Consider the following 110,916-nt stretch of genomic DNA (forward strand, 5'->3'; position numbering starts at 1 on the left):
GCGAGCTGCTCGACAACTGGGCCGCATCGCGCAGCAAGTTCGTCAAGGTCTTCCCGACCGAGTACAAGCGTGCGTTGGCTGAAATTTATGAACGAAAAGTGCTGGAGGAGTCCGCTACACCGGCGGTAGCTGCTACCAAAAAAGAAGTGGCACCCGCCAAGTAAGGCGACGTCACCCACTTTCGCACAGTATTCATAAACAAGGACATCGTCATGGGAAAAACTACCGGCTTCATGGAATACGAGCGCATCGAAGAGGGCTATAAGCCTGTGCCCGAGCGCTTGAAGCATTACAAGGAATTTGTCATCGGGCTGGATGAAAGCCAGGCCAAGGTGCAAGGCGCGCGCTGCATGGACTGCGGCACTCCGTTCTGCAACAACGGCTGCCCGGTGAACAACATCATTCCGGACTTCAACGATCTGGTGTACCACGCGGACTGGAAGAGCGCGATCGAGGTGCTGCACAGCACCAACAACTTCCCCGAGTTCACCGGTCGCATCTGCCCCGCACCCTGCGAGGCCGCCTGCGTGCTCAATGTGAACGACGACGCCGTGGGCATCAAGTCCATCGAGCACGCGATCATTGACCGTGCGTGGGAGGAGGGCTGGGTACAGCCACGCGTTGCCAAGCACAAAACGGGCAAGAAGGTGGCCGTGGTGGGCTCTGGCCCTGCGGGCATGGCGGCAGCACAGCAACTCGCGCGCGCTGGCCACAGCGTCACGCTGTTTGAAAAGAACGACCGCGTGGGCGGGCTGCTGCGCTACGGCATTCCGGACTTCAAGATGGAGAAGTCGCACATTGACCGCCGCGTCAAGCAGATGGAAGCCGAAGGCGTGGTCTTCCGCACCGGCGTGTTAGTGGGCGCCGCCAAGGACGGACTGGGCAAAGATTCCAAGGTCACCAACTGGGCCAAGGAAACCGTCACGCCCGAGCAGTTGAACAAGGAGTTCGATGCCGTGCTGCTGACCGGTGGCGCTGAGCAATCGCGCGATCTGCCCGTGCCCGGCCGCGACCTCGATGGCATCCACTTCGCCATGGAGTTCCTGCCCCAGCAGAACAAGGTCAACGCGGGCGACAAGCTCAAGGGCCAGTTGCGCGCCGATGGCAAACACGTCATCGTGATTGGTGGCGGCGACACCGGTAGCGACTGCGTGGGTACCAGCAACCGCCATGGCGCCGTGAGCGTCACCCAGTTTGAGTTGATGCCCCAGCCGCCCGAAGAGGAAAACCGCCCGCTGACCTGGCCTTACTGGCCGATCAAGCTGCGCACCAGCTCCAGCCACGAAGAGGGTTGCGAGCGCGAGTTCGCCATCTCCACCAAGGAGTTCATCGGCGAAAAGGGCAAGGTCACCGGCCTCAAGACCGTGCGCGTGGAGTTCAAGGACGGCAAGATGGTCGAGGTGGCCGGGTCTGAGAAGATCCTGAAGGCCGATCTGGTGCTGCTGGCCATGGGCTTCGTGAGCCCGGTGGCTGCCGTGCTGGAAGCTTTTGGCGTGGACAAGGATGCCCGGGGCAATGCCCGCGCCACGACCGACTTCGATGGCGGTTATGCCACCAACGTGCCCAAGGTGTTCGCTGCCGGCGACATTCGGCGTGGTCAGTCGCTGGTCGTCTGGGCCATCCGCGAAGGCCGCCAGGCCGCGCGTGCAGTCGATGAGTTCCTCATGGGCTACTCAGACCTGCCGCGCTGATCGGCTTCGGAACATGCAATCGAAACGGCGCTGCGGCGCCGTTTTTCATGGCGGGTTTGTCAGGGCGTAAAGCGATCGGTGGATATGCCCCTGGAAGTTGGGAGGGGAGGGGCGGCGGACGCATTATTGGGCGAGGCCACCGACTGGACCCGGCGCGCGCCCGTCAGTCCAGGTGGATGGCCCCGCCTTCCACGTCTGCGCATCTTTATTGGCACAATCGAGGGTTCTGTCAATCCGGGGTTGTATGGCGTCTGAGCCACCATCCATCTCATGATGCAGATGCTTCAAGATGCAAACATACATGTATGTATGTTTGCATCTTGAGCTACCATCGCGGCTTCCTGCGGCCCGAGGAATCACTGTGTGGTGACTGATGACCCGGAATCCTGAATCTTTTTTGCATGCCTGACCCCTCCCTCCTTGCCGAACTGCGCAATGTCACGTTCTCCTACGGAGACCGCGACATCCTGCGCGACGTTTCGCTGACCGTGCCGCGTGGCAAGGTCACGGCGCTGATGGGTGCCTCCGGTGGGGGCAAGACCACGGTGCTGCGCCTGATAGGGGGGCAGCAGCGGGCTTCGGGCGGTGAAGTCCTGTTTGATGGGCAGGACGTGGGTCGCCTTGATGCGTCTGGCTTGTACGCCGTCCGTCGCCGGATGGGGATGCTGTTCCAGTTCGGGGCGTTGTTCACTGACCTGAGTGTTTTCGAGAATGTGGCCTTTCCGCTCAGGGAGCACACCGACCTTTCCGAAGCGCTGATCCGCGACGTGGTCCTCATGAAACTGCATGCCGTGGGCCTGCGCGGCGCACGTGATCTCATGCCCAGCGAGATTTCGGGGGGAATGGCCCGGCGGGTGGCTCTGGCCCGTGCCATTGCGCTGGACCCGGAGCTGGTCATGTATGACGAGCCTTTTGCGGGGCTGGACCCCATTTCCCTAGGAACGGCGGCGCAGCTGATCCGCCAGCTCAATGACGCCATGGGCCTCACGAGCATCGTGGTCTCGCACGACCTGGAGGAAACCTTCCGGCTGGCAGACCACGTGATCATCCTCGGGGCTGGCGTGGTGGCTGCTCAGGGCACGCCAGATGAGGTGCGTGCCAGCACGGACCCCCTGGTCCACCAGTTTGTCAATGCCTTGCCCACAGGGCCGGTACCCTTTCATTACCCTGGCCCTGACGAGGTCCAGGACTTCGGACCTGTGGGAGGGCGTGCACGGTGAGCTGGTACAACCCCTCCGATGTCGGTTTTGCCGTGCGCCAAAAGCTGGCCGACATTGGCATGGGCGCGCGTCTTTTTGTACGGCTGGTGCGGATGGTGGGTGCCACCTTCATGCGGCCTTCGCTGGTGCGCGACCAGGTGCATTTTCTGGGCAACTACTCGCTGGCCATCATCGCAGTGTCCGGCCTGTTTGTAGGGCTGGTGCTGGGGCTGCAGGGGTATTACACGCTGCAGCGCTACGGTTCAGCAGAAGCGCTGGGTCTTCTGGTCACGCTGTCGCTGGTGCGGGAGCTGGGGCCCGTGGTCACCGCCTTGCTGTTTGCGGGGCGGGCGGGCACGTCGCTGACGGCCGAGATTGGTTTGATGCGTGCGGGCGAGCAGCTCAGCGCGATGGAAATGATGGCGGTGGACCCCGTCCAGCGCATTCTGGCGCCCCGCTTCTGGGCCGGCGTGATCACCATGCCCCTGCTGGCGGCGGTGTTCAGTGCGGTGGGGGTGATTGGTGGCTGGAGCGTGGGCGTGCTCATGATCGGCATCGACCCCGGCGCTTTCTGGAGCCAGACGCAGGGTGGCGTGGACGTTTGGAAAGACGTGGGCAATGGGGTGCTCAAAAGCGTGGTGTTCGGTGTTGCCGTCACCTTTGTGGCACTGCTGCAGGGCTTTACTGCCAAGCCCACGCCCGAGGGCGTGTCGCGTGCCACCACGCGCACCGTGGTGATGGCGTGCCTGGCCGTGCTGGGGCTCGACTTCGTCCTCACGGCCCTGATGTTCAGTATCTGAGGCTGGCGATGCTGGCAGTGAAGAGGAAATAAACAATGCAACGCTCCAAAAACGATCTCTGGGTTGGGCTGTTCGTGATGCTGGGGGCCTTGGCGCTGGTGTTTCTGGCGCTCCAGTCCGCCAATTTGCTGAGCCTGAATTTCCAGTCCGGCTACCGCATCACGGCGCGTTTTGACAACATCGGCGGGCTCAAGCCCCAGGCTGCGGTGCGCGGTGCGGGCGTGGTGGTCGGGCGTGTGGAGTCCATCACGTTCGACGACAAGACCTACCAGGCGCGGGTGACGCTGGCGATGGAAAACCGCTACGCTTTCCCCAAGGACAGCTCCCTCAAGATTCTCACCAGCGGCCTGTTGGGTGAGCAGTACATCGGTATTGAGGCCGGGGCGGACGAGAAGAACCTTGTTGCGGGCGACATGGTCACCGCGACCCAGTCTGCCGTGGTGCTCGAAAACCTCATTGGACAGTTTCTCTACAGCAAAGCCGAAGACGGCGGTAAGCCCGCAGGGGCAGGTGACAAGAAATGAAGAACTTTGAAACAACCACCCTGCCCACCGGCTCCAAGCAGCAGGGCTTGCCACGTGCGCTGGGCGGTTCGGCGCTGCTGTTGGCCGGTGCGCTGCTTTCGGGCTGTGCCACCGTGGCCAATCCTGACCCGCGTGATCCGCTGGAATCCTACAACCGGAGCATGACCAACTTCAACGAGCAAGTTGATGCCATGGTGCTCAAGCCGGTAGCGATTGCCTACCAGGACATCGCGCCCGCCCCCGTGCGCACGGGGGTGAGCAACTTTTTCGCCAACATCGGCGATGTCTGGTCGTTTGTGAACAACGTGCTGCAGCTGCGCGCGGAGGCCGCCGCCTCGACGTTCATGCGCGTCAATGTCAACACCTTCATGGGTCTCGGCGGGGTGCTGGATATCGCCAGCGAGCTGGGCATAGACCGCTACAAGCAGGACTTTGGCCTGACGCTGGGCCGATGGGGCGTGGGAACCGGCCCCTACCTGGTGCTGCCGGTTCTCGGCCCGTCCACGGTGCGCGACACCTTTGCGCTGCCGGTGGACATGAAAGGCAACGTGGTGAGCTATGTGGACCCGGTCTCGGCCCGGAACACGCTGTATGCACTGCGGGTGGTGGACACGCGCGCCAATCTTTTGCGGGCAAGCTCCGTCCTCGACAGTGCCGCGCTGGACAAGTACAGCTTCACGCGGGACGTTTTCCTGCAGGTGCGCAGCCAGGCTGGCGAGCCCCAGAACAGCAAGGGCTCGGATGGCAAAGACGGCAACGACGGCGTGCTGCCGCAAGAGCCTCCCCGTTGAGGTGATTTCCAGGGGGCTGCCCGCCGATGGCGGCCATAGCGCGGGCGATCGTGTTGCACTTGCTTGCACACCGCAACGCCCGCGACGCATGCGTTGTTTCTGCGGCCACCACAATGCAACACGGGCATGCCGGATGGCGGCTCATGACTGAATGAGAAAGTAGAGGATAGATGACATGATGAACCGACGTTCCCTGGGCCACCTGGCCCTGTGTGCTGCCGCCGTGGCATCTCTGGGCTTGCCGCTGGCCGCTCTGGCGGCAGACGAAGCGCCGGACGCGATGATCAAGCGCCTGTCCACCGACGTGCTCAACACTGTGAAGTCCGACAAGGCGATTCAGGGCGGCGACTTGACCAAGGTGATCGCGCTGGTGGACAAGACCGTGATGCCCAACGTCAACTTTCGCCGCATGACTGCCGCTGCCGTGGGGCCAGGCTGGCGCCAGGCCACGCCCGAGCAGCAAAAACGCCTGCAGGACGAGTTCAAGATCTTGCTGGTGCGCACCTATGCGGGTGCGCTGGCGCAGGTCAACGACCAAAGCATCCAGGTCAAGCCGTTGCGCGCTGCGCCCGAAGACAAGGACGTGCTGGTGCGCACCGAAATCGTGGGCCGTGGCGACCCCATTCAGCTGGACTACCGCCTCGAAAAAACCCCTGGCGACGGCGCAGGCTGGAAGATCTACAACCTGAATGTGCTGGGTGTCTGGCTGGTGGAAACCTACCGGGGCCAGTTTGCCCAGGAGATCAACGCCAAGGGCATTGATGGCCTGATCGAGACCCTGGCTGCGCGCAACAAAGCCAACTCCACTGCCAAGGGCTGAGCCTCCTCCATGCTGGTTCTACCCCCCGAGCTGACCCACCGCCAGGCCACAGCCTGCCTGCAGATGCTTCTGCAGGGGCTGCGCGTGCACCGTGAAAGTGGTGTGGTGGTGGATGCGAGCGCGATGACGGTGTTTGACAGCTCGGCCCTGGCCGTGCTGCTGGAATGCCGGCGTGAGGCGCTGTCCGTGGGCAAGACCTTTGCCGTGCAGGGGTTGCCCACGGCGCTGCGCGGCATGGCGGGCTTGTACGGCGTTGGCACCTTGCTCACGCCCGTGTCCTGAGTGTGCATACCCTCCGCCATAACGCAGTTCGGGGCAAGGCCGTAAAATCAGGGGCTTCATGCCCGCAGTCTCCTTCCAAGCCATCTCCAAGACCTTTGCCACGCCCAAAGGCCCTTTTCAGGCACTGAACCAGGTCAACCTGGACATTGAGGAGGGCGAGTTCTTCGGACTCCTCGGCCCCAACGGTGCCGGTAAAACCACCCTGATCAGCATCCTCGCGGGCCTGGCGCGCGCCAGCAGCGGCCGTGTGCTGGTGCAGGGCAGCGACGTGCAGGCCGACTTTGCCGAGGCGCGCCGCAAGCTCGGTGTGGTGCCGCAGGAACTGGTGTTCGACCCCTTCTTCAACGTGCGCGAATCGCTGCGCATCCAGTCCGGCTATTTCGGCGTGAAGAACAACGACGCCTGGATCGACGAGCTGCTGGAGAACCTGGGCCTTACCGACAAGGCCAACGCCAACATGCGGCAACTGTCGGGCGGCATGAAGCGCCGCGTGCTCGTGGCGCAGGCGCTGGTGCACAAGCCGCCCATCATCGTGCTCGATGAACCAACGGCTGGCGTGGACGTGGAGCTGCGCCAGACGCTGTGGCACTTTGTCGCGCGCCTGAACAAGGAAGGCCACACGGTGTTGCTGACCACGCATTACCTGGAAGAAGCCGAAGCCCTGTGTGGCCGCATTGCCATGCTCAAGTCCGGCCAGATCGTAGCGCTGAACCGCACCAGCGAACTGCTGCAGGCGGCTTCAGGCAGCATCCTGCAGTTCAAGACCGATGCGGCTTTGCCACCCGCCCTGGCGATGGCGGCGCGTGTCACCGGTCGTATCGTGCAACTGCCCGCGCACGACGCCGCAGAGATCGAAAGCCACCTGGCAGCGCTGCGCGTAGCGGGCGTGGAGGTGCATGACATGGAGATCCGCAGGCCGGACCTGGAGGATGTGTTCTTGCAGGTGATGTCCGGTACATCTGCGTCCAACATCCCACTCGAAGGTGTCGCGCTATGACCGGCTGGCAGACCCTGTTCTACAAGGAAGTCCTGCGGTTCTGGAAGGTCAGCTTCCAGACCGTTGCCGCGCCTGTGCTCACGGCCGTGTTGTACCTGCTGATCTTCGGCCACGTGCTCGAAGACCACGTCAAGGTCTACGACCGCATCAGCTACACCGCCTTTCTGGTGCCCGGCCTCGTGATGATGAGCGTGCTGCAGAATGCCTTTGCCAACAGCTCGTCGAGCCTGATCCAAAGCAAGATCATGGGCAGCCTGGTGTTTGTGCTGCTCACGCCGCTGTCGCACTGGGCCTGGTTTGTGGCCTATGTGGGCTCGTCCATGGTGCGCGGGCTGGTGGTGGGGCTGGGTGTGTTCATCGTCACGCTGGCTTTTGCGCGGCCAGAGTTTGCGGCGCCGCTGTGGATACTGGTGTTTGCGTTGCTGGGCGCGGGCCTGCTGGCCACGTTGGGGCTGATTGCGGGGCTGTGGGCCGACAAGTTTGATCAGCTCGCCGCGTTCCAGAACTTCGTGGTCGTGCCCATGACGTTCCTCTCGGGTGTGTTCTATTCCATCCAGTCGCTGCCCCCGTTCTGGCAGACCGTGAGCCACCTGAACCCGTTTTTCTACATGATCGATGGTTTTCGCTATGGCTTCTTCGGCCGGAGCGACACCTCGCCCTGGCTCAGCCTCAGCATCGTGGGCATCGCCTGGCTGGCCGTGAGCTTTCTCGCCGTCCACCTGCTGCGCACCGGCTACAAAATTCGCAACTGATTCCGAGCCCAACATGACCGCTGACCAACTCAAAGACATCATCGCCGCCGGCCTGGCCTGCGAACACATCACGCTGGAGGGCGATGGGCGCCACTGGTACGCCACCATCGTCTCGGCCGAGTTCGAGGGCAAGCGGGCCATCCAGCGCCACCAGCGCGTGTACGCCACGCTGGGCGCGAAAATGCATACGGATGAAGTTCACGCGCTGTCGATGAAGACCTTCACCCCCGCCGAGTGGGCGGCGCAAGCGCAGTGACGCTGCCTGCCTAGGTACTCATTTATTGATAGCTGTTAACGCTTGATAGATAAGCGCTAAGGGCCATTTTCATTCATATTTTGGTTGTTAGATAGAGATGGACAAACTCCTGATTCGCGGCGGACGCACCTTGCAAGGCGAGGTGCTGGTCTCTGGCGCCAAGAACGCCGCCTTGCCGGAGTTGTGTGCCGCCTTGCTCACGGCCGACCCCGTGACCTTGCTCAACGTGCCCCAGCTGCAGGATGTGAGCACCATGCTCAAGCTCATCCGCAACATGGGCGTGACCGCAGAGCGCGCCGACGACGGCACGGTGCGCATCAACGCCAGTGCGCTCAACACGCCCGAGGCGCCGTACGAGCTGGTCAAGACCATGCGCGCCTCGGTGCTGGCGCTGGGCCCGCTGCTGGCCCGCTTTGGCGAAGCCACGGTGTCGCTGCCCGGCGGCTGTGCCATCGGCTCGCGCCCGGTGGACCAGCACATCAAGGGCCTTGCTGCCATGGGCGCCGAGATCGTGGTCGAGCACGGCTACATCATTGCCAAGCTGCCTGCGGGCTGGAAGCGTCTGAAGGGCGCGCGCATCACCACCGACATGGTCACGGTGACGGGTACCGAAAACTTCCTCATGGCCGCAGCCTTGGCCGAGGGCGAGACGGTGCTCGAAAACGCCGCGCAAGAGCCTGAGATTTCCGACCTGGCCGAGATGCTGATCGCCATGGGTGCCCAGATCGAAGGCCACGGCACCAGCCGCATCCGCATCCAGGGTGTGGACCAACTGCATGGCTGCACCCACCGCGTGGTGGCCGACCGCATCGAGGCCGGTACCTTCTTGTGCGCCGTGGCGGCGACAGGCGGTGATGTGGTGCTGCGCCATGGCCGCGCCGACCACCTCGACGCCGTCATTGAGAAGCTGCGTGAAGCCGGTGCCGACGTGCAGGCGGTGGAGGGTGGCATTCACGTGAAGAGCCGGGGCGGCGCCACGCTCAAGGCACAGGGCTTTCGCACCACCGAATATCCGGGTTTCCCCACCGACATGCAGGCGCAGTTCATGGCGCTCAACTGCATTGCGCAGGGCACGGCCACGGTGACCGAGACGATTTTTGAAAACCGCTTCATGCACGTCAATGAGTTGGTGCGGCTGGGTGCCAAGATCCAGACCGATGGCAAGGTGGCGGTCATCGAAGGCGTGCCCCGCCTGTCCGGCGCCACCGTGATGGCCACCGACCTGCGTGCCTCCGCCAGCCTCGTCATTGCCGGCCTGGTGGCCGATGGCGAAACCGTGGTGGACCGCATCTACCACCTGGACCGTGGCTACGACTGCATGGAAGCCAAACTGCGCGGCATCGGCGCCGACATCGAGCGAGTGGCATGAAGAACAACCCCCTGAGCGGCTTCGCCGCTTCCCCCTTCTCTCACGCTGCGCGTGGGAAGGGGGACGACGCCAGTGCGGCGGGGCGGCCCTTGCACGGCGTCCCTGGCATGGGGCGCTCACGGATCACAGTGCAGTAGCAGGCAAGAAACAGTGGAGTAATTAGAAAACATGACGATGATCACCCTGGCGCTTTCCAAGGGCCGCATCTTTGACGAAACCCTGCCGCTTTTAGCCGCCGCAGGCATCGAGGTGCTGGAAGACCCCGAAAAGTCGCGCAAGCTCATCCTGCCCACCAACCAGCCCAACGTGCGCGTGGTGCTGGTGCGTGCCACCGACGTGCCCACCTACGTGGAATACGGCGGTGCCGACATCGGCGTGACCGGCAAGGACACCCTCATCGAACACGGTGGCCAGGGCCTGTACCAGCCGCTGGACCTGCAGATTGCCAAGTGCCGCGTGAGCGTTGCCGTGCGCAACGACTTCGACTACGAGCGTGCTGTCAAGCAGGGCTCGCGCCTGAAGGTCGCCACCAAGTACACGTCGATTGCGCGTGACTTCTTTGCCACCAAGGGCGTGCATGTCGACATGGTCAAGCTTTACGGCAGCATGGAACTGGCGCCGCTCATCGGCCTGGCCGATGCCATCGTCGACCTGGTGTCCACCGGCAACACGCTCAAGGCCAACCACCTGGTGGAGGTGGAGCGCATCATGGACATCAGCTCCTACCTCGTGGTCAACCAGGCCGCGCTCAAGCTCAAGCAGGCACCGCTGCGCCGCATCATTGATGCGTTTGCTTCGGCCATCCCTGCCCCCAAGAACTGAACCCACCGTAGAACGCACTATGACTTTGGTAGCTGCTCCCGCCCGTCTGTCCACCGCTGCGGCCACTTTTGAGGCTGATTTTGCAGCCCGCCTGCATTGGTCTGCCGACACCGACGCGGCCATCGAGCAGCGCGTGGCCGACATCCTGGCCGACGTGCAAAAGCGCGGCGATGCGGCGGTGCTGGAATACACCGCCCGCTTCGACGGCCTCTCGGCACCGAACATGGCCGCGCTGGAGCTGACCCAGGCCGACTTCAAGGCCGCGTTTGACGCCATCCCCCAGGCCCAGCGCGACGCGCTGCAGGCAGCCGCCAAGCGCGTGCGCAGCTACCACGAGGCGCAGAAGAGGGCGTCGGGAGAGAGCTGGAGCTACCGCGACGAGGACGGCACTCTGCTGGGCCAGAAGGTCACGCCGCTGGACCGCGTGGGCATCTACGTGCCCGGCGGCAAGGCCGCCTACCCGTCGAGCCTGCTGATGAACGCCATCCCGGCCCACGTAGCGGGCGTGCAGGAAATCATCATGGTCGTGCCCACCCCCGTGCGTGGCAGCGTGGCGACCGGCGGAACGGGCGAGGGCACCTCGACGAAGGGCGAGCGCAACGAGCTGGTGCTGGCCGCCGCCTACGTGGCCGGTGTGACCCGCGCCTTCACCATCGGCGGCGCCCAGGCCGTGGCCGCGCTGGCCTACGGCACGGCCACCGTGCCCAAGGTGGACAAGATCACCGGCCCCGGCAACGCCTATGTGGCCAGCGCCAAGAAGCGCGTGTTCGGCACCGTGGGCATCGACATGATCGCGGGCCCGAGCGAAATCCTGGTGCTGGCCGATGGCACCACACCGCCCGACTGGGTGGCCATGGATCTGTTCAGCCAGGCCGAGCATGACGAGCTGGCGCAGAGCATCCTGCTGTGCCCTGACGCCGCCTACCTCGACGCCGTGCAGCGCGAGATCGACCGCCTGCTGCCCACCATGCCGCGCGCCGAGATCATCGCCAAGAGCCTTACCGGCCGGGGCGCGCTGATCCTCACCAAGGACATGGAAGAAGCCTGCGCGATCAGCAACCGCATCGCTCCGGAGCATTTGGAAGTGAGCAGCACCGACCCGCACCGTTGGGAGCCTTTGCTGCGCCACGCGGGCGCGATCTTTCTGGGCGCCTACACCTCCGAAAGCCTGGGCGACTACTGCGCAGGCCCCAACCACGTGCTGCCCACCAGCGGCACGGCACGCTTCTCCTCCCCGCTGGGCGTGTACGACTTCCAGAAGCGCAGCAGCCTCATCGAAGTGAGCGAAGCTGGTGCCCAGGTGCTGGGCACCATCGCCGCCGAGCTGGCCTACGGCGAGGGCCTGCAGGCCCACGCGCAAGCCGCAGAGATGCGGCTGACCACGCCCGTCAAGCCGCGCTGATGGCACCCCGGGGCAGGGCGCCCTGCGTGGGGGCTGCTGTCCTGGGCTGAGGGGTTGCGGCCGGCGCTGCGGTGGTAGAGGGCGCTGGCGGATACGCGGCGCCTTCCACGGCCCGGTGCTGCGCCCAGTTCAGCCGTGCAGGCCGGTGGCCTTCGGCGCTGACGCGCAGCCGCACAGGTCCGGCGAACGACAGGCGCTGTCCAGCCTCCAGAAAATAATCCTCCAGCAGACCATCACAGGTCACCCAGACGCGGCCCTGTTCGACTTCGAGCAGGGCGATCTCGCCCGCGCGGAAGTCCAGCACCTGGACGGCCTGCAGCGGCGGCAGGGGCTGGCGCTTCCATTGCAGGGTGAGGGGCACCGCAGGCTGGGTGGGCAGCGTGGGCGATGGCGGGGTGGGAGTGTTGTGCAGCGTGTTCATGCCTTCACTGTGCGGCCAGCTGCCGTGGGCCACCAGCCACAGGCCTGCACGATCTGGGCCAGTACAGAACACCAAACCAACCCATCTGTACTGGTCGTACTGGGATGCCTCTGTACTGTCTATCGACCAGAGGGCCAGTACAGAATGCAGCGTGGCCACCGATGACGCACCCCCGCTGTACCTTCAAATCGCCGAACAGCTCGCGCAGCTGATCCGCAACGGCACCCTGGCGCGCGGCGAGAAGCTGCCCTCGGTGCGTGAGCTGGCGCGCCAGCACGGCGTGGCGCAGACCACGGTGGTGCAGGCCTACCACTGGCTCGAGGATGCGCGCCTGATCACCGCGCGCCCGCGCTCCGGCTTTTTTGTGGCGGCGCGGCCGGTGAGCCTGCCCGAGCCCAGCACGCCGCGCCCGATGCGCCGCCCCCGCGAGGTGTCGGTGGATTGGCTGGGCCAGCGCATCCTGGGGCGCAACCAGCCGGTGGATATCATTTCGTACAGCAGCGGCACGCCTGGCCCCGAGCTGTTCAACCCTGACCGCGTGCGCCGCGCCGTGGTGCGAGCCGCGCAGCGCCACCGCAACCGCAACCTGCTGTGCACCTACCCCGGTTCGTCGGGCCATGAGGACGCGCGCCGCGCCCTGGCGCGCTATGCCGTCAGCCTGGGCTGCAGCCTGGACCCCGAGAACATCGTGATCACCGGAGGCTGCATGGACAGCATTGCGCTGTGCCTGCGCGCGGTGACGCAGCCGGGCGACGTGGTGGCGCTGGAGTCTCCCACGCATTTTTCGTTTCTGGAGGTGCTGCAGGGCCTGCACCTCAAGGCGCTGGAGATTCCCACCCACCCGCGCAACGGCCTCTCGCTGGATGCGCTGCAACTGGCGTTGGACACCCAGCCCGTCAAGGCCGTGATGATCGTCCCCACGCTCAGCAACCCTCTGGGCAGCTGCATGCCCCAGGCCGAGCGCAAGCGCCTGGTGCAGATGGCGGCGCGGTACGACATGGCGGTGATCGAGGACGCGATCTACAACGACCTGGTCGAGGTGGACGAGATGCGGCGCACCGTCAAGTCGTACGACACCACCGGCCATGTGATGCTGTGCGACTCGTTCTCCAAGACGCTGGCGCCGGGCCTGCGCCTGGGCTGGCTGGAGGCTGGCCGCTGGGCCGACAAGCTGCGCGCCATCAAGGACCTGCAGGCGGGTGGCCAGTCCGCTGTGCTGGAGCTGGCGCTGGCCGATCTCATCACCCAGGCGGGCCACGTCGCCGCCATGCGCCAGCTGCGCGCGGCCGTGGCGGCGCGCATGGATGAGGTGCGCCATGTGATTGCCGCGCACTTCCCGCAGGGTACGCGCGTGAGTGACCCGCCCGGCGGCCTGCTGCTGTGGCTGGAGCTGCCGCGCGCGCTCGATTCGGTGCAACTGCACGAGGCCTGCCTGGCCCGGCAGATCCTGATCGCACCCGGCACGGTGTTCAGCGCCAGCGGGCGGTTCCGCAACTGCCTGCGCATTGGCGTGGGCGGCGACTGGTCGCCTGCCCATCTGGAGGCGCTGCGCACCGTGGGTGACATGGCGTGCCAGATGCTGCAAAGCGGGGCACCCCGCAAGGCAGCTTGAATGGGGTGTTTTAATCAACACGAAGTTCGTGGCACACGAAGTTCGTGTAATATTTAACCCATGAAAAACATCACCGTGACCATGGACGACACCGTTGCCGAATGGGTGCGCGTGGAAGCCGCCAAGCGCGGCAGCAGCGTGTCCCGCCTGCTCGGTGAATGGCTGGCCGAAAAGATGCGCCAAGAAGACGCCTACGCCCAGGCCATGCGCGAGGCGCTGAGTTTTGAAAGCTGGGGTGCTTCGAGCGGGCCCTATGTGCCGCGCGAAACCCTGTTTCTGCGCTGAACGGGGCAGAACCCATGGCCACCGTCCCCATCTTTGTCGATACCGAAATCCTGCTCGCCAGCGTGGACGACCGCGATGCCGAGCGCCAGGCGCGGGCGCGCGAATGGATCAGCTTTTGCTGGCAGACGCGCAGCGGCCGCATCAGCTCGCAGGTGCTCAACGAGCTGTACAACCAGGCCATCCAGCGTTTTGATGGCCCGCAGGTGCTACAGCAGGTGCGCGCCCAGGTGCGCCGCCTGCGCGTGTGGCTGCCGCCGCACCTCGATTCCTACACCGTCGACGGCGCCTGGGACCTGCAAGACCGCTACCGCCTGGGCTACTGGGATGCGCTCATCCTCTCGTCCGCCCACCAGCAGGGCTGCCGCTACCTGCTCACCGAAGCGTTGCCACACGACCAGCCGATGGACGCCGTGCGGCCGATCAACCCTTTTCTTGTCACTCCCAACGAACTGGACACCACCGAATGACTACTCCTGCGTCGTCTCCTCTCCAAGCCCTGGCCCGTATCCGCCCCGACGTGCGCGCCATGCACGCTTACGGCGTGCAGCCCTCCACCGGCATGCTCAAGATGGACGCGATGGAGAACCCGTTCCGCCTGCCCGCACACCTCCAGGCCGCGCTGGGCCAGCGCCTGGGCGCGGTGGCACTCAACCGGTACCCCGGCGACCGCCTGCTGGACCTGAAGGCGGCGCTCGCGAAATACGCCGGGATGCCCGAGGGCTACGGCGTGGTGCTGGGCAATGGCTCGGACGAACTCATCACCCTGCTGGCCCTGGCCTGCGCACAGCCCGGCACGGGCCAGCGCGCCACCATGCTGGCGCCCATGCCGGGTTTTGTGATGTACCCGCTGTCTGCGCAGCTGCAGGGCCTGGACTTTGTCGGCGTGCCGCTCACGCCCGACTTCGAGCTGGATGAGCCCGCCATGCTGGCCGCCATCGCGCAGCACAACCCCGCCATCACCTACATCGCCTACCCCAACAACCCCACGGCCACGCTGTGGGACGAGGGCGCAGTGCAGCGCATCATCGACGCCGCGGGCGCTCAGGGCGGCATCGTGGTCATGGACGAGGCCTACCAGCCCTTTGCCAGCCGCACCTGGATCGACCGCATGCGGGCCGAGCCCGCGCGCAACGCGCACGTGCTGCTCATGCGCACGCTCAGCAAGTTTGGTCTGGCAGGCGTGCGGCTGGGCTACCTCATCGGGCCCTCGGCGTTCGTGAGCGAGATCGACAAGGTGCGCCCGCCCTACAACGTGAGCGTGCTCAACTGCGAAGCCGCCCTGTTTGCTCTGGAACACGCCGAAGTTTTCGCCGCCCAGGCGGCGGAAATCCGTGCCGAGCGCACCACGCTCATCGCAGCCCTGCGCCAGATGCCGGGTGTCGAAAAGTGCTGGGACAGCGAGGCCAACATGGTGCTGATCCGTGTGGCGGATTCCGCCAAGGCCTACGAGGGCATGAAAAACCGCAAGGTGCTCGTCAAGAACGTTTCTACAATGCACCCATTGCTGGCCAACTGCCTGCGCCTGACGGTAGGCAATGCCGAAGACAACGCGCAGATGCTGGCCGCACTCCAAGCCTCCTTATGACCTCCTCCGCACTTGTACCCTCCGCCCCATCGGCCGACCCGATGGCCGACCGCATCGCCGAGGTCAGCCGCAACACCGCCGAAACGCGCATCAGTGTGCGCATCAACCTCGACGGCACCGGCCAGGCGAAGCTGCACACCGGCATCGGCTTCTTCGACCACATGCTCGACCAGATCGCCCGCCATGGGCTGATCGACCTCGACATCGACTGCGAGGGTGACCTGCACATCGACGGCCACCACACCGTGGAAGACGTGGGCATCACGCTGGGCCAGGCTTTTGCGCGCGCCGTGGGCGACAAGAAAGGCATCCGCCGCTACGGGCATGCCTACGTGCCGCTGGACGAAGCGCTATCGCGTGTGGTGGTGGATTTCTCGGGCCGCCCCGGGCTGCACATGGATGTGAAGTTCACCTCCGGCAGCATCGGCCAGCTCGACACGCAACTGGTGTTCGAGTTCTTCCAGGGCTTTGTGAACCACGCGGGCGTCACGCTGCACATCGACAACCTCAAGGGCGTCAACGCCCACCACCAGTGCGAGACCATCTTCAAGGCGTTCGGGCGCACGCTGCGCGCGGCGCTGGAGCGCGACCCGCGCTCGGCCGGTGTCATCCCCTCCACCAAGGGTTCGTTGTGAAATTTTGGGTTAAATCAGGCGCTATCGCTTGATGGATAAGCGCTAGTAGCTATGAATATGGAAGCAAAAACAGTGGCGGTCGTGGACTACGGCATGGGCAACCTGCGCTCGGTGTCGCAGGCCGTGCAGGCCGCCGCCGAGGGCACCGGCTGGACCGTGGTCGTCACCCAGCGCCCCGAAGACGTGCGCGCCGCCCAGCGCATCGTGCTGCCAGGGCAGGGCGCCATGCCCGACTGCATGCGCGAGCTGCGCGAGTCCGGCCTGCAGGAATCGGTGCTCGAAGCCGCTGCCTCCAAGCCAATGTTCGGCGTGTGTGTAGGTATGCAGATGCTGCTGGACCATAGCGCCGAGGGGGATACGCCGGGCCTGGGCCTGATCCCTGGCGACGTGCTCAAGTTCGACCTGGCAGGCCGCACCCAGCCTGACGGCAGCCGCTTCAAAGTGCCCCAGATGGGCTGGAACCAGGTGCGGCAGATGCCCCACGCCCACCACGGCGGTGGCGTGCACCCGGTGTGGGCTGGCGTGCCGGACAGCAGCTACTTTTACTTTGTGCACAGTTTCTACGCCGTGCCGCAAAATCCTGCCCACTGCGCAGGGCAAACGGACTACGGCGGTTTGTTCGCCGCCGCCATTGCACGCGATAATATTTTTGCGACCCAGTTTCACCCGGAGAAAAGCGCGGAGCATGGCTTGGCCCTGTACCGCAATTTTCTGCACTGGAATCCCTGATCCCTTAACCGCCACCCGTTCGGGCCGAGCTGCGTCTCGCCCTTTTTCACCCGAACTTCACCACCATGCTGCTCATCCCCGCCATCGACCTCAAAGACGGCCACTGCGTACGCCTCAAACAAGGCGATATGGACCAATCCACCACCTTTGGTGAAGACCCCGCCGCCATGGCGCGCAAATGGGTGGATGCCGGTGCACGCCGCCTGCACCTGGTGGACTTGAACGGTGCGTTTGCGGGCGTGCCCAAGAACTACAGCGCCATCAAGTCCATCCTGAAAGAGGTGGGCGACGACATTCCCGTGCAGCTGGGCGGCGGCATCCGTGACCTGGACACCATCGAGAAATACATCGACGGCGGCCTGCGCTACGTGATCATCGGCACGGCTGCGGTCAAGAACCCCGGTTTTCTGAAGGACGCCTGCAGTGCCTTCGGCGGCCACATCATCGTGGGGCTCGACGCCAAGGACGGCAAGGTCGCCACCGACGGCTGGAGCAAACTCACCGGCCACGAGGTCGTGGACCTGGCCAAGAAGTTCGAGGACTGGGGCGTCGAATCCATCATCTACACCGACATCGGCCGCGACGGCATGCTTTCGGGCATCAACATCGACGCTACGGTGAAGCTGGCCCAGGCTTTGAGCATCCCCGTGATCGCCTCGGGCGGCCTGTCGAACATGACCGATATCGAGCAGCTGTGCGCGGTGGAGAGCGAAGGCGTCGAAGGTGTGATCTGCGGCCGCGCCATCTACAGCGGCGACCTCGACTTTGCTGCGGCGCAAGCGCGTGCCGACGAACTGAACGGCTGAAACCGATCACCCCCTGAGCGGCTTCGCCGCTTCCCCCAGGGGACGACGCCAGTGGCCTGGCGAAGCCAGTTCCACGGCGTCTGCTGGCCTCGGTAGCGCCTAATCAACGAATCGCTCACTGACATGCTCGCAAAACGAATCATTCCCTGTCTTGACGTCACCGGAGGCCGTGTGGTCAAGGGCGTCAATTTCGTCGAGCTGCGCGACGCAGGCGACCCGGTCGAAATTGCCGCGCGCTACAACGCGCAGGGCGCTGACGAGCTCACCTTCCTCGATATCACCGCCACCAGCGATGGCCGTGACCTCATCCTGCACATCATCGAGGCCGTGGCCAGCCAGGTGTTCATTCCACTCACCGTGGGTGGCGGCGTGCGCACTGTGGAAGACGTGCGCAGGCTGCTCAATGCGGGCGCCGACAAGACCAGTTTCAACTCGGCCGCGATTGCCAACCCTGACGTCATCAACGCCGTGTCTGCCAAGTACGGTGCTCAGTGCATCGTGGTGGCCATCGACGCCAAGCGTCGCTCGGCCGAGGATGCGCAGCGCCTGGGCGCCAACGGCCAGCCCGTGGGTGCGGGCTGGGACGTGTACAGCCACGGTGGGCGCAAGAACACCGGCCTGGACGCCATTGCCTGGGCCACCGAGATGGCGCAGCGCGGTGCGGGCGAAATCCTGCTGACCAGCATGGACCGCGACGGCACCAAGGCAGGCTTTGACCTGGAGCTGACCCGCGCGGTGAGCGATGCGGTGAGCGTGCCCGTGATCGCCTCAGGCGGGGTGGGCAACCTCGACCACCTGGCCGACGGCATCCAGACCGGTGGCGCCGACGCGGTGCTGGCCGCCAGCATCTTCCATTACGGCGAATACACCGTGGGCCAGGCCAAGGCCCGCATGGCCGAGCGCGGCATTCCGGTGCGTCTGTGACGACGGCATTCGCGGGCGCGCGTTGGGCGCTGGTGGTGGCCCTGGCGGCCATGGCACTGCCCGCTGCGGCGCAGCAGGTGCCGCCCCCGTCGTATGCGAGTTTTTCTGAGCGCCTGCCCTGTGTGCACCGCATCGGCCGCTGCTTTGACGCGACCATCGGCGGCAAGCCGGTGGAGGTGATTGCCGACAAGGCCGAATTTGAAAAGCTCAAGGCCCTGCTCCAGACGCTGAACAGCAATGTACGTGACGTGCACTGGATCGTGCGCGAACCCGTGTTGGGCACGCTGGCGCTGGACGTGGAAACCCGCGCCAACACGCTGGGTTTGCCGCTGGTGGGCGATGAGAAGGAAGAGCCCGATGTCACCGTCTATGCCCTCGACGGCCAAGATCTGGAGAGCGAATCGGAGCTGGTAGCGCAGCAAAGCGTGCGCGTGAATGGCCAGCCCGTGGTGACGCAGCAGGAAACCCTTACGCAGGATTTTCTGCCCCCGGGGCGCTATGCGTTTGCCATCAAGTACCTGGGCCGCAAGAACTGGGATCGCAAGTGGGTGTTTTTGACCGTGGCGAAGTAAATATTTGACCAAAAGTGGTTCTTGCGCTGAGTGTGAAAGCGCTGATAGCTGTTGTTTTTGTAGTCAGATTTACGCGCTGCGCAGTGCTGCAATTGGCTGCAAGCTGCCCGACGATGCATCTGGTTTTTCATTGAACTCTCATTTTGATAGCTGCTAGCGCTTGATGGATAAGCGCTAGAGGCAAAAATGACCTCAAAACCGCTCGCCCGGCAGGCGGGCTGGTCATTCAAATCACCGACAATCCCGCCCATGAACTGGCTCAACGAAGTGAAATGGGACGCGCAGGGCCTGGTGCCCGTGATTGCGCAGGAGCAGGGCACGGGCGACGTGCTGATGTTTGCCTGGATGAACCGCGAGGCCCTTGCCAAGACGGCAGAACTCGGCCGCGCCGTGTACTTCAGCCGCTCGCGCAAGAAGCTGTGGTTCAAGGGCGAAGAGTCCGGCCACGTGCAGACCGTGCACGAGATCCGCCTGGACTGCGACAACGATGTGGTGCTGCTCAAGGTCACCCAGCTCGGCCACGAGCCGGGTATCGCCTGCCACACAGGCCGCCACAGCTGTTTTTTCAGCGTGCTCAAGGACGGAGCCTGGCACGCGGTCGATCCGGTCTTGAAAGACCCTGAATCCATCTACAAGTAATGGCAATGGACGACAAGACCATGAGTTCCAACGATTCCCTCGCACGCCTTGCCGATGTGATTGAAAGCCGCAAGCCTGCCAACGGCGGCGATCCCGACAAGAGCTATGTCTCGCGCCTGCTGCACAAGGGGCCGGATGCGTTCTTGAAGAAGATCGGCGAGGAGGCCACCGAAGTCGTCATGGCGGCCAAGGATGTGGACCACGGCGCCGACAAGTCCAAGCTGGTTTACGAAGTGGCCGACCTGTGGTTCCACTCCATGGTGGCCCTGGCCCACTATGGCCTCACGCCTGCCGATGTTCTGACCGAGCTGGAGCGCCGCGAGGGCACCAGCGGCATCGAGGAAAAAGCCTTGCGCAAGGTGGTTGCGCGCACTGCCGAAGAAGGGACCCCATGAACGACATCATCGATGTGCAAAGCAATGAGCAAAAGGCCCAGGGCCTGAAGAACATCGGCTGGGTCAGCTATGTGCTGCACCTCATCGTGGCCGTGGGGGCTGTGCTGCCAGGCGCGCAGGCCAGTGCGCTGTTGCTGGTCATTGCGCTGGTGATTGACTTGGTCAAGCGCAGCGATGCCGAGGGCACCTGGCAGGCCAATCATTTCTCCTGGCGCATCCGCTCGACGATCTGGGCTGGTGTTCTGTATGTGGTGACCGCGCCCCTGTGGCTGCTGCTGATTGCGCCGGGCTGGATTGCCTGGGGGCTGATCTCGCTGTGGTTCCTGTACCGCATCGTGCGCGGCATGCTGGCCATGAGCAAGAACCAGGCGGTGGATGCCTGAACCGACGGCGTCCCTGTCGCACTTGTCATCCCTGCCACGGCTGAACCTGGCCCTGCAGGGTGGGGGCTCCCACGGTGCGCTCACCTGGGGTGTGCTGGATGCCTTGCTGGAGGATGGCCAGTGGCAGTTTGATGGCGTGAGCGGCACCAGCGCCGGCGCGATGAATGCCGTGGCCATGGCGCACGGCTTTGCCAAAGCCGCGCAGGAGCACAAAGACCCGCACGAAGCGCACCTGGCCGGTTGCGTCCAGGCGCGTGAAACGCTTACCCGGCTGTGGGAGGGCGTGGGCACGCTGGGCAGCCTGATGTGGGGCTCGCCCCTGTCGGCCGCCAACCCCATGATGGGGCTGATGCGCCAGTGGCTCTCGCCCTACCAGACCAATCCGCTCGACATCAACCCGCTGCGCCGCCTGCTGGAGCGCGAGGTGGACTTTGACCTGCTGTGCACTGTGCGCCGCGCCAGCGCTGCGGCGGGCGGGCCCAAGGTGTTTGTGTGCGCCACCAACGTGCGCACCGGGCGCGGCGAAATCTTCTCTGGCCCCCGGCTGAGCGCGGATGCCGTGATGGCGTCGGCCTGCCTGCCAGCGCTGTTCAAGGCCGTGGAAATCGACGGTGAGCATTACTGGGACGGCGGCTATTCGGGCAACCCTGCGTTGCACCCGCTGATCTATCAGACCGAGACCTCCGACATCCTGCTTGTGCAGATCAACCCCATCGAACATCTGGATCTGCCCCACTCTGGCCAGGAAATCATGGAGCGCATGAACGAAGTCACCTTCAATGCCAGCCTGCTGGCCGAGTTGCGCGCCATCGAGTTCGTGCGCCGTCTGTTGGCCGAGGGCAAGCTGGATGCGCGCCGCTACAAGAGCGTGCGCATGCACCGCATCGACGGCGGCGCCGTGCTGGAGCCCTTTGGCGCCGACAGCAAGGCCCGTGCGGACATGGCCTTTGTGCGCAAACTCTTCGCACTGGGTCGCACGGCCGGGCAGGAATGGCTGCACGCGCACCGCAAGGATGTGGGTGTGCGGCCCACCATCAAGATCGCTGACAATGCGTGAAGCCCCCTGTGTCGCCCGTGGCCTGGCAAAGCCGGTTCCACGGTGGCACTGGCCTTGCTAGCTGTTAACTCGTTTCGATACTTTTCCCATGCACGATCCGAACTGCCTCTTCTGCAAAATCATCGCAGGCCAGATTCCTTCGAAGAAGGTCTATGAAGACGAAGAAATATTCGCCTTCCACGACATCCACCCCTGGGCGCCGGTGCACTTTCTGATGGTGCCCAAGCTGCATATCCCTTCGATGGCGCAGGTCACCGAGGAACACGCGGGTGTGCTGGGGCGCATGATGGCGCTGGCGCCGAAGCTGGCAATGGAGCAGGGCTGCAACCCGTACCCGGAGGGTGGCTTTCGCGTCGTGGTAAACACGGGGCTTGAAGGTGGGCAGGAAATCCACCACCTCCATATCCATGTGATGGGCGGTCCCCGTCCGTGGCTCAAAGGCTGAACCAGGCTGACGGGTCGTGCAGGGAGATTCCCGCAGTTCTGCTTGGGCTGTGAACTCCTGTCACGCCCCCCGTCTAAAATGATTGCAATTCGTTAGGAGATATTCCATGGGCTCTTTTTCCATCTGGCACTGGCTGATCGTGCTGCTGATCGTCGTCATGGTGTTCGGCACCAAGAAGCTCAAGAACATGGGCTCCGATCTCGGGGGCGCCGTCAAGGGCTTCAAGGACGGCATGAAAGACGGTTCGGCCGACGCGGCAGCCACCACCACCCCACCCGCAGGCCAGGTTGCCAACAACCCTGCGACCGACAAGACCACCATCGATGTCGAAGCCAAGCAAAAGAGCTGAGCGGGCTGTTCCCGCTGGCACCCGCACGCTTTGCGCTTGATCCATGATTGATATTGGCCTGTCCAAGATGGCGCTGATCGGCGCGGTGGCTCTTATAGTCATCGGACCCGAGAAGCTCCCCCGTGTGGCCCGCACGGTGGGCACCCTGCTGGGCAAGGCCCAGCGTTACGTGTCCGATGTGAAGGCCGAGGTCAACCGGTCCATGGAGCTCGACGAGCTCAAGAAAATGAAGGACACGGTGGAGAACGCCGCACGCGATGTGCACAACTCCATCCAGACCAGCGCCAGCGAGTTCGAAAAGGACTGGGCCGAGGCTACCGACACCGCCAGCTCGGCGTTGCAGGACCAGACCGCCGTCGTGCCGGCTTACAAACACCCCGGCAAGAACTGGCGCCTCAAGCGGGGTGCGGTGCCCCAGTGGTACAAGGCCCGAAGCGGTGTGCGCACCAAGGCACAGTCCGGCGCGGCCCGTGTGGCGCGTTTCCGTCCCCGTAAATTCCATTGATGCAGCAGCCACCAGCGCACCGCGCGCTGCATGGGCGGCCCTGACGCCCACGAAAACCCAACATGTCCGAAACCCCTTCCAAAGAAGACGAGCTGGCCGGTACCGAGCAGCCGTTTGTGCAGCACCTGATGGAGCTGCGCGACCGGATGGTCAAGGCCATCATTGCCATCGCGATTGCGGCGGCGATTTTGTTCTTCTTCCCTGGCCCTGGCGCGCTGTATGACTTTCTGGCGGCGCCGCTGGTGGCCCACCTTCCCAAGGGCGCCACGCTGATCGCCACGTCGGTGATCTCGCCGTTCATGGTGCCGCTCAAGATCTTGTTGATGTCGGCCTTTTTGCTGGCACTGCCGTTTGTGCTGTGGCAGGTGTGGGCCTTTGTGGCGCCTGGCCTGTATTCGCACGAAAAGAAGCTGGTGCTGCCGCTCGTGATCTCCAGCACGCTGCTGTTCTTCATCGGGGTGGCGTTTTGCTACTACCTGGTGTTTGGCCAGGTGTTTGCGTTTATCCAGAGCTTTGCGCCCAAGAGCATCACCGCCGCGCCAGACATCGAGGCCTACCTGAGCTTTGTGCTGTCGATGTTCCTGGCGTTTGGCTTGTCCTTCGAGGTGCCGATTGCCGTGGTGGTGCTGGCCCGCATGGGCATCGTGAGCGTGCAGAAGCTGCGGGAGTTTCGTGGCTATTTCATCGTGATCGCCTTTGTGATCGCTGCCATCGTCACGCCGCCCGATGTGGTGTCGCAGCTGTCGCTGGCGATCCCCATGTGTCTGCTGTACGAGGTGGGCATCTGGGCGGCGCAGATCTTCATCAAGCACACCAAAGCCCCGGAAGAGGGTAGCGAGCCCGCCTCCAACGCCTGAAGGTTGAGTTTCTCGTGAAAATGAGCTCTAGCGCTTGTTGGATAAGCGCTCCAAGCTATATTTTTAATAGCTGACGGGTCGCATCAGCGGCCATGTCGCAGTGTTCTGCGCGCAGCCCCTAAAAACTGGCGCGTGCCCAATACCAGTGCCACCGCGGAACCGGCTTTGCGAGGCCGCTGGAGGCGTCTCCCTTTGGGGAAAACGCGCAGCGGCTCAGAGTAGGCTTACCGCCTCACATTGCGCTGAGGCTTGGGACGCACGCCGGGGCTGATGCTCAGTTCCACCATCTTGTCGCCACGCTGCACGTTGAATGGTGCCGCAGTGCCGGGCTTGAGCCCCGCCACGGCGGTCAGCAACTCGGACACATTGCTCACCTTCCTACCTTCAACCCGCACGATCACATCGCCGGGCCGCATGCCCGCCTGGGCGGCGGGGCCGTCCTGCAGCACGCCGGTGATGATCACGCCCTCGGTGGCTTTCACGCCGAAGGTTTCTGCCAGTTCGGGTGAGAGTTCGTTGGGCTCCACGCCAATCCAGCCGCGTGTGACCTGGCCGTCCTGCACGATGCCATCCAGCACCATGCGGGCCGTAGACACGGGGATTGCAAAGCCGATGCCCATGCTGCCGCCCGAGCGCGAGTAGATGGCCGTGTTGATGCCCATGAGGTTGCCATTTACATCCACCAGCGCGCCGCCCGAGTTGCCGGGGTTGATGGCCGCATCGGTCTGGATGAAGTTCTCGAAGGTGTTGATCCCGAGCTGTGTGCGGCCCAGCGCGCTCACGATGCCGCTGGTCACCGTCTGGCCCACGCCAAACGGGTTGCCGATGGCCAGCACCTGGTCGCCCACGGCGAGTACGTCCGAGTTGCCCAGCACGATGACGGGCAGCTTGTCGAGTTCGATCTTGAGGATGGCCAGGTCGGTGTCAGGGTCGGTGCCGATCACGCGGGCGCGGGCGCGGCGGCTGTCGGTCAGCGTCACTTCGATCTCGTCGGCGCCTTCCACTACGTGGTTGTTGGTCAGGATGTAGCCGTCGGGGCTCACGATCACCCCGCTGCCCAGCCCGGCCTGCGCCTGGGCACCCTGGTCGCCAAAGAAGAACTGGAACCAGGGGTCGTTGCTGCGCGGATGGCGCACGGCTTTGCTGGTGTTGATGCTGACCACCGCCGGCGCCGCCTGGCGCGCCGCAGCGCTGAAGCTGCCCGCCGCAGGTTGCGCATTGGCCGGGGCAGGGGGTGCTTCGAGCAGCGCAATGCCCGCGCCGGAGCGTGTGGTGGCGCCGCGGCCCAGCCAGCTCGGCTGCAGGGTGGCGACAACGAAGTAGGCCGCAACGAACACCGTGACGGCCTGCGAGAACAACAGCCAGATGCGTTTCATGAAATTCTGTACAGGTGATGGGCTGGAGAAGGGGTGGCGGGCGGTGCGCATGCCACGGCTGCCTCCCGGAGAAAAGCATTGTCCCCCATGTGTGGGCGTGGGCCACGCGCGACAATAGCTGCATGAGCATTTCCCGCACCAAACTTTTGCAGGCGTTTGACAGCCTGCTGCAACCCGAGCGCTTCAAGGACTATGGCCCCAACGGCTTGCAGGTGGAGGGCAAGGCCGAGATCAGCCGCATCGTCAGCGGCGTGACGGCCAGCCGCGCCCTGATCGACGCGGCCATTGCTGCCCAAGCGGATGCCATCTTCGTGCACCATGGCCTGTTCTGGCGCGGGCAAGACGGCCGGGTGACGGGCTGGATGAAGCAGCGTTTGCAGTTGCTGCTCGCGCATGACATCAACCTGTTTGCCTACCACCTGCCGCTGGATGCCCACCCGGAGCTGGGCAACAACGCCCAGCTAGGCCGGGTGCTGGGGCTCGTGGCCGACGCGCGGTTTGGCGAGAGCGACCTGGGTTTTGCCGGGCCTGCCGCGTTTGCCGATGGGCAGGCCCTGGCAGACCATGTCGCGCAGGCCCTGGGCCGTGCCGTCACCTGGGTGGCGCCGGAAGGCGCTGCTGCGCAGCGGCCAGTCTGCCGCGTGGCCTGGTGCACAGGAGGCGCGCAGGGCTACTTCGAGGCGGCGATTGCGGCTGGGGCCGACGTGTTCATCACCGGCGAGATTTCCGAGCCCCAGGCGCATCTGGCCCGCGAGATGGGGGTGGGTTTTATCGCAGCAGGGCACCACGCGACCGAGCGTTATGGCGCACCAGCAGTGGCGGCGCAGGTTGCAGGGCAGTTGGGTCTGGGCCACCAATTCATCGAGATCGACAATCCTGCCTGATCGCTGGTAGCCTGGGTTTTAGCTATAAAAATAATAGCTACTTGCGCTTATCAATAAAGCGCTAGGGTCACTTTTTATCTGAAATCAAACTTCCATGAAGCCTCTCGCCATTACCCAGGGTGATCCTGCCGGCATCGGCCCCGAAATCGTGGCCAAGGCCTTTCGCGATGCGCCAGCCGATTTGGTGGGTTGCTTCGTGGTGGGCGATGTCGCCACCTTGCGGCGTGCGGCCCAGGCCATCGTGCGGCCCGGCGTGCCCATGGTACCCGTGGCACAGATTGCTGCGCCCGCCGATGTGCTGGACGTGCCGCCCCGCTGTGTTCCGGTGTTGCAGTTGCCAGGCATTCCTGGCCCGCAGCCCTGGGGGCAGGTTAGCGCCGCCGCTGGCCGTGCCGCCGCAGACAGCGTGGTCTGGGCCGCCCGCGCGGCGCTGCGGGGCGAGGTGGCGGGGCTGGTCACGGGGCCCTTGCACAAGGAGGCCTTGGCGGCAGCGGGCGTGGCATTTCCGGGCCACACCGAGCTGCTGCAGGCCGAGGCCGCCGCGCACCAGGGGGTATCGCTGGTGCAAATGCCCGTGCGCATGATGCTCGCCAGCGACGAGCTGCGTACGGTGCTGGTCAGTATCCACATGTCGCTGCGTGATGCCATTGCGGCGGTCACCACGGACAACGTCCTGCAGACGTTGCAAATCACGCACGCTGCCCTGGTGCGCAGCCTGGGGCGGGCGCCGCGCATCGCGGTGGCGGGGCTCAATCCCCACGCGGGCGAGGGCGGGCTGTTCGGTAACGAGGAAGCCGAGGTGATTGCGCCGGCCATCGCCGCTGCGCGCGCGCAGGGGCTGGATGTACAGGGGCCCTTCGCTCCTGACACGGTGTTCATGCGCGCGCGCAGTACGCCCCATCGCGCTGGAGAGTTCGACGTGGTCATTGCCATGTACCACGACCAGGGGCTTATCCCGGTGAAGTACCTCGGGGTGGACAAGGGGGTGAACGTGACCCTGGGCCTGCCCCTGGTGCGCACCAGCCCCGACCACGGCACCGCGTTTGACATAGCGGGGCAGGGTATTGCCGATGCTGCAAGCCTCATCGAGGCCGTGCGCATGGCGCGGACCCTTTGTGGATGAAACAGTCCCATGGCGCTGTGGCTAAGCGCAAAAACAAAAAACTATCAATTCGATAGCGGATTGTTGAGGGATGGGGCTTCAAACTGGCGCGCCCCGAGCCAGCAGCCACCGCGCATGGGCCACTCCGCCCCGCTGGCGGCGTCCCCCTTCAGGGGGAAGGCGCGTAGCGACTCAAAGGGGCGTTATTTTTTCAAGCTATCTCTGATCTCGCGCAACAGGACGATGTCTTCGGCGGGCGCGGCTGGGGCTTCGGGGGCTGGCGCAGGGGCTTCGCGCTTGAGGCGATTGATCTGCTTGATCATCATGAAGATGATGAACGCCAGAATGATGAAGTTGACGGCCACGGTCAGGAAGTTGCCATAGGCAAACACCGGCACGCCCGCCTTCTTGAGGGCATCCAGCGTCATGGCCGTGCCCGGTGGCACGGACCCCAGCACCACGAAGAGGTTGGAAAAGTCGAGTTTGCCGAACACCAGCCCCACCACCGGCATGATCAGGTCGGACACGACCGAATCCACAATCTTGCCGAACGCCCCTCCAATGATCACGCCGACGGCAAGGTCGATCACATTGCCCTTGACCGCAAACTCCCTGAACTCCTGCATCATCCCCATGGTGTGCTCCTTGTTTGAATGGTGATGCCTGAGTATTGCCCGGCGCGGTGCCCTGTCAAGACAGTCACCCACTTTGAAATAACCATTTTCACTCCGCTACAATTCGCGGTTGACCCAACAATAGCGATGTTTACCGAGGATCCCCATGAGTGACACACCAGTCGACACCAGTAAAAGGACGTGGCTGATTGCGTCCGGATGTGCCGGTGCCGCTGGCGGAGTGGCAGTTGCAGTGCCTTTCGTCAGTAGTTTTCAGCCTTCGGAAAAAGCCAGAGCGGCCGGTGCCGCTGTAGAGGTGGACATCTCCGCCCTTCAGCCCGGCGAAAAGCTGACCGTTGAATGGCGTGGCAAGCCTGTGTGGATCCTGAAGCGCACTCCCCAGCAGCTGGAGTCTCTCGCTCAGACGGAATCGCAGCTGGCCGATCCCAAGTCGGATCGCAAGACGTACCCCACCCCCGAGTACGCCAAGAACCAGCACCGTTCGATCAAGCCGGAAGTGTTTGTGGGCGTGGGCATCTGCACCCACCTGGGTTGCTCGCCCGGAGACAAGTTCCAGACCGGCCCACAGCCCTCGCTGCCAGACGACTGGCACGGTGGCTTCCTGTGCGCCTGCCACGGCTCCACGTTCGACGTGGCTGGCCGGGTCTTCAAAAACAAGCCGGCGCCTGACAACCTGGAAGTGCCGCCGCACATGTACCTGTCCGACACGCTGCTGTTGATCGGCGAAGACAAGAAGGCCTGAGGTAAATCGACATGGCTGAATTCAAGGAAATCTCCCCCAACGCCTCGGCAGGCGCCAAGGTCACGAACTGGTTCGAGAACCGCTTCCCGACCGCTTTTGACGCCTACAAGGTGCACATGTCGGAGTACTACGCTCCGAAGAACTTCAACTTCTGGTACATCTTCGGCTCGCTGGCCCTCGTTGTGCTGGTGATCCAGATCGTGACCGGCATCTTCCTGGTCATGCACTACAAGCCCGACGCCAGCCTGGCGTTTGCTTCGGTCGAGTACATCATGCGCGATGTGCCCTGGGGCTGGCTGATCCGCTACATGCACTCCACAGGCGCCTCAGCGTTCTTTGTGGTGGTGTACCTCCACATGTTCCGTGGCCTCATCTACGGCAGCTACCGCAAGCCGCGCGAACTGGTCTGGATCTTCGGCTGCGCCATCTTCCTGTGCCTGATGGCCGAGGCCTTCATGGGCTATCTGCTGCCCTGGGGCCAGATGTCGTACTGGGGCGCCCAGGTGATCGTGAACCTGTTCGCTGCCATTCCCTTCATTGGTCCTGATCTGGCCTTGCTGATCCGTGGCGACTTCGTGGTGGGCGATGCGACGCTGAACCGCTTCTTCAGCTTCCACGTGATCGCCGTGCCTCTGGTCCTGCTGGGTCTGGTGGTTGCCCATTTGCTGGCGTTGCACGACGTGGGTTCCAACAACCCCGATGGCGTGGAAATCAAGGGCCCCAAGGCGCCCAAGGATGCCAATGGCAAGCCGCTCGATGGCGTGCCTTTCCATCCCTACTACACGGTGCACGACATCTTCGCGCTGAGCATGTTCCTGATGGCGTTCACGGCCGTGGTGTTCTTTGCTCCTGAGTTTGGTGGCTACTTCCTGGAGTACAACAACTTCATCCCGGCCGATCCGCTGGTGACGCCGTTGCACATCGCGCCGGTCTGGTACTTCACACCGTTCTACTCGATGCTGCGTGCCATCACGACCGAGATGATGTACGTTCTGGTGCTGTGTGTGCTGGCGGGTGCTGCCTTTGGTGTGTTCAAGGCCAAGTTGCCCAGTTTCATCAAGGCCGGTATCGCCGGTGCCGCCGTCGTGGCGGTGGTGCTGATGCTGTCGATCGACGCCAAGTTCTGGGGTGTGGTGGTGATGGGTGGTGCCGTGATCATCCTGTTCTTCCTGCCCTGGCTGGACCACAGCCCGGTGAAGTCGATCCGCTACCGTCCCGACTGGCACAAGTACCTGTATGGCGTGTTCGTGATCATCTTCCTGATCCTGGGCTACCTGGGTGTGCAACCCCCTTCGCCCATTGGCGAACGTGTGTCGCAGGTGGGTACGCTGTTCTACTTTGGGTTCTTCCTGCTGATGCCCTGGTGGAGCCGTATTGGCGAGGCCAAGGCCGTGCCTGACCGCGTGACCTTTGTGGCGCACTGAGCCCCAGGAGATAACAACAATGAAGAAAATCATCCTCACGCTGGTGGCCGCCCTGGGTCTGGCTGCTGGCTCTGCACTGGCTGCGGGCGGTGGCATTCCGCTGGACAAGGCCCCCGTCAAGACGAACGATCTGGCGTCGCTGCAAAATGGCGCCAAGGTTTTCGTCAACTATTGCCTGAATTGCCACTCTGCAGCGTTCATGCGGTTCAATCGCCTGAAAGACATCGGTTTGACCGATCAGCAGGTCAAGGACAATCTGCTGTTCACTACGGACAAGGTCGGCGAAACCATGAAGGCGGCGATTGATCCCAAGCAGGCCAAGGCCTGGTTTGGTGCCAATCCCCCCGATCTGACCGTGATCGCCCGTTCGCGTGCTGGCGCGGGTGGTTCGGGTGCGGATTACCTGTACACCTACCTGCGTACTTACTACCGCGACGAAACCAAGCCGACCGGCTGGAACAACCTCGTGTTCCCCAACGTTGGCATGCCCCACGTGTTGTGGGAGCTGCAGGGTGATCGCCGCCCAGTGTTTGAAGAGCACGAAAGCCATGGTCACAAGACCCAGGTTTTCAAGGGTTGGGAGCAGGTCAGGCCTGGTCTGATGACCCCGCTGCAGTACGACCAGACCGTGGGTGACCTGGTGAACTACATGCAGTGGATGGCAGAACCCGCGCAAAACACCCGCAAGCGCGTGGGTGTCTGGGTGCTGATTTTCTTGGGTGTGTTCACGGTGATTGCCTGGAGGCTCAACGCAGCCTTCTGGAAAGATGTGAAGTAACGCGCGCAGCAGTCAATTCCATTGAAAGCACCCTTCGGGGTGCCTTGGTTTTTTTGCAGAGTGGGCGCTTTTGGCGTCCCACTCTTTTGATTTTTAGGAGCCTCCCACCATGATGGTGCTTTACTCGGGTACGACCTGTCCCTTCTCCCACCGCTGCCGTTTTGTCTTGTTCGAAAAGGGCATGGACTTTGAAATCCGCGATGTGGACCTGTACAACAAGCCCGAAGACATCAGCGTGATGAACCCCTACGGCCAGGTTCCCATTCTGGTCGAGCGCGATCTGATCCTGTACGAGTCGAACATCATCAACGAGTACATCGACGAGCGCTTCCCCCATCCCCAGCTGATGCCCGGCGACCCCGTAGACCGCGCCCGTGTGCGCCTGTTCCTGCTCAACTTCGAGAAGGAGCTGTTCGTGCACGTGAACATCCTGGAGTCGCGCGCGACCAAGGGCAACGAAAAGGCGCTGGAAAAGGCGCGTGCGCACATCCGTGACCGCCTGACGCAGCTGGCTCCTGTGTTCCTCAAGAACAAGTACATGCTGGGCGACAACTTCTCCATGCTCGACGTGGCCATTGCCCCGCTGCTGTGGCGCCTCGACTACTATGGCATCGACCTCAGCAAGAATGCAGCTCCGCTGCTCAAGTATGCAGAACGCATCTTCTCGCGCCCTGCGTACATCGAGGCGTTGACCCCATCCGAGAAGGTCATGCGCAAGTAACTTGCGGCCTGCCCCGCTCCCTATCCACAGCAGTTGCCTTTCACCTTCATGACCGCACAGGAATCCACGTCCACACGCCCGTACCTCATTCGTGCCTTGTACGAGTGGTGCACCGACAACGGGCTGACGCCGTATGTGGCGGTGCGTGTCGATGATTCGGTGCAGGTGCCGCGTGAATACGTGAAGGATGGTGAGATCGTCCTGAACATCAGTTTTGATGCGACGAGTGCCTTGCAACTGGGCAACGATTTCATCGAGTTCAAGGCCCGGTTTGGCGGCAAGCCGCGTGAGATCCTCGTGCCGGTGGGGAGGGTGATCGCCATTTATGCCCGTGAAAACGGGCAGGGTATGGCGTTTCCACCCCCGGTGGATGTGCTTGCTGGTGGTGCAGCTGCTGCCGGGGCCATCGCTCCCGTGCTGGCAGAAGCGGTGTCTTCTGAAGATGCTTCTGCTGCAAGTGGAGCGCAAACTTCCGAGGACCGCGTGGTGCAGCTGGTATCTGCGGATGACGGCAGGAAAGATGGCGACGAAGGGGGTGACGCGCCGCGACCACCTCCGGCTGCGGGTGGCGCTCGGCCATCGCTCAAGCGGGTGAAATAACCGCCCCTTGTTTTTTTGAGGCTGCTTTTTCCACGATAAAATGCAGCCTTCGCCGGTTTAGCTCAGTTGGTAGAGCACCCGCCTTGTAAGCGGTAGGTCGTCAGTTCGATTCCGACAACCGGCACCAGTTTTCTCCTGTTCCTCCCCGCATTCCCTGATCCTGGCGTTGACCGTCAGGTTTGAACTTTCAGGCGAATCGCGTTAACCTCCCACCCCCGGCTGCGCAAATGCGCCTGCAAAGCAGGCAGCAGTTGGCGTATTTTTGCCGCGGCGGCATTGCTTTTGACCAGCAGGCACCAGGAGTCTCCATCAATGGGGCCGGCCTGGATCGCTGGGCGCAGCGCCGCAGGAATCAGCATTTCAATGGCCTTGAGCCGATCACTGGAGTCGCGTGTCAGCGCTGTGAGCTTGGCCAGCGTGGGAGAGTCCTCGCTGGCTTGCTGCAGGGTGACGGCGTAGTGGCGGCGGTTCATGGTGTGCGTCTTCGGGCGTGGAGAATTCGTAGTGCATCTGATTATCACGGACGCCAGGCTGGCGCGCAGCCGGGCCATTCACTTGTCGGGCACCCGCCTGATCCTTGCAGGGCTCTTGCTGTCGCTGTGCCTCATGCTAGTGGCTGCGACGCTGTACCACTGGGTGTTTCTCAAGGGCGCGCGTGAAGGCTGGCCGATTGTGGGGTCATTGGTACGGTTGGTCGTCAAGGACGAGTTTGCAGAGCGGGACCGTTTCATGCGTGCCAATCTGGATGCCATGGCCCGCCGCGTTGGCGAGATGCAGGCCCGCATGGTGCAGCTGGAATCCTTGGGCGACCGCGTGCTGGGCCTTGCAGGCATGGCGCCGGCCGATGTCCAGAAGTCCGATGGGCGTGGAGGGGTGTTGGTCAGTGCACGCAATCTCTCCATGGAGGAACTGCAATCCACCCTTGACGAGCTGGAGCGCCTGACCAACCAGCGTGTGGATTTGATGACCGTGCTCGAATCGCGCCTTTTTGACCAGCACATCCGCAAGAAGATGATTCCTACCCATGCGCCTGTCACCGGACGGGTGCCGGGCTCGGCGTTTGGCTGGCGCGTAGACCCAATCACCGGCCAGTCGGCCTTGCACACGGGCCTGGATTTTCAGGCAGATACCGGAACACCGATCTTGGCAGCTGCGGGGGGTGTAGTCGTGACGCAGGAATACCATCCGGCTTACGGCAACATGATCGAGGTGGACCACGGCAACCAGCTGGTCACGCGCTACGCCCACGCATCGCGCACCTTGGTCAAGCAGGGCGACATCGTACGCCGTGGCCAGAAGATTGCCGAAGTGGGAACCACAGGGCGTTCCACCGGTCCCCACCTTCACTTTGAGGTGCTGGTGCAAGGGGTTTTCCAGGACCCACAGAAGTTTCTCAGCGCTGGTGGCACGGCTGCGGGCGCGCAGGTTGCGGCGATCCAGCCGCACGCATCGCCCGGCCAGCCGGCCACACCTGCAGCGGGCAGGTAAAATCGCGGGTCCGGTGTTCACGGCCCGGGATTGCAGTGCTTGCAATCCTTGGTGATGGACCCACCTGAACTCAATTCATCTTAGGGATTTCGGTCGCTTGACGCGCTGCTTGCAGCGGGGCAGGCGGTCCTGTTCGCATGGCCACCAACTTCCTCACCAAACTATTCGGCAGCCGCAACGACCGGCTCCTCAAGCAGTACCGCAAGACGGTGACCCGCATCAACGCGATGGAGCCCGACTACGAGAAACTGTCGGACGAGCAGCTCAAGGCCAAGACGCAGGAGTTCAAGGAGCGAGTGGCCAAGGGCGAATCGCTGGATGACATCCTGCCCGAAGCCTTTGCCGTGGTGCGCGAGGGCTCCAAGCGCATCATGAAGATGCGGCACTTTGATGTGCAGCTGCTGGGTGGCATGGCATTGCACTTTGGCAAGATCTCCGAAATGCGGACGGGCGAGGGCAAGACCCTCACCGCTACCTTGCCCGTGTACCTCAATGCCCTGTCGGGCAAGGGTGTGCACGTGGTGACCGTGAACGACTACCTCGCCAACCGCGATGCGCAGTGGATGGGGCGGCTGTACAACTTCCTGGGCCTCACGGTGGGCATCAACCTGCCCAACATGCCGCGCGAGCAAAAGCAGGAAGCCTACCGCGCTGACATCACTTACGGTACCAACAACGAATACGGCTTTGACTACCTGCGCGACAACATGGTCTACGAAGCGCAGGACCGCGTGCAGCAAGGCCTGAACTTCGCCATCGTCGATGAGGTGGACTCGATCCTGATCGACGAAGCCCGCACACCGCTGATCATCAGCGGCCAGGCCGAAGACCATACGGCGATGTACATCGCCATGAACAAGGTGGTGCCCCTGCTGGTGCGCCAGGAAGGCGAAGCCGACCCGCGCACGGGTGAAGGCGTGACCAAGCCTGGCGACTTTACGCTGGACGAGAAGACGCACCAGGTGTTCCTGACCGAGCAGGGCCACGAGAGCGCTGAGCGCATCCTGGCCAGCCAGGGCCTGATTGCCGAGGGGGTCTCGGTGTACGACCCGGCCAACATCACGCTGATGCACCATCTGTATGCAGCGCTGCGTGCCAACCACCTGTATCACCGCGACCAGCACTATGTGGTGCAAAACGGTGAGATCGTGATCGTGGACGAGTTCACCGGCCGCCTGATGTCGGGCCGCCGCTGGAGCGAAGGCCTGCACCAGGCCGTGGAAGCCAAGGAAGGCGTGAACATCCAGGCCGAAAACCAGACGCTGGCTTCGATCACCTTCCAGAACTATTTCCGCCTGTACAACAAGCTCGCCGGCATGACCGGCACGGCCGATACCGAGGCTTACGAGTTCCAGGAAATCTACGGCCTGGAAACCGTGGTCATCCCGCCGAACCGCCCCAGCCGCCGCGACGACCAACTGGACCGCGTTTACAAGACCACGCGCGAGAAATACGAAGCCGCCATCAAGGACATCCGTGAATGCCACGAGCGCGGCCAGCCCGTTCTGGTGGGCACCACGTCGATCGAGAACTCTGAAATCATCGACCAGCTCCTGAACAAGGAAGGCCTGCCGCACCAGGTGCTGAACGCCAAGCAGCATGCACGGGAAGCGGACATCGTGGCCCAGGCAGGCCGTGCGGGCATGATCACCATCGCGACCAACATGGCCGGTCGCGGGACCGACATCGTGCTGGGCGGCAACATTGAAAAGGATGTGGCGGCCATCGAGGCCGACGAGACCCTGTCTGAAACGGAGCGCGCTGCCAAGGTGGCGGCGTTGCGCGAACAGTGGAAGATCGATCACGAGAAGGTCAAGGAACTGGGTGGCTTGCGCATCATTGCGACCGAGCGCCATGAGTCCCGCCGCATCGACAACCAGTTGCGCGGCCGCTCGGGCCGTCAGGGCGACCCCGGCTCGTCGCGTTTCTACCTGAGCCTGGACGATTCCCTGATGCGCATCTTCGCGGGCGACCGCGTCAAGGCCATCATGGACCGCCTGAAGATGCCCGATGGCGAAGCCATCGAAGCCGGCATCGTGACGCGCAGCATCGAGTCGGCCCAGCGCAAGGTGGAAGCCCGCAACTTCGACATCCGCAAACAGCTGCTGGAATACGACGATGTGTCCAACGACCAGCGCAAGGTGATCTATCAGCAACGCAACGACATCCTGAATGCGGCGGATCTGTCCGATGTGATCGCTGCCATGCGCGAAGACTGCATGACCGATCTGGTGCGGCAGTATGTGCCCGCCGAATCGGTGGAAGAGCAGTGGGACCTCGCCGCGCTGGAGAAGGTGCTGGCCGAAGAATGGCAGGTATCGATTGCCTTGCAGCAGGTGGTGCAGGGCGCCAGCGCCATCACCGACGATGAAATCCTGGAGAAGGTGCTGGCCGCTGCCCATGCCTCTTTTGACGCCAAGGTGGCGCAGGTTGGGCGCGAGAACTTCACGCAGTTCGAGCGCATGGTGCTGCTGCAGAGCTTCGACTCCAATTGGCGCGACCACCTCTCCGCACTGGACTATCTGCGCCAGGGCATTCACCTGCGTGGCTATGCGCAGAAGCAACCCAAGCAGGAATACAAGCGCGAGGCCTTCGAGCTGTTCCGCCAGCTGATCGACCAGGTCAAGAACGAAGTCACCAAGATCCTCATGACCGTGCAGGTGCAGTCGCAGGAGCAGCTGGACCAGGCCGCACAAGAGATGGAAAGCCGCGGCGAAAGCATTGCCAACGTGACCTATACCGCGCCGACTGAAACGGGTGAGGTCGAAACTACGGTGGATGCGCAGGCACAGGACTTGGCGCTGCCGGAGGGCATGCGCGTGGGCCGCAATGATCCGTGTCCTTGTGGCAGCGGCAAGAAGTACAAGCAGTGCCACGGCAAGCTTGCTTGATTTCCTGATCCACACAACACGGGCTTCGGCCCGTGTTTTCATTGGCGTGCCACGGTTTTCCGGATAATCGGCCGCAGTTTTTTGAGAAGGACCTCCATGCCCGTCAATCTAGTTGCCCCCGTTGCCGCCGATCTGCACCCGATAGCTGGCGTCCGCATCGGTGTTGCCGAAGCCGGTGTCCGCAAAGCCAACCGCAAGGACCTTACCGTGTTCCTGCTGGACGAGGGCGCCAGCGTGGCGGGCGTGTTCACGCAGAACCGCTTTTGCGCTGCCCCGGTGCAGATCAGCCGCGACCACCTTGCCAGCGGGCAGCCCATCCGCGCCATGCTGATCAACACCGGTAATGCCAACGCTGGCACGGGCGCTGATGGCCTGGCGCGTGCGCGCGCCACCTGCGTGGCCCTCGCGCGCCAGCTCAGTGTCGCGCCCGAGCAGATCCTGCCGTTTTCCACCGGCGTGATCATGGAGCCGTTGCCCAACGACCGCATCGAGGCTGGCCTGCCCGCCGCCATTGCCGACGCGCAGCCGGGCCACTGGGCCCGCGCCGCAGAAGGCATCATGACCACGGACACGTTGCCGAAGGCCTTCTCTGCGCAGGCGCAGGTCGGCGGCGTGACGGTGTCCATCACCGGCATCAGCAAGGGCGCGGGCATGATCCGGCCCAACATGGCCACCATGCTCGGCTTCATGGCCACGGACGCTTGCGTGGCCCCTGCCGTCATGCAGCAGCTGGCCCGCGAGTTGGCCGATGGCTCGTTCAACCGCGTCACCATCGATGGCGACACCTCCACCAACGATTCGTTTGTGGTGGTGGCGACCAACAAGGCCGCGCATGCGCCCATCACTTCTCTGGCAAGCGCCGAGGGCCAAGCCCTCAAGGCCGCCATGCTGGCGGTATCGCAAAAGCTCGCCCAGGCCATTGTGCGCGACGGCGAAGGCGCTACCAAGTTCATCACCGTGCAGGTAGAAGGTGGCAAGACCGGCGAAGAGTGCCGCAAGGTGGCCTACGCCATCGCCCATTCGCCCTTGGTCAAAACCGCGTTCTATGCCAGCGACCCAAACCTGGGCCGCATCCTCGCGGCCGTGGGCTACGCGGGCATTGACGACCTCGACCAGACCGGTATCGATCTCTACCTGGACGACGTACACGTAGCCATTCAGGGCGGACGCAACCCCGCCTACCGCGAGGAAGACGGCCAGCGCGTGATGAAGCAAAGCGAGATCACAGTGCGCGTGCTGCTGGGCCGGGGCGAGGCCTCCGACACGGTGTGGACCTGCGATTTCAGCCACGAATACGTCACGATCAATGCGGACTATCGTTCGTAAAGAATGCTCCTAATTTGATAGCTTTTGGCGCTTGATAGATAAGCGCTAGGCCCGAAATGAATCAAAAATTTGAACATCTGATCGAGCGGGCCGAGCAGCTGATCGCCCGCATCGAGTCTGTGCTGCCCCAGCCCCTGGGAGCGCCGGACTGGTCTTTGTCCATCGCCTGGCGTTACCGCAAGCGCAGCAGTGGCCACGGCACCCTGGAGCCCGTGCGCCATGTGGCCGCGATGCAGCTGGCGGATCTCAAAGAGATCGACGGGCAAAAGGAAAAGATCCAGCGCAACACCGAGCAGTTTGTGTTGGGCAAGCCCGCCAACAACGTGCTGCTGACCGGTGCGCGTGGAACCGGCAAGTCGTCGCTCATCAAGGCCTGTCTGAATGCGTACGCCGGGCAGGGCCTGCGCCTGATCGAGGTGGACAAGGCGGATCTGGTCGACCTGCCGGATATCGTGGATGTGGTGGCCGACCGGCCGGAGAAGTTCATCATCTTCTGCGATGACCTGAGCTTTGAAGACGGCGAGCCCGGCTACAAGGCGCTCAAGTCGATCCTGGATGGATCGGTGGCCGCCGCCACCCCCAATGTGCTGATCTACGCCACGAGCAACCGGCGCCACCTGTTGCCCGAATACATGGCCGAAAACCTCACGTACACCCATACCGAGGATGGCGAAGTGCATCCCGGCGAAGTGGTGGAGGAAAAAATTTCACTGTCGGAGCGGTTTGGCCTGTGGGTGAGCTTCTACCCCTTCAGCCAGGAGGAGTACCTGACCATCGTCGCCCAGTGGCTGGCCTCCTTCGGGGTCTCTGGCGCCGCGATTGCTGCGGCCCGGCCCGAGGCGCTGGTCTGGGCGCTGGAGCGCGGCTCGCGCAGTGGCCGCGTGGCCTACCAGTTTGCGCGTGACTATGCGGGGCGCCACGATGGTTGATTCTGTGGCCGTATCCGCTGCTGCGCCTGCAACACCGGCCGCGACCACGGCGCGCAAGCACACCGAGGTGGCTGTCGGTATCCTCTTGCGGGCCGATGGCGCGATGTTGCTCTCCACACGCCCGCCGGGAAAGCCTTATGCCGGGTATTGGGAGTTTCCGGGCGGCAAGGTCGAAGCGGGCGAAACTGTGGAGCAGGCGCTGCGCAGAGAGCTGGTGGAAGAGCTGGGTGTGACCATCGGCGCTGCCAGTGTCTGGAAAGTCACGGAACATGACTACCCACATGCCCTGGTGCGCTTGCACTGGTGCAAGGTCTGGGAATGGTCGGGCGAGTTCGAAATGCGCGAAGGGCAGACCATGGAGTGGCAGCAGATGCCACTGACGGTGTCACCGGTGCTGCCCGGTGCCTACCCGGTGCTGCAGTGGCTCGCTGAAGAGCGTGGCCTGGAATATTCGCCGGAATGACTTTCGTTTGCTGCTGAATTGATAGCTGCTAGCGCCTCACTGGTACGCGCTAGAGCCCAATTTTGTTTGAAATCCTGGGCAATTCCCAGTCGAGGTCAGTGCTGCAGGCGAGGATCGCCATAAGGTTCGTCGGCGGGTGGAGCCTCTGCAGGCATGCGGAAATCCTCGCTGGCCCAGGCGCCGAGGTCGATCTGCTTGCACCGCTCGCTGCAGAATGGGCGGTACACGTTGGCGGGGCTGTAGACACTGTCACCGCCACAACTGGGGCAGGTGACGATGCGTGCTCGTGGTTGGGTGTGCGTAGAGTTGGCCATGCTCGTCGTCGTTCTCAATGTCCTTGCCTGCTGCCTATCTGGCGCCGCAGCTTACGCGCACAGGGTCAGCTCGAAGGCCGCATCTTCATTGCTGGCATGCAGGCGCCCATCACTTTCCAGGCGCATGAGCCGCACCGAGACGATCAGGCGGTTGCCACTGATCTCGGGAATCAGGTTCAGGGCCGGGTCAATGCGCAGACGCAGCAACTGGAATGTGCGGCCCTGCGGCAGGTTCTGCTGAAATTGACCGCGCTCTGCTGCCACCTTCTGGGGAACGCCAGAGTCGCGCAGCAGCTTGAGCAACACATAGATGGATTCGGCCAGCGGGGCCAGGGTCGATGCCCACTCTTCGAGGGCCTGCTGGCGCACACCCGGTTCATGGTGCTGCCACGCGTAATACGCAGGCAAATCGAACCCGCAGGTGCCACCGGGAATGCCCACCCGGCTGCGGATGCTCATCAGCCAGTCGTTTTCGGTGAGCAAGTGTCCGGACTTGCCTGATTGGGTGTTGAGAGCTGTGAAACAACGGTCGAGCTGGGCAATGACTGCGTCAAGGGCCGCTTCGGAGATCGAGGGATTGCCACGGTAGCTATCGAGCTGGTGCTTGTGCTTCTCGATGTCCTTGAGCACATCCGACTTGAGGTCGGCCCGTGCCGCCACATCCATGATTTCGAAGATGGTTACCAGCGCAAAGTGGTGGTCGAGCGCGTGGGAGCGGGGAATCAGTTCTCCCAACCGGCGGAACAACTGCTCAAGCCGCAGATAGGTTCTGAGACGCTCGTTAAAGGGATATTCGTAAAGGATCACGCTGGCGGGTTCCTGGGGGCTCAGGGAGTATTCTGACGCCGGTGGCGCACGGCATGGGGTGAAAGCACAAACGGTTTCGTTCGCATCATAGCCCGAACAGCGTGGCCACTTGCTGGGTCTGCAGGCGCAGGTCCTCTAGCGAGCAATCCCTGTCGTTGGCAATCACGGCATCTGCCACGGCTCGGCGCGCCGTGCGGCTTGCCTGTGAGGCGATGATGCCTTGCACCACCTCTCGCGCCAGGCCGCTGCGTTGCATGACCCGCTGGATCTGAGTTTCTTCAGAGCAATCCACCACCACGACCGCATCGAGCCTGCGGGCCCACCGGCCGGATTCCGCCAGCAACGGGATGTCAAACACGATCAGGGCATGGCCTTGGTCCGCAGCCTGCTGGGCCTTCGCGTTGCTATGCAGGGTAACCAGAGGGTGCACGATCCCTTCGAGTTGGGCGCGTGCCTCGGGGTGGCTGAAGACCAGAGCCCGCATTCGCGCGCGGTCCAGTGCGCCGGACGCATCCACGAAGTCTGCCCCGAAAGTGGCGCTGATTGCGTCCATGGCCGCTCCTTGAGGGCCTGTCACGTCGCGAGCCAGCTGGTCTGCATCGATCAGGCTGCCTCCCAGCGCGGCGAACATGCTGCCCACGGTGCTCTTTCCGCTGCCAATGCCCCCGGTCAAGCCAAGGCGCAAGGGGCGCCTGCGCGGATTCATCGTTTATAGGCCCAGAAGGTTCAAGACAGCGTTAAGGATTGCGTTGGGGCCAAACACCATAGCGGTAAAACCAGCGCCGACCAGGAAGGGGCCGAAAGGGATGTAGCCGCCTTCACGCAGGCTGCTGAAGACTTTCATCCCGATACCGATGACGGCACCGATGACTGAGGACATCAGGATGATGGGGATCAGGGCCTGCCAGCCAAACCAAGCACCCAATGCGGCAAACAGCTTGAAATCCCCATAGCCCATGCCTTCCTTGCCCGTGGCGAGCTTGAATCCCCAGTAAACCAGCCAGAGCGAAAGATACCCCGCTGCCGCGCCGAGCACGGAGGCATACAAGGGCACCTCAATCCACTGCAGCGCGGAAGCGAGCAGGCCAGCCCACAGCAACGGCAAAGTGATGTCGTCCGGGAGCAGGGTCGTGTCCCAGTCGATGAACGCCAAGGCGACCAAGGCTGCCGAGAACCCGCACCAGACGAGCCCCGTGGGCGTCATCCCCCAGCGCTGGATGCACAGGAAGAAAAGGGCCCCCGTCGCCATCTCGATCAAGGGATAGCGTACCGAGATCCGCGCCTTGCACGCGGAGCAACGCCCGCGCAGAAAAAGGTAGCTCAAAACAGGGATGTTCTCGTACCACTGGACCATGTGCCCACACGATGGGCAGCGGGAACGGGGAACCATGAGGTTGAACCGCTCCTGTTCAGGACGTGCGGCACCGGCATCTCCTTGCGCGCTCTGCGCCTGCGCTGCCCGGATCTCCTCAGCCCACTGGCGTTCCATGATTTTAGGAAGCCGGTAGATGACCACATTGAGAAAGCTACCGATCAGAAGCCCTAATATCCCACCCAAACTTGCATTCCACCAAGCGGTCATCTCCATTACACAACTTGGCCGAGTTTGAAGATTGGGAGGTACATGGAGACGACGATGCCGCCAATCAGCGTACCCAGGAACACGATGATGATGGGCTCCATCAAACTGGACAAGCCCGCCACCATTTCGTCCACTTCTGCCTCATAGAAATCCGCAGCCTTGCCCAGCATGTGGTCAATGGAACCTGATTCTTCCCCGATGGCGCACATCTGAAGGACCATGGAGGGAAAAATATTTGCGTTGCCCATGGCTGCGGTCAGGCTGGTACCGGTAGAGACTTCCTGCTGGATTTTTTCGGTTGCCATGGAATACACCGAATTGCCCGAAGCACCACCGACGGAGTCCAGAGCTTCAACCAGTGGCACCCCTGCCGCAAACATCGTGGACAGAGTACGTGTCCAGCGCGCAACGCAGGATTTGTCGATCAAAGCCCCAAAAATCGGAATCTTCAATAGCACGCGATCCATGAACATCTGCATTTTTTCATTTCTTTTCCAGGCCTGCATGAAAAAGAAAAAGCCTCCACCAATTACACCGAAGATCAACCACCACCACTTTACAAATATTTCACTAATACCCATCACGAAAAGTGTAGGAGCGGGTAAATCGGCACCAAATGATGAAAAAACTTCCTTGAATGCAGGGATCACAAAAATCATGATAATCGTAACCACTACAAAGGCAACGATTACCACGGAAATGGGATACATCAAAGCCGATTTGATTTTTGATTTGATGGCCTCCGTTTTTTCCATGTAGGTGGCTAAACGGTCCAGCAGGGCTTCTAAAATACCGGCTGCTTCGCCTGCTTCCACGAGATTGCAGTAGAGGCTATCGAAATACATGGGATGCTTGCGAAATGCAGCATTCAGGGAAGTGCCTGTTTCGACATCGGAGCGGATGTCGTTGAGTAGTTTGGTAACACTTGCGTTGGTATTCCCTCGTCCCACAATATCAAACGATTGCAGAAGTGGAACGCCTGCTTTCATCATGGTGGCAAGTTGACGCGTGAACAACGCGATGTCTTTGGGTTTGATCTTCTTGCCAGAACGCATCCGGCGTTTCTTAATCTTGGTGGGAAAAACGCCCTGGCGGCGGAGCGTGGCTTGCACCTGGTTCTCGCCAGACGCACGCACCTCGCCCCGCACTATCTTGCCATGGCGGTCTTTGCCTTCCCATTCAAAAACAAAATCCTTGATATCCCGTGATGCAGCGGTTGCCATGCTGGACCCTCTAGTCGTTATTCGTTGGTGACGGCAAGCACTTCTTCGAGCGAGGTGAAGCCAAGTCTTGCCTTGTGTAGGCCGGATTCGCGGAGTGAGCGCACGCCTTCTGCTCTCGCCTGTTCAGCGATTTCAAGTGCACTCCCGTCGCGCAGGATGATACGTTGGATGTCCTCAGAGATCGGCATGACTTGGTAGATGCCGACCCGTCCCTTATATCCGTTGTTACAAGCGGAGCAGCCTACGGGGCGGTACGTGACCCAGCTTCCATCAATTTCTTCTTCTTTGTACCCTGCTTCGAGCAGCGATTCATGCGGTATATCGGCCGGCGCCTTGCAGGTGGGGCACAACCTGCGGGCCAAGCGCTGCGCTGTGATGAGAATAACGCTGGAAGCAATATTGAACGGGGCGATCCCCATATTGCGCATGCGCGTCAAAGTAGTGGGGGCATCATTGGTGTGAAGCGTTGATAACACCAAATGCCCCGTTTGTGCTGCTTTGATGGAAATGTCCGCAGTTTCCAGATCACGGATTTCGCCGACCATGATAATGTCAGGATCTTGCCGCAGAAAGGATTTGAGGGCTACCGCAAAGGTTAGTCCAGCCTTTTCATTCACATTGACCTGGTTAACGCCTGGAAGATTGATTTCGGATGGATCTTCCGCTGTGGCAATATTGACGCCTGGCTTGTTGAGAAGATTCAAGCAGGTATAAAGGGAAACGGTTTTGCCGGAGCCCGTGGGGCCCGTAACCAAAATCATTCCATAGGGACGCCCAATGGCTTCGAGCAGGCGCTCTTTCTCTTGGGGTTCATAGCCCAATGCATCAATACCCAGCTTGGCGCTGCTGGGGTCCAGAATACGGATAACAATCTTTTCCCCAAACAAGGTCGGGAGGGTGCTGACCCGGAAATCAATGACTCTGTCCGGGCCCACCTTGAGTTTCATGCGTCCGTCTTGCGGTACCCGCTTTTCAGAAATGTCCAGGCGAGAAATCACCTTGATGCGAGATGCGAGCTTGTCCTTGATGGCTATTGGTGGGGACGCGATTTCTCGCAATTCACCATCAATCCGAAATCTCACGCGGTATTGATGCTCATAAGGTTCAAAATGTAAATCGGACGCACGCATGTTGAATGCGTCCAGAAGCATTTTGTGCAAGAACTTGACGATGGGAGCATCTTCTACATCAGTAGCTCCGGTATCGTTATTGTCTGGCGCCTCTTCGATGGGTGAGTCGTCAAATTCAAAATCACCACCACCACCCGTCAGCGTCTCCAAAGATTCACTGGCCGATTTGGTGGTGGTTTCTACCAGGCGGCTGAGCTTGTCATACTCAGCAATAATCCAGTCCACCCCCATCTGGGTGGTGAATTTTATTTTTTCGGCTGCTTCCTGGTCCGTAGGGTCTGCAGTTGCAACAATCAGGCGATTATTGCGCTTGCTGAGCACAACAACCCGATATGCTTGGCATATCTTACCGTCGAGCAGTTCTTTCGGAAGCCGTGACGGATCAATCGCATCCAGGTCGAGTAAGGGTGCACCAAACACAGCCGACACGGTATGGGCCAAGTCGGCAGCTGACACCGCGCCAGAACCGGTCAGTTCGGCAATAAAGCTGGTCCGGCTAGTTTGTGATTTTTTGTAAATGTCCTCTGCTGCCTTTTGGGTCAGCTTGCCAGCAGACATCAGGGCCCTGCCCAATCCGGGGAGGGCCACTGCGGAGGCTTCTTTGGGGGCAGTATCGACAGCGGCCATGTAACCGGAAATATGTTAGGTGTGGAAAAGAAACCATCCTATCATCACCGATCATCTGAAGGCTGTACAGAGATTCAAGATTGGCAACAGCACCACAAAAAGGGTGCTATTGCTGAAAATGCACTGGTATTTATGGTCGGGGTGAGAGGATTCGAACCTCCGGCCTCTACGTCCCGAACGTAGCGCTCTACCAGGCTAAGCTACACCCCGTGTGCCGCTATTGCGCTCAGAAGCTGATGCAATGGGCAGATCAGTTGCGTCTTGTAAGCAACTGTGCGGCCAATTCTAGCAAAGCTGCTGAATATGCGTTGGTTGGTAATTGCTCTGCAGCCGCCATGGCCCGGCGGGCCTCGCTAAAGGCGGCGGCCCGTGTGACTTCCAGTGCGCCGGTCTCGCGGACGATTTGCGCGATGTCTGCCAGTTGGTCGGTCGAGCCTTGTTCAATGGCTTGGCGCACGACCTGCGCCTGAATTTCGGTGCCGCGCTCCATGGCAGCGATGAGGGGGAGGGTGGACTTGCCTTCGCGCAGATCGTCCCCCAGGTTTTTCCCCATCTCAGTCGCATCCCCGTCGTAGTCGAGGACGTCGTCAATGATCTGGAAAGCGGTGCCCAACGCTTGTCCGTAGGTTGCGCAAGCTTCCTCAATTTCAGGCGAGCTCTCGGCGAGTACTGCGCCGAGGCGTGCGCTGGCTTCAAACAGTTTGGCGGTTTTAGAGCGAATGACGCGCAGGTAACCCGCTTCGTCGAGCGATGCGTCATGCATGTTCATCAGCTGCAACACCTCACCCTCGGCGATCACGTTGGTGGCCTCCGAGAGTATCTCCATGATCCGCATGCTGCCCGCCTCGACCATCATCTGGAAGGAGCGGGTGTGCAGAAAATCCCCAACAAGCACGCTGGCGGGGTTGCCAAAGGTTTCGTTCGCCGTGGGTCGGCCTCTGCGCAGGGTGGATGCGTCCACGACATCGTCGTGCAGCAGTGTGGCGGTGTGGATCAGTTCCACAACGGCCGCGAGGCTGTGCCGATGTGCGCCCCGATACCCCAGGGCGCCGCAGACCATCAGCAGCAGTGCCGGTCGCAGGCGTTTTCCGCCAGCGGCAATGATGTACTGCGATATCTGGGCCACCAGAGGGACGCTGGACGTCAGGCGCTGACCAATGACCTTGTCGACCTCGTGCATGTCTTGTGCAACGAGCAAGAGAGGGGATGCTGCGGGGGCGGTGTGGTCAGTCAAGATGGTGGTCACAGAAAGAGACCGGATTATAGGAAGCACCGGAGGCGCTTCGTTGCGACCATCGAGGCGGCGGTGCTGTCGCTGAAAGCGGGGGGTGGTGTGTTGTATTGCAATGCGCTATACTCTTGGGCTCTGCGGAAATTCGTCTGCAGAACTCATATCAAGAGGTCAACATGTACGCGGTCATAAAAACCGGCGGCAAGCAGTATCGCGTTGCTTCCGGCGAAAAAATTAAAGTAGAACAGATTGCTGCGGACGTAGGCCAGGAAATTGTGATCGACCAGGTTCTGGCTGTCGGCAACGGCGCTGAACTGAAGGTTGGTACGCCCCTGGTGTCCGGCGCAACCGTGAAAGCCACTGTCGTGGCCCACGGCAAGCACGACAAAGTGCACATCTTCAAGATGCGCCGTCGCAAGCACTATCAAAAACGCCAAGGCCATCGCCAGCAGTTCACTGAGCTGCAAATCGGTGCGATTGCTGCTTAATCGAAGGAGCTAGTCATGGCACAGAAAAAAGGCGGCGGCTCTACGCGAAACGGACGTGACTCCAAGCCAAAGATGCTGGGTGTCAAGGCGTTCGGTGGTGAACTGATCAGCGCTGGCTCGATCATCGTGCGCCAACGTGGCACACGTTTCCATCCCGGCAACAATGTCGGCGTGGGCAAGGACCACACCTTGTTTGCCTTGGTGGACGGCCACGTGTCGTTCGGCACCAAGGGTGCGTTGTCCAAGTCCACGGTCAATGTGACTCCTGCCTGAGGTTCGTTCCTCTGGTAGCCATCGAAGCCCCGCTTTGCCGGGGCTTTGTTGTTTGGTCTGTACGATGGCGCTCAAGTCGTCGGCAGACGGCGCCTGCAAGGCGTTCCGCAGTTCCGACAGAATCAGGCAGTCTGCTGCTGGTGCTGCGCCCTTTTGTAAACTGGATATCCCATGAAGTTCGTCGATGAAGCCTTTATTGACATTGCCGCCGGTGATGGTGGCAATGGCTGCGTGTCTTTTCGGCACGAAAAGTACAAGGAATTCGGCGGTCCCAACGGCGGGGACGGTGGTCGCGGCGGGCATGTTTTTGCCGTGGCTGATCCGAACCTGAACACCCTGGTGGACTTTCGCTATTCGCGCAGGCACGAGGCCAAGCGGGGCGAGCATGGCATGGGATCGGATATGTTTGGTGCGGCTGGTGCTGACATCACCCTCAAGATGCCGGTCGGCACCATCATCACAGACGCCGAAACGGGTGAGGTGCTCTACGAGCTGCTGAACCCGGGCGAGGTCATCACCATTGCAAAGGGTGGTGATGGCGGCTTTGGCAATATGCGCTTCAAGAGCGCTATCAACCGGGCCCCGCGCCAGAAGACACCAGGCTGGCCCGGCGAGAAGAAGAACCTGAAGCTGGAGTTGAAGGTGCTGGCCGACGTGGGCCTGCTGGGCATGCCCAATGCGGGTAAGTCCACCTTCATCACGGCGGTGTCCAACGCTCGCCCCAAGATTGCAGACTATCCCTTTACGACGCTGCATCCCAACCTGGGTGTGGTTCGCGTGGGGCCGGAGCAGAGTTTTGTGGTGGCTGATATTCCCGGTCTCATCGAAGGCGCTTCGGAAGGTGCGGGCCTCGGGCACCAGTTTCTGCGCCATCTGCAGCGCACCCGCCTGCTGCTGCACATTGTGGATCTGGCGCCTTTCGACGATGCGGTGGACCCGGTGGCCCAGGCCAAAGCCATCGTCAACGAGCTCAAGAAGTATGACCAGCAGCTGTACAACAAGCCGCGCTGGCTGGTGCTGAACAAGCTGGACATGGTGCCCACCGAAGAGCGGGAAGCCCGTGTGAAGGATTTCGTCAAGCGCTTCAAGTGGAAGGGGCCGGTGTTTGAGATTTCTGCCCTGACGCGTGAAGGCTGCGAGCCGCTGATCCATGCGATCTTCCGCCATGTGCAGTCCGAACAGCGGGTGGAGAACGAGCCAGTGGAAATTGATCCACGTTTTGCAGGGGATGCGCCAGCCTGATTTGTAGTCACGGTCTGCGTTCTCATTTGCTATATTAATAATAGCTATTGGCGCTTTTTGGATAAGCGCTAGCGGCCAAAAATACTTAAAAAATGGTTTCCAGCGTATTGCGTGACGCCCGCCGCATCGTGGTCAAGGTAGGCTCCAGTCTTGTGACCAACGAGGGCCGTGGCCTCGACGAAACCGCCATTGGCGAGTGGAGCCGTCAGCTTGCGGCTCTGGTGCGTGGCGATGGTGGGGTGCCGCGCGAGGTTGTGATGGTGTCCAGTGGTGCCATTGCCGAAGGCATGAAGCGCTTGGGCTGGACCACGCGGCCGAACGAAGTTCACGAGCTGCAGGCCGCCGCTGCCGTTGGGCAGATGGGGTTGGCGCAGATGTACGAAACCAAGCTGCGCGAGCAAGGCATGGGCAGCGCGCAGGTGCTGCTCACCCACGCGGACCTGGCCGACCGCGAGCGCTACCTGAATGCGCGCTCGACCCTGCTGACGCTCTTGCGCCTGGGCGTGGTGCCGGTGATCAATGAGAACGACACCGTCGTCAACGACGAAATCAAGTTCGGCGACAACGACACCCTGGGCGCCCTGGTGGCGAACCTGGTCGAGGCCGACGCGCTGATCATCCTCACCGACCAGAAGGGCCTGTACACGGCCGACCCGCGCCGCGATGTGTCCGCGCAGTTTGTGCACGAAGCCAAGGCCGGCGACCCAGCGCTGGAGGCCATGGCCGGTGGTGCGGGTTCCAGCATTGGCAAGGGCGGCATGATCACCAAGATCCTTGCGGCCAAGCGCGCTGCTGGTTCTGGCGCCTCCACGGTCATTGCCTGGGGGCGCGAATCCGATGTGCTGGTTCGCCTCGTTCAAGGGGAGGCGCTGGGTACGCTCCTTGTGGCCCAGACGCAAAAAAAGCAAGCCCGCAAACAGTGGATGGCCGATCACCTGCAATTGCGCGGCTCGGTGGTGGTGGACGCGGGGGCGGCCGCCAAGGTGCGTGATGAAGGCAAGAGTCTGCTGCCTATCGGTATGACGGCTGTGGAGGGTGACTTTTCGCGCGGCGACGTGATTGCCGTGCGCGACGCATCCGGCACCGAAATCGCCCGTGGCCTGGCCAACTATGCTGCGGCCGAGGCCAGAATGTTGTGCCGCAAGCCTTCGACCGAATTCGAAAAGCTCCTGGGTTACGTTGCCGAGCCAGAGATGGTGCATCGAGACAACATGGTGCTGGCCGCCAGCTGATGGCGAAAGCCAGCAGCCAACAAGGCTACTCAAAGACACCATCAGTCCACCAACAAAAACGCCTGCGATTTGCAGGCGTTTTTCATGGGACTGGCGATCACCTCGCCAATGAATTAACGCGGCGTGGTGACCGCAGGCAGTCCGTCCAGCTCTCCGGGCACACTGTTCTGCGGATCCGGATCGAAACTGGCCCCCGGTGGAAGCTCCATGCCCGGATTGATCAGCATGGACCCCGTCCGAAACATGGTGCCCGCGTGTTCGCCCTCGCGCGTGCGCATGCCACTGCGCAGGTAGCGGTTGCGCTGCTCGTGGCGAGGCAGGAAGCGGGCCAGTTCCGTCAGCGCCATTTCATAGACGCCACGCTTGAATTCGACCACGACATCCAGCGGAACCCAGTAGTCGTTCCAGCGCCAGGCGTCGAATTCCGGATGGTTGGTGGCACGCAGGTTCAGGTCCCAGTCGTGTCCTACCAGTTGAAGCAGATACCAGATTTGTTTCTGGCCCTTGTAGTGTCCGCGTGCATCGCGGCGGATGTACCGGTCAGGCACCTCATAGCGCAACCAGTCCCGGGTGCGGGCCACCACGCGTACGTGGTTGGGCAATAAGCCCACTTCTTCATGCAGCTCACGGAACATGGCTTGCTCGGGAGTTTCTCCCCGGTCAATGCCACCCTGCGGAAACTGCCAGCTGTGGGTGCGTATACGCTTGCCCCAGAACACCTGGTTTTTCTGGTTGAGCAGGATGATGCCGACGTTCGGCCGAAAGCCGTCCCGGTCAAGCATAATCAAACCCCAAATTTTTAAACTGTGTCCATTATGCACGGCGCCTAGCGCGCAGCAAGTGGACGGCCCCGTTCTGCCTGCAATCGATTCCGATGAAAGCCTCCCAATTCTTTATTTCCACCCTCAAGGAAGCTCCGGCGGATGCCGAAGTGGTCAGCCACAAACTCATGACGCGGGCGGGGCTGATCAAGAAGCTGGGCGCTGGCATCTATAACTACATGCCCATGGGGCTGCGGGTGATCCGCAAGGTGGAAGCCATCGTGCGCGAGGAAATGAACCGTGCAGGCGCCGTGGAACTGACCATGCCTGTGGTGCAGCCCGCTGAGCTCTGGCAGGAAACGGGTCGCTTTGAAAAGATGGGCCCCGAGTTGCTTCGCATCCAGGACCGCCACGGGCGCGACTTCGTGGTGCAGCCCACCAGCGAAGAAGTGATCACTGACATCGCGCGCCAGGAGCTCAAGAGCTACAAGCAGCTGCCGAAGAACTTCTATCAGATCCAGACCAAGTTCCGCGACGAGCGCCGTCCGCGCTTCGGCCTGATGCGCGGACGCGAGTTCATCATGAAGGATGCTTATAGCTTCGACCGCGACCAAGCCTCGGCCAAGGCCAGCTACCAGGTCATGGCGCAGGCTTACCGCCGCATTTTTGACCGCTTTGGCCTGACCTACCGCGCCGTGGCGGCCGACAGTGGTGCCATCGGTGGCGACCTCTCCGAAGAGTTCCAGGTGATCGCTGCCACGGGCGAAGACGCCATCGTCTACTGCCCACAGAGCGACTACGCCGCCAACATGGAAAAAGCCGAAGCGCTGGCCCCTGCCGGCCCACGCGGCGCAGCCACTCAGGAGTTGACCAAAACGGCCACGCCTGGCAAGAGCACTTGCGCCGATGTGGCAGAACTGCTCGGCGTGCCTCTGAACACTACGGTCAAGTCGCTCGTGCTGGCTACAGACGAAACCAACGAAGCCGGCGAAATTGTCAAGACCCAGGTCTGGCTGCTGCTTCTGCGCGGCGACCACGACATGAACGAGATCAAGGTGGGTAAGGTGCCGGGGCTGGCGGGTTTCCGTTTTGCCACGGTGGGCGAAATCGAAGACCATTTCGGCTGCAAGCCCGGTTACCTGGGCCCCATCGGCCTGAAGAAGCCTTTGAAGATCGTGGCCGACCGCGAAGTCGCCCTGATGGCTGACTGGATCTGCGGCGCCAATGAGGTGGACTTCCACATCACCGGCGTGAACTGGGGCCGCGACCTGCCGGAGCCCGACGCCGTGGCCGACCTGCGCAATGTGGTGGCGGGCGACCGCTCGCCCGACGGCAAGGGCGAGCTGGCGATTGAGCGCGGTATTGAAGTGGGTCATGTGTTCTACCTGGGCACCAAATACAGCAAGGACATGAACGCCACCTTCCTTGGTGACGACGGCAGGCCCGCATTTTTTGAAATGGGCTGCTACGGCATTGGCGTCACGCGCTTGCCCGCTGCGGCCATCGAGCAAAACCACGACGAGCGCGGCATCATCTGGCCCGACGCGATTGCCCCCTTCACCGTGGTGGTCTGCCCCGTAGGCATGGACCGCAGCGAAGGCGTCAAGGCCACGGCCGAACAGCTCTATGCCGACCTGCTGGCTGCGGGCGTCGACGTAATCTTGGACGACCGGGGTGAGCGCCCCGGTGCCATGTTTGCCGACTGGGAACTGATCGGTGTGCCCCACCGCGTGACCATTGGCGACAAGAGCCTCAAAGACGGCGTGGTCGAGTACCAGCACCGCCGTGACCCAGCGGCCACCAAGGTGGCGGTGGCAGACATCCTGGCCCACGTGAAGGGCCGCATGGCGGTATGAACGCGGCGCGGCTGGTTTCTGCGGCGGGCACAGCTCCCGATGATAGGGGCTGTGTATCCCGGCGCGTGTGCCTGACGGCGCTGTCGGCTCTGTCCGCACCTGCGGTTTGGCTGGCGGCGCCCTCGCTGGCCCATGCGGGCGGGCAGCTGGAAGAGCCCCTGATGGACTCTGTGCGCACCGCCCTCAGTTCGGCCATTGCCAACCAGGCACCGCCAGAGCCCCATTTTTTCACCACCGAAGCCCGCATTCACTACGTGCGCTGGCTCGCCGCCATGAGCGACCGCCTGCGCCGCCGCAAGCCCGAGTGGGAGGTTCGTCGCGACTTCCTGCAGACCGCCTGGTACGAATCCAAGCGCGCCGGGCTCGATGTGTCCCTGGTTCTGGGCCTGATCCAGGTGGAGAGTGCGTTCCGCAAATACGCGGTGTCCAGCGTGGGCGCACGTGGTTACATGCAGGTCATGCCCTTCTGGACACGGGTGATTGGGGATGGTGACCCGGGCAAGCTGTTTCACATGCAGACCAATCTGCGCTTTGGTTGTGTGATCTTGCGGCACTACATCGACCGGGAGCGGGGCGACCTGTTCATGGCGCTGGGGCGCTATAACGGCAGCCGCGGGCGCTCACCGTATCCAGACGCAGTGTTTCGCGCACAGCGCAACTGGTTGTTTGCCGAGGGTTCACAGCTGCCCGCTGCCTGATTTGCTATTGTTTATATAGCTGCTTGCGCTTGTCCATCAAGCGCTAAATGCCAATTTGGCTGATTGTCTGAAACTCTGCAAGCGGCAACGGGAGTCAGCTCCCGAAAAGCCGATGGTGCCCGTTCGCCCACAGGCCTAGCTCGAAGTCGGCGCAGCGCTGTCTGCTGGGGAGGCCTGGATGGTCTGGCCGGAACCTGCTGACTGGGCGGTACCGAGGCGAGACACCATGACCTGGTCGATGCGGTAGCTGTCCACGTCCAGCACCTCGAACTTGTAGCCACCCCAGCTCACGCTGTCCGTCCGGCGCGGAACGCGCCGCAGCATCACCATCAGGAACCCGGCCAGGGTTTCGTAGTCGCCCGCGTGGGGCAGCTCGTCCAGCGACAGTGCGCGCAGCACGTCCTCGACCGGTGTGACGCCGTCGATGAGCCACGAGTTTTCATCGCGCCGCACAATCTGCTCTTCATCCGCCGGGCCCACCAGGTCGCCCATCACGGTGCTCATCACATCGTTCAGGGTGACCACGCCCACCACCAGGCTGTATTCGTTGACGATGACGGCAAAGTCTTCATGCACCTGGCGGAACTGTTCCAGCACCTCCGACAGCGTGAGCCGGTCTGGGACGATCAGCACCTTGCGCACCAGACTGTCATCGGCCAGCGAAATGGGCTGGTTGTTCAGCACGCGCTGGAACAGGTCCTTGGCATCCACATAGCCCACCACATGGTCGATGTCCCCCTCGCACACGGGGTAGGTTGAGAAAGGCTCGGCCGCAATGCGCAGGCGGATCACGGAGTCCGGCTCGTCGCGCAAGAAGAAGGCCACACGGTCGCGCGGCGACATGGCGCTGGACACCATGCGCGTGTCCAGTTCGAACACATTCGTGATGACCTGCTGCTCGCGGGCGGCCAGCACACCGGCACGCGCACCCGCTTCCATCATCGCCAGGATGTCATCCGAGGTGATGCGGTCGTCCCGCAACGACGACATGCCCAGCACCCGGAACAGCGCATCCGCCCCCCGGCTGTAGAACCACACCACAGGGCGCAGCAGCGCCATGCACCAGGCCATGGGCTGCGCCAGCCGCACCACCAGCCGCTCGGGCTCGGCCATGCCCAGGCGCTTGGGGAACAGGTCGGCAAACAGGATGAAAAGGGAGGTGATGACCAGGAACGAGGCGAGAAAGCCCGCCTTCTGCGCGGCTGATTCCGACAGCCACAGGCCGAACAGCGTGGTGAAGTGGGGGCTCAGCGCACCTTCGCCCACGATACCGCCCAGGATGGCCACGGCGTTCTGCCCCACCTGCACCACGGTGAAGTAGTCGCCCGGCTGCTCCTGCATGCGCAGCACCTGGTCCGCCCTGGCATCCCCTTCGTCGGCCATCTGCCGCAGGCGCAGGCGGCGCGCTGCGGCGAGCGAGATCTCGGCCATGGAGAAAAAGGCGCTGGCTGCAATCAGCAGCCCGATGACAAAGAGGCTTTGGGAGAGGGTCATGAATGGCGACGGAGCGTGGCGCTGCGGCACACCGGATGACTGAGTGTATCTGGGCGTTCCGCAGGCACCTACCCCAGGTGTGCACACACCGGGGGGGGGCTGGTGGGCCTTCGGGGTTGGGGCCCCGAAGGCCAGTCCTGCGGGCGAGCGCAGGACTGGCGGCGGGGGCCTTGTTATTGCACGAAACCGATGCGGCTGCGCCCTGACGCCGCCTTGGGCAGATCAGCAATCTCCACGGTGGACCGGCGGTCCAGCCGCGCGTTGCCAAAGCCCGTCATCAGCGCCCGCCGCATCTCGCGCGGGGGCATCTGGGCCAGGTGGTCGAGCACGTCATCCAGCGGCTCGGGGTCGATCAGGCGGCCCCAGTCATGCCCCGCGCGGATGCCCTGGTACAGATTGCGGGCGATGGTGCGGGCTTGATCCAGCGTGGGCGCCTCCACCTCAAACACGTTCATGCGGTTCAGGATGGGGTCGGGGATGCCGCGCGTGTCGTTGGCTGTGGTGATCCAGATCACCTGGCTCGCGTCGATGGCCACCTCGGCAAACTCGTCGGTAAAGCTCTGGGCCGTGTCGTATTCGAGCAGGCTGTACAGCGCGCCCAGCGGGTCGTATTGCGCATCGCTGCTGGCCTTGTCGATCTCGTCCACCACGATCACGGGGTTGGCGTATTCGCCCTCGACCAGCGCTTCAAACACCTTGCCGGGCCGCGCGCCCTTCCACTGGGCCGACGAGCCCGACAGCAGCCAGCCCGCGGTCATCGAACTCATGGGCAGCAGGTTCATGCCCGTGCCCAGCAGCTCGGCCAGATGGCGTGCAAAGTGGGTCTTGCCGATGCCGGGCGGGCCCAGCAGCAGCATGGGCGTGACTTCCAGGCCGTCGCTGCTGTCCTGCGCCAGCGCCACATGGCGCTTCACATCGTCCAGCACCTCGGTGAAGTTGGGCAATTGTTCGTACAGGCTGGCCATGTCGGGGATGCCCGAGGGCTTGACCTGAAAACGCTCCGGGCCGCGCTCCAGCATGCGTTCGTACACGGTGCGCAGGGTTTCGTATTCGCGCTGGTTGCCCGACTCTTGCAGCCGTGCAAGCTTGCGTTCCACATCACCCGGATGGAACACGTTGCGCATCTGGGCCACCGGCAGGCGCAGGGCGGGGGACTGGGGAACAAGGCTATGGCTGGTCATTGCATGCTCCTGTGAGGGTTACGTCACGCAACCATTCAAGCACACAACATGCCCGCTGCTCCATCGGAAAAGCCCCTGATTGGTGCCTCTGTTGCGGGCAAACAAAAAGGCCGCCCGAAGGCGGCCTGTTGGCGGGTGGCGCAACGGCTGCGTCGATCAGCCTTCGGTGCCCAGCACCTGCTTGAGTTCGCCCGACTCGTACATCTCCATCATGATGTCCGAGCCGCCGATGAACTCGCCCTTCACGTACAGCTGGGGGATGGTGGGCCAGTTGCTGTATTCCTTGATGCCCTGGCGGATGGCGTCGTCTTCGAGCACGTTGACGGTGACCACGCTCTTGGGGTCCACGCCGCAGGCCTTGAGGATCTGGATCGCGCGGCCCGAGAAGCCACACATGGGGAAGCTGGCGTTGCCCTTCATGAACAGCAGGATGTCGCTGGATTTGACGAGGGTGTCGATGCGTTGTTGGGTGTCGCTCATGGGTAAAACTCCTTGAATGGGGCTGGCGGGCAGAGGGTGGCAGGGAGCCCGCAATGGGGTGGATTATTTCACTGTCTTCGGCAAAGGCCACTGCCCGCCCGTGCAACGCGCAATGCCAGCGAGGTCATTGCGGCTTTGTACCTGGGCAAAGCCCTGGGCGGCCAGCAGCGCCTGCACAGCCTCTGCTTGGTCGTAGCCATGCTCCAGCAGCAGCCAGCCGCCGGGGCGCAGGTTGGTGGGTGCCTGGGCCACGATGGTGCGGATGTCTTCCAGGCCGTCTGCGCCGCTGGCCAGGGCCTGCAGTGGCTCGTGCGTCAGCGCGGCCAGGTGCGGATCGGCGCTGGGGATGTAGGGCGGGTTGGAGACGATGGCATCGAAGGGGCCCTCCACGCCCGCCAGCCAGTTGGCTGGCTGGAACTGCACGGGCAGGCCCAGCCGCTCAGCGTTGGCCTGCGCTACGGCCAGGGCATCGGCACTGGCATCCACCGCCAGCACCTGGGCGTCGGCGCGCTGGCTTTGCAGCGCCAGGGCAATCGCGCCGCTGCCGGTGCCCAGGTCCACCACGCGCGGCGATGCCAGCGGGGCGATGACCTCCAGCGCCCAGTCCACCAGCGTTTCGGTGTCGGGGCGCGGGTCCAGCACGCGCGCGTCCACCTGCAGTGGCAGGCCGTAGAACTCCTTGCGGCCGGTGAGGTAGGCCACCGGTTCGCCCGCCAGGCGGCGCTGGCACAGGGCCATGAACTGGCCGCGTGCGGCTTCGTCCATCGCGTCCGTATCGTGGGCCAGCAGCCAGGCGCGGCCCGCATCGGGGCGCCCCACGGCGTGCAGCAGCAGCAGTTGCGCGTCGATGCGTGCCAGGCCCAGCGTGTGGGCCTGGGCCAAGGCCTGGGCGAGGGTGGGTGGGGCGGATTTCACTATGATTTTGATAGCTGCTTGCGCTGGATGGTCGGGCGCAAGAGGCCAATTGGGTTCAAATTTTGGAAAAACTCAGCCTGTGGCGCCCATCTCCAGCTCTTCCAGCTGCTCAGCCTCGCGCGCATGCTGCAGCGCCTGCAGCACATCGGCCAGATCGCCTTCCATCACGTACAGCAGCTTGTACAGCGTGAGGTTGATGCGGTGGTCCGTCAGCCGCCCCTGCGGGAAGTTGTAGGTGCGGATGCGGTCGCTGCGGTCGCCGCTGCCGATCAGGCCCTTGCGCAGCGCGGCCTCTTTGGCGGCGCGCTCGCTGCGCTCTTTTTCTTGGATGCGGGCCTGCAGCACCTGCAGCGCCTTGGCCTTGTTGCTGTGCTGGCTGCGGCCGTCCTGGCATTCGGCCACGATGCCGGTGGGCAAGTGCACCACGCGCACGGCCGAGTCGGTTTTGTTGATGTGCTGGCCGCCCGCGCCGCTGGCGCGGAAGGTGTCGATGCGCAGGTCGGCCGGGTTGAGCTTGATGGCCTCGTGCTCGTCGGGCTCGGGCATCACGGCCACGGTGCAGGCGCTGGTGTGGATGCGGCCCTGCGTCTCGGTGGCGGGCACGCGCTGCACGCGGTGGCCGCCGGATTCGAACTTGAGCGCGCCATAGACGTGGTCACCCTCAATGCGCAGCACGATTTCCTTGTAGCCACCCAGCTCCGCCGCGTTCTCGCTCACCACTTCCACCTTCCAACCCACGTTGGCGGCGTAGCGGGTGTACATGCGGGTCAGATCGCCCGCAAACAGGGCCGATTCGTCGCCACCCGTGCCCGCGCGGATTTCGACAAACGCATTGCGCGCATCGTCGGGGTCCTTGGGCAGCAGCAGGCGCTGCAGTTCATCCTCCAGCTGCACCAGTTCGGCCTCGGCGCTGGTGATTTCTTCCTGCGCCATTTCGGCCATGTCGGGGTCGGCCAGCATCTCGCGGGCGCCCGCCAGGTCGGCCTCGCGCTGCTGGTAACGGGCATAGCGGCCTGCGACTTGCGTCACCTCGGCATGCTCGACGGAGATGCGCCGGTACTGCGCCATGTCGCTCATGATGTCTTCGCGCGAGAGCAGGAAGTCGAGTTCGCCCAGGCGCTGTGCGTAGCGCTCCAGTTGGCTGCGGAGAAAGGGTTTCATGGAATTCTGGAAAAATGGTTTGCTACATATTTGGTAGCTGGTGGCGCTTGTGTATCAAGCGCTGGGGGCCGATTTTGATGAAAACCGGGGCGGCTGCGGAGCGGGCGAGCGCCGCTACAGGCCGTTGTTGCTGGGCGTCTTGCTTTGCGAGCGCAGGAACAGGCGCGAGACGGTCTGTGCCGTCTGGGCGCGCACCTCGGCGTCGCCCGCCCGCAGCTCGGCCAAGGTGCCGTGCAGCATCTTCTGCGTGAGGCCGCGCGAGAGGGCTTCGAGCACGGCGTCCACATCCTCGCCCTTGGCCAGCAGCTTCTTGGCGCGCGCGATTTCCAGCGCACGCCACTCGTCGGTCTGGGCGTTGAGCTGCTGAATCAGCGGTACCACACCACCGGCTTGGCCGACAGGGCTGCGCAGCTCCATCCAGTGCATGAAGCTCTGCACGCCCGCGTCGATGATGGCCTCGGCCTGGGCCACGGCGGCCTGGCGGTTGGCCTGCGCGGTCTGCACCACACTGGCCAGGTCGTCCACGGTGTAGAGGTACACGTCGCCCAGGGCCTTGACCTCGGGCTCGATGTCGCGCGGCACGGCCAGATCGACCATGAACATGGGGCGGTGGCGGCGCTTCTTGAGTGCGCGCTCCACGGCACCCAGGCCGATGATGGGCAGGCTGCTCGCGGTGCAGCTGATGACGGCGTCGAACTCGTGCAGGCGCTCGGGCAGGTCGGCCAGGCGCATCACCTCGCCGCCAAAGCGGGTGGCGAGCTTTTCGCCGCGCTCCAGGGTGCGGTTGGCAATGGCGATGGCCTTGGGGTTCTTGGCGGCGAAGTGCGTGGCACACAGTTCGATCATCTCGCCCGCGCCGACGAACAAAATCTTGGTCTCGGAGATGTCTTCAAACAGCTGGCCCGCCAAACGCACTGCGGCGGCGGCCATGCTGATGCTGTGCGCACCAATCTCGGTGCTGCTGCGCACTTCCTTGGCCACGGCAAAGCTGCGCTGGAACAGCTGGTTGAGCGTGGTGCCCAGGGCGCCAGCGGTTTCGGCGGCGCGCACGGCGTCTTTCATCTGGCCGAGGATCTGGGCCTCGCCCAGCACCATCGAATCGAGCCCGCTGGCCACGCGGAAGGCGTGGCGTGCGACGAGGCTGTCTTCCAGGGTGTACGAGTGCGAGCGCAGCAGCGCGGGGCTGACGCCGCCGCTCTGGGCCAGCCAGCCCAGCGTATGGTCCATGGCTGCCTGCTCGCCCGCGCAGTAAATTTCGGTGCGGTTGCAGGTGGAGATGATGGCTGTTTCCACCCCGGGATGGCGGCTGGTGGTGCCCAGCGACTGGCGCAAACCGTGCAACGTGGGGGCAATCTGGTCGAGCGCGAACGCGAACCGGCCACGCAGATCGAGCGGCGCGGTGGTGTGGTTGATGCCGAGGGCCCAGACTGCCATAAGCTGCGATTATAAAATTGTTGGCCCGAACAGGCGGCCTTGCTTGTTCAAGCCTTGATTTGGGTCAATTCCATGGGTCCACTGGACATCGCCAACCACCTTCTCAACTTTGTTGCACCCGCCGCCGCCATGGCGCTGGTGTTGGTGCTTTCGGGCCGTCTGGTGGGCTCCCGCAGTGCCTCGGCGATGTCGGTGTGGCTGCGCTGGGTGATTCTGTTTGCCGTGGGTGTGGCGGTGCTCGCAGCGGGGCTGGTGCTGTGGGGGCGTGACGGCAAGATGCTGACCTATGCCGCCCTGGTTGTGGCCTGCGCTACCTGCCAGTGGGTGCTGGTGCGGGGCTGGAAAGCTTGAAGCTTTCAGCAAGCCGTCACGTGTTTTGAGGGTTTGCGAGGGGTGGTTTTGGGGGCTCTGGCGCCCTTGTGTCTGATAGCCTTGGTGCCGCCCCTATGGCGTGCCATGTCATGGGTATTGGCGGTTTCACCCGCCGCTGACGAAGCCCCCTACACCGACTGCTGGAGACATTCCCCATGAAGCTGCTGCGTACCTGGATCACCCTGGCTGCGGGCTTGGCCCTTTCCGCTGCCGTGCACGCACAGGCTTTCCCGTCCAAACCCATACGTGTGGTCGTGGGCTTCCCGGCTGGCGGGCCTTTGGACCAGCATGCACGCCTGCTGTCCGATAAGCTGCAGGCCGTGCTCGGCCAGCCGGTGGTGCTGGACTACAAGGCCGGTGCCGGTGGCACCGTGGGCGCGCAGGACGTGATGAAAGCACCGCCCGACGGCCACACCATCATGCTGGCCAACACGGGTGTGATGGTGATCAACCCGGGGCTCTACAGCCGGTTGCCGTATTCGACCCTCAAGGACTTTGTGCCGATTGCGCGCACCGCCATGCAGCCACTGGCGCTGCTGGTGAACCCCAACGTGCCTGCCAAGAGCCTCAAGGAGTTCATGGACTACGCCCGGGCCAAGCCGGGCCAGGTCAACTTTGGCTCGGCGGGCAATGGTGGCATCAGCCACCTGGTGCCCGAGATGTTCAAGACCGCCACGGGTCTGTTCATGGTGCACATCCCCTACCGGGGTAGTGCCCCTGCGTTCACCGACCTCATGGGCGGGCAGGTGCAGTTCATGGCCGAGAGCATCCCCCAGGCCGCCGCGTACCACAAACAGGGCAAGGTGCGCGCCCTGGCGGTGACCAGCAAGGAGCGCAACCCCGCACTGCCCGATGTGCCCACGGTGATCGAGAGTGGCATCAAGGGATTCGAGGTGGTGGGTTTCTATGGCTTTCTGGCCCCGGCCGGCACGCCCAAGGAGGCTGTGAACAAGCTCAGCGAGGCCTTCGGCCAGGTGCTGCAGATGCCCGATGTGCGCAACCGCATGGTGAGCCAGGGGGCCGACCCGGCGTTTCTGGGCTCGGAGGACTTCGCGAAATTCCTGGCGTCCGAGATGCCACGCTGGGCCGAGGCGGTGAAAAAGTCGGGCGCGAAGCTGGACTGACCCCCTGAGGCGCTGCACGCCTTCCCCCTGAAGGGGGACGCGACCCCTGGCCCGGCGAAGCCGGTTCCACGGTGGCACTGGCTTGGGGCGTGGATGGTTTGAAGGCGCGCCCTATGGCGTGACGGGCGAAAAGAAGTCCACGCGGTCGGTGATGATGCCGTCCGTGCCCAGGGCGATGAGCCGCTGTGCGGCCCAGTCGTCGTTCACCGTGTAGCTCAGCGCGCGCAGGCCGTCGCCGTGGATGCGCGCAACCAGCGCCGCATCCCACAGCGCGTGGTTGCAGACGATGGCCACGCAGCCCAGCTCGCGGGCCGTGTTGTGCCAGCCGTCCCACAGCGTGTCCAGCAACAGGGCGCGGGGGATGTGGGGTGCTGTGGCGCGGGCGCCAGCCAGCGCTTCGGGTCGGAATGACGAGAACAGGGGCAACACCGCCTGGCCGTGCCACAGCCGCGCCGCATGCTCGCCCACTACCTGGCCAGTCTTTTCCTCCACGCCGGGTGTTGGCTTGATCTCGATGTTCAGCAAGAACCCGTTGGCAATGCAGTAGTGCGCAATGTTCTCCAGCGTGGGGAGCGGCTCGCCGGCGTAGCTGCGTGAATGCCAGGCGCCAGCATCCAGCTGTGACAGGGCCGCCCAGGGGTGATCGCCCCCGACCGCGCTGGCTGCCGAGCCCAGTGCCTGCGCGCCATTGGTCGTGCGGTCCAGCGTGGCATCGTGCATCAGAAACGGTACGCCGTCGGCACTCAGCTTGGCATCGCACTCGAACATGCGATAGCCATACTGTGCTCCCAGCCGGAAGGCGGCCAGGGTGTTTTCAGGGGCGAGCTTGCCAGCGCCACGGTGGGCGATCCAGCGGGGGTAGGGCCAGGGGGCGAGGGCGGGCGAGGGTACGCTCATGCGGGTTCACCAAATTTCAGCAGGTTGCCGTGGGGGTCGATGACGAACATCTCCTTCATGCCCCAGGGCTGGACAACAGGTGGCGCCAGCTGCAGGCCGCGCGCCGTGAAATCCGCGTGCAGCGCTTCTGTGTCGGCACGCACATAACACGAGGTGTTCTCTGCAATGTGGCGCTCGGTGCAGGGCCAGAAGTGCAGCTCGCAGCCATCGCGCTGCAGGATCAGGTAGTTGTCCATCTCCAGCAGCGGATCAAAGCCCAGGTGCCTGGTGTAGAACCGCAGGGTTTCTGCAAGGTCCAGAGACGCCAGCACCGGGACTGTGGCCTGAACCTTGCCCCCGGTACTGGCAGCTGGCTTGGGTGGCATCGGTTCAGGCCGCGATGCGCTTGCCGGTGGTGGCATCGAACGCGTGCAGGCGATCTGCGCGGGGCTGAACATGGATCACGGAATCGGGCGCAGGGGAGTGCGTGCCTTCTTCAACGCGCACGATGATCTGCTCGCCATTGATGCGACCATAGATCAGGCGCTCGGCGCCCAGCAGCTCCACCGTCTCGACCGTGACCGCCCAGCCTTCGCTGCGCACATCCAGGTGCTCGGGGCGGATGCCCAGGATGGTGCCGGGGGCGGCGCTCGGCGCGTTCTTGAGCAGGTTCATGGGCGGCGAGCCGATGAAGCTGGCCACGAAGGTGGACGCGGGCGTGTGGTAGACCTCTTCGGGCGTGCCGAACTGTTCCATGTTGCCGGCGTTCATCACGATCATGCGTTCAGCCAATGTCATGGCCTCGACCTGGTCGTGTGTGACGAACAGGCTGGTGATGCCCAGCTCGCGGTGCAGCTTCTGGATCTCCAGGCGGGTCTGGGCGCGCAGCTTGGCGTCCAGGTTGGACAGCGGCTCGTCGAACAGAAACACCTGGGGCTGGCGCACGATGGCGCGGCCCATGGCCACGCGCTGGCGCTGGCCGCCCGAGAGTTCGCGCGGCTTGCGCTCCAGCAGGTGGCCCAGTTCGAGGATCTTGGCGGCCTTGTCCACGCGCGCCTTGATCTCGTCCTTGGGCACCTTGGCGATCTTCAGGCCATACGCCATGTTGTCGAAGTTCGTCATGTGCGGGTACAGCGCGTAGTTCTGGAACACCATCGCGATGTCGCGCTGGGCAGGTTCCAGGTTGTTCACCACACGGTCGCCGATGCGCAGCTCGCCGCCGGAGATTTCTTCCAGGCCGGCGACCATGCGCAGCAGGGTGGATTTGCCGCAGCCCGAGGGGCCGACGATCACGATGAATTCACCGTCCTTGACCTCGGCGTTCACGCCGTGGATGACCTGGTTGGCCTTGGGGCCGTGCCCGTAGCGCTTGATGATGTTGCGAAGAGAGATGGATGCCATTTTGCTATTAAATATGTAGCTGCTAGCGCAGATGTATGAAGCGGTAGGGCCCGTTTTATCTTTATTTTTCAGTGTCCACCAGGCCCTTGACGAACCAGCGCTGCATGACCACCACCACAAAGGCAGGTGGCAGCATGGCCAGCAGGGCCGTGGCCATCACGATGTTCCACTCGTTGCCTGCGTCGCCGCCGGCCAGCATGCGCTTGATGCCGATCACCACGGGGTACATGTCTTCGGACGTGGTCACCAACAGGGGCCACAGATACTGGTTCCAGCCATAGATGAACTGGATCACGAACAGCGCGGCAATCGAGGTGCGCGACAGCGGCACCAGGATGTCCTTGAAAAAGCGCATCGGACCGGCGCCATCCACACGCGCGGCTTCGACCAGTTCATCGGGCACCGTGAGGAAGAACTGCCGGAACAGGAACGTGGCCGTGGCCGAGGCGATCAGCGGCACTGTGAGGCCCGCATAGGTGTTGAGCATGCCCAGGTCCGACACCACCTGGTAGGTGGGCCCGATACGCACTTCCACGGGCAGCATCAGCGTGATGAAGATCAGCCAGAAGCAGATGCCCTTGAAAGGGAAGCGGAAGTACACGATGGCAAACGCCGACAACAGCGAGATGGCGATCTTGCCCAGCGTGATGACCATGGCGGTGACAAAACTCACCCACATCATGTGCGCCACGGGTGCGGTAGAGCCCGCGCCGGTTCCGCCGCCGAACAATGCGTCGTGGTAGGTCTGCCAGAAGTTGCCGCCGGGCACCATGGGCATGGGCACCTGCACGATGTCCTGCGCCGTGTGGGTGGAGGCCACGAAGGCCAGGTACAGCGGGAAGCCGACGATGATCACGCCCAGCACCATGATGAGGTGCGAGAACGCGGTGAGGTAGGGACTACGTTCAACCATTGGAATCTTTCAGGATCGAAGCTTGGCCCACTGCGCCCGCAAAAGACACGACGCAGGCGAGGGCCGCCGAGCAAGGGCCGCCCCGCAGTGAGGGCGGCGTCCCCCTGGAGGGGGAAGGCGCGAAGCGACTCAGGGGGTGCTTCATATTCAGTACTGCACTTTCTTCTCGACGTAGCGGAATTGGATGACCGTCAGCACAACGACGATGGCCATCAGCACCACCGACTGTGCGGCCGATCCGCCCATGTCCATGGCCTTGAAGCCATCGTGGTACACCTTGTAGACCAGGATGGACGTGTCGCGGCCCGGGCCGCCCTGCGTGGTGGCGTCCACGATGGCGAAGGTGTCGAAGAATGCATACACCACATTGATCACCAGCAGGAAGAACGTGGTGGGCGACAGCAGCGGGAACTGGATGCTCCAGAAGCGGCGCCATGGGCCTGCACCGTCAATCGCGGCCGCCTCGATGAGCGACTTGGGGATGGACTGCAAGCCCGCCAGGAAGAACAGGAAGTTGTAGGAGATCTGCTTCCACACCGCCGCAATCACGATCAGCGCCATCGCGTGGTCGGAGTTGAGCATGTGGTTCCAGTCGAAACCCGACTGGCGCAGCATGTAGGCCACCACGCCCAGCGAGGGCGAGAACATGAACATCCACAGCACGCCCGCCACCGCAGGCGCCACGGCGTAGGGCAGCAGCAGCGCGGTCTTGTAGACCATGGCGCCCTTGATGATGCGGTCGGCAAAGATCGCAAGGAACAGCGACAGCGTGATGCCGCTCACCGCCACCAGGATAGAGAAGAAGGCCGTGGTTTTGAACGATGCCAGGTAGCCCGGGTCCTGGAACAGGTCCCGGAAATTGTCGAAACCGACCCATTCCTTCGAAAACCCGAAGGAGTCCTGCATCTGGAACGACTGCACCAGGGCTTGGCCGGCTGGCCAGAAAAAGAAGACGCTGATGATGGCCAGTTGGGGTGCCAGAAGCACCCATGGCAGCCATGCAGAGCGGAATAAAACGCGTTTTTCCATGTCGAAACTCTCAAAAAGAAAACCCCGCCGCCCCGTGAACCAATAGGGTTGACGGGGCGGCGGGCTTTCGATGCCACCCGGCAGTGCTGCTGGGCGGTATCGGCAGATGTTCGGCAGTGTTTACTTGTTGGCGCGGGCGAAGCGGCCTAGTTGCTCGTTGCCACGGGTCACGGCGGTGTCCAGTGCTTCCTTGGGCGACTTCTTGCCCGACCAGATCTGCTCGGTTTCCTCGTCGATGATGGCGCGGATCTGCACGAAGTTGCCCAGGCGGATGCCGCGCGACTTGTCCGTGGCCTTCTTGATCATCTGCGTCACGGCCACGTCGGTGCCGGGGTTCTTGGTGTAGAAGCCCGAAGCCTCGGTCAGCTGGTAGGCGCCCATGGTCACAGGCAGGTAGCCCGTGCGCTGGTGGCTCGCAGCCTGCACCTTGGTGTCGTTCAGGAAGTTCAGGAAATCGGCCACGCCCTTGTATTCCTCGGCCTTCTTGCCAGACATCACCCACAGGCTGGCACCACCAATGGCGGTGTTCTGGGGGGCACCCTTCACGTCAGGGTAGTAGGGCAGGGCCGAGATGCCGTAGGCAAACTTGGCTTCCTTGGCCACGCGGGCGTACAGGCCCGAGGAGCCCGTCATCATGGCGCACTCGCCCGAGGGGAAGGATGCGTCCGGCACGTTGCCACGGCCCTTGTAGACGAAGCTGCCGTCCTTGGAGGCCTTGGCCAGGTTCTCAAAGTGGCGCACGTGCAATGGCGAGTTGACCTGCAGCTGGGCGTCGTTGCCGTCAAAGCCGTTGTTCTTGGACGCGAACAGCGTGTTGTGCCACAGCGAGAAGCTTTCAAGCTGCGTCCAGCTGATCCAGCTGGTGGTGAACGGGCAGCTGTGACCGCTGGCCTTGAGCTTGGACGCGGCGGCAAACACTTCGGGCCAGGTCTTGGGCGGCTTGTCGGCGTCCAGGCCGGCCTTCTTGAAGGCATCCTTGTTGTAATAGAACACCGTCGTGGAGCTGTTGAGCGGGTAGCTCAGCATCTGGCCATTGGGCGCGGTGTAGTAGCCAGCCACAGCTGACACGTACTGGGTGGGGTCGAACTTGAAGCCGCCGTCGTTCAATACCTTGGCGACGGGCACGATGGCGCCCTTGCTGGCCATCATGGTGGCGGTGCCCACTTCAAACACCTGCAGGATGTGGGGGGCGTTGCCCGCACGGAAGGCGGCGATGGCGCCTGTCATGGATTCGTCATAAGTGCCCTTGTAAGTGGGCACGACCTTGTACTTGGTCTGGCTGGCGTTGTACTGCTTGGCCAGGTCATTGACCCAGTCGCCCAGCGCTGCGCTCATCGAATGCCACCACTGAATCTCAACTTGCTGCGCCTGGGCTTGCGCAGGTGCGCAGACCGACAGGGCAATGGCAGCGCAGACCGCCAGATGCTTCGTTTGCATGAATATTTCCTCCGAGGATGACGAAAAGCACAAAGGCTGGATGCTATGCAGCCGATGTGACATTGATATGTCGTTGTCGCATGACCCCAGCGCTTGCAACAACCGGGAAACCCCTTGGGTAACCCGCAAGGGGAGCGATTGTGACTCTTTTGTGACAAGGTGTGGCGCATTTGCCGAGGCTTGCAAGGTTTTGTGCAATGCACCATGCTGGTGACTGTTCGCTGGTCCCTGTCGCACCGGTTCGTTCGCGCCGCAGCGCGCCGGTTTCTTCCTTCTCCATTTCCTTCTTTCTTATTGCCATGGCCACCAATTCGCTGGACAAGAACAAGATCAAATTTCTGCTGCTCGAAGGCATTCACTCCTCTGCGGTGGATGTGATCCGCGCGGCGGGCTATACGCAGATCGAGACGGTGTCTGGCGCACTGCCCGACGATGAGCTCAAGCGCAAGATCGCGGATGTGCACTTTGTGGGCATCCGCTCGCGCACGCAGCTCACCGAGGAAGTGTTTGCCCAGGCCCACAAGCTCGTGGCCGTGGGCTGCTTTTGCATTGGCACCAACCAGGTGGATCTGAATGCGGCGCGCGAGCGTGGCATTGCGGTGTTCAATGCGCCGTACTCCAACACCCGCTCGGTGGCCGAGCTGGTGCTGGCGGAAGCCATCCTGCTGCTGCGCGGTATTCCCGAGAAGAACGCGGTGGCGCACCGGGGTGGCTGGCTCAAGTCGGCCGACAACGCGTATGAAATTCGGGGCAAGACCCTGGGCATCGTGGGTTACGGCTCCATCGGCACCCAGCTGTCGGTGCTGGCCGAGGCGATGGGCATGCACGTGGCCTTCTTTGATGTGGTCAACAAGCTGCCCCTGGGCAATGCCCGCCAGGTGCAGCACCTGCACGACCTGCTGGGCCAGAGCGACATCGTGAGCCTGCACGTGCCCGAGTTGCCGTCCACCGAGGGAATGATCGGCGCCGCCGAGATCGCGGCCATGAAGCCAGGCGGCATCCTCATCAACGCCGCGCGGGGCACGGTGGTGGATATTGAAGCGCTGGCCGCATCGCTCAAGGCCAAGAAGCTGCTGGGCGCCGCCATCGACGTGTTCCCGGTCGAGCCACGCACCAACAAGGACGAGTTCCAGTCCCCCCTGCGTGGCCTGGACAACGTGATCCTGACTCCCCACATCGGCGGCTCTACCATGGAGGCACAGGCCAACATCGGCCTCGAAGTGGCGGAAAAGTTGGTGAAATACAGCGACAACGGCACCAGCACCTCGTCGGTGAACTTTCCAGAGGTCGCGCTGCCCGCCCACCCCGGCAAGCACCGCCTGCTGCACATCCACCGCAACGTGCCGGGTGTGTTGTCCGAAATCAACCGCATCTTCTCGGACAACCAGATCAACATCTCGGCCCAGTACCTGCAGACCAACGAGAAGATCGGCTATGTGGTGATCGACATCGACGCCGCCTCGTCGGATCTGGCATTGGACAAGCTTGCGCAGGTCGGCGGAACCCTGCGCAGCCGTGTGCTGTTCTGAGCGCCAGAGTGGGGGCCGACGCGGGGAGGGCACCGTGGCATAAAATCACGCCCCCACCCCAGGTAGACCCCCATGAATGTTCCGATCGCGTTGGCGGCCTTGCAGACGCAGGCCGCCGAGCCTGCCCGTCTGCGAGAAATTCCCTATAACTACACCTCGTTCTCCGACCGGGAGATCGTGATCCGCCTGCTGGGGTCCTCATCCTGGGAGGTGCTGGACCAATTGCGCAAAGAGCGCCGCACCGGCCGCTCGGCCCGCATGCTGTATGAAGTGCTGGGCGATATCTGGGTCGTGCAGCGCAACCCTTACCTGCAGGACGACCTGCTGGACAACCCCAACCGCCGCAAGCTGCTGGTCGATGCCCTTCAGCACCGCCTGGGCGAGATCGAAAAGCGCCGCACCCCTGCCGATGACGCCGGACGCGACCGTCTGGTGGGTGAACTGGTCGTCGCTGCGCGCCGCGCAGTGGCCGAGTTCAATGCCACCTTCGAGCAGGCCGCGCAGCTGCGCCGCCAGATCCAGAAGACTCTGGGCCGCCTGACGGCCAAGGACAACATCAAGTTCGACGGCCTCTCCCGCGTGAGCCATGTGACCGATGCGACCGACTGGCGCGTCGAGTACCCGTTTGTGGTGCTGACCCCCGACACTGAGGTCGAGATGGCGGGCCTGGTCAAGGGCTGTATCGAGCTGGGCCTGACCATCATTCCCCGTGGGGGCGGCACCGGCTACACCGGCGGCGCCATTCCGTTGACGTGGAAGAGCGTGGTCATCAACACCGAAAAGCTTGAAGCCATGACCGAGGTGGAGATGCGCCGCCTGCCGGGCCTGGACCGCGAGGTGGGCACGGTGTGGACCGAGGCCGGCGTGGTGACCCAGCGCGTGGCCGATGCGGCCGAGCGCGCCGGTTTTGTGTTTGCGGTGGACCCGACCAGCGCCGAGGCCAGTTGCATCGGCGGCAATATCGCCATGAACGCGGGTGGCAAGAAGGCCGTGCTGTGGGGCACGGCGCTGGACAACCTGGCCAGCTGGCGCATGGTCACGCCCGACGCCCAGTGGCTCGAAGTGACGCGCTTGGACCACAACATGGGCAAGATCCATGACGTGGAGACGGCCACCTTCGAGCTGCAGTATTTCGAGGCCGATGGCAAGACGCCCGTGCGCACCGAGCGCCTGAGCATCCCGGGCAAGACTTTCCGCAAGGAAGGCCTGGGCAAGGACGTGACGGACAAGTTCCTCGCGGGCCTGCCCGGCATCCAGAAGGAAGGCTGCGACGGCCTGATCACCAGCGCGCGCTGGGTGGTGCACCGCATGCCCGAGCACACGCGCACCGTGTGCCTGGAGTTCTTCGGCAACGCCAAGGACGCCGTGCCCAGCATCGTCGAGATCAAGGACTTCATGTTCGCCGAGCAAAAGCGCAGTGGCGTGCTGCTGGCGGGCCTGGAACACCTGGATGACCGCTATCTGAAGGCCGTGGGCTACGCCACCAAAAGCAAGAAGGGCAACGGCGGCCTGCCCAAGATGGTGCTGATTGGCGACATCGCGGGCGACAACGCCGACGACGTGGCCCGCGTGACCAGCGAGGTCGTGCGCCTGGCCAACACCCGCAGCGGCGAAGGCTTTGTGGCCATCACGGCCGATGCGCGCAAGAAGTTCTGGGCGGACCGCAAGAAGACGGCGGCCATCAGCCGCCACACCAACGCCTTCAAGATCAACGAAGACGTGGTGATCCCGCTGCCGCGCATGGCCGAGTACACCGACGGCATCGAGCGCATCAACATCGAGCTGAGCCTGCGCAACAAGATCAAGCTGTGCGATGCGCTGACCGAGTTCTTCGAGCGCGGCAACCTGCCCCTGGGCAAGCATGACGCCGACGACGAAGTCCCATCGCCCGAGCTGCTGCAGGAGCGCGTAGCCCAGGCCATCGCCCTGGTGGAAGAGGTGCGCGCGCTGTGGCAAGGCTGGCTGCACGATGTGGAAACGCTGTTCCCCCAGCTGCAGGACCACACGCTGCGCGCCAGCTGGAAGACCCAGCTGCGGGCGCCGCTGCAAGGCATCTTCACCGGCGCGGCGTTCAAGCCCATCCTGGACGAGGCTGTGGCCATCCACAAGCGCGTGCTCAAGGGCCGGGTGTGGGTGGCGCTGCACATGCATGCGGGCGACGGCAATGTGCACACCAACCTGCCCGTCAACAGCGACGACTACGAGATGCTGCAGACCGCGCACGAGGCCGTGGCGCGCATCATGGTGCTGGCGCGCAGCCTGGACGGCGTGATCTCGGGCGAACACGGCATTGGCATCACCAAGCTGGAGTTTCTGACCGACGAAGAGCTGCGCCCCTTTGCCGAGTACAAGCGCAAGGTGGACCCGGAAGGTCGCTTCAACAAGGGTAAGTTGCTCCGAAATCAGGAGCTGTCAGCGCTTGATGGACAAGCGCTAGAGGCCAAAAGCGCTTCAAACGCTGCGTTGATGCACGCCGATTTGACGAATGCCTACACGCCGAGCTTCGGCCTGATGGGGCATGAGTCGCTGATCATGCAGCAGAGCGATATCGGTGCGATTGCCGACAGCGTGAAGGACTGCCTGCGCTGCGGCAAGTGCAAGCCCGTGTGCTCCACGCATGTGCCACGCGCCAACCTGCTCTACAGCCCGCGCAACAAGATCCTGGCCACCTCGCTGCTGGTCGAGGCCTTCCTGTACGAAGAGCAGACGCGCCGGGGTGTGAGCATCAAGCACTGGCAGGAGTTTGAAGACGTGGCCGACCACTGCACGGTGTGCCACAAGTGCGAAAGCCCCTGCCCGGTGAAGATCGACTTCGGCGACGTCACCATGAACATGCGCAACCTGCTGCGCAAGATGGGCAAGAAGACGTTCCGGCCTGGCAACGCGCTGGCGATGACCATGCTCAACGCCACCAACCCGGACACCATCAAGTTCATGCGTTCGGCCATGGTGGATGTGGGCTTCAAGGCTCAGCGCCTGGCCGTGGACCTGCTGCGCAAGGTGGGCCGCAAGCAAACGGCCAAGCCGCCTGCGACGGTGGGCACCGCTCCGATCAAGGAGCAGGTGATCCATTTCATCAACAAGAAGCTGCCGGGCGGCCTGCCCAAGAAGACGGCGCGCGCGCTGCTCGACATCGAGGACAAGGACTACGTGCCGATCATCCGCAACCCGCAGGCCACCACGGCCGAGACGGAGGCGGTGTTCTACTTCCCTGGCTGCGGGTCAGAGCGCTTGTTCTCGCAGGTCGGTTTGGCGACCCAGGCCATGCTGTGGCACGCGGGCGTGCAGACGGTGCTGCCGCCTGGGTACCTGTGCTGCGGTTACCCGCAGCGCGGTTCGGGCCAGTTCGACAAGGCGGAGAAGATGATCACGGACAACCGTGTGCTCTTCCACCGCGTGGCGAACACGCTCAACTACCTCGATATCAAGACCGTGGTGGTGAGTTGCGGCACCTGCTACGACCAGCTGCAGGGCTACGAGTTTGACAAGATCTTCCCGGGCAGCCGCATCATCGACATCCACGAGTACCTGCTGGAAAAGGGCATTCAGCTGCAAGGCAAGGGCGCCTACCTGTACCACGAGCCCTGCCACAACCCCATGAAGCTGCAGGACTCGATGAAGACCGTGAAGGCGCTGGTGGGCGAGCAGGTCTTGAAGAGTGAGCGTTGCTGCGGCGAATCGGGCACGCTGGGTGTGACCCGGCCCGACGTGTCCACGCAGGTGCGCTTCCGCAAGGAAGAAGAGATCAAAAAGGGCGAAGCCCAGCTGCGTGCCAGCGGTGCTGTCGGCGCGCAGGACAACGTGAAGATCCTCACCAGCTGCCCCAGTTGCCTGCAGGGCCTGAACCGCTACGAAGGCGATCTGAACAACGGCCTGCTCGAAGCCGACTACATCGTGGTCGAGATGGCGCGCGAGATTCTGGGCGAGAACTGGATGCCCGACTACGTACAGCGTGCCAACAACGGCGGCATCGAGCGGGTGCTGGTCTGATGGCCTGCCCCTTGTGCGCTGAAGACGGTGGCGCATTGGTGTGGCGTGGTGAGCGCCTGCGTGTCATCCGTGCGCAGGAGGCGGGGTTTCCTGCCTTCTATCGCGTGGTGTGGAATGCACATGTGGCCGAGTTCTCGGACCTGGCTGCCGTTGATCGTGTGCACTGCATGGAGGCAGTGGCCCTGGTGGAGCAGGCCCTGCGCCAGCACCTGTCGCCCACCAAGGTCAACATCGCGGCGCTGGGCAACATGGTGCCGCACCTGCACTGGCATGTGATTGCGCGGTTTGACTGGGACAGTCACTTTCCATCGCCCGTGTGGGCGGCGGTGCAGCGGCCCAGCCCGGCGGCGCAAGAGGCCGGCGTGCGGACCCTGCTGCCCGCGCTGGAGGCGCAGTTGCAATCGCGGCTGGCCCAGTTGCCTACCCGGTAACCCTGTTTGCGGTGTGCCCCAGAGCGGGTGGGACAATCGCAGAGGTCGTTTCTGACAACAGTTTTCTCACAGGTGAATCCATGGCAGGTTTGAAAGCGGGTGCGCCCACGCCGCAGGCAATCACGGTGCACGAGGCATCGCGGGTGCTCGAAGTAGGGTTCTCCGATGGCGCCACGTTCCGCATTCCGTTCGAGCTGATGCGTGTGTATTCACCGTCGGCCGAAGTGCAGGGCCACGGCCCAGGCCAGGAAGTGCTGCAGACGGGCAAGCGGGAGGTCACGCTGCTCAATCTGGAACCCGTGGGCAACTATGCGGTCAAGCCCACGTTTTCTGACGGGCATGACAGCGGCATCTTCACCTGGGACTACCTCTACGAACTGGGCGACAAGCAAGACGCGCTGTGGACCCAGTACACCGAGCGGCTGGCCGCTGCGGGGGCGGACCGCGATGCGCCGATGGCGCCTCAGGGTGGTGCCGGTGGCCATGCCTGTGGCAGTCATTGAGGCTGCGGGCCGAGTGTTTTTCTGGAGGAGCACAGAACTCGGCGGAAGCCCTTGTCTGTCAAGGTGCTATTGAAATAATAGCTGTTGGTGCAATATAGAAAGGCGCTGGCGGCTGATTTCTTTTCAATAGCGTTGTCCAAATTGCGACAGATGCCCCATTTCAGTGCGGGGTTGTCGCTGTACCTCTGGCGTTCACGCGCCTAGCATGAATCTTATGAGCACCACGCATTTCGGTTTTCAGTCGGTGGACGAGCAGGAAAAAGCACGCCGCGTGCGCGGCGTGTTCGACTCCGTGGCCTCCAAGTACGACGTGATGAACGACCTCATGTCGGCGGGCCTGCACCGTGCCTGGAAGGCCTACACCGTGATGGTGGCCAACCTCAGCGAAGGCAGCCAGGTGCTCGATATTGCAGGGGGCACGGGCGACCTGGCGCTGGCGTTCTCCGAGAAGGTGGGCGCCACCGGCCGTGTGGTGCACACCGACATCAACGAAGCCATGCTGCGCGTGGGGCGCGACCGCCTGATTGATGCGGGTGTGGTGTTGCCGACACTGGTCTGCGATGCCGAGAAGCTGCCGTTCCCCGACGCACATTTCGATGTGGTGAGCGTTGCTTTTGGCCTGCGCAACATGACGCACAAGGACCAGGCGATTGCCGAAATGTGCCGCGTGCTCAAGCCCGGCGGCAAGCTGCTGGTGCTGGAGTTTTCAAAGGTCGCAAAGCCACTCGAAAAGGTGTACGACTGGTATTCGTTCAAGGTGCTGCCCCAGTTGGGCAAGCTGGTGGCGGGCGACGACGCCAGCTACCGCTACCTGGCCGAGTCCATCCGCATGCACCCCGGGCAGGAAGAGCTCAAAAGCCTCATGCAAAAAAATGGCTTTGGGCATGTGGACTATCACAACATGACAGGGGGCATTGTGGCCTTGCATGTTGGAATCAAGTGCTGAGCGTTTCGCTCAGTCATTAACGGAGACGGAGAAGTCATGATGAAACTGTGGTCTGTGGTGTTGGTTGCGATGCTGGCGTTTGCGCACGCCGATGCCGACGCCCGGCGACTGGGCGGTGGTAAATCGACGGGGCAGCAATCGAGCAACGTTACGCAGCGTGAGTCGGCAGCGCCGGGTGCGCCCGCCCAGAATGCGACCAATGCGGCGGCTGCCAAGCCGCCTGCTGCGGGTGCAGCTCCGGCTGCGGCAGCGGCCAAGAAGCCTTGGGGCGCGATGCTGGGTGGCCTGGCCGCTGGCCTGGGCTTGGCCTGGCTGGCCAGCTCGTTGGGGCTGGGTGCAGGGTTTGCCAACATTCTGATGATTGCGTTGCTGGCAGTGGCCGCGTTTGCCATCTTCAAGATGGTGATGCGCGCACGCAGTGGCGGTGGCAACGGTGGCGCTGCTGCCGGTGGTGCGCCGTTCGCGTTCCAGGGCGCGGGTGCTGCCACGCCCGCCGCAGCGCAGGTGCCTCCGCAGTACAGCCCCAACAACGTGGGCAACGACGCCTCGGCGCGCCCCTGGGAGCGCAGCAGCATGGCGTTTGATGCCTCGCGCGCTGCACAAGGCGGTGCGGGTTCGGGCGCGGTGATCGGCTCGGGCCTGTCCGGGTCGCAGAACTGGGGGATTCCTGAAGGCTTCGATACCGAGGGCTTCCTGACTGCCGCCAAGCGCAACTTCGTCACCTTGCAAGCGGCCTGGGACCGTTCGGACATCGCCACCCTGCGCTCCATGATGACCGACAGCATGCTCGGCGAGATTCGCACCCAGCTCACGGAGCGCGAAGACCACCGTGGCATGCAGCCCAACCACACCGACGTGGTCATGATCGAAGCCCAGTTGCTGGGCATTGAAGACCTGGGCGACGGCTACATGGCCAGCGTCGAGTTCTCCGGCATGATCCGCGAGGAGCCCTCAGCCGGCCCGAGCCCCTTCCGCGAGGTCTGGAACATGACCAAGCCCAAGGCCGGCAGCAGCGGCTGGCTGGTGGCCGGCGTGCAGGCCCTGCAGTAATAAAGGAAATGCCCCGCTGTGGGGCTATCCCAGTTCAGGGAATAATCGGGGACTATGGCAACACCACAGTCCCCTTTTTCGTTTCTGGACGGCCTCTTTGAGCGTGTGGCCGCCGGCCCCCAACCCCCCCAGTGGCTCGTGCATGAGATGCAGCAGCGCATGGTGCTGTTCCTTAACCATGTACTGATGCAGGAAAAAGAGGCCATGGACCGCCTGGTGCGTCAGAAGGGCCGCATCGCCCGCGTGCAGTGGCGTGCGTATTCGATGGCCCTGGTCATCACGCCCGCTGGGCTGTTCAACCTGGCGCACGAAACTGCCGCGCCCGATCTGCAGCTTCACGTCACCGAGACCTCTCCCTTTGCGCTGGCCCAGACGGCCCTGCGGGGTGACAAGCCCGCCATCCGTATTGAGGGCGATGTGCAACTGGCCGCCGAAATCAACTGGCTGGTCGATCACGTGCGCTGGGATGTTGAGGAGGACCTGGCGCGTGTGATCGGTGACGCTCCCGCCCACACTGTGGCGCAGGTGGCGAGCCGCGCTGCGCAGGCGCTGCGCCAGTTCGTGGGCACGCGCGTTGCACCAACGTCGTCAGCCGTCGCGCCCATGCCATCCGGACCCTCCACGCCTTCCGCGCCCAACAGCGGTTCCGACCGGGCTGGCGCATGAAGCAGTTCCTGAGGGGCGGCGCCATCCTGTGGGTGGTGTTCCGGTACGGCCTGGACGCCATGGTGCTGGACAGTTTCCAGAAGCCCTGGCTGCGATCGGTATCGCGCGTCCTGTCGTTCGGACGCAACCTGGATGCACCGCGCGGCCAGCGGCTGCGCTTGGCGCTGGAGCGCCTGGGCCCCATCTTCGTCAAGTTTGGTCAGGTGCTTTCGACACGCCGCGACCTGCTGCCGCCCGATGTGGCCGACGAGCTGGCCCGGCTGCAGGACCGCGTGCCGCCCTTCGACCCGGAGATCGCCATCGCCACGATCGAGCGGGCATTCCGGCGGCCGGTGGATGAGGTTTTCACGTTCTTTGACCGCGTGCCGGTGGCCAGTGCCTCCATTGCGCAGGTGCATTTCGCCACGCTGCGGGACCGCCATGGCATCGAGCGCGAGGTGGCGGTCAAGGTGCTGCGCCCGGGCATGTTGCCCGTGATCGAGAAAGACCTGAGTCTCATGCGCATGATGGCCGGGTGGGTGGAGAGCCTGTCGGCCGACGGCAAGCGCCTCAAGCCCCGCGAGGTGGTGGCCGAGTTCGACAACTACCTGCACGACGAACTGGATCTGGTGCGGGAGGCCGCCAACGCCGCGCAGCTGCGCCGCAACATGCAGGGGCTGGACCTGGTGCTGATCCCTGAGATTTTCTGGGACTTCTGCCACCCCGAGGTCATGGTGATGCAGCGCATGAACGGTGTGCCCATCAGCCAGATCGAGCGCCTACGGGAAGCCGGGGTGGACATCCCCAAACTCGCGCGCGACGGCGTCACCATCTTCTTTACCCAGGTGTTCCGTGACGGCTTCTTTCATGCCGACATGCACCCCGGCAACATCCAGGTGAGCCTGGATCCGGCCACCTTTGGGCGCTATATCTCGCTGGATTTCGGCATCGTGGGCACGCTCACCGAGTCTGACAAGGAGTACCTGGCGCAGAATTTCGTGGCGTTCTTCCGGCGCGACTACAAGCGCGTGGCGGAGCTGCACATCGAAAGTGGCTGGGTGCCGCCCGAGACGCGGGTGAACGACCTCGAATCGGCCATCCGCGCCGTGTGCGAGCCGTACTTTGATCGCCCGCTCAAGGAGATCTCATTGGGCATGGTGCTGATGCGCCTGTTCCAGACCTCGCGCCGCTTCCACGTCGAGATTCAGCCCCAGCTGGTGCTGCTGCAAAAGACACTGCTCAATATCGAAGGCCTGGGCCGCGAGCTGGACCCGGAGCTGGACCTGTGGAGCACCGCCAAGCCCTTCCTGGAAAAGTGGATGCTGGAGCAGATGGGGCCGCAGCGCCTGTGGCGGGAGCTGCGGGCCGAGGCGCCCCACTATGCCAAGCTGATTCCCGAACTGCCGCGCCTGCTGCACGACGCCTTGCGGCAGCGCCCGGCTGACCAGCAGCAAGCCTTGCGCGAACTGCTGGAAGTCCAGCACCGTACCAACCGGCTGCTCCAGTCCATCATTTATGGCGGCGTCGGTTTTGTGCTGGGCCTTCTGGCGATGCAGTTGTTTGTGCGGATGCGGATTTTCTGAAACGGTGCGAACGGCACGAAAGTTGCCTTCATAATCCGCTGCAACTTTTGTTACGAATTTTGTAGCAAAGTGGTCACCCCTGGATCTGCAGGGGCCTCGGCGTGTCGGCCCACGGCACGCCGGGCGCACACCTGCTTTTTGTAACCTTCCTTGGAGTTTCGGAGCGGCGCCATGCTGATCACATTCATCGTTCTGTACCTGCTGGTCTCGATTGGTATCGGCCTGTATGCCGCCACGCGCGTGCACAACACGGCCGACTATGCGGTGGCGGGCCGCAGCCTGCCCCTGGCTGTGGTGATAGCCACGACCTTTGCGACCTGGTTTGGATCGGAAACCGTTCTCGGCGTGTCAGCCCGGTTTGTGGATGGTGGGCTGGGTGCGGTGGTGGAGGACCCATTTGGCGCCTCCATGTGCCTGGTTCTTGTGGGGCTGTTTTTTGCCTACAAGCTTTATAAGAAGAACCTCATCACCCTGGGTGACTACTACCGCCAGCGTTACGGGCGTGTGATCGAAGTGGCTTGTTCAGCCATCATCATGTTCAGCTACCTGGGATGGGTGGCTGCGCAGATCACGGCTCTGGGGCTGGTGTTCAACCTGCTGACGCAGGGGTATGTGTCCGTCACCATGGGCATGGTCATCGGTACGGTCATCGTTCTGGTCTACACCCTGTATGGCGGCATGTGGTCGGTGGCCATGACCGACTTTGTCCAGATGATTGTGATCGCCGTGGGGCTGCTGGCCATCGCCTGGTACGCGGCGGACCTGGCCGGGGGTGCGGGCAAGGTTGTGGAATATGCCGCGCGTGAAGGCAAGTTCCAGTTCTTTCCCACGGGTGGGCTCAAGGAGTGGACCTTTTTCTTTGCCGCCGCGATCACGATGATGCTGGGCTCCATACCCCAGCAGGATGTTTTTCAGCGCGTGATGTCGTCCAACAGCGCCGAGACAGCGCGCACCGGCCCGGTCATCGGAGGGGTGCTGTACCTGCTGTTTGCCTTCATCCCCATGTTTGTCGTTACGGCCGCCGTGTTGGTCATGCCCGAAACCGCCCAGGCGCTGCTCAAGGACGATCCCCAGAAAGTGCTGCCCACGCTGGTGATGGAACGCATGCCGCTGATTCTTCAGATCGCCTTCTTTGGCGCGCTGCTCTCGGCCATCATGTCCACCGCATCGGCCACGTTGCTCGCGCCGTCCACCACTTTTGTGGAGAACATCCTGCACAACCTGCGGCCTGGCATGACCGATGCCCAGACACTGAAGGCCATGCGCATTTCGGTGCTCGTGTTTACCGCCTGCGTGCTCACTTACGCGATCACCATGCAGGGCACATCGATCTATGAACTGGTGTCGGGCGCTTACCAGGTACCGCTGGTGGGGGCTTTTGTCCCCCTGGTGTTCGGCCTGTACTGGAAGCGCGCGACCACCCAGGGCGCCATCCTGGCGGTGGCCATGGGCCTGGGTGTGTGGCTGCTGTTTGTGGCCAGCCCCATGCTGTCCGAAGCGTTCCCGCAGCAACTGGCTGGGGTGCTGGCGGCGTTGGTCGGCATGATCGGGGGCTCGCTGGCACCGCAGTGGATCGACGACCACAAAGGCCACGTCACCCACTACGAGGGCAGCGCCAGCTGATTGCATCGCCCCATGCACAGTGCGTGGGGCTTGAGGATGGGCATGCCGCCTATAATTGAGGGTTTTGCACTTTCCCTCAACACACTGACATGCCTATTTACGCCTACAAATGCGGCTCCTGCGGCCATGCCAAGGATGTGCTGCAAAAAATCTCTGATGCGCCCCTCACGGTGTGCCCCGCCTGCGGCGCGGAAGCATTTTCCAAGCAGGTCACAGCGGCCGGCTTCCAGCTCAAGGGCTCGGGCTGGTATGTGACCGATTTTCGCGGTGGCAGCGGTGGCAGTTCTGCCCCCGCGACGGACAGCAAGACAGAACCGAAAACCGAGGCCGCGGCGCCGGCAAGTTCTGTTGATGCTCCTAAAAAAGAAGCATCTGGTGCAGCAGCATCAAGTGCTGGTGGCAGTTCTACCACTTCCACCTCCTCTGCGAGCTGAGTGACCCTCATGGCTGCCTTGCGCAAGTGGCTGTTGACCGGCCTTCTGGTGATCGTGCCAGGGGTTATCACGGCCTGGGTGCTCAACTGGATCGTGAGCACGCTGGATCAGACCCTGCAAATCCTGCCCGTTGCATGGCATCCCGACAAGCTGCTGGGCTTTCACGTCCCGGGCTTTGGCGTGGTTCTCACGCTGCTGATCCTGTTGGTGGTCGGTGCCGTCGCCAGCAACTTCGCGGGCCGCAAGCTCGTGCAGTGGGGCGATGCGGTGGTGCACCGCATCCCGGTGGTGCGTTCGATCTATTCCAGCGTCAAGCAGGTGTCCGACACGCTTTTTTCAGAAAGCGGCAATGCCTTTCGCAAGGCCGTGCTGGTGCAGTGGCCGCGCGAGGGCGTCTGGACCGTGGCCTTCGTCACTGGCGCGCCCAATGGCGAGGTGGCGGCATACCTGCGCGATGAATTCGTGAGCGTGTATGTGCCCACCACGCCTAACCCCACTGGCGGGTATTTTGTGATGCTGCGCAAGAGCGACTGCGTCGAGCTCGACATGAGCGTGGACGCCGCCCTCAAATACATTGTTTCGATGGGCGTGGTCGCTCCGGCTGACCCCACGCTTGTTTCCCACAGTAAGTAAATCCCTTTAACGCGCCCCTTGGGCGCCGGAAGTTTCTGCCATGGCCATGCGTTCCCACTATTGCGGTCTTGTGACCGAAGCCCTGATGGGCCAAACCGTTACCCTGTCTGGCTGGGTGAACCGTCGTCGTGACCATGGCGGCGTGATCTTCATCGACCTGCGCGACCGCGAAGGCTACGTGCAGGTGGTGTGCGACCCCGACCGTGCCGAGATGTTCAAGACCGCCGAAGACGTGCGCAACGAGTTCTGCGTGCAGGTGGTGGGCCTGGTGCGCCCCCGCCCTGACGGCACGACCAACGACAAGCTCAAGAGCGGCCAGATCGAAGTGTTGTGCCACGAGCTGAAGGTGCTGAACCCCTCCGTCACGCCTCCGTTCCAGATGGACGACGAGAACCTGTCGGAAACCACGCGCCTCACGCACCGTGTGATGGACCTGCGCCGCCCGCACATGCAGCGCAACATGATGCTGCGCTACAAGACCTCCATCCAGGTGCGCAACTTCCTGGACAAGGAAGGCTTCATCGACATCGAAACGCCCATGCTGGGCAAAAGCACGCCCGAAGGCGCGCGCGACTACCTGGTGCCCAGCCGCGTGCACGACGGCCAGTTCTTCGCGCTGCCCCAGTCGCCCCAGCTCTACAAGCAGATGCTGATGGTGGCTGGCTACGACCGCTACTACCAGATCACCAAGTGCTTCCGCGACGAAGACCTGCGCGCCGACCGCCAGCCCGAATTCACGCAGATCGACTGCGAGACGTCGTTCCTGGGCGAAGAAGAAATCCGTGCGATCTTCCAGCGCATGATCACCGAGGTGTTCCAGCAGCAACTGGGCGTGGACCTGGGCGAATTCCCGATCATGACTTACCAGGAAGCGGCTTTCCGCTTTGGCTCGGACAAGCCCGACCTGCGCGTGAAGCTCGAATTCACCGAGCTGACCGAAGTGATGAAGGACGTGGACTTCAAGGTCTTCTCTGCTCCCGCCACCACCAAGGGCGGCCGTGTGGTTGCCCTGCGCGTGCCCGGCGGCGCACAGATCTCGCGCGGTGAGATCGATGCCTACACCGAGTTCGTGAAGATCTACGGTGCCAAGGGCCTGGCCTGGATCAAGGTCAACGAAGTGGCCCAGGGCCGCGAAGGGCTGCAGTCGCCCATCGTGAAGAACCTGCATGACGCGGCCATCGCTGAAATCCTCAAGCGCACGGATGCGCAGGACGGTGACTTGCTGTTCTTCGGTGCCGACAAGGAAAAGATCGTCAACGATTCCATCGGCGCGCTGCGACTGAAGATCGGCCACAGCGAGTTCGGCAAGAAGAGCGGTCTCTTTGAAAACCGCTGGGCGCCGCTGTGGGTGGTGGACTTTCCCATGTTCGAGCACGACGAGGAAGAAGACCGTTGGACGGCCGTGCACCACCCCTTCACCAGCCCCAAGGACGGCCACGAAGAGTTCATGGCCACTGATCCCGGCAAGTGCATCGCCAAGGCCTACGACATGGTGCTCAACGGCTGGGAGCTGGGCGGTGGTTCGGTGCGTATCCACCGCGCCGATGTGCAAAAGAAGGTGTTCGATGCGCTCAAGATCACACCCGAAGACGCCCAGGCCAAGTTCGGCTACCTGCTGGATGCCCTGCAGTACGGCGCGCCCCCACACGGTGGCCTGGCCTTCGGTCTGGACCGCCTTATCACGCTGATGACCGGTGCGGAATCGATCCGTGACGTGATCGCTTTCCCCAAGACCCAGCGCGCCCAGGACCTGCTCACGCAGGCGCCTTCGCCCGTGGACGAAAAGCAGTTGCGCGAGCTGCACATCCGCCTGCGTAACATCGACGCTGTCAAGGCAGCCTGATCCGGGGCTTTCCCCGAACCCGGCGCGGATCCACTCTCGTGGCATCGCACGACAAAGCGGCAAGGGCTTGGCAGCCTGCGCCGCTTTTTTCTTGGCCAGCCCGCGCCCTCGGCGATGTGGCTCTGGCACTGAAAGGACACTTTCCATGCGTTCAATGACGACCCGGGCTTTGTGGATGGGCGCCGTGCTACTGGCCCTGGCAGGTTGCGGTGAAAAGAAGACCGAACTGGGCCAGGGCGGTTCCGTGGTCACTGGCTCGGCAGGGCCGGCGGGGACCAGCAACGCTGCGCGCGAACTGGTGCGCTGCGAGGCGCCCGTGGCCACGCTGGCGCTGGCAGAAAACCCCAGCGGCTACACCATGGGTTCGGGCTACAGCCTCCCGCCATCCCCCGTGCCCCTGGTCAAGCTGCTGGCCCAGCAAAGTGGCTGCTTTCGTGTGGTGGACCGGTCGGCCGGGCTGCGCGGAACCATCCAGGAGCAGGACCTCAAGGACTCCGGCGTGCTGCGCAAGAACAACTCCACCGTGGCAAAGGGCAAGGGCTATGAGGCGCAGTACACGCTCACACCCAGCCTCACGTTCAGTGAGCAGGACGCGGGACGGGGCCTGGCGGGCGTGATTGCCATGATTCCGGTGCTGCGCGACATCGCGGGCCTGGCCGGCATGGTGGAGCAGGTCAAATTCAAGGAGGCGCAAACGGCACTGCTGCTGTCAGACAACGAAACCACCGAGCAGGTTGCCGCCGCCACCGGGTCTGCACGCACCACTGACCTGGGCGTGGGCGGGCTCGTGTTCGGCAAGCTCGGGGGCGCAGCGGGTGCGGGCTGGAGCAATACCAACGAGGGCAAGGTCATTGCCGCGGCCTTCCTGGACGCACACAACCAGTTGGTGGTGCAGGTCAGGGCGCTGCAGGCCAAGGAGCTGCCGCCGCCCGTTCCCACCACTTCAGCCCCGCGTTCCAAGGCCGGGTAGAGAGGGAAGGTGTCGCCCATGGTGCCGACAGCGCAGCACAGGCCCTACAAGCTTCCAGAGTCGGTGTTGGTGGTCATCCACACGCCCGCCCTGGAGGTGCTGCTGATCCGCCGCACGGGCGGTGATGGGCACTGGCAATCTGTCACCGGGAGCAAAGACCGCCTTGATGAGTCGTTTGACGAAACCGCCCGCCGCGAAGTGGCCGAGGAAACCGGCATTGACGCGCGGGCGCCCGGCTGCCTGCTGACCGACTGGGCCTTGGAGAACGTCTACGACATCTGGCCGCAATGGCTGCACCGATATGCACCGGGGGTGGTGCGCAATCGCGAGCGGGTGTTTGGCTTGTGCGTGCCAGCAGCTACGCCCGTGGTGCTGAGTCCTCGTGAACACGATGCTTTCGAATGGTTGCCGTGGCAGCGCGCGGCCGAGCGCTGCTTCTCGGCCTCCAATGCCGAGGCCTGCTTACTGCTTCCTCGTTTTGTGTAGGCAGACGTTGGTGCGCGCCCCGCACTGCGCGCGGCGGCGCCGGCAGCTCACCTGCGCTGGGCGAGGATGCGGATCAGGTGGTCTGCGAAGCCCTCCGCTGCAGGCGAGGTGGCCCGCCGTGCGGGGCTATAGAGGCACACGTAGCGCATGACTTCGGGTGACAGGATGCGGCGGCGCACCAGTCCGAGTGGCTTGGCCAGTGCGCCCACATAGTCGGGCGCCAGCGTAGCGGCCACATCGGCGGCAGCCAGGCCCATGGCGGTGGAGATGTTGTCCACGATCTCTACGGGGGTCACGCGCTGCTCGCTGGGCAGCCCGGTGTGCATCTGCGCCACGCTGCGTTCGTGATCCCGCCCGGCAGCCACCAGCGGGTAGGCGTGCAGCTGCTCCCAGGTCACGTTGCGTTTGTGGGCCAGGGGATGGGTGGGCGCACACCACAGCACCCAGGGGCTCTCGAAGAGCTGGGTACGCACGATGTCATCGCCACAGGCGCGATCCGGACCCAGGGCCAGATCGGCGTCGCCGCTGGCGACTGCATCGACGAGTTTTTCCACCGGCACGTCGCGAATGCGGATGTGCACCTTGGGCCTGGTTTGTGTATAGGCCTTGATGGCTTTGGGCAGGATCACGCTGGCGACGACCAGTGGTGCTGCGATTCGCACGATGCCCGCTGCGCGGTTGCGGACATCGCTGGCGGCCGACTGCGCTATGCGCAGGTGCTTGAGCACCGACTCTGCCGAGGCCAGAAACTCCCGCCCCGCGCTGGTGATGTCAACCCTGCGCGTGCTGCGCTCAAACAGTTTGAAGCCGAGCGCGTCTTCCAACTCGCTCACGAGTTGGCTTACTGCAGACGGTGTAAGGGCCAAACGCTCTGCGGTGGCCGCGAAGCTGCGCAGTTCTGCCACGTTGACAAAGGCTTCGAGCTGGCGTGGCGTGAAATGAGGCAGAGACATGGCTGGAGCGATGGAATCGCTGGGATTCATGCCATTCATTAGAACATCTTCACAATCCGTCATAAAGCATTGATTATGGTCAAGGAAGGCGCTGCAGATACTTCGCGACGGATCGGGCAAGGTTGCCCGGCTCTGTTGTCTGACTGGAGAACTCCCTTGAGCAATGACATGCTGAATGTCGCCGGCATCGCGGTGTCGCCCCACCACTACATCGACGGCCAGCGCGTTGCGTCCGAGATGCGGTTCGATCTGCACTCGCCCATCGACCAGGCGCTGCTGGGCTCCATCAGCGAAGGATCGCCTGCCCATGTGGACGCAGCTGTCACCGCGGCGGCGCGCGCCTTCCCTGCCTGGAGCGCGCTCACGGCGGCGGAGCGCAAACCCTACCTGGATCGTTTCGCCGCCGAGATTGGAAAACGCGCCGAGGCCTTCTGCACGCTCGAATCCAACGACGCTGGCGTGCTGCTCTCGCGCATGAAGCATGGCGTGGTGCCGCGCGCCGTGCTCAACATCAGCTGGTTCGCCGAGCATGCGCTCACGCTGCAAGACCGGCCCATCGAGACGGATCAGGCCACCCACCTCGTGCGCCACGATCCGGCCGGTGTGGTGGCCATCATCACGCCCTGGAATGCGCCGCTGATGTTGGCCACCTGGAAGCTAGGACCGGCCCTGGCCGCGGGCAACTGCGTCATCGTCAAGCCGCCGGAATGGGCACCGCTGACCAGCAGTCTGCTGGCCGACTGTGCGCACGCCGCCGGCCTGCCGCCTGGGGTTTTCAACATCGTGCAGGGCGCGGGCGCCAGCACCGGCGCGCGCCTGGTCAGCGACCCGCGCCTGGCGCGCATCTCGTTCACCGGCTCGGTGCCCACGGCCAAGTGGATTGCCCAGTCCGCCGGCGCCAACCTCGTGCCCTGCAGCCTGGAGCTGGGAGGCAAGTCGGCCTTCATCGTGCTGGAAGACGCCGACATCGACAACGCCGCCGCCACCGGCGCACTGATGTACCGCAACGCTGGCCAGGTGTGCCTGGCGGGCACGCGCTTCCTGGTGCACCGCAAGGTGCACGACGCCTTCGTGGCCGCCCTGCGCGGCTACGTGGAAAAGCTCACCGTGGGCGACCCGCGCGAGGAGGCCACCGAGGTCGGCCCCATCATCCACCCGCGCCAGGTCGAGCGCGTGCACGGTTTTGTGCAGCGCGCCGTGGCCGATGGCGCCACGCTGCTCTGGGGTGGCGCGCACCATTCCTTCGGTGCGCAGTATTACCAGCCCACGCTGCTGGCTGGGGTGCGCCAGGACAGCGAGATCGTGCAGAACGAGGTCTTCGGACCTGTACTCACCCTGCAGGTCTTTGACAGCGACGAAGACGCTATCGCCCTGGCCAACGGCACGGACTACGGCCTGGGTGGCGTCTGCTACGGCGAGGTGGAGCATGCGAGCGCCGTGGCGCAGCAGGTGCGCACCGGCTTCATCTGGGTCAACAGCTTTGGCATCCGCGATCTGGCTGCGCCGTTTGGCGGCATCAAGCGCAGCGGTGTGGGCCGCGAGGGCGGGGACTGGAGCTTCGAGTTCTTCTGCGATGTCAAGGATGTGGTGCTGCCCAAAAAGCCGTTCCGCGCAAGTTTCAGCCACCGCTGACCCCACCCCAATCACATGCAGGAGAACACCACCATGGGAAGCATTGTTGGCGCAGCCATCGTCTCGCACCATCCCGGCCTGATGCAATGCGAAGAGTTTCGCGTGCTGCAGGGCGCGGGGGCCGACTCGGACCTTATCCCCGGCTATGCCCGGCTGCGCGCCAAGCTCGCCGAAGCCCGGCCTGACGTGGTCGTCATCTTCGATTCACACTGGTTCACCACGGGCTACCACCTGGTGGATGGGGCCTCACGCTATCAGGGCAACTACATCTCGGATGAGATGCCCTGGTATCTGCACGGCGTGCCCTACAACTACCGGGGCCATCCAGGATTGGCGCTGGAGATCGAGGCCGTCTCGCGCGAACTGGGGGGCTACAACCGCGTCATCAACCATCCCGAACTGGGCCGACAGTACGCCACCATCAACCTGGTCAAGCACCTGCGGTTGGAGCACAGCGACACGCCGGTTGTCACCGTGAGTTCATGCCAGAACTGCGACTGGACGCATTTCGTGAAATCGGGAGAGGCCATTGGCGAGGCCGTGCGCCGCAGCAACCTGCGTGTGGCGCTGCTTGCCTCCGGGGCGCTCAGCCACAAGTTCAACCCCATCGACTGGAAGCCCAACCACCCGCGTATCTTCCATGAGAGCAATGTCTCGCGCCCAGAGAACATCGCGAGTGACAAGGGTGCGATCGAGCTGCTGCAGCAGGGCCGCCACGGCACTGTGCTCGACCGTTGGCAAGACGAATACCGAAAGCTCCCCTGGGAGGCCTTTGGCGCCCACTACCTGCAGATGGTGGGTGCCATGGGGGGCGCGGACTGCCGCGCGCGGGGTGAGACGCTGTCCGCTTACGAGAACGCGCGCGGCACCGGCAATGTGCATATGTGGTTCGATATGCAAGAGGTAGCGGCATGAATTTCGAATTCCCGCTCAAAGAACTGCCCGCCGTGATGCGTGGACCGCGCATGGAGCGCCGCCGCGTTCTGGTGGGTGGCAGTGCCTGCTGGGGCAGCATCGTGGAAGAGGGCGCACAACAAGGGCAATTGCGCCTGGACGATGGTCGCGTGGTGGACTTGGCGACCGTGCAGCACCTGCCACCGGTGTCGCCCAGCAAGATCATCGCCGTGCACATCTCGTACAGATCGCGCAGCTTCGAGACGCGCAACCAACCCAGGCCGACCGAGACGCCTACCTATTTCACCAAGCCGCCCACTTCAGTCAACGGCCATGGCTGCGAGATCCACAAGCCCGCTGACAGCCTGTACCTCAACTACGAAGGCGAATACGCCGTTGTCATTGGCAAGACCTGCCGCAACGTGTTGCCCGAGGAAGCCTGGGACTACATCGAAGGCTTTTGCCCTGCCCTGGACATGGGCCTGCAGAATTACCGCGACACCGACCAGGGCAGCATGCTGCGTGTCAAAGGCGCGGACACGCTGCTGCCCATCGGCCCCGGCATTGTGCGCGGCGTGAACATTTTCGAACAGACGCTGCGCACCTATCGCAACGGTCTGGTGGTGCAGGAGGCGCACATCGGCGACGAGACCATCTGGGGCCCGCACTACGTGGTGGCCGATATCGCACGCCACATCACCTTGGTGCCGGGCGACGTGATCCTGATGGGGACGCCGTGCCATTCGCGCTCGGTAGACCCGGGCGACCTGGTGGAGTGCGAGATCACAGGCCTGGGGCGCCTGGCCGGCACGGTGGTTGTCATCCCGGCGCCGCGCGCGTCTGCCCTGGGCGTAGGGCACCAGCCCACCGACAGCCCCGAAGTGCGGCGCGTCGCCTTTGGATTTGACGAACGGGTGCCCGACCCCTTGAAAGCCAACTACCGGCAGGCGGCAAGAGGACGGACCCCATCGCCCTAGTGCTCCGCCTTTGCTTTTGCTTCCCCCGTGATCACGCCACAACAACCTGGAGACAAACCATGAAACCTTCCTTTTCCGCTTCGCGCCGCAGTGTTTTGCAATTTGCGCTGGCGGGCGCAGCTGGGTCTTTGCCGCTGATGGGCCGTGCGCAGTCCATCGACACCGTCAAGATACTGGCCGGTTTTGCCGCTGGCGGCACGGTAGACACCCTGGCCCGCCGTGTGGCCACCCAGCTGGCACCGGCCTACGCCAAGTCGGCTGTGGTGGAGAACAAGACCGGGGCAGGCGGGCAGATCGCCATTGCGACCCTCAAGGCAGCTCCGGCAGACGGTGCCACCCTCCTGGTCACCCCCATGTCCATGTTGGGCATCTACCCCCACACCTACAAAAAGCTGCCCTACGACCCGGCGGTCGATGTCACTCCCGTCTCGCTGGGCGTGGTGTTCGACATGGGGTTTGCCGTGGGGCCACAGGTGCCAGCGTCGGTGAAGACCGTGCCGGAGTTCCTGGAGTGGTGCAAGGCCAACTCGAACGGCGCAAATTTTGGCTCTCCTGCGCCAGGCTCGGTCCCTCACTTCGTGGGTGAACTCATCGCCCGCGCCGGCAAGGTGGACATGAGGCACGTGGGCTTTCGCGGATCGCAGCCTGCCATTCTGGATTTGATGGGCGGCCAGATCGCCGCTGTGTCGGCGCCTGTGGGCGAGTTCTTGCCCCACCTAGCGGGCGGCAAGGTGCGTCTGTTGGCCACTTCGGGTGCCACACGCAACAAGTTCGTGCCCGGTGTGAGCACGCTGGTGGAGCAGGGCTTCAAGGACATGGTCTACGGCGAGTGGTTTGGTTTCTTCCTGCCGGGCAAGGCACCTGCGGATCTGGTGCAGAAGGCCCACACCGCCATTCGTGCCGCGCTGGCCGACAAGGAGGTGATCGCCGGGCTGGCTGCCATGGGGCTGGAGGCCCGTTCGTCCACGCCTGCCGAGCTGGCGGCGCTGCTCAAGTCCGATGGCGAGAAGTGGGGCCCCATCGTGAAGGCCATTGGCTTCACCGCTGAGTCTTGAATACACCCCTGAGTCGCTTCGCGCCTTCCCCCTCAAGGGGGACGCCGCCAGCGCGGCGGGGCGGCCCTTGCGCGGCGGCCGCTGGCCTTGGTCGCGCCGGTCTTCGTGCGGTTGCCACCGTGCACAACCCTGAAGAGAGAACAACAGATGTTTGACGACGCAGTGATCCAGCAACTGGCCCGTGAACTGCACCAGGCCGAGAAGACCCGCGTGCAGGTAGAGCATTTCTCCAGGCGCTACCCCGGTATTACGGTGCAGGACGGCTATGCCATCTCGCGGGCCTGGGTGGCGATGAAGATCGCCGAGGGGCGCACGGTGCGCGGCCACAAGATCGGGCTGACCTCGCGCGCCATGCAGGTCGCCAGCCAGATCACCGAACCTGACTTCGGCACATTGCTGGACGACATGTTTTTTGCCGAAGGTGGCGACATACCCCTGCAGCGCTTTATCCTGCCGCGCGTGGAGGTGGAGCTGGCCTTCGTGCTCAACAAGCCGCTGCGTGGAGAACCTGGGCGCCCTCCGCTAAACATCTTCGACGTGCTGGCCGCCACCGAGTACGTGGTGCCTGCCATCGAGATCATCGACGCGCGCATCGAACAGCACGACCGCCACACGGGTGTGATGCGCAAGGTGTTCGACACCATCTCCGACAACGCCGCCAACGCCGGCATCATCACCGGCGGACGCCCGGTGCGCCCCGATGCGGTGGACCTGCGCTGGTGTGGCGCACTGCTCTACAAGAACGGCGTGATCGAAGAGTCCGGGCTGGCGGCTGCCGTGCTCAACCACCCGGCTACGGGCGTGGCGTGGTTGGTCAACAAGCTCGCCCCGTATGGAGAAGGCCTGGCGGCGGGGGAGGTGGTGCTGGGTGGCTCCTTCACGCGCCCCGTGGCCGCCGCAGCGGGCGACACCTTCCATGCGGACTACGGGCCGCTGGGCAATATCGCTTTTCGCTTTGTCTGAGGGGCAGGTCATGCACACTCCGGTGAATACCTTCAAGGCAGCGCTGGCCGCGCGCAGGCCGCAGATTGGCCTGTGGTTCGGCCTTGCCAACGGCTATGCGGCGGAGCTGGTGGCGGGTGCCGGTTTTGACTGGTTGCTGCTCGATGGCGAACATGCCCCCAACGATGTGCCGCTCATGCTCGCGCAACTGCAAGGTGTTGCCAGCGCGCGCGCCATGCTGGGCACCGGGCCCCACCCGGTGGCGCGCGTGCCCGTGGGCGACACGGCGTTGATCAAGCAGTACCTGGACATTGGTGCGCAGACGCTGCTGGTGCCCATGGTGGATACCCCCGAACAGGCCGCGCAACTGGTGCGCGCCATGCGCTACCCGCAAGACGACGGGCAAGGCGGCATCCGTGGCCTGGGTGCAGGCCTGGCGCGTGCTTCGCAGTGGATGCGCTACCCGGGCTACCTCACGGAGGCCAATGCCCAGGTCTGTCTGCTGGTGCAGGCCGAGAGCACGCTGGCCATTCAGAACCTGGATGCGATCGCCGCCACGCCGGGGGTGGATGGCGTCTTCTTTGGCCCGGCGGATCTGTCAGCCAGCATGGGTCACGTAGGCAACCCTGGGCACCCCGATGTCCAGGCCGTGATCGAAGACGGAATACGCCGCGTGCTGGGAGCCGGCAAGGCCCCGGGCATTCTGATGGCCGACGAGACGCTGGCACGCCGCTATCTGGAGCTGGGCGCCGTCTTCGTCGCTGTGGGGGTGGACACCAGCGTTCTGGTGGCGGCCATGCGGGACCTAGCGGCACGCTACGGCAGGCCGGTGAGCCTGGCTCCCTCCCGCAATGCACGATCGGTGGCCGTGTACTGATTCTGGCAGGCGCAGGGCCAGCGACCGGGGGCCTACCCTGGTGGCCGCAGCCGAAGCTTGTCCGCTGGATTGTCTGGCGCAGCGCTGGCAGCGCTGGCAGGAGCCCTGGGATCGTCGCCCAGCGGCGGCCGGGCCGCTGAAGCTGGCTCGGCGGCGTTGCGCGAGCGGATGGCCACGCCCCCTGGGTGCCGCTCGCTGTCCTGCCCCAGGATAGCCCGTGCCGGGGTGGAGCCCACGCGGGCGCGCAGCGTGTCAATGGCCTCCTGCAATGGCTCGGGCGAGGCCATGCGTGCCCGGTGACGCAGCAGCACCTGCTGGGACATGTCCACCAGCTTGGAGTTGAGCGTTCGCTCGGCCTCTGCCAGCAGATGATGGACGGCACCGGTCGGGTCTCCGTGCAGGCTTTGCGCGATGGCGGCCTCGGCGGTTTTGTTGATGTGGACCAGGCATTCGCGCACCAGGTCGCCATACGGCGTGTGCAGGTTGCAGGCATTGGCCAGAAGCTCGGTCAGGCCGCGCGTGTTGGCATAGCGCATGCCCAGCGCACGCACCCAGCCTTCGCCGTCGGCCAGATCAATCGACGTGACGGCCAGCACCGCCAGCAGGCTGCCCAGGTTGCAAGCGGCCTCGAAATCAAAGCTGCTGGCCGTGATCTCGCGTGCCATGCTGCGCACCGACTCCACTGCTTGCGAGAACTGCCGCTGCTGGATGAGCTGCAGCGTGCGGGCCACCTCGGCAAAACGCTGCACGCGGGCGCTGCCCTGGTGGCGCTCCAGAATGCGGCCAAAGTCGGCCATGCAGCGTTCGATGCCCTTGCGGTCGTTCTCGGCAAAGTACGAGAACGTGAGCAGCACCAGCGACTGGAAGTCAAACAGCTTGGAGTCGATGCCCAGGATGGCAGCCCGCGCCAGCACCTTGGTGGCGGTTTCGCGGTCGCCCATGTAATACGACATCATCCCAAGCTTCTGCAGCCGCACCACCGAATCCGGCGTCAGGCCGCTGGCCGTGCGGTAGGTTTCGATGGCCTGCGAGAAATTGCCCAGCTCCACCTGCGCCCGGCCCAGCACGTCGTAGGCATCGGCAAACGAGGCGTCTTCGCCAATCAGCTCCTGCAAGGTGGTCACGGCGCGCGCCGCCTGGCCCGACTCGATCTGCGCACGTGCCACGCCCAGTTTGGCCCAGGGCAGGGCGCGCGCGGCAATAACGGCTTCAAACAGCGTGCGGGCCTCGTCGTGGCGACCCAGGCGCAGCAGCAACTCGGAGCCAATGCGCGCGGCGTACAGCCAATAGGGTTGGCGAGACTCAAATCGCTCCACACACAGTTGGGCGGCACGCTCAAAATCTTCGGCTTCGATGGCGTCAAAAATGGGTCGCAGATGGATCTTGCGCAGCCGCGCCAGGCTGAGACGCTCGAACAGTGCGCTGGGGGTGAAGGGCTTGAGCAGATACCCGTCCAGCGCCGACTCGGCGGCCTCGGCCACGGCGGCATACGACGCCTCGGCCGTGACCATGAAAAACACGGTGGAAAACGGCAGCAGCTGTGCGCGCCGCAGATCGTCCAGCAAGGTCTGGCCCGAGTAGCCGCTTTCGCCAAAGTATTGTTCGCACAGCACGTAGTCAAACACGGTGTGCTCCAGCCGGTTGCGTGCGTCCTGCACACGGCTGCATTGCACGATGCGGGTCACGCCGTACTCACGCAGCTGCCCCACCAGAATGCTGCGTGATGTGGCATTGCTGTCAACAATCAAGGCCAGCACCTGGGGTGGGGCGGATTGTTCTTTCTCGGTTGCCATCGGTGGTGTGTACCGGCCCTGCTGCTGGCGTGGATAGGGGAAGCCCCCAGTGTAAGGGCGACCCGCACGGCGCAAATGCCGGGCAAACCCGCTGCGTGCGCGGCTTGCGACACAATCCCCCATCGCAGGCCCGGCATGGGGACTGGCAAGCGCGCTCAACTACTCCGATGAGGCTCATGGAACACGACGACATTCTGCGGGTGGCCACCTACAACATCCACAAGGGCGTACAAGGCATCGGCCCGGCGCGCCGGCTGGAGATCCACAACCTGGGGCTGGCGGTGGAGCAGCTCGACGCCGACATCGTCTGCCTGCAGGAGGTGCGCAAACTTCACCGGCGGGAACAGGCGTATTTCCAGCGCTGGCCCGAGTTGCCCCAGGCCGAGTTCCTGGCCCCCGAGGGCTACGAGGCGGTGTACCGCACCAACGCCATCACCAAACACGGCGAGCACGGGAATGCCCTGCTATCGCGCTGGCCCGTGATCGGCCACCAGCACGAAGACATCTCTGACCACCGCTTCGAGCAGCGGGGGCTGCTGCATGTGGAGGTGGACGCCCATGGCCGCCGCGTGCATGTGATCGTGGTGCACCTGGGGCTCATCCCTGGCAGCCGCATTCGCCAGATCGAACGCTTGCAGCGTTTTATCGAACGCGAGGTGCCCGGTGGCGCCCCGTTGGTGGTGGCCGGAGACTTCAACGACTGGGGCCAGCAGATCAAGCGCATGCTCGCGGGCTATTTTCTGTACGAGTTTGATGCACCGCGCACCTTCACCTACCCGGCTCGGCTGCCGCTGGCGCAACTGGACCATGTCTATGTGCGGGGCCTGACGCCGCTGTCCCTGCACGTGCCCAAGGGCCGCATCTGGTGGCGCATGTCCGACCATTTACCGCTGATTGCCGAGTTCAGGCTGTGATGCTCCCCCCCTGTGTCGCCTTCGGCGCCTTCCCCCTGAGGGGGACGACACCCACGCTGCGGGGCGGCCCTTGCTTGGTGTCCCGCGCCTTGGCCGCGCCAGTTTCGCCGCGAGTTGGTGGCGGCCTGCAGAGATGAGAAGAAAGTCTTCCGCCACGGTGCGCGGATTCGAGTTTGCCGATGACCACCAGGTGCGCCTGCTGCAGGGGGCCGAGGAGCTGTTCCCTGCCTTGATCCAGGCCATGGATGCGGCCTTGTCGGACATCCAGTTCGAGACCTACATCTTTGACTTCACTGGCGCAGGCGCTGCAGTGGCCGAGGCGCTGATGCGGGCTGCCGCGCGCGGCGTGCGCACCCAGCTGGTGGTGGACGGTGTGGGCACCGGCGCCTTGCCGCACGACTGGGCGCAGCGCCTGCAGGCGGCCGGCGTGCAATACCGCGTGTACTCGCCGCTCGGCCCGCTGGGGTTGCTGCTGCCGCACCGGTGGCGCAGGCTGCACCGCAAGTTGTGTGTGGTCGATGGGCGCATGCTGTTTTGCGGCGGCATCAACGTGCTGGATGATTTTCACGACCCCAACTACGGCACGCTGGATGCGCCGCGTTTCGACTTTGCGGTGCTGGCCACGGGCAGCCTGGTGGCGTCGGCCAGCGAGACCATGGACCAGCTGTGGTGGCGCATGCAGGCCGTGCGCGACGCGCGCCAGCGCCGCCTGCCCGAGGCCTTGCAGGCCCTGCGCGCGGCCAGCGCCGCCCAGCACGCGGCCCGGGTCGCCGAGTCAGGCCCGCCCATGCGGGCTGCGCTGGTGCTGCGCGACAACGTGCGCAACCGCAGCCGCATCGAGAAGGCCTACCGCAAGGCCATTGGCGCGGCGCGGCACGAAGTGATCATCGCCAACGCGTATTTCATGCCCGGCGGCAAGCTGCGCCGTGCGCTGGTGATGGCAGCGCGCCGGGGCGTGCGCGTGCGCCTGCTGCTGCAGGGGCGTTATGAATACTTCATGCAGTACCACGCGGCGCGGCCGGTGTATGGCGCGCTGCTGGAGGCGGGGGTGGAGATACATGAATACGCGCCCAGCTTTTTGCACGCCAAGGTGGCTGTCATCGACGCGCTGGGCGACAAACCCTGGGCTACCGTGGGCTCGTCCAACCTCGACCCCCTGAGCCTGCTGCTGGCGCGCGAGGCCAACGTGGTGGTGGAAGACGCCGCCTTTGCCACCGACCTGCGCCAGCGCCTGGTGCATGCCATGCAGCATGCTGGTCGGCGCATGGACCCGGCCCGGTACGCAGGCCGCCCCCTGCGCCAGCGCGTGCTCGACCGCGTTGCCTTTGGCCTCATGCGGCTGGCGTTGTGGGTTACCGGAAACAGGTATTGAGCAGGCCCCCATGGGGCGCTGCGCGCACCGGACGCGCCATTTGCCTGCGCCTGGGCCGTGGGCAGGTGGCATGAACGACGGAATCCTGCAAGGCATTGCGCTATTGTTTTGATAGCTATTTGCGCTTGTCTATCAAGCGCTGGATGCCTAAAACCCTTGAAATCCATGCGCCAGCGTTCGCTGTTACGATTCTGGCCATGTCCAGCCAACCCGCCGCCGATATGACGCCCACCCCGCCGGATGATGAAGGCACGCCTGTCTCCGTGAAGATTCGCGAACGCCTTGCCGCCGCCCGCAAGCGCTTTCATGCCAATGACAACATTGCCGAATTCATCGAACCCGGCGAGCTTGAAAAGCTGCTCGACGAGGTCGAAGTCAAGATGCAGGGCGTGCTCGACAGCCTGGTGATCAACACCCAGGGCGACCACAACACCAACAACACCGCGCGCCGCGTGGCCAAGATGTACCTCAACGAGGTGTTCAAGGGCCGCTACGTGGCGCAGCCGCCCATCACCGAGTTCCCCAACGCCGAGCACCTCAACGAACTGATGATCGTGGGCCCGCTCACCGTGCGCAGCGCCTGCAGCCACCACTTCTGCCCCGTCATCGGCAAGATCTGGATCGGCGTGATGCCCAACGAGCACACCAACGTGATCGGCCTGAGCAAATACGCACGCCTGGTGGACTGGATCATGGGCCGCCCCCAGATCCAGGAAGAAGCCGTGGTGCAACTGGCCGACCTGATCATGGAAAAGACCCAGCCCGACGGCCTGGCCATCGTCATGGAAGCCAGCCACTTCTGCATGTCCTGGCGCGGTGTGCGGGACAACGACAGCCGGATGATCAACTCGGTCATGCGCGGCGTGTTCCTCAAGGACAGCGCTCTGCGTCGTGAATTTTTGTCCCTCATTCCTGGAAAGAACTGACCATGCTGGTACGCCTGCTTTACGCCAGTCGCGCGGTCGATACCTCGCCCGCCGCCATCGAAGCCATCCTGACGCAGTCGCGCCAGCACAACCCAGGCAGCGGCATCACCGGCGTGCTGTGCTATGGGGGCGGTGTGTTCCTGCAAGCCATCGAGGGCGGGCGCTCTGCGGTGAGCGAGCTGTATGGCCACATCCAGAAGGACCCGCGCCACAAGAACGTGGAACTGCTGCACTACGAAGAAATTGCCGAGCGCCGCTTTGGTGGCTGGACCATGGGGCAGGTCAACCTGTCCAAGATCAACCACTCGATCCTGCTCAAGTATTCAGAGAAGCCCGAACTGGACCCGTATGCGGTGTCGGGCAAGGTGTCGTTTGCGCTGCTCGAAGAGTTGATGGCCACCGCCTCCATCATCGGAAGAGCCTGAAAAGCGGGGCGCTTTGCTACTGCGCGGCCTGATCCCGGGTCTGCGGTACTCGCCGCACGGGAGTGCGGCTGCGTTCCTCAACCCAGGCTGAGGCCGCTCGCTACGCAAATCACCCCACTTTTCGTCGTTGCCCTGAACTCGCCATTTCAGCCGCAGCCCACAGGTGCTGCGGCTTTTTGCATTCAAGCCGCTCCTTTTTTTCCCGTGACCTTCACCGCCTTCGCCCTCATCATCCTCGCCGGCCTCATCCACGCGTGCTGGAACATAGTGGCCAAGAAGGCCGGGGGTGACTCGCGGTTTGCGTTCTTCACCTCGGTGATCATGATGGTCGTCTGGGCGCCGCTGGGCTGGTGGCTGGGGCGCGACGCGGTGCCGCAGTGGGGCGCGGTGGAATGGGGTTTTGTCGCCGCCAGCGGGCTGCTGCATGTGGCGTACTTCGTCATCCTGCTGCGCGGCTACCGTGTGGCGGACCTCACCGTGGTCTATCCGCTGGCGCGCGGCTCGGGGCCGCTCTTGTCGTCGCTGGTGGCCATCACGCTGCTGGGCGAGCAGATCTCCGCGCTGGGCGCTTTGGGCATCGTGGGTGTGGTCGGGGGCGTGTTTCTGATTGCGGGCGGCCCGGGCCTGCTGCGCGCCGCCCACGACCCCGCTGCGCGGGCTCGGGTGCACAAGGGCATGTTGTATGGCCTGCTCACAGGCGCGTTCATTGCCAGCTACACGGTGGTCGATGGCTATGCGGTCAAGTTTTTGCTGATGTCGCCCATCCTGGTGGATTACATGGGCAACTTTGTGCGCGTGGGCCTGCTGGCGCCGGTGGTGCTGCGCGACCTGCCCACGGCCCGAACGCTCTGGCTGGCCCAGTGGCGTTTTGCGCTGGCCGTGGCGGTGGTCAGCCCGGTGGCCTATGTGCTGGTGCTGTACGCCATGCAGCAGGCGCCCCTGTCGCACGTGGCCCCGGCGCGCGAGGTCTCCATGCTGTTTGCAGCGCTGATCGGTGGGCATCTGCTGGGCGAGGGTGACCGCGTGGCGCGCATTTTTGGCGCGCTGTGCATTGCGGCAGGCGTCACGGCCCTGGCCTTGGGATGACGGCCGCCGCACCACAACCTCTGCTGCTGGGCTGCGACTTCTCCAGCAGCCCCACGCGGCGCAAACCCATCGTGCTTGCGCAGGGCCAGCGCCAGGGCGCGCGCGTGTCGCTCACCACGCTGCAGCCGTTCGACACCCTGGCCGCGTTCGGCCAATGGCTGGCCCAGCCCGGCGACTGGGTGGGCGGGTTCGACCTGCCCTTTGGCCTGCCGCGCGAGCTGGTGCAGGCGCTGGGGTGGCCCACCGACTGGCATGCCTGCATGCTGCACTACCGCAACCTCAGCCGCGAGCAGATCCGCGCGCAGTTTGCGGCGTTCTGCGATGCCCGCCCCGTGGGCGGCAAGTTTGCCCACCGCGCCACCGACGGGCCCGCAGGCTCCAGCCCCTCGATGAAATGGGTGAACCCGCCCGTGGCCTACATGCTGCACGCGGGCCTGCCGCTGCTGCTGGACGCGGGCGTGCACCTGCCCGGCCTGCACGCAGGTGACCCCCGCCGCGTGGCGCTGGAGGCCTACCCCGGCCTGCTCGCGCGTGAGGTGCTGCAGCGGCGCAGCTACAAAAGCGACGACCGCGCCAAGCAGACGCCGGACCGACTCATTGCTCGCAAGGACTTGATCAATGCATTGGAACTGGGTCAGACCCGCCTGGGCCTGCGCCTCAAGCTCAGCCACGCCCAGCGCGATGCGCTGGTGCAGGACGCCAGCGGCGACAGCCTGGACGCTGTGCTGTGCCTGCTGCAGGCCGCCTGGGCCGAGCAGCGCCATGCCGAGGGCGATGCGCTCTATGGCCTGCCCCCAGGGCTCGACCCGCTCGAAGGCTGGATCGTGACGGCTGAAAAGCCGTGACCGGCCATTCCACCGCTTTTCCTGGCATTGATGCGGCGCGGCCTGCGTAGCATGGAGGGACATTGCCAGATGCATTGTTTGCGCCCATGTCTTTAGTCCCCCGCCGCTTGCTAGTCCTGGCTCTGCTGGCCCCGCTGCTGGTACAGGCCGCCCCCGCGCCCTGGTATTACTGGCGCAGCCTGGTCGATGGCCAGCGCGTGTGCGCGCAAACCTCGCCCGGCCCTGGCTGGGAGCGCGACAGCGCCGCCTACGAAGGCCCCGGCTGCCAGCCGCGCCGCAAAGTGCTCATCGTGCCTATGCGGTAGTGTCTGCCGTTGTTTTGTTATAAAAATAATAGCTATTAAGGCATACTGGACGGGCGGTAGCGGCCAAAAACCTTGCAATCGTGTGTGTACATTCGATAATGGCACGCATGACTGAATTGATCCTGATCCGCCACGGCGAGACCGACTGGAACCGCGAGCTGCGTTTTCAGGGCCACGTGGATGTGCCCCTCAACGCCACCGGCCACGAACAGGCCCGCCGCCTTGCAGTGCGTCTGGCTGCAGAGCGCCCCGTGGTGCACCACCTCATCTGCAGCGACCTCATCCGCACCCAGCAGACCGCCACGCCCAGCCTGCAGGTGCTGTTCCCCCAGGCCCGCATCGACACCCTCACCGACAGCGCCCTGCGCGAGCAAAACTTTGGCGTGGTGGACGGCAAGCGCGTGGACGACGTCAAGCAGGAACACGCCGACGCATGGAACCAGTGGCTGCGCTTTGAAGCCGACTACGGCATGCCCGGCGGCGAAACCACCCGCCAGTTCCACACCCGCGTGATGGACGCTGTCTACCGCATCGCGCAGCAGCACAGCGGCCAGACGGTGATGGTGGTCACCCATGGCGGCGTGCTCGACATGATCTGGCGCACTGCGCGTGGCACCGGGCTGGACGGCCCGCGCCAGAGCGACATTCCCAACGCGGGGCTCAACCGCGTGCGGGTGAGCGGAGAAGCGGTGGAGGTGCTGGACTGGGCCGATGTGCGGCACCTGGCAGATTTGCCGGAGCAGCCGGTGTACGACCAGACGAAGTTAGTGGTGCGTTAGTTTGAGCGGAACACGTGCGCCCTGTGATACGCCATGAAGGGCTGATGCTCTTGACGCAGCGCTATGCGAGAGCCTGCAGTGATTCCAAGATCCCTCGCATGGGGTAACAGGGGCGAAACGATAAGTGTGCCCGCCTCGTCAAAGCTGACAAACCCTCTATCAAACGCGCGATCAATGTTGGGGACGAGTAGCAAGCCATTGAAGGGGTCAAGCCGCTCCGTATTTGACGAGGCACTCCAGGGCTTAATGTGGGAAGCCACCAGCATGCTTATTTCAGCGTACCCGGTGACTGCGCAGCACTCCCAGTGCAAAAGTAGCTTTTGACGAAATATGCCTTGTCCTATCCGGGCTTTAACAAGTTCTAGTTTCTCAGTCGGATTGATTGAAACATCGCTGAGCACGCCCTCAATATCTGCCCCGACTTCGCCGCTGAATCCTTCTTCAAGATAGCCAGCAAACTTCGCGAGCGCGCTGCTGTACATGTTGTGCCCTCGCGCGTTTCGTTCGATAAAAATTGGCAGAGTTGTCAGTTTCGAAGTTACTTCGGCATAGGTAGCTGGCGATTCCATCGCTAAGAGAGGTCCCTCGGTCAGGCCAGCTGCAAGTCCCCATTCGGAAAGTGGCCCCGAAACTGCGCCAGCGTACTTCTCTGCGGTAGATGCGGAGAGACCTCGTTGCAACATCCATTCTTTGAAGTTCATCGCGAGTCGACTTAAGAATTAGGGAGATGAACGGCCATTTCTAGAGTGGGCTAAGGGTCACTCAGCAGGCAGCCCCAACACCCCATTCACTACTCCCAACCGCCGCATCAACCTCTTCGATTCCGGCTGCGTATTAACCAACGGCTGCAACACGTTCTGCACCGTCGCCCACTGCCCATTGCGCTGCAGTGCATCCAGCCAGATCTGGTGAAACAAATCCCGCTGCGCATGGCTGCCGCCAATCTCCACCAGCCGGGGTAGGGCCACGCCCAGCTTCTCCACCGCCGTGGCCCAGTCGCCCTGCGCATGCGCTAGCAAGCCCTGCGCTGCGGGTACACACACCTGTTGCCACACGGTGCGCTCGTGCGCCTCGGTGCGGGTGGCGGCGTGGGCTGCGATGTTGTTGTGCAGCGTGCGCGCGGCCTCCATGCGCCCGGCGCGGGCCAGGCCGTAGAGGTATTGCAGGTCCAGGAAGGGCAACATGTGGTCGGCCAGGCGCAGTGCCAGGTGGTCGGCCACATCGGCCCAGCGGTTGCCCACGTCTACGCCCGCCAGCTCCAGCCGGGCCAGAAGGGACACGGCGCCGATCTGGTCCTGCGTGTATTCCTTGACCACCCCCCAGACTTGGCTGTCATACAGCGCCAGCACTTCGGCGTGCCGGTCCTGTTCCAGCAAAAACAGCGCCTGGTGCCACCAGTTGTGCGTGACCATGAAGGAGTTCAGGCCCGTCCAGGTGTCGCTCATGCTGGCCATGAAGTCGGTACCTTCGCGGATGCGTCCCTGCGTCAGCATCACGTGGGCCAGGGCGTGGTGGGCCCAGGGCTCTTTGCGGCACAGGTCGATGGCGCGGCGAGCGGAGGCCTCGGCGCGGTCGAGCAAATGGCATTGCTCCCAGCCAAATGCCAGCATGCCGTGCAGGTAAGGCACATCGGCGGCGGCAGGCACAGCCTGCAGGGCCAGGCGCAGCATGCAGGGCGAGTCCCCCCGGTTGAACAAATGGTATTGACCGAGCTTGAGCGATGCCAGGTCGCGTGGAAACAGGCGTGCCTGCTCCTCATGCAGCGCAATCGCACGGGGCAGGTTGCCATCCACCCAGGCAGCCACGGCGGCGACAAAGCGTTGCTCGCGGTCACTGGCTTGTGGGGCGTTGGCCAGCGCCTGGTTGATGAACGGGCGCGCGTTGCGCGGTGCGTCGGCCGATTCGGCAAACATGTGCAGCGCCGCGCAACTGGCCTGCACGATGGGGCTGGTGTCTGCGACTGCGTTCAGCACATTCACCGCGCGGGCTTCGCAGGCGATGAAGCCTTCGACAAAGTCATTCAAGGCCGCCGCGCTGGCGGTGTCCTGCAAGGTGACGGGGTTGCCCAGGCTATCGGTCGTGCGGGTGTGCGTGGAGGATGGCATGGGGCATTGTTAGGGGTGGTGGATCAGCCGCCCTTGATCAGCGTCAGATAGGCTTTGCGGGTGTCGGCAGACACCGAGGCCACGAGCTGCTCGTGCGGCGTCTGGTGGCGCGCCAGCATGCGGGCGGTGGCAATGGTCTTGGATTTGCAGAACCAGTGGCAGGTGTGCTGCATGAGGAACAGTTCGGCCGTCATCATGAAGGCACGGTCCTTGGGCGCAAGGTGGCTGGTGTTCTGCACCACGTGCGCAATGCCGCGCGCGTGGATGGCCAGGGCCTTGCGCATGTCGAAGGTGAAGCTGGGCAATATCTTCTCGGCAAAGGGGATCGCCATTGCCAGGCGGCTGACGCGTGTGGTGGCCTCGGGCTCCTTGGCAAAGTCGGCGGCGAACCGGCTGAATTGCTCGGTGAGTTGCGCCTCGGTGGTGCTCAGCAGGCTCCAGATCTGCTGGCGGCGCTCGTCCGTGCTTTCGCCCAGGGCGCGCAGGTAGCCGTCGGTCAGGGCCTCCATGAGCTTTTCGATCTGGTAGTTGGCCAGGTGGCTGCCCAGCAGCGCAATGCGCTTGCGCTGCTCTTTGGCGTTGAGCATGTAGGTGCCGGTGGCAATCAGGATCGCCAGGATGAGGATGTCCATGCGGTGTGGTGCGTTCGTACAGGGGGTGGGAGAGTGGTGGCCCAGGGTGGCCCGGTGTCTGCCAACAAACCCCCAAGGTTACCAACAACCTCCGGTCATGCTTTCAGCTCGCTGGCGGCTGGGGCCAAGCCCGCTGGGGTTCACGGATCAGCTCGAACGCGTGTGCCACCTGCAGCACGCCCAGGTCGTCAAAACGTGCACCCGCAATCTGCAGGCCAATGGGCAGGCCGCTTGTGGTGTAGCCGCAGTTGACCGACGCGGCGGGCTGCTCGGACATGTTGAAGGGCACGGTAAACCCGATGTGCTCCAGCGGGCGCAGCGGGTCGTTGGTGGGCGAGGGCAGTTCGGCCTGGAAGGCGGGCATGGGCGCCACGGGAGAGACCACATAGTCAAAGGCACTGCAGGCCTTCACGGTGTTGACCCGCGTCAGGTGGAACTGGTGGCTGGCGTTGAAGACTTCGGTGCCACTCATGCCCGCTGCGCTGTCGGCCCAGGTGCGGATGTAGGGCAGCACCTTGTCGCGCCGCGCGGCGGGCAGGGCCTGCAGGTCGATGTGCGAGCGCATGCGCCAGAAATGGTCCATGCCGTCGAGCATGGCCTGGGTCATGAAAGGCGCCATGGGCACGATGGTGGCGCCCGCCGCCTCCATGAGTTTTGCTGCGCGTTCTACGGCGGCTTTCACCTCGGGCTCCACCGGCAGGCCACATCCGGCGTCCAGCAGCAAACCAATGCGCAGGCCGCGCAAGCGTTCGGCGCCCTTGTTGAACTGGCTCCACGCGATGTCCTGGTAGGGCAGGCTCATGCTGTCGCGCGCGTCGGGCTGGCTCAGCACCTGCATCATCAGCGCGGCGTCGGCCACGGTGCGGGTCATGGGGCCTGCGGCGCGGCCGGTGTAGGGTGGATCGATCGGAATGCGGCCCAGGCTGGGCTTCAGGCTGAAGATGCCGCACCAGCTGGCGGGCAGGCGCAGCGAGCCGCCGATGTCGGTGCCAATGTGCAGCGAGCCGTAGCCTGCGGCTGCGGCAGCGCCACCGCCGGCGCTGGAGCCGCCGGGGCCCTTGCGGGTGTCCCACGGGTTGCGCGACAGGGGGTGAAAGGTGGACAGTCCCGAGGACAACATGCCGTAGTCGGGCATGGTGGTCTTGGCCACGATGACGGCGCCCGCCTCGCGCATGCGGGCGGCGGGCGGTGCATCGGCAGCGGCGGGCACCAGCTCGACGGCGGCCGTGCCCAGGGGCGTTGGATCGCCTTCGGTGGCGATGTTTTCCTTGATGGTGCTGGGCACGCCGTCCAGCGCGCCCTTGGGCTCACCACGCAGCCAGCGGGCTTCCGATTCGCGGGCTTGCGCCAGGGCCATCTCAGGGCGCAGCAGGTAGGTGGCGCGGATGTGGGGCTCCCACCGCTCAATGTGGGCCAGCACGGCCTGCGTGACCTCGACGGGGGACAGCGTGCGCTGGCGGTAGGCGGCAAGGAGGTCGTGGGCGGGCAGGTCGTGCAGGGCTGTCATGGCGGGGTTTGGGGAGTTTTATCAATAAAAAAGGCTGCTAGCGCTTATTGGTAAAGCGCTGGCAGCTATTATTTTGGGAGCTGTCTGCTTCTGCGGACTTTAGCTATTCACTGCGCTGTGCGCTGCCCGCGAAACTGGCGCGGCCCAAGCTCGGGCAGCCGAGCAAGGGCCGCCCCGCAGCGAGGGCTGCGTCCCCCTGCCCGCATTGCGCAGCAATGCGAGAGCGGGGGGAAGGCCCGAAGGGCCACAGGGGGGGGCCATCTCAAGACCAGGACAGCGCGGAGATGTCGTTCACGAACACGGGCATGTCTTTCCACAGGCCCTTGAGGTTCTTGTTGGCCACCGTGATCCATTGGTTGGAGTACAGGAAGGCGTGCACTGCATCGTTGGCCAACAGGCGCTGCGCATCGCCCAGCAGCTTGGCGCGGTCGGCGGGGCGTGCCGCGTTCTTGATCTGGGTGAACAGGTCGTTGAACTTGGGCGAGTTGTAGGCCCAGTAGTAGTCGGGCTTGGCAAAGTTGCCCAGGTCGAAGGGCTCCACGTGGCTGATGATGGTCAGGTCGTAGTTCTTGCTGCCATAGGTGCCGCTGAGCCACTGCGCCCATTCCACGTTCTGGATCTTGGCGACGATGCCGACCTTGGCCAGCTGGGCAGCCACCACCTCGCCGCCCTGGCGGGCGTAAGGCGTGGGGGGCAGCGTCATGGTCAGCTCCAGCGGCGTCTTGATGCCGGCTTCGGCCAGCAGCTTCTTGGCCTTCTCGGGGTCGTAGGGGTTCACGCCCGTGGTGTCCACATAGCCAAAGGCGCCAGGCACGTAGTGGCTGCCAATGGGCGCACCGTAGCCGTCGCCCGCGCCTTCGATCACGGCCTTGCGGTCGATGGCTGCGGCAATGGCGCGGCGCACGCGCACATCGTCCAGCGGCTTCTTGCCGTTGTTGATGGCCAGAATGGTCTTGGCGCGCGAGCCTGCCACGATCACCTGGTACTTCGGGTTGGCCTTGAACTGTGCCACGCTGCGCGGTGTGACGCGCGGGAAGGCGTCCACGTCACCGGCCAGCAGGGCGGCCACCTGGGCGGCCGGGTCGGAGATGAAGCGGAAGGTGGCGCGCTTGATCTTGATGGCCTTGGCGTCGCGGTAGCCGTCCCACGCGGTCAGCACCACGGACGAGCCCTTGTTCCAGGCCTGCAGCTGGTAGGGGCCGGTGCCCACGGGCTTGTTCGCGTTGGTGTCGGCGCTCTTGGGCTCCACGATGATGGAGGTGGCCTGGCCGAGGATGAACAACAGGTCGGGGTCGATCTCCTTGTTGAGCAGCACCACGGTGTAGTCGTCCACCACCTGGGTGGTGATGCCTGCAAAGGTGCGCTTGTCCTTGTTGGTGCTCTTCTCACCGCCCGCGCGGTCGTATGAGAACTTGACGGCCGCAGCGGTGAAGGGCTCGCCGTTCTGGAACTTCACGCCACGGCGCAGCTTGAAGGTGTAGGTCTTGAGGTCGGGCGAGACCTCCCAGCTTTCGGCCAGCAGGGGCGACACGCTGCCGTCGGGGTTGATCTTGGTGAGCGTCTCGAAGATGTTGTACTGAACGATCTCGGCGATGGCAGATGCCGCACCGGCGGTGGGGTCCAGGCCTGGGGGCTCCAGCGTCATCGCCAGCGTCACCGCATCTTTGCGGCTTTGCGCCATGGCGCCAAGCGAGGTGGACAAGGGCACAGCGGCGATGGCGCCAGTGGCAAGGACGGTACGGCGGTTCAGCATGTTCGGACTCTCCAGACAAAAAACCAGACGAAGACCCCGGCGCCTTTGCAATCGGTTACCGGGGAGCACAAAAGCTTTTTACACCATCACATCGGTATTTGGTTACACGATTTTTGCTGCGGCCGCAGCAGCGGCACGGCGCGCCCTTGCACGGCCCGGCAGCACCTGCGGCACCGCACCCACCAGCGATTGCGTGTACGGGTGCTGCGCGTTGCGGAACAGCTCTCCGGGAGAGCCCCGCTCTACGATGCGGCCCTGGTACAGCACCACCACCTCGTCGCACAGGTGATTCACCACGGCGAGGTCGTGGCTGATGAGCATGTAGGTGATGCCGAACTGCTGCTGCAGGTCCTGCATCAGGTTGAGCACCTGGGCCTGCACCGACACGTCGAGTGCGCTCACGGGTTCGTCCGCCACGATGAGGCGGGGCCGGGTGATGAGGGCGCGTGCAATGGCGATGCGCTGGCGCTGGCCGCCAGAAAATTCGTGCGGGTACTTGCCCAGGTCGTTGGTGCGCAGGCCCACCTGGGCCAGCACCTGGGCGGCCTGCTCGCGCTGCTCGGCGCGCGTGGTCTGTCCTTGCGCCTGCAGTGGCTCGGTCACGATGCGCTCGACCGTCTGGCGCGGGTCCAGTGATCCATATGGGTCCTGGAACACCATCTGAAAGTCGCGCCGCGCCTGGCGCAGCTGCTCGGCGGGCAACTGGTGCAGGTTGCGGCCCAGCAGCTCGACCGTGCCGGAGGTGGGGGTATCGAGCGCCATTACCAGCCGTGCCAGGGTGGACTTGCCCGAGCCCGATTCGCCGACGATGCCGAGGCTGCGGCCCGAGGCAATGGAGAAGTTCACGCCGTTGAGGGCATGCACCTTGCCGGGTGGCTTGAACAGATGGTCGCGCGGCAGCGTGTATTCACGCACCAGGTCTTTGACCTGCAGCAGCGGCGTTTCTGCGGGATGGGTGCTGTGCAGCGCCTGGGTCATGCGGCCACCTCGACGATGTTTACCACCTGGGCACTCTGGGCTTCGGCAATGGCCTCGCGCCGCAGACAGCGCACCTCGTGGTCGCCATCGGCATCGGTGGCCACGAGCGTGGCCTCGGGCTGGTTGTGGTGGCAGGCATCCACCGTGTAGCTGCAGCGGCCCGCAAAAGGGCAACCTGAAGGCAGGTCGACCAGCTCAGGCACCGTGCCCGGAATGGTGGACAGGCGCGGGCGCTGGCCGGGCGCGTGCACGGCGCCCAGGTGAGGCCGGGCGGCAAACAGGCCGCGTGTGTAGGGGTGGGCCATGGCCGAGAAGACCGAGGCGGTGGAGCCGCTTTCGACCACGCTGCCGCCGTACATCACCATCATGCGGTCCACGTTCTGCGAGATCACGCCCAGGTCGTGCGAGATCAGGATAAGCGCCATGTTGCGCTCGGCCACCAGGTCGCTGATGAGGTCCAGGATCTGCTGCTGGATCGTCACATCGAGCGCAGTGGTGGGCTCGTCGGCAATCAGCAGGTCGGGCCCGCAGGCCAGCGCCATTGCGATGGTGATGCGCTGGCGTTGCCCGCCGGAGAACTGGTGCGGATAGGCGTCAAAGCGCTGCGCGGCGTTGGGGATGCCCACGCGGTCCAGCAGGGCAATGGCTTCGGTGCGTGCGGCTGCCGCATTCATGCCTCGGTGCAGGCGCAGCGGCTCTGCCACCTGGCGGCCGATGGTGTGCACGGGGTTCAGTGCGGTCATGGGCTCCTGGAACACCATGCCAATGCGGTTGCCGCGCATCTGGCACATCTGTGCATCGGTGCGGCCCACCAGCTCTTGGCCATCAAAGCGAATGCTGCCGGTGACCTGCGCGCTGTCAGGCAGCAGGCCCATGAGCGACATGGCGGTGATGGATTTGCCACAGCCCGATTCACCGATCAGGCCCAGGGTTTCACCGCGCGCCAGCGAAAAGCTCACGCCGCGCACGGCATCGGCCGGGCCCCGGTGCGTCTGCAGGCGGATGCGGAGGTTGGAGACTTCGAGCAGGAAAGACATGGAGAACAGTTCGTGCAAGGTTCGGCGGAGGTTTCAGCGCTTGCGCGACAAGCGTGGGTCCAGCAGGTCGCGCAGACCATCGCCCAGCAGGTTCAGCCCCAGCACGGCCAGCGCAATCGCCACACCAGGCCAGACGGCCAGCAGCGGGGCCTGGAACATCAGCGTCTGTGCTTCGCTGAGCATGCGGCCCCAGGAGGGTTGGGGCGGCTGGGTGCCCAGGCCCAAATAGGAGAGGGCGGCTTCGGCAAGGATGGCAATGGCGAACTGGATGGTGGCCTGCACGATGAGCACCGACAGGATGTTGGGCAGCACATGCTCCAGCGTGATGCGCAAGCTGCCCTTGCCGCAGGCGCGCGACGCCAGGATGTACTCACGCGACCACACCGCGTTGGCCGATGCACGGGTGACGCGCGCAAACGTCGGGATGTTGAAGATGCCGATGGCAATGATGGAGTTGACGATGCCCGGGCCGAACACAGCGGTGAGCATGATGGCGGACAGGATGGCCGGGAAGGCAAACGTAAAGTCGGCCAGCCGCATGATGAGTTCTTCGACCCAGCCGCGCTTGGCCGCAGCCAGCAGGCCCAGCGCCGTGCCAACGGTCAGCCCGATGCCCACGGCGATCACGCCCACCAGAATGGAATTGCGCGCACCCACCAGCAACAGCGACGCCACATCACGCCCAAAGGCATCGGTGCCCAGCCAGTGTGTGCCCGTGGGCGGCTGCAACTTGGAGGCCAGGTCCATCTCGTAGGGCGACCAGGGTGTCCAGACCAGCGACAGTGCAGCGGCCAGCAGGAGCAGCAGCGACAGGACGGCGCCGATCACGAAGCTGCGGTGGCGCAGCGCGCGGTGCAGCCAGCTGGGGGCAGAGGTGACAGAAGGCGAAGGAATGACAGCGTTCATGGGGGGATCAGATGTCGGAGGCCTTCACGCGCGGGTCGATCACGGCGTAAAGGATGTCCACCACAAAATTCACGATGACCACCATGGCGGCGAGCAGCATCACGCAGTTGCGCACCACGATCAGGTCGCGGTTGGAGATGGACTGGAAGATCAGCCGCCCCAGGCCGGGCAGGTAGAACACGTTCTCCACCACGATGGTGCCCGCCAGCAGGTTGGCAAACTGCAGCCCCATCACGGTGATCACCGGGATCATGGCGTTGCGCAGCACATGGCCCCAGAGCGCCGCGCGCTGCGACAGGCCCTTGGCGCGGGCAGTGCGCACAAAGTCTTCGCGCAGCACCTCCAGCACGGCCGAGCGCGTGATGCGCGCGAGGATGGCGGCCTGCACCACGGCCAGCGCAATCGCGGGCAACAGCAGGGCCTTGAGGGCTTCGAGTGGACTACCGCCAGCGTCTTCGGTCCAGCCGGGGAAGCCACCGGCCGAGAACCACTGCAGTTTCACGGAGAACAGCAGGATCAGCAGGATGGCGAACCAGAAATTGGGAATGGCAATTCCGATCTGCGCCAGCCCCATCACGCCGACATCACCGATCTTGTTGTGGCGCGATGCTGCATACACACCTGCCACCAGGGCCAGCACGGTGGTGATGACCATGGCCATCAGTGCCAACGGCACCGTGAGGGCCAGGCGTTCCAGCACCAGGTCGAGCACGGGTGAGCTGTAGGCATAGCTGTCGCCCATGTTGCCCACCACCAGCCCGCTCACCCATTGCCAGTAGCGCAGGCTGGCGGGCTGGTCCAACCCCAGCTTGCTGGCCAGCGCAGCCACGGCTTCGGGCGAGGCGTCGGGTCCCATGAGCATCTGGGCGGCGTTGCCCGGCAGGATCTCCAGCACCAGAAACACAACAATGGACGCGCCGATAAGCGTGGCCAGGAGGGTAATAAACCGCTTGAGAAAAAACAGGCCCATGGGTGAGGTGGGTGAGGAGAGGGGTAGGGCGCGCGGGCGTCAAAATTAATGTGTATACACAGCATAACGGTAAAAACATCCCCGTCAGCGGTGGTGGGTTGCAGTGTGGCATGCAAGGCACATGCCACCAGCGCGGGATAATACGGAGCATGAACCGCGCCGCGTACCCCGTCTCCATTGTTTTTGGCCCTGTGCCCAGGGAGGCCGTATGGCGCTGATGATCACCGACGAGTGCATCAACTGTGATGTGTGCGAGCCCGAATGCCCTAACCAGGCCATCTATCTGGGGCAGGAGATCTACGAGATCGACCCGAACAAGTGCACGGAATGTGTGGGGCACTTTGACGAGCCCCAATGTGTGCAGGTCTGCCCCGTCGCCTGCATCCCCGTGAACCCGCAGCACGTCGAGAACCGCGAGACGCTGTGGCAGAAGTTCCAGCGGTTGCAGGCGCCAGCTTCGAGTTAATTTGTAGTGTTTTTTGGCTCTAGCGCTTATCCATCAAGCGCAAGAAGCTATAAAAATAATAGCTATTGACCGAAGGGGATGCGACGGACCGTCGTTACCCAGAACCCTGCCGCGCCGCTCAGTCTTCTGCAGGGCGGGGGGGCTTGGGGCGCGGCGGTTTGGTGGTGTGGATGAGCAAGGTGGCCTTGTCCATCTCGCCTGCCAGCATGGCCGGGTAGGCCTTCAGCGAATGGACGATGCTGTCTTCGATCAGCGTGCGCTGGTCGGGGGAGGGCTTTTTGAGCACCCAGTTGGCGACTTCGCTTTTCACACCCGGGTGGCCGATGCCCACGCGCAGGCGCCAATAGTCAGGGGAGCCGAGCTGGCCATGGATGTCGCGCAGGCCGTTGTGCCCTGCATGGCTGCCGCCGCGCTTGAGCTTGACCTGTCCTGGCGGAATGTCCAGTTCGTCATGCACCACCAGGATTTCTTCGGGCTGGATCTTGAAGAAGCGCGCCAGCGAAGCCACCGACTTGCCCGAGAGGTTCATGAAGGTCTGTGGCTGCAGCAGCCAGACGCTTTGCCCATGCACCGTCGTGCGCGCTACCAGCCCGTGGTAGCTGCGCTCGGGCACCAGCGTGGCCTTGAGTTCGCGCGCCAGCGCATCAATCCACCAGAAACCGGCGTTGTGGCGGGTGGCTTCGTAGTCTGGCCCGGGGTTTCCAAGGCCTACAAACAGCTTGATCATTGGCGGGATTATCGGTGGGTGTGGGGTGGTTAGAACCAGACGGTTTGCAGATGCGAATGGCTTTGCGCCAATGAAAACGGCCCACACAAGGTGGGCCGTTGGGGGTCAACGCCGCAGGGCGGGCTGACCGGGTGAAGTCATCGAGGTCGTTGACCGATTACTTCTTGCCCTTGCCCTTGCCCTTGGCATCGGCAGCAGGAGCGGCTTCGGCAGGGGTCTCAACGACCACCACTGGAGGCACCACGGACACCAGCACGGGGTTGTTGTTCTGACCGCCACGGATCTTGGCCGTCACGCCCTTGGGCAGCTTGATGTCCTTCAGGTGGAGGGATGCGCCCTTTTCCAGCTTGGACAGGTCCACAGCGATGAACTCAGGCAGGTCCGAAGGCATGCAGGTCACGTCCAGCTCATTCACGATCGGGTTGACCATGCACTTGTCGACCTTGACGGCGTTGGACTCGTCAGCACCGCTGTAGTGCAGTGGCACCTTCATGTGCAGCTTGGTCTTTTCGTCCACGCGCTGGAAGTCGATGTGCAGCACGAGTTGCTTGTAGGGGTGGTATTGCACGTCACGCAGCAGAACCTTGGAGGTCGTGCCGGCAACTTCCATGTCCAGCACGCTGGAGTGGAAAGCTTCCTTCTTGAGGGCGTGCCACAGTGCATTGTGGTCCACCTCGATGAGTTGGGGTTCGGCGGTGCCACCGTAGACGATGCCAGGCGTCTTGCCCGAATTGCGCAGACGGCGGCTCGCACCCGTACCTTGCTTGGCGCGCTCAAAAGCGACGAAGTTCATAACTAGCTCCTGAAAAGGACAGACCGCGACCAGTCTTGCCCTGTTTTAAAAAGGCCC

The 110,916-nt window shown here is 63.6% G+C and carries 117 protein-coding genes and 2 tRNA genes (1 of these 119 only partly in view); 81 read left to right on the plus strand and 38 right to left on the minus strand.

Annotated elements, in window-relative coordinates; translation table 11 throughout:
• The 14 genes from C8C94_RS23390 to hisD all read left to right on the plus strand — a co-directional run.
• Positions 1-164 carry the 3' end of a glutamate synthase-related protein gene (locus C8C94_RS23390; protein WP_121422425.1) on the plus strand. It extends 4,570 nt beyond the left edge of the window, so 164 of the gene's 4,734 nt are visible here — the last part of the coding sequence; its start codon lies off the left edge, out of view; the stop codon is at positions 162-164.
• Positions 165-212: 48 nt separating this feature from the next.
• On the plus strand, positions 213-1,691 hold the full coding sequence (locus tag C8C94_RS23395) for a glutamate synthase subunit beta (RefSeq protein WP_121422426.1): 1,479 nt from the start codon (positions 213-215) through the stop codon (positions 1,689-1,691).
• Between the two features lie 401 nt (positions 1,692-2,092).
• The gene (locus C8C94_RS23400; RefSeq protein WP_121422427.1) at positions 2,093-2,911 is read left to right on the plus strand and encodes an ABC transporter ATP-binding protein; all 819 of its coding nucleotides are present in this window, start codon (positions 2,093-2,095) and stop codon (positions 2,909-2,911) included.
• Positions 2,908-3,690 carry a lipid asymmetry maintenance ABC transporter permease subunit MlaE gene (gene mlaE / locus C8C94_RS23405; RefSeq protein WP_055399256.1) on the plus strand — a complete coding sequence of 261 codons (783 nt, stop codon included), beginning with the start codon at positions 2,908-2,910 and terminating at the stop codon, positions 3,688-3,690. Before C8C94_RS23400 ends, mlaE begins: the two co-directional genes overlap by 4 nt.
• 35 nt (positions 3,691-3,725) lie before the next feature.
• Positions 3,726-4,214 carry an outer membrane lipid asymmetry maintenance protein MlaD gene (gene mlaD, locus C8C94_RS23410; protein WP_121422428.1) on the plus strand — a complete coding sequence of 163 codons (489 nt, stop codon included), beginning with the start codon at positions 3,726-3,728 and terminating at the stop codon, positions 4,212-4,214.
• A complete protein-coding gene (locus C8C94_RS23415; protein WP_055399252.1) occupies positions 4,211-5,005 on the plus strand; it encodes a VacJ family lipoprotein in 795 nt (264 codons plus the stop codon). Before mlaD ends, C8C94_RS23415 begins: the two co-directional genes overlap by 4 nt.
• Before the next feature lie 175 nt (positions 5,006-5,180).
• On the plus strand, positions 5,181-5,825 hold the full coding sequence (locus C8C94_RS23420; RefSeq protein WP_055399250.1) for a phospholipid-binding protein MlaC: 645 nt from the start codon (positions 5,181-5,183) through the stop codon (positions 5,823-5,825).
• 9 nt (positions 5,826-5,834) lie between these two features.
• A complete protein-coding gene (locus tag C8C94_RS23425; RefSeq protein ID WP_055399248.1) occupies positions 5,835-6,107 on the plus strand; it encodes an STAS domain-containing protein in 273 nt (90 codons plus the stop codon).
• 58 nt (positions 6,108-6,165) lie between these two features.
• The gene (locus C8C94_RS23430) at positions 6,166-7,104 is read left to right on the plus strand and encodes an ABC transporter ATP-binding protein (protein ID WP_055399246.1); all 939 of its coding nucleotides are present in this window, start codon (positions 6,166-6,168) and stop codon (positions 7,102-7,104) included.
• Positions 7,101-7,856, plus strand: coding sequence for an ABC transporter permease (locus C8C94_RS23435; RefSeq protein WP_121422429.1), 756 nt, complete (start codon positions 7,101-7,103; stop codon positions 7,854-7,856). The genes C8C94_RS23430 and C8C94_RS23435 overlap by 4 nt, the downstream gene beginning before the upstream one ends.
• 13 nt (positions 7,857-7,869) lie before the next feature.
• Positions 7,870-8,112, plus strand: a complete 243-nt coding sequence (locus C8C94_RS23440; protein WP_010462096.1) for a BolA family protein — start codon at positions 7,870-7,872, stop codon at positions 8,110-8,112.
• A gap of 97 nt (positions 8,113-8,209) precedes the next feature.
• On the plus strand, positions 8,210-9,481 hold the full coding sequence (gene murA, locus C8C94_RS23445) for a UDP-N-acetylglucosamine 1-carboxyvinyltransferase (protein ID WP_121422430.1): 1,272 nt from the start codon (positions 8,210-8,212) through the stop codon (positions 9,479-9,481).
• A 174-nt stretch (positions 9,482-9,655) separates the two neighbouring features.
• Positions 9,656-10,303 (plus strand): ATP phosphoribosyltransferase, encoded by a 648-nt coding sequence (gene hisG / locus C8C94_RS23450; RefSeq protein WP_121508815.1) that lies wholly within the window; start codon positions 9,656-9,658, stop codon positions 10,301-10,303.
• A gap of 19 nt (positions 10,304-10,322) precedes the next feature.
• Positions 10,323-11,705, plus strand: coding sequence for a histidinol dehydrogenase (gene hisD / locus C8C94_RS23455; RefSeq protein WP_121422431.1), 1,383 nt, complete (start codon positions 10,323-10,325; stop codon positions 11,703-11,705).
• Here the strand turns inward: hisD and C8C94_RS23460 are convergent.
• Complete coding sequence (locus C8C94_RS23460) at positions 11,692-12,126, minus strand: DUF2917 domain-containing protein (RefSeq protein ID WP_121423049.1); 435 nt, start codon at positions 12,124-12,126, stop codon at positions 11,692-11,694. The two genes, hisD and C8C94_RS23460, sit on opposite strands and share 14 nt — an antisense overlap.
• 151 nt (positions 12,127-12,277) lie before the next feature.
• On the opposite strand from C8C94_RS23460, the gene C8C94_RS23465 reads away from it, so the two are divergent.
• The 17 genes from C8C94_RS23465 to tatC all read left to right on the plus strand — a co-directional run bounded on the left by C8C94_RS23465 (position 12,278) and on the right by tatC (position 23,904).
• Positions 12,278-13,738, plus strand: a complete 1,461-nt coding sequence (locus C8C94_RS23465; RefSeq protein ID WP_121422432.1) for a PLP-dependent aminotransferase family protein — start codon at positions 12,278-12,280, stop codon at positions 13,736-13,738.
• Between the two features lie 60 nt (positions 13,739-13,798).
• The gene (locus tag C8C94_RS23470) at positions 13,799-14,023 is read left to right on the plus strand and encodes a CopG family transcriptional regulator (protein WP_069103652.1); all 225 of its coding nucleotides are present in this window, start codon (positions 13,799-13,801) and stop codon (positions 14,021-14,023) included.
• A gap of 14 nt (positions 14,024-14,037) precedes the next feature.
• Entirely contained in the window at positions 14,038-14,490 is a 453-nt protein-coding gene (locus C8C94_RS23475; protein WP_056747257.1) for a PIN domain-containing protein, read from the plus strand.
• Positions 14,487-15,608, plus strand: coding sequence for a histidinol-phosphate transaminase (hisC, locus tag C8C94_RS23480; RefSeq protein WP_121422433.1), 1,122 nt, complete (start codon positions 14,487-14,489; stop codon positions 15,606-15,608). The genes C8C94_RS23475 and hisC overlap by 4 nt, the downstream gene beginning before the upstream one ends.
• Complete coding sequence (hisB, locus tag C8C94_RS23485; protein ID WP_121422434.1) at positions 15,605-16,243, plus strand: imidazoleglycerol-phosphate dehydratase HisB; 639 nt, start codon at positions 15,605-15,607, stop codon at positions 16,241-16,243. The genes hisC and hisB overlap by 4 nt, the downstream gene beginning before the upstream one ends.
• Positions 16,244-16,294: 51 nt before the next feature.
• Positions 16,295-16,972: an imidazole glycerol phosphate synthase subunit HisH gene (hisH, locus tag C8C94_RS23490; RefSeq protein ID WP_055399227.1), complete on the plus strand. Its 678-nt coding sequence runs from the start codon at positions 16,295-16,297 to the stop codon at positions 16,970-16,972.
• A gap of 65 nt (positions 16,973-17,037) precedes the next feature.
• A complete protein-coding gene (hisA, locus tag C8C94_RS23495) occupies positions 17,038-17,778 on the plus strand; it encodes a 1-(5-phosphoribosyl)-5-[(5-phosphoribosylamino)methylideneamino]imidazole-4-carboxamide isomerase (protein WP_121422435.1) in 741 nt (246 codons plus the stop codon).
• Between the two features lie 123 nt (positions 17,779-17,901).
• The gene (gene hisF / locus C8C94_RS23500; protein ID WP_121422436.1) at positions 17,902-18,702 is read left to right on the plus strand and encodes an imidazole glycerol phosphate synthase subunit HisF; all 801 of its coding nucleotides are present in this window, start codon (positions 17,902-17,904) and stop codon (positions 18,700-18,702) included.
• Positions 18,699-19,274 carry a hypothetical protein gene (locus C8C94_RS23505; protein WP_121422437.1) on the plus strand — a complete coding sequence of 192 codons (576 nt, stop codon included), beginning with the start codon at positions 18,699-18,701 and terminating at the stop codon, positions 19,272-19,274. Before hisF ends, C8C94_RS23505 begins: the two co-directional genes overlap by 4 nt.
• A 240-nt stretch (positions 19,275-19,514) precedes the next feature.
• Positions 19,515-19,913, plus strand: a complete 399-nt coding sequence (gene hisI, locus C8C94_RS23510) for a phosphoribosyl-AMP cyclohydrolase (protein WP_176889144.1) — start codon at positions 19,515-19,517, stop codon at positions 19,911-19,913.
• Positions 19,914-19,933: 20 nt separating this feature from the next.
• A complete protein-coding gene (locus tag C8C94_RS23515; protein WP_121423050.1) occupies positions 19,934-20,308 on the plus strand; it encodes a phosphoribosyl-ATP diphosphatase in 375 nt (124 codons plus the stop codon).
• Positions 20,305-20,691, plus strand: a complete 387-nt coding sequence (locus tag C8C94_RS23520) for a hypothetical protein (protein WP_121422438.1) — start codon at positions 20,305-20,307, stop codon at positions 20,689-20,691. Before C8C94_RS23515 ends, C8C94_RS23520 begins: the two co-directional genes overlap by 4 nt.
• Positions 20,684-21,748 carry a patatin-like phospholipase family protein gene (locus C8C94_RS23525; RefSeq protein ID WP_121422439.1) on the plus strand — a complete coding sequence of 355 codons (1,065 nt, stop codon included), beginning with the start codon at positions 20,684-20,686 and terminating at the stop codon, positions 21,746-21,748. The genes C8C94_RS23520 and C8C94_RS23525 overlap by 8 nt, the downstream gene beginning before the upstream one ends.
• Positions 21,749-21,836: 88 nt before the next feature.
• Positions 21,837-22,193 carry a histidine triad nucleotide-binding protein gene (locus tag C8C94_RS23530; protein WP_055399213.1) on the plus strand — a complete coding sequence of 119 codons (357 nt, stop codon included), beginning with the start codon at positions 21,837-21,839 and terminating at the stop codon, positions 22,191-22,193.
• A gap of 106 nt (positions 22,194-22,299) precedes the next feature.
• Positions 22,300-22,542, plus strand: coding sequence for a Sec-independent protein translocase subunit TatA (gene tatA / locus C8C94_RS23535; protein ID WP_055399211.1), 243 nt, complete (start codon positions 22,300-22,302; stop codon positions 22,540-22,542).
• A gap of 43 nt (positions 22,543-22,585) precedes the next feature.
• Positions 22,586-23,047: a Sec-independent protein translocase protein TatB gene (tatB, locus tag C8C94_RS23540; RefSeq protein WP_055399209.1), complete on the plus strand. Its 462-nt coding sequence runs from the start codon at positions 22,586-22,588 to the stop codon at positions 23,045-23,047.
• Positions 23,048-23,109: 62 nt separating this feature from the next.
• A complete protein-coding gene (gene tatC, locus C8C94_RS23545; protein WP_121422440.1) occupies positions 23,110-23,904 on the plus strand; it encodes a twin-arginine translocase subunit TatC in 795 nt (264 codons plus the stop codon).
• 224 nt (positions 23,905-24,128) lie between these two features.
• Here tatC and C8C94_RS23550 read toward each other — a convergent pair whose 3' ends face one another.
• Entirely contained in the window at positions 24,129-25,280 is a 1,152-nt protein-coding gene (locus tag C8C94_RS23550) for a S1C family serine protease (protein ID WP_121422441.1), read from the minus strand.
• Positions 25,281-25,402: 122 nt separating this feature from the next.
• Between C8C94_RS23550 and C8C94_RS23555 the strand changes: the two genes are divergently transcribed.
• Positions 25,403-26,164, plus strand: a complete 762-nt coding sequence (locus tag C8C94_RS23555) for a Nif3-like dinuclear metal center hexameric protein (protein ID WP_121423051.1) — start codon at positions 25,403-25,405, stop codon at positions 26,162-26,164.
• A 94-nt stretch (positions 26,165-26,258) separates the two neighbouring features.
• A complete protein-coding gene (pdxA, locus tag C8C94_RS23560; protein WP_121422442.1) occupies positions 26,259-27,287 on the plus strand; it encodes a 4-hydroxythreonine-4-phosphate dehydrogenase PdxA in 1,029 nt (342 codons plus the stop codon).
• A gap of 182 nt (positions 27,288-27,469) precedes the next feature.
• Here pdxA and mscL read toward each other — a convergent pair whose 3' ends face one another.
• The gene (mscL, locus tag C8C94_RS23565; RefSeq protein ID WP_055399204.1) at positions 27,470-27,901 is read right to left on the minus strand and encodes a large conductance mechanosensitive channel protein MscL; all 432 of its coding nucleotides are present in this window, start codon (positions 27,899-27,901) and stop codon (positions 27,470-27,472) included.
• Between the two features lie 145 nt (positions 27,902-28,046).
• Between mscL and petA the strand changes: the two genes are divergently transcribed.
• From petA to C8C94_RS23595, 6 genes are all read left to right on the plus strand, one after another.
• Entirely contained in the window at positions 28,047-28,643 is a 597-nt protein-coding gene (petA, locus tag C8C94_RS23570) for a ubiquinol-cytochrome c reductase iron-sulfur subunit (protein WP_055399203.1), read from the plus strand.
• 11 nt (positions 28,644-28,654) lie between these two features.
• Entirely contained in the window at positions 28,655-30,067 is a 1,413-nt protein-coding gene (locus tag C8C94_RS23575) for a cytochrome bc complex cytochrome b subunit (protein WP_121422443.1), read from the plus strand.
• Between the two features lie 19 nt (positions 30,068-30,086).
• Positions 30,087-30,845, plus strand: a complete 759-nt coding sequence (locus C8C94_RS23580) for a cytochrome c1 (protein WP_055399199.1) — start codon at positions 30,087-30,089, stop codon at positions 30,843-30,845.
• A 109-nt stretch (positions 30,846-30,954) separates the two neighbouring features.
• Positions 30,955-31,566, plus strand: coding sequence for a glutathione S-transferase N-terminal domain-containing protein (locus C8C94_RS23585; RefSeq protein WP_007854512.1), 612 nt, complete (start codon positions 30,955-30,957; stop codon positions 31,564-31,566).
• A 48-nt stretch (positions 31,567-31,614) separates the two neighbouring features.
• The gene (locus C8C94_RS23590) at positions 31,615-32,166 is read left to right on the plus strand and encodes a ClpXP protease specificity-enhancing factor (RefSeq protein ID WP_121423052.1); all 552 of its coding nucleotides are present in this window, start codon (positions 31,615-31,617) and stop codon (positions 32,164-32,166) included.
• A 51-nt stretch (positions 32,167-32,217) separates the two neighbouring features.
• Positions 32,218-32,293, plus strand: a tRNA-Thr gene (locus tag C8C94_RS23595).
• A gap of 46 nt (positions 32,294-32,339) precedes the next feature.
• Here the strand turns inward: C8C94_RS23595 and C8C94_RS23600 are convergent.
• The gene (locus C8C94_RS23600; RefSeq protein WP_055399197.1) at positions 32,340-32,639 is read right to left on the minus strand and encodes a hypothetical protein; all 300 of its coding nucleotides are present in this window, start codon (positions 32,637-32,639) and stop codon (positions 32,340-32,342) included.
• Between the two features lie 31 nt (positions 32,640-32,670).
• Between C8C94_RS23600 and C8C94_RS23605 the strand changes: the two genes are divergently transcribed.
• The 5 genes from C8C94_RS23605 to C8C94_RS23625 all read left to right on the plus strand — a co-directional run bounded on the left by C8C94_RS23605 (position 32,671) and on the right by C8C94_RS23625 (position 39,263).
• Positions 32,671-33,654 (plus strand): M23 family metallopeptidase, encoded by a 984-nt coding sequence (locus C8C94_RS23605; RefSeq protein WP_228898777.1) that lies wholly within the window; start codon positions 32,671-32,673, stop codon positions 33,652-33,654.
• 137 nt (positions 33,655-33,791) lie between these two features.
• Complete coding sequence (gene secA, locus C8C94_RS23610; RefSeq protein WP_121422445.1) at positions 33,792-36,545, plus strand: preprotein translocase subunit SecA; 2,754 nt, start codon at positions 33,792-33,794, stop codon at positions 36,543-36,545.
• Positions 36,546-36,641: 96 nt separating this feature from the next.
• Positions 36,642-37,871: a bifunctional glutamate N-acetyltransferase/amino-acid acetyltransferase ArgJ gene (gene argJ, locus C8C94_RS23615; RefSeq protein ID WP_121422446.1), complete on the plus strand. Its 1,230-nt coding sequence runs from the start codon at positions 36,642-36,644 to the stop codon at positions 37,869-37,871.
• A gap of 56 nt (positions 37,872-37,927) precedes the next feature.
• A complete protein-coding gene (locus C8C94_RS23620) occupies positions 37,928-38,800 on the plus strand; it encodes an ATP-binding protein (RefSeq protein WP_121422447.1) in 873 nt (290 codons plus the stop codon).
• Positions 38,793-39,263 carry an NUDIX domain-containing protein gene (locus C8C94_RS23625; RefSeq protein ID WP_121423053.1) on the plus strand — a complete coding sequence of 157 codons (471 nt, stop codon included), beginning with the start codon at positions 38,793-38,795 and terminating at the stop codon, positions 39,261-39,263. Before C8C94_RS23620 ends, C8C94_RS23625 begins: the two co-directional genes overlap by 8 nt.
• Before the next feature lie 95 nt (positions 39,264-39,358).
• Here the strand turns inward: C8C94_RS23625 and C8C94_RS23630 are convergent, their stop codons facing one another.
• From C8C94_RS23630 to C8C94_RS23665, 8 genes are all read right to left on the minus strand, one after another.
• The gene (locus C8C94_RS23630; RefSeq protein ID WP_055399187.1) at positions 39,359-39,577 is read right to left on the minus strand and encodes a DNA gyrase inhibitor YacG; all 219 of its coding nucleotides are present in this window, start codon (positions 39,575-39,577) and stop codon (positions 39,359-39,361) included.
• 51 nt (positions 39,578-39,628) lie between these two features.
• Positions 39,629-40,384, minus strand: coding sequence for a cell division protein ZapD (gene zapD, locus C8C94_RS23635; RefSeq protein WP_055399185.1), 756 nt, complete (start codon positions 40,382-40,384; stop codon positions 39,629-39,631).
• Between the two features lie 85 nt (positions 40,385-40,469).
• Positions 40,470-41,090 carry a dephospho-CoA kinase gene (gene coaE, locus C8C94_RS23640; RefSeq protein WP_121422448.1) on the minus strand — a complete coding sequence of 207 codons (621 nt, stop codon included), beginning with the start codon at positions 41,088-41,090 and terminating at the stop codon, positions 40,470-40,472.
• Between the two features lie 3 nt (positions 41,091-41,093).
• Positions 41,094-41,972, minus strand: coding sequence for an A24 family peptidase (locus C8C94_RS23645; protein ID WP_121422449.1), 879 nt, complete (start codon positions 41,970-41,972; stop codon positions 41,094-41,096).
• Positions 41,972-43,189: a type II secretion system F family protein gene (locus tag C8C94_RS23650; protein WP_121422450.1), complete on the minus strand. Its 1,218-nt coding sequence runs from the start codon at positions 43,187-43,189 to the stop codon at positions 41,972-41,974. The genes C8C94_RS23645 and C8C94_RS23650 overlap by 1 nt, the downstream gene beginning before the upstream one ends.
• Positions 43,190-43,206: 17 nt before the next feature.
• Positions 43,207-44,946, minus strand: coding sequence for a type IV-A pilus assembly ATPase PilB (pilB, locus tag C8C94_RS23655; protein WP_121422451.1), 1,740 nt, complete (start codon positions 44,944-44,946; stop codon positions 43,207-43,209).
• A gap of 133 nt (positions 44,947-45,079) precedes the next feature.
• Positions 45,080-45,156, minus strand: a tRNA-Pro gene (locus tag C8C94_RS23660).
• Between the two features lie 40 nt (positions 45,157-45,196).
• Positions 45,197-46,126, minus strand: a complete 930-nt coding sequence (locus C8C94_RS23665) for a polyprenyl synthetase family protein (RefSeq protein ID WP_121422452.1) — start codon at positions 46,124-46,126, stop codon at positions 45,197-45,199.
• Between the two features lie 227 nt (positions 46,127-46,353).
• Here C8C94_RS23665 and rplU point away from each other — a divergent pair, with 227 nt between their 5' ends.
• The 4 genes from rplU (at position 46,354) to proB (ending at position 49,412) form a co-directional block, all read left to right on the plus strand.
• On the plus strand, positions 46,354-46,665 hold the full coding sequence (rplU, locus tag C8C94_RS23670) for a 50S ribosomal protein L21 (protein ID WP_005794184.1): 312 nt from the start codon (positions 46,354-46,356) through the stop codon (positions 46,663-46,665).
• Positions 46,666-46,680: 15 nt separating this feature from the next.
• Positions 46,681-46,938: a 50S ribosomal protein L27 gene (gene rpmA, locus C8C94_RS23675; protein ID WP_008905145.1), complete on the plus strand. Its 258-nt coding sequence runs from the start codon at positions 46,681-46,683 to the stop codon at positions 46,936-46,938.
• A 171-nt stretch (positions 46,939-47,109) separates the two neighbouring features.
• On the plus strand, positions 47,110-48,180 hold the full coding sequence (gene cgtA, locus C8C94_RS23680) for an Obg family GTPase CgtA (protein WP_055399173.1): 1,071 nt from the start codon (positions 47,110-47,112) through the stop codon (positions 48,178-48,180).
• 92 nt (positions 48,181-48,272) lie between these two features.
• Positions 48,273-49,412 (plus strand): glutamate 5-kinase, encoded by a 1,140-nt coding sequence (gene proB / locus C8C94_RS23685; protein WP_121422453.1) that lies wholly within the window; start codon positions 48,273-48,275, stop codon positions 49,410-49,412.
• 113 nt (positions 49,413-49,525) lie between these two features.
• Here the strand turns inward: proB and C8C94_RS23690 are convergent, their stop codons facing one another.
• Entirely contained in the window at positions 49,526-50,194 is a 669-nt protein-coding gene (locus tag C8C94_RS23690; protein ID WP_055399169.1) for an RNA pyrophosphohydrolase, read from the minus strand.
• Between the two features lie 92 nt (positions 50,195-50,286).
• Between C8C94_RS23690 and C8C94_RS23695 the strand changes: the two genes are divergently transcribed.
• Positions 50,287-52,029 (plus strand): proline--tRNA ligase, encoded by a 1,743-nt coding sequence (locus tag C8C94_RS23695; protein WP_121422454.1) that lies wholly within the window; start codon positions 50,287-50,289, stop codon positions 52,027-52,029.
• Positions 52,026-52,727, plus strand: a complete 702-nt coding sequence (locus C8C94_RS23700) for a lytic transglycosylase domain-containing protein (protein WP_121422455.1) — start codon at positions 52,026-52,028, stop codon at positions 52,725-52,727. The genes C8C94_RS23695 and C8C94_RS23700 overlap by 4 nt, the downstream gene beginning before the upstream one ends.
• Before the next feature lie 135 nt (positions 52,728-52,862).
• Here the strand turns inward: C8C94_RS23700 and C8C94_RS23705 are convergent, their stop codons facing one another.
• The 6 genes from C8C94_RS23705 to hemA form a co-directional block, all read right to left on the minus strand.
• Positions 52,863-54,221 carry a hemolysin family protein gene (locus tag C8C94_RS23705; RefSeq protein WP_121422456.1) on the minus strand — a complete coding sequence of 453 codons (1,359 nt, stop codon included), beginning with the start codon at positions 54,219-54,221 and terminating at the stop codon, positions 52,863-52,865.
• 173 nt (positions 54,222-54,394) lie between these two features.
• Positions 54,395-55,402: an AAA family ATPase gene (locus tag C8C94_RS23710; protein ID WP_121422457.1), complete on the minus strand. Its 1,008-nt coding sequence runs from the start codon at positions 55,400-55,402 to the stop codon at positions 54,395-54,397.
• A gap of 156 nt (positions 55,403-55,558) precedes the next feature.
• Positions 55,559-55,882, minus strand: a complete 324-nt coding sequence (gene grxD, locus C8C94_RS23715; protein WP_121422458.1) for a Grx4 family monothiol glutaredoxin — start codon at positions 55,880-55,882, stop codon at positions 55,559-55,561.
• A gap of 63 nt (positions 55,883-55,945) precedes the next feature.
• A complete protein-coding gene (gene prmC / locus C8C94_RS23720) occupies positions 55,946-56,797 on the minus strand; it encodes a peptide chain release factor N(5)-glutamine methyltransferase (RefSeq protein WP_121422459.1) in 852 nt (283 codons plus the stop codon).
• Positions 56,798-56,869: 72 nt separating this feature from the next.
• Positions 56,870-57,958 carry a peptide chain release factor 1 gene (prfA, locus tag C8C94_RS23725; RefSeq protein WP_121422460.1) on the minus strand — a complete coding sequence of 363 codons (1,089 nt, stop codon included), beginning with the start codon at positions 57,956-57,958 and terminating at the stop codon, positions 56,870-56,872.
• A 114-nt stretch (positions 57,959-58,072) separates the two neighbouring features.
• Positions 58,073-59,392: a glutamyl-tRNA reductase gene (gene hemA / locus C8C94_RS23730; RefSeq protein WP_121422461.1), complete on the minus strand. Its 1,320-nt coding sequence runs from the start codon at positions 59,390-59,392 to the stop codon at positions 58,073-58,075.
• 72 nt (positions 59,393-59,464) lie between these two features.
• Between hemA and C8C94_RS23735 the strand changes: the two genes are divergently transcribed.
• Both C8C94_RS23735 and C8C94_RS23740 read left to right on the plus strand, forming a co-directional pair.
• Positions 59,465-59,743, plus strand: coding sequence for a hypothetical protein (locus C8C94_RS23735; protein WP_121422462.1), 279 nt, complete (start codon positions 59,465-59,467; stop codon positions 59,741-59,743).
• Positions 59,744-59,919: 176 nt separating this feature from the next.
• On the plus strand, positions 59,920-60,888 hold the full coding sequence (locus C8C94_RS23740) for a tripartite tricarboxylate transporter substrate binding protein (protein WP_055399149.1): 969 nt from the start codon (positions 59,920-59,922) through the stop codon (positions 60,886-60,888).
• A gap of 111 nt (positions 60,889-60,999) precedes the next feature.
• On the opposite strand, the gene ugpQ is transcribed toward C8C94_RS23740, so the two are convergent.
• The 6 genes from ugpQ to ugpB all read right to left on the minus strand — a co-directional run bounded on the left by ugpQ (position 61,000) and on the right by ugpB (position 66,544).
• Positions 61,000-61,785 carry a glycerophosphodiester phosphodiesterase gene (gene ugpQ / locus C8C94_RS23745; protein WP_121422463.1) on the minus strand — a complete coding sequence of 262 codons (786 nt, stop codon included), beginning with the start codon at positions 61,783-61,785 and terminating at the stop codon, positions 61,000-61,002.
• Positions 61,782-62,150, minus strand: a complete 369-nt coding sequence (locus tag C8C94_RS23750) for a VOC family protein (RefSeq protein ID WP_121422464.1) — start codon at positions 62,148-62,150, stop codon at positions 61,782-61,784. Before C8C94_RS23750 ends, ugpQ begins: the two co-directional genes overlap by 4 nt.
• Before the next feature lie 4 nt (positions 62,151-62,154).
• Complete coding sequence (locus C8C94_RS23755; RefSeq protein ID WP_055399144.1) at positions 62,155-63,165, minus strand: sn-glycerol-3-phosphate import ATP-binding protein UgpC; 1,011 nt, start codon at positions 63,163-63,165, stop codon at positions 62,155-62,157.
• A 61-nt stretch (positions 63,166-63,226) separates the two neighbouring features.
• Positions 63,227-64,078 carry a sn-glycerol-3-phosphate ABC transporter permease UgpE gene (gene ugpE / locus C8C94_RS23760; protein ID WP_121422465.1) on the minus strand — a complete coding sequence of 284 codons (852 nt, stop codon included), beginning with the start codon at positions 64,076-64,078 and terminating at the stop codon, positions 63,227-63,229.
• A 147-nt stretch (positions 64,079-64,225) separates the two neighbouring features.
• Positions 64,226-65,107 (minus strand): sn-glycerol-3-phosphate ABC transporter permease UgpA, encoded by an 882-nt coding sequence (ugpA, locus tag C8C94_RS23765; RefSeq protein WP_121422466.1) that lies wholly within the window; start codon positions 65,105-65,107, stop codon positions 64,226-64,228.
• Positions 65,108-65,227: 120 nt separating this feature from the next.
• The gene (ugpB, locus tag C8C94_RS23770) at positions 65,228-66,544 is read right to left on the minus strand and encodes a sn-glycerol-3-phosphate ABC transporter substrate-binding protein UgpB (RefSeq protein WP_055399138.1); all 1,317 of its coding nucleotides are present in this window, start codon (positions 66,542-66,544) and stop codon (positions 65,228-65,230) included.
• Between the two features lie 299 nt (positions 66,545-66,843).
• On the opposite strand from ugpB, the gene serA reads away from it, so the two are divergent.
• The 14 genes from serA (at position 66,844) to nudB (ending at position 83,210) form a co-directional block, all read left to right on the plus strand.
• The gene (gene serA, locus C8C94_RS23775) at positions 66,844-68,073 is read left to right on the plus strand and encodes a phosphoglycerate dehydrogenase (RefSeq protein ID WP_121422467.1); all 1,230 of its coding nucleotides are present in this window, start codon (positions 66,844-66,846) and stop codon (positions 68,071-68,073) included.
• A 72-nt stretch (positions 68,074-68,145) separates the two neighbouring features.
• A complete protein-coding gene (locus tag C8C94_RS23780; RefSeq protein WP_121422468.1) occupies positions 68,146-72,063 on the plus strand; it encodes an FAD/FMN-binding oxidoreductase in 3,918 nt (1,305 codons plus the stop codon).
• Positions 72,063-72,494 carry an HIT family protein gene (locus tag C8C94_RS23785; protein WP_121422469.1) on the plus strand — a complete coding sequence of 144 codons (432 nt, stop codon included), beginning with the start codon at positions 72,063-72,065 and terminating at the stop codon, positions 72,492-72,494. Before C8C94_RS23780 ends, C8C94_RS23785 begins: the two co-directional genes overlap by 1 nt.
• Before the next feature lie 80 nt (positions 72,495-72,574).
• Complete coding sequence (locus tag C8C94_RS23790; RefSeq protein ID WP_121422470.1) at positions 72,575-72,997, plus strand: gamma-butyrobetaine hydroxylase-like domain-containing protein; 423 nt, start codon at positions 72,575-72,577, stop codon at positions 72,995-72,997.
• 214 nt (positions 72,998-73,211) lie between these two features.
• Positions 73,212-73,943 carry a bifunctional demethylmenaquinone methyltransferase/2-methoxy-6-polyprenyl-1,4-benzoquinol methylase UbiE gene (gene ubiE / locus C8C94_RS23795; protein WP_121422471.1) on the plus strand — a complete coding sequence of 244 codons (732 nt, stop codon included), beginning with the start codon at positions 73,212-73,214 and terminating at the stop codon, positions 73,941-73,943.
• Positions 73,944-73,979: 36 nt separating this feature from the next.
• Entirely contained in the window at positions 73,980-74,993 is a 1,014-nt protein-coding gene (locus tag C8C94_RS23800; protein ID WP_121422472.1) for a Tim44 domain-containing protein, read from the plus strand.
• Between the two features lie 54 nt (positions 74,994-75,047).
• Positions 75,048-75,659, plus strand: coding sequence for an SCP2 domain-containing protein (locus tag C8C94_RS23805; RefSeq protein WP_121422473.1), 612 nt, complete (start codon positions 75,048-75,050; stop codon positions 75,657-75,659).
• Positions 75,656-77,221, plus strand: a complete 1,566-nt coding sequence (gene ubiB, locus C8C94_RS23810; protein WP_121422474.1) for a ubiquinone biosynthesis regulatory protein kinase UbiB — start codon at positions 75,656-75,658, stop codon at positions 77,219-77,221. The genes C8C94_RS23805 and ubiB overlap by 4 nt, the downstream gene beginning before the upstream one ends.
• A 171-nt stretch (positions 77,222-77,392) precedes the next feature.
• Positions 77,393-78,844, plus strand: coding sequence for a sodium:solute symporter family protein (locus tag C8C94_RS23815; protein ID WP_121422475.1), 1,452 nt, complete (start codon positions 77,393-77,395; stop codon positions 78,842-78,844).
• Positions 78,845-78,933: 89 nt separating this feature from the next.
• Complete coding sequence (locus C8C94_RS23820; protein WP_121422476.1) at positions 78,934-79,278, plus strand: FmdB family zinc ribbon protein; 345 nt, start codon at positions 78,934-78,936, stop codon at positions 79,276-79,278.
• A gap of 9 nt (positions 79,279-79,287) precedes the next feature.
• On the plus strand, positions 79,288-79,911 hold the full coding sequence (locus C8C94_RS23825) for a DUF502 domain-containing protein (RefSeq protein ID WP_055399363.1): 624 nt from the start codon (positions 79,288-79,290) through the stop codon (positions 79,909-79,911).
• Between the two features lie 40 nt (positions 79,912-79,951).
• Positions 79,952-81,754 (plus strand): aspartate--tRNA ligase, encoded by a 1,803-nt coding sequence (gene aspS, locus C8C94_RS23830; RefSeq protein ID WP_121422477.1) that lies wholly within the window; start codon positions 79,952-79,954, stop codon positions 81,752-81,754.
• Between the two features lie 154 nt (positions 81,755-81,908).
• On the plus strand, positions 81,909-82,724 hold the full coding sequence (locus C8C94_RS23835; RefSeq protein ID WP_370449772.1) for a CsgG/HfaB family protein: 816 nt from the start codon (positions 81,909-81,911) through the stop codon (positions 82,722-82,724).
• Between the two features lie 18 nt (positions 82,725-82,742).
• Positions 82,743-83,210 (plus strand): dihydroneopterin triphosphate diphosphatase, encoded by a 468-nt coding sequence (gene nudB, locus C8C94_RS23840; RefSeq protein WP_121422479.1) that lies wholly within the window; start codon positions 82,743-82,745, stop codon positions 83,208-83,210.
• 47 nt (positions 83,211-83,257) lie between these two features.
• Here nudB and C8C94_RS23845 read toward each other — a convergent pair whose 3' ends face one another.
• The gene (locus C8C94_RS23845) at positions 83,258-84,163 is read right to left on the minus strand and encodes a LysR family transcriptional regulator (protein ID WP_121423054.1); all 906 of its coding nucleotides are present in this window, start codon (positions 84,161-84,163) and stop codon (positions 83,258-83,260) included.
• Between the two features lie 168 nt (positions 84,164-84,331).
• On the opposite strand from C8C94_RS23845, the gene C8C94_RS23850 reads away from it, so the two are divergent.
• From C8C94_RS23850 to C8C94_RS23875, 6 genes are all read left to right on the plus strand, one after another.
• On the plus strand, positions 84,332-85,795 hold the full coding sequence (locus C8C94_RS23850; RefSeq protein WP_233573552.1) for an aldehyde dehydrogenase family protein: 1,464 nt from the start codon (positions 84,332-84,334) through the stop codon (positions 85,793-85,795).
• Between the two features lie 33 nt (positions 85,796-85,828).
• Positions 85,829-86,710: an extradiol ring-cleavage dioxygenase gene (locus tag C8C94_RS23855; RefSeq protein WP_121423055.1), complete on the plus strand. Its 882-nt coding sequence runs from the start codon at positions 85,829-85,831 to the stop codon at positions 86,708-86,710.
• A complete protein-coding gene (locus C8C94_RS23860) occupies positions 86,707-87,666 on the plus strand; it encodes a fumarylacetoacetate hydrolase family protein (protein ID WP_121422481.1) in 960 nt (319 codons plus the stop codon). The genes C8C94_RS23855 and C8C94_RS23860 overlap by 4 nt, the downstream gene beginning before the upstream one ends.
• A 59-nt stretch (positions 87,667-87,725) precedes the next feature.
• A complete protein-coding gene (locus tag C8C94_RS23865) occupies positions 87,726-88,721 on the plus strand; it encodes a Bug family tripartite tricarboxylate transporter substrate binding protein (protein WP_121422482.1) in 996 nt (331 codons plus the stop codon).
• Positions 88,722-88,868: 147 nt separating this feature from the next.
• Positions 88,869-89,684: a 2-oxo-hept-4-ene-1,7-dioate hydratase gene (gene hpaH / locus C8C94_RS23870; RefSeq protein ID WP_121422483.1), complete on the plus strand. Its 816-nt coding sequence runs from the start codon at positions 88,869-88,871 to the stop codon at positions 89,682-89,684.
• Positions 89,685-89,694: 10 nt separating this feature from the next.
• Positions 89,695-90,540 carry an aldolase/citrate lyase family protein gene (locus C8C94_RS23875; RefSeq protein WP_121422484.1) on the plus strand — a complete coding sequence of 282 codons (846 nt, stop codon included), beginning with the start codon at positions 89,695-89,697 and terminating at the stop codon, positions 90,538-90,540.
• Between the two features lie 32 nt (positions 90,541-90,572).
• Here C8C94_RS23875 and C8C94_RS23880 read toward each other — a convergent pair whose 3' ends face one another.
• A complete protein-coding gene (locus tag C8C94_RS23880) occupies positions 90,573-92,333 on the minus strand; it encodes a tetratricopeptide repeat protein (protein ID WP_121422485.1) in 1,761 nt (586 codons plus the stop codon).
• Between the two features lie 176 nt (positions 92,334-92,509).
• Between C8C94_RS23880 and C8C94_RS23885 the strand changes: the two genes are divergently transcribed.
• The 8 genes from C8C94_RS23885 to C8C94_RS23920 all read left to right on the plus strand — a co-directional run bounded on the left by C8C94_RS23885 (position 92,510) and on the right by C8C94_RS23920 (position 98,985).
• On the plus strand, positions 92,510-93,247 hold the full coding sequence (locus C8C94_RS23885) for an endonuclease/exonuclease/phosphatase family protein (protein ID WP_055399101.1): 738 nt from the start codon (positions 92,510-92,512) through the stop codon (positions 93,245-93,247).
• 133 nt (positions 93,248-93,380) lie between these two features.
• Positions 93,381-94,619: a cardiolipin synthase ClsB gene (gene clsB, locus C8C94_RS23890; protein ID WP_121422486.1), complete on the plus strand. Its 1,239-nt coding sequence runs from the start codon at positions 93,381-93,383 to the stop codon at positions 94,617-94,619.
• 197 nt (positions 94,620-94,816) lie between these two features.
• Entirely contained in the window at positions 94,817-95,545 is a 729-nt protein-coding gene (folE, locus tag C8C94_RS23895) for a GTP cyclohydrolase I (protein WP_055399357.1), read from the plus strand.
• A gap of 2 nt (positions 95,546-95,547) precedes the next feature.
• Entirely contained in the window at positions 95,548-95,970 is a 423-nt protein-coding gene (locus C8C94_RS23900; RefSeq protein ID WP_055399097.1) for a BLUF domain-containing protein, read from the plus strand.
• Between the two features lie 204 nt (positions 95,971-96,174).
• Entirely contained in the window at positions 96,175-97,056 is an 882-nt protein-coding gene (locus tag C8C94_RS23905) for a DMT family transporter (RefSeq protein ID WP_121422487.1), read from the plus strand.
• The gene (locus C8C94_RS23910) at positions 97,053-97,901 is read left to right on the plus strand and encodes a DUF429 domain-containing protein (RefSeq protein WP_121422488.1); all 849 of its coding nucleotides are present in this window, start codon (positions 97,053-97,055) and stop codon (positions 97,899-97,901) included. Before C8C94_RS23905 ends, C8C94_RS23910 begins: the two co-directional genes overlap by 4 nt.
• Before the next feature lie 86 nt (positions 97,902-97,987).
• Positions 97,988-98,206: a hypothetical protein gene (locus tag C8C94_RS23915; protein WP_121423056.1), complete on the plus strand. Its 219-nt coding sequence runs from the start codon at positions 97,988-97,990 to the stop codon at positions 98,204-98,206.
• Between the two features lie 107 nt (positions 98,207-98,313).
• Entirely contained in the window at positions 98,314-98,985 is a 672-nt protein-coding gene (locus C8C94_RS23920; RefSeq protein WP_121423057.1) for a histidine phosphatase family protein, read from the plus strand.
• Here the strand turns inward: C8C94_RS23920 and C8C94_RS23925 are convergent.
• From C8C94_RS23925 to C8C94_RS23965, 9 genes are all read right to left on the minus strand, one after another.
• On the minus strand, positions 98,982-99,686 hold the full coding sequence (locus C8C94_RS23925) for an HNH endonuclease (protein ID WP_199731340.1): 705 nt from the start codon (positions 99,684-99,686) through the stop codon (positions 98,982-98,984). The genes C8C94_RS23920 and C8C94_RS23925 overlap by 4 nt on opposite strands.
• A gap of 57 nt (positions 99,687-99,743) precedes the next feature.
• Positions 99,744-101,090, minus strand: coding sequence for a tetratricopeptide repeat protein (locus tag C8C94_RS23930; protein WP_121422489.1), 1,347 nt, complete (start codon positions 101,088-101,090; stop codon positions 99,744-99,746).
• 23 nt (positions 101,091-101,113) lie between these two features.
• Positions 101,114-101,722, minus strand: a complete 609-nt coding sequence (locus C8C94_RS23935) for a hypothetical protein (RefSeq protein ID WP_055399085.1) — start codon at positions 101,720-101,722, stop codon at positions 101,114-101,116.
• A 103-nt stretch (positions 101,723-101,825) separates the two neighbouring features.
• Positions 101,826-103,229 (minus strand): amidase, encoded by a 1,404-nt coding sequence (locus tag C8C94_RS23940; RefSeq protein WP_121422490.1) that lies wholly within the window; start codon positions 103,227-103,229, stop codon positions 101,826-101,828.
• Positions 103,230-103,491: 262 nt separating this feature from the next.
• Positions 103,492-104,982, minus strand: coding sequence for an ABC transporter substrate-binding protein (locus C8C94_RS23945; RefSeq protein WP_121422491.1), 1,491 nt, complete (start codon positions 104,980-104,982; stop codon positions 103,492-103,494).
• 102 nt (positions 104,983-105,084) lie between these two features.
• Positions 105,085-105,960, minus strand: coding sequence for an ATP-binding cassette domain-containing protein (locus C8C94_RS23950; protein WP_055399079.1), 876 nt, complete (start codon positions 105,958-105,960; stop codon positions 105,085-105,087).
• Positions 105,957-106,997, minus strand: coding sequence for an ABC transporter ATP-binding protein (locus C8C94_RS23955; protein ID WP_121423058.1), 1,041 nt, complete (start codon positions 106,995-106,997; stop codon positions 105,957-105,959). Before C8C94_RS23955 ends, C8C94_RS23950 begins: the two co-directional genes overlap by 4 nt.
• A 33-nt stretch (positions 106,998-107,030) precedes the next feature.
• Positions 107,031-107,903, minus strand: a complete 873-nt coding sequence (locus tag C8C94_RS23960; RefSeq protein WP_121422492.1) for an ABC transporter permease — start codon at positions 107,901-107,903, stop codon at positions 107,031-107,033.
• Between the two features lie 7 nt (positions 107,904-107,910).
• Positions 107,911-108,873 (minus strand): ABC transporter permease, encoded by a 963-nt coding sequence (locus tag C8C94_RS23965; RefSeq protein WP_055399075.1) that lies wholly within the window; start codon positions 108,871-108,873, stop codon positions 107,911-107,913.
• A 208-nt stretch (positions 108,874-109,081) separates the two neighbouring features.
• On the opposite strand from C8C94_RS23965, the gene C8C94_RS23970 reads away from it, so the two are divergent.
• On the plus strand, positions 109,082-109,339 hold the full coding sequence (locus tag C8C94_RS23970) for a YfhL family 4Fe-4S dicluster ferredoxin (RefSeq protein WP_055399073.1): 258 nt from the start codon (positions 109,082-109,084) through the stop codon (positions 109,337-109,339).
• A gap of 118 nt (positions 109,340-109,457) precedes the next feature.
• Here the strand turns inward: C8C94_RS23970 and pth are convergent, their stop codons facing one another.
• Positions 109,458-110,066: an aminoacyl-tRNA hydrolase gene (gene pth, locus C8C94_RS23975; protein ID WP_055399071.1), complete on the minus strand. Its 609-nt coding sequence runs from the start codon at positions 110,064-110,066 to the stop codon at positions 109,458-109,460.
• A gap of 157 nt (positions 110,067-110,223) precedes the next feature.
• Positions 110,224-110,859 (minus strand): 50S ribosomal protein L25/general stress protein Ctc, encoded by a 636-nt coding sequence (locus tag C8C94_RS23980; RefSeq protein ID WP_055399069.1) that lies wholly within the window; start codon positions 110,857-110,859, stop codon positions 110,224-110,226.
• Positions 110,860-110,916: the final 57 nt, after the last annotated feature.

The organism is Acidovorax sp. 94, from assembly GCF_003634645.1.
In the GTDB taxonomy this organism is placed as follows: Bacteria; Pseudomonadota; Gammaproteobacteria; order Burkholderiales; family Burkholderiaceae_C; genus Acidovorax; species Acidovorax facilis.

Coding starts and splice junctions, on each gene's coding strand:
- C8C94_RS23395 (WP_121422426.1), top strand. CDS start 213: ATGGGAAAAACTACCGGCTTCATGGAATACGAGCGCATCGAAGAGGGC.
- C8C94_RS23400 (WP_121422427.1), top strand. CDS start 2,093: ATGCCTGACCCCTCCCTCCTTGCCGAACTGCGCAATGTCACGTTCTCC.
- mlaD (WP_121422428.1), top strand. CDS start 3,726: ATGCAACGCTCCAAAAACGATCTCTGGGTTGGGCTGTTCGTGATGCTG.
- C8C94_RS23415 (WP_055399252.1), top strand. CDS start 4,211: ATGAAGAACTTTGAAACAACCACCCTGCCCACCGGCTCCAAGCAGCAG.
- C8C94_RS23420 (WP_055399250.1), top strand. CDS start 5,181: ATGATGAACCGACGTTCCCTGGGCCACCTGGCCCTGTGTGCTGCCGCC.
- C8C94_RS23425 (WP_055399248.1), top strand. CDS start 5,835: ATGCTGGTTCTACCCCCCGAGCTGACCCACCGCCAGGCCACAGCCTGC.
- C8C94_RS23430 (WP_055399246.1), top strand. CDS start 6,166: ATGCCCGCAGTCTCCTTCCAAGCCATCTCCAAGACCTTTGCCACGCCC.
- C8C94_RS23435 (WP_121422429.1), top strand. CDS start 7,101: ATGACCGGCTGGCAGACCCTGTTCTACAAGGAAGTCCTGCGGTTCTGG.
- C8C94_RS23440 (WP_010462096.1), top strand. CDS start 7,870: ATGACCGCTGACCAACTCAAAGACATCATCGCCGCCGGCCTGGCCTGC.
- murA (WP_121422430.1), top strand. CDS start 8,210: ATGGACAAACTCCTGATTCGCGGCGGACGCACCTTGCAAGGCGAGGTG.
- hisG (WP_121508815.1), top strand. CDS start 9,656: ATGATCACCCTGGCGCTTTCCAAGGGCCGCATCTTTGACGAAACCCTG.
- hisD (WP_121422431.1), top strand. CDS start 10,323: ATGACTTTGGTAGCTGCTCCCGCCCGTCTGTCCACCGCTGCGGCCACT.
- C8C94_RS23460 (WP_121423049.1), bottom strand. CDS start 12,126: ATGAACACGCTGCACAACACTCCCACCCCGCCATCGCCCACGCTGCCC.
- C8C94_RS23470 (WP_069103652.1), top strand. CDS start 13,799: ATGAAAAACATCACCGTGACCATGGACGACACCGTTGCCGAATGGGTG.
- C8C94_RS23475 (WP_056747257.1), top strand. CDS start 14,038: ATGGCCACCGTCCCCATCTTTGTCGATACCGAAATCCTGCTCGCCAGC.
- hisC (WP_121422433.1), top strand. CDS start 14,487: ATGACTACTCCTGCGTCGTCTCCTCTCCAAGCCCTGGCCCGTATCCGC.
- hisB (WP_121422434.1), top strand. CDS start 15,605: ATGACCTCCTCCGCACTTGTACCCTCCGCCCCATCGGCCGACCCGATG.
- hisH (WP_055399227.1), top strand. CDS start 16,295: ATGAATATGGAAGCAAAAACAGTGGCGGTCGTGGACTACGGCATGGGC.
- hisA (WP_121422435.1), top strand. CDS start 17,038: ATGCTGCTCATCCCCGCCATCGACCTCAAAGACGGCCACTGCGTACGC.
- hisF (WP_121422436.1), top strand. CDS start 17,902: ATGCTCGCAAAACGAATCATTCCCTGTCTTGACGTCACCGGAGGCCGT.
- C8C94_RS23515 (WP_121423050.1), top strand. CDS start 19,934: ATGAGTTCCAACGATTCCCTCGCACGCCTTGCCGATGTGATTGAAAGC.
- C8C94_RS23520 (WP_121422438.1), top strand. CDS start 20,305: ATGAACGACATCATCGATGTGCAAAGCAATGAGCAAAAGGCCCAGGGC.
- C8C94_RS23525 (WP_121422439.1), top strand. CDS start 20,684: ATGCCTGAACCGACGGCGTCCCTGTCGCACTTGTCATCCCTGCCACGG.
- C8C94_RS23530 (WP_055399213.1), top strand. CDS start 21,837: ATGCACGATCCGAACTGCCTCTTCTGCAAAATCATCGCAGGCCAGATT.
- tatA (WP_055399211.1), top strand. CDS start 22,300: ATGGGCTCTTTTTCCATCTGGCACTGGCTGATCGTGCTGCTGATCGTC.
- tatB (WP_055399209.1), top strand. CDS start 22,586: ATGATTGATATTGGCCTGTCCAAGATGGCGCTGATCGGCGCGGTGGCT.
- tatC (WP_121422440.1), top strand. CDS start 23,110: ATGTCCGAAACCCCTTCCAAAGAAGACGAGCTGGCCGGTACCGAGCAG.
- C8C94_RS23550 (WP_121422441.1), bottom strand. CDS start 25,280: ATGAAACGCATCTGGCTGTTGTTCTCGCAGGCCGTCACGGTGTTCGTT.
- C8C94_RS23555 (WP_121423051.1), top strand. CDS start 25,403: ATGAGCATTTCCCGCACCAAACTTTTGCAGGCGTTTGACAGCCTGCTG.
- pdxA (WP_121422442.1), top strand. CDS start 26,259: ATGAAGCCTCTCGCCATTACCCAGGGTGATCCTGCCGGCATCGGCCCC.
- mscL (WP_055399204.1), bottom strand. CDS start 27,901: ATGGGGATGATGCAGGAGTTCAGGGAGTTTGCGGTCAAGGGCAATGTG.
- petA (WP_055399203.1), top strand. CDS start 28,047: ATGAGTGACACACCAGTCGACACCAGTAAAAGGACGTGGCTGATTGCG.
- C8C94_RS23575 (WP_121422443.1), top strand. CDS start 28,655: ATGGCTGAATTCAAGGAAATCTCCCCCAACGCCTCGGCAGGCGCCAAG.
- C8C94_RS23580 (WP_055399199.1), top strand. CDS start 30,087: ATGAAGAAAATCATCCTCACGCTGGTGGCCGCCCTGGGTCTGGCTGCT.
- C8C94_RS23585 (WP_007854512.1), top strand. CDS start 30,955: ATGATGGTGCTTTACTCGGGTACGACCTGTCCCTTCTCCCACCGCTGC.
- C8C94_RS23590 (WP_121423052.1), top strand. CDS start 31,615: ATGACCGCACAGGAATCCACGTCCACACGCCCGTACCTCATTCGTGCC.
- C8C94_RS23600 (WP_055399197.1), bottom strand. CDS start 32,639: ATGAACCGCCGCCACTACGCCGTCACCCTGCAGCAAGCCAGCGAGGAC.
- secA (WP_121422445.1), top strand. CDS start 33,792: ATGGCCACCAACTTCCTCACCAAACTATTCGGCAGCCGCAACGACCGG.
- argJ (WP_121422446.1), top strand. CDS start 36,642: ATGCCCGTCAATCTAGTTGCCCCCGTTGCCGCCGATCTGCACCCGATA.
- C8C94_RS23620 (WP_121422447.1), top strand. CDS start 37,928: ATGAATCAAAAATTTGAACATCTGATCGAGCGGGCCGAGCAGCTGATC.
- C8C94_RS23625 (WP_121423053.1), top strand. CDS start 38,793: ATGGTTGATTCTGTGGCCGTATCCGCTGCTGCGCCTGCAACACCGGCC.
- C8C94_RS23630 (WP_055399187.1), bottom strand. CDS start 39,577: ATGGCCAACTCTACGCACACCCAACCACGAGCACGCATCGTCACCTGC.
- coaE (WP_121422448.1), bottom strand. CDS start 41,090: ATGAATCCGCGCAGGCGCCCCTTGCGCCTTGGCTTGACCGGGGGCATT.
- C8C94_RS23645 (WP_121422449.1), bottom strand. CDS start 41,972: ATGGAGATGACCGCTTGGTGGAATGCAAGTTTGGGTGGGATATTAGGG.
- C8C94_RS23650 (WP_121422450.1), bottom strand. CDS start 43,189: ATGGCAACCGCTGCATCACGGGATATCAAGGATTTTGTTTTTGAATGG.
- pilB (WP_121422451.1), bottom strand. CDS start 44,946: ATGGCCGCTGTCGATACTGCCCCCAAAGAAGCCTCCGCAGTGGCCCTC.
- C8C94_RS23665 (WP_121422452.1), bottom strand. CDS start 46,126: ATGCACGAGGTCGACAAGGTCATTGGTCAGCGCCTGACGTCCAGCGTC.
- rplU (WP_005794184.1), top strand. CDS start 46,354: ATGTACGCGGTCATAAAAACCGGCGGCAAGCAGTATCGCGTTGCTTCC.
- rpmA (WP_008905145.1), top strand. CDS start 46,681: ATGGCACAGAAAAAAGGCGGCGGCTCTACGCGAAACGGACGTGACTCC.
- cgtA (WP_055399173.1), top strand. CDS start 47,110: ATGAAGTTCGTCGATGAAGCCTTTATTGACATTGCCGCCGGTGATGGT.
- proB (WP_121422453.1), top strand. CDS start 48,273: ATGGTTTCCAGCGTATTGCGTGACGCCCGCCGCATCGTGGTCAAGGTA.
- C8C94_RS23690 (WP_055399169.1), bottom strand. CDS start 50,194: ATGCTTGACCGGGACGGCTTTCGGCCGAACGTCGGCATCATCCTGCTC.
- C8C94_RS23695 (WP_121422454.1), top strand. CDS start 50,287: ATGAAAGCCTCCCAATTCTTTATTTCCACCCTCAAGGAAGCTCCGGCG.
- C8C94_RS23700 (WP_121422455.1), top strand. CDS start 52,026: ATGAACGCGGCGCGGCTGGTTTCTGCGGCGGGCACAGCTCCCGATGAT.
- C8C94_RS23705 (WP_121422456.1), bottom strand. CDS start 54,221: ATGACCCTCTCCCAAAGCCTCTTTGTCATCGGGCTGCTGATTGCAGCC.
- C8C94_RS23710 (WP_121422457.1), bottom strand. CDS start 55,402: ATGACCAGCCATAGCCTTGTTCCCCAGTCCCCCGCCCTGCGCCTGCCG.
- grxD (WP_121422458.1), bottom strand. CDS start 55,882: ATGAGCGACACCCAACAACGCATCGACACCCTCGTCAAATCCAGCGAC.
- prfA (WP_121422460.1), bottom strand. CDS start 57,958: ATGAAACCCTTTCTCCGCAGCCAACTGGAGCGCTACGCACAGCGCCTG.
- hemA (WP_121422461.1), bottom strand. CDS start 59,392: ATGGCAGTCTGGGCCCTCGGCATCAACCACACCACCGCGCCGCTCGAT.
- C8C94_RS23735 (WP_121422462.1), top strand. CDS start 59,465: ATGGGTCCACTGGACATCGCCAACCACCTTCTCAACTTTGTTGCACCC.
- C8C94_RS23740 (WP_055399149.1), top strand. CDS start 59,920: ATGAAGCTGCTGCGTACCTGGATCACCCTGGCTGCGGGCTTGGCCCTT.
- ugpQ (WP_121422463.1), bottom strand. CDS start 61,785: ATGAGCGTACCCTCGCCCGCCCTCGCCCCCTGGCCCTACCCCCGCTGG.
- C8C94_RS23750 (WP_121422464.1), bottom strand. CDS start 62,150: ATGCCACCCAAGCCAGCTGCCAGTACCGGGGGCAAGGTTCAGGCCACA.
- C8C94_RS23755 (WP_055399144.1), bottom strand. CDS start 63,165: ATGGCATCCATCTCTCTTCGCAACATCATCAAGCGCTACGGGCACGGC.
- ugpE (WP_121422465.1), bottom strand. CDS start 64,078: ATGGTTGAACGTAGTCCCTACCTCACCGCGTTCTCGCACCTCATCATG.
- ugpA (WP_121422466.1), bottom strand. CDS start 65,107: ATGGAAAAACGCGTTTTATTCCGCTCTGCATGGCTGCCATGGGTGCTT.
- ugpB (WP_055399138.1), bottom strand. CDS start 66,544: ATGCAAACGAAGCATCTGGCGGTCTGCGCTGCCATTGCCCTGTCGGTC.
- serA (WP_121422467.1), top strand. CDS start 66,844: ATGGCCACCAATTCGCTGGACAAGAACAAGATCAAATTTCTGCTGCTC.
- C8C94_RS23780 (WP_121422468.1), top strand. CDS start 68,146: ATGAATGTTCCGATCGCGTTGGCGGCCTTGCAGACGCAGGCCGCCGAG.
- C8C94_RS23785 (WP_121422469.1), top strand. CDS start 72,063: ATGGCCTGCCCCTTGTGCGCTGAAGACGGTGGCGCATTGGTGTGGCGT.
- C8C94_RS23790 (WP_121422470.1), top strand. CDS start 72,575: ATGGCAGGTTTGAAAGCGGGTGCGCCCACGCCGCAGGCAATCACGGTG.
- ubiE (WP_121422471.1), top strand. CDS start 73,212: ATGAGCACCACGCATTTCGGTTTTCAGTCGGTGGACGAGCAGGAAAAA.
- C8C94_RS23800 (WP_121422472.1), top strand. CDS start 73,980: ATGATGAAACTGTGGTCTGTGGTGTTGGTTGCGATGCTGGCGTTTGCG.
- C8C94_RS23805 (WP_121422473.1), top strand. CDS start 75,048: ATGGCAACACCACAGTCCCCTTTTTCGTTTCTGGACGGCCTCTTTGAG.
- ubiB (WP_121422474.1), top strand. CDS start 75,656: ATGAAGCAGTTCCTGAGGGGCGGCGCCATCCTGTGGGTGGTGTTCCGG.
- C8C94_RS23815 (WP_121422475.1), top strand. CDS start 77,393: ATGCTGATCACATTCATCGTTCTGTACCTGCTGGTCTCGATTGGTATC.
- C8C94_RS23820 (WP_121422476.1), top strand. CDS start 78,934: ATGCCTATTTACGCCTACAAATGCGGCTCCTGCGGCCATGCCAAGGAT.
- C8C94_RS23825 (WP_055399363.1), top strand. CDS start 79,288: ATGGCTGCCTTGCGCAAGTGGCTGTTGACCGGCCTTCTGGTGATCGTG.
- aspS (WP_121422477.1), top strand. CDS start 79,952: ATGGCCATGCGTTCCCACTATTGCGGTCTTGTGACCGAAGCCCTGATG.
- C8C94_RS23835 (WP_370449772.1), top strand. CDS start 81,909: ATGACGACCCGGGCTTTGTGGATGGGCGCCGTGCTACTGGCCCTGGCA.
- nudB (WP_121422479.1), top strand. CDS start 82,743: ATGGTGCCGACAGCGCAGCACAGGCCCTACAAGCTTCCAGAGTCGGTG.
- C8C94_RS23845 (WP_121423054.1), bottom strand. CDS start 84,163: ATGTCTCTGCCTCATTTCACGCCACGCCAGCTCGAAGCCTTTGTCAAC.
- C8C94_RS23850 (WP_233573552.1), top strand. CDS start 84,332: ATGCTGAATGTCGCCGGCATCGCGGTGTCGCCCCACCACTACATCGAC.
- C8C94_RS23855 (WP_121423055.1), top strand. CDS start 85,829: ATGGGAAGCATTGTTGGCGCAGCCATCGTCTCGCACCATCCCGGCCTG.
- C8C94_RS23860 (WP_121422481.1), top strand. CDS start 86,707: ATGAATTTCGAATTCCCGCTCAAAGAACTGCCCGCCGTGATGCGTGGA.
- C8C94_RS23865 (WP_121422482.1), top strand. CDS start 87,726: ATGAAACCTTCCTTTTCCGCTTCGCGCCGCAGTGTTTTGCAATTTGCG.
- hpaH (WP_121422483.1), top strand. CDS start 88,869: ATGTTTGACGACGCAGTGATCCAGCAACTGGCCCGTGAACTGCACCAG.
- C8C94_RS23875 (WP_121422484.1), top strand. CDS start 89,695: ATGCACACTCCGGTGAATACCTTCAAGGCAGCGCTGGCCGCGCGCAGG.
- C8C94_RS23880 (WP_121422485.1), bottom strand. CDS start 92,333: ATGGCAACCGAGAAAGAACAATCCGCCCCACCCCAGGTGCTGGCCTTG.
- C8C94_RS23885 (WP_055399101.1), top strand. CDS start 92,510: ATGGAACACGACGACATTCTGCGGGTGGCCACCTACAACATCCACAAG.
- clsB (WP_121422486.1), top strand. CDS start 93,381: ATGAGAAGAAAGTCTTCCGCCACGGTGCGCGGATTCGAGTTTGCCGAT.
- folE (WP_055399357.1), top strand. CDS start 94,817: ATGTCCAGCCAACCCGCCGCCGATATGACGCCCACCCCGCCGGATGAT.
- C8C94_RS23900 (WP_055399097.1), top strand. CDS start 95,548: ATGCTGGTACGCCTGCTTTACGCCAGTCGCGCGGTCGATACCTCGCCC.
- C8C94_RS23910 (WP_121422488.1), top strand. CDS start 97,053: ATGACGGCCGCCGCACCACAACCTCTGCTGCTGGGCTGCGACTTCTCC.
- C8C94_RS23915 (WP_121423056.1), top strand. CDS start 97,988: ATGTCTTTAGTCCCCCGCCGCTTGCTAGTCCTGGCTCTGCTGGCCCCG.
- C8C94_RS23920 (WP_121423057.1), top strand. CDS start 98,314: ATGACTGAATTGATCCTGATCCGCCACGGCGAGACCGACTGGAACCGC.
- C8C94_RS23925 (WP_199731340.1), bottom strand. CDS start 99,686: ATGAACTTCAAAGAATGGATGTTGCAACGAGGTCTCTCCGCATCTACC.
- C8C94_RS23930 (WP_121422489.1), bottom strand. CDS start 101,090: ATGCCATCCTCCACGCACACCCGCACGACCGATAGCCTGGGCAACCCC.
- C8C94_RS23935 (WP_055399085.1), bottom strand. CDS start 101,722: ATGGACATCCTCATCCTGGCGATCCTGATTGCCACCGGCACCTACATG.
- C8C94_RS23940 (WP_121422490.1), bottom strand. CDS start 103,229: ATGACAGCCCTGCACGACCTGCCCGCCCACGACCTCCTTGCCGCCTAC.
- C8C94_RS23945 (WP_121422491.1), bottom strand. CDS start 104,982: ATGCTGAACCGCCGTACCGTCCTTGCCACTGGCGCCATCGCCGCTGTG.
- C8C94_RS23950 (WP_055399079.1), bottom strand. CDS start 105,960: ATGACCCAGGCGCTGCACAGCACCCATCCCGCAGAAACGCCGCTGCTG.
- C8C94_RS23955 (WP_121423058.1), bottom strand. CDS start 106,997: ATGTCTTTCCTGCTCGAAGTCTCCAACCTCCGCATCCGCCTGCAGACG.
- C8C94_RS23960 (WP_121422492.1), bottom strand. CDS start 107,903: ATGAACGCTGTCATTCCTTCGCCTTCTGTCACCTCTGCCCCCAGCTGG.
- C8C94_RS23965 (WP_055399075.1), bottom strand. CDS start 108,873: ATGGGCCTGTTTTTTCTCAAGCGGTTTATTACCCTCCTGGCCACGCTT.
- C8C94_RS23970 (WP_055399073.1), top strand. CDS start 109,082: ATGGCGCTGATGATCACCGACGAGTGCATCAACTGTGATGTGTGCGAG.
- pth (WP_055399071.1), bottom strand. CDS start 110,066: ATGATCAAGCTGTTTGTAGGCCTTGGAAACCCCGGGCCAGACTACGAA.
- C8C94_RS23980 (WP_055399069.1), bottom strand. CDS start 110,859: ATGAACTTCGTCGCTTTTGAGCGCGCCAAGCAAGGTACGGGTGCGAGC.